Origin of the sequence: Laceyella putida, from assembly GCF_042665195.1 — a bacterium.
Classification (GTDB): domain Bacteria; phylum Bacillota; class Bacilli; order Thermoactinomycetales; family Thermoactinomycetaceae; genus Laceyella; species Laceyella putida.
On record NZ_JBHTBW010000006.1, the window covers coordinates 115,344 to 230,686 of the forward strand.

A 115,343-nucleotide genomic window follows, 5' to 3' on the forward strand; every position below is an offset into this window, starting at 1 on the left:
TCTGCTGCAATTCCATGGCTTTCCGCCGTTTCTTCACTTCGACCAGTTTAAATAAAGAAGGGGAGAGCTCGATCCCAATCTGATAAGACATAACGCGTTAACTCCTTTGCTCTCAAACCAGATGCCAGCTCATCGTCACGATCTCATTCAATATCTTCATTATATTAAACTAAGTAATGAAAAGAGTGACGAAATAGAAAACGATGCTCCAATTCATCCATCATTTCATTCGATGATTCCTAGGTGTTTCTGTCCATTTCATTATAAATATAAAAAGACCTGCGTCCGGAGAACAACAAAAAAGCCGGCCACATCGCCGACTTTTCATCACTTTTCTTAATGGGTCAAGACTCCAACAAGCCGAGCAGCAACGCCTTTTGCGCATGCAGGCGGTTCTCCGCTTGGTCGAATACGACCGATTGGGGACCGTCGATCACCTCGGCGCTAACTTCCAACCCGCGATAGGCCGGCAAACAGTGCAAGAAGATCGCATCTGGTTTGGCCTGGGCCATCAGCGCTTGATCCACCTGGTATCCCGCAAACGCTTGGGTCCGTTCCGCTTTCTCTTCTTCTTGCCCCATGCTCGCCCACACATCGGTGTAAACGGCATCCGCCCCTTTGGCCGCTTGCGCGGGATCATAGCTGAAGGAGAGCGTCGCTCCCGTGGCTTGGGCGATCGATTCGGCCTCTTGCCATATCGCTGGGCTGGGCTCATAGCCTTTCGGCGTGGAGATGGACAAATGCATGCCCGTCAGCGCCGCAATGTGCATCAGGGAGTGCAACACGTTATTGCCATCGCCCACATAACAGCATTTCTTGCCGTTAAGTTCCCCCTTGTGTTCAGCCAAAGTCAAAATGTCCGCCAAGGCTTGGCAGGGATGCTCCCGTTCCGTCAATCCATTGATCACGGGAATGGTCGCCGCTTCCGCCAGCTCGGTGACCAAGGAATGGCTATGGGTTCGGATCAGGATCGCATCCACATAGCGGGACAGCACTTTGGCTGTATCCTCAATCGTCTCTCCCCGCCCCAGTTGCAGTTCCTGCCGATTGAGGTTGAGCGCGTATCCTCCCAATTGGACCATGCCCACTTCAAACGAGACGCGCGTCCGGGTCGAAGGCTTATCAAAAATCATGCCCAAGCTTTTCCCCAGAAGAGGGGCTTTCGTCACCCACTCCCGTTTGTTTGCTTTCAATTGTTTGGCCAAATGCAAAAATGCCTCCACCTCTTCCGGGCTCCAGCCGGCCAAACCAATAAAATCTTTCCCCTTCCATCCCGTTGCCACAGGCACTTCTACCATGTTCACTCCCAACCTTTCTTAAACAAATTCATCCGGTCCGCTTCCATTCCCCAAACTAAACGGAAGTGGGCAACCCGCATGCCTGAACGGCTTCTTTGATCAAGGAAACCGCGCGAACGATCTGGCCATGGGTCACAACCAAAGGGGGCAAGAGACGCAGCACGTTCTCTCCCGCCACGAGGGTGACAAGCCCTTGGTTTAACAGCGACTTCACCACAGGGGCTGCCGGCATGTTCAACTCAATCCCCCTCATCAGCCCTTTGCCGCGGATCACCCGCACTTCGCTTAACCCGTTCAACTCTTTCTCCAGCAGTTGCCCGAGCCAGGTTCCTTTTTCTTGGATCTCCGCCATCATGGACGGCCGGGACAGTTCCTCCAACACCGCCCGGGCCACCGCCATGGCCAAGCGGCCGCCGCCGAAGGTCGTCCCGTGGGTTCCCGGTCCCAACACGTCTTTCCATTCCGCTTTGGCCAACATCGCGCCAACGGGGAAACCATTGCCCAACCCTTTCGCCAACGTGATCACATCGGGTTGAATCCCATACGCTTGATAAGCGAACCAATTCCCTGTCCGGCCCATTCCCGTTTGCACCTCATCAATCATCAGCAAGAGGTTCTTCTCCTTGCACCATGCCGCCAACTCTTGGACAAACGGCGGGTCAGCCGGCCGTACGCCGCCTTCCCCTTGCACGAGTTCCAAAAGCACGGCTGCCGTCGTGGAGCCCGTCGCCTGTTTGACCGCCTGGATATCCCCGTACGGCAGGATGCGGAATCCCTTTGGCAATGGGGAAAATCCGTCTTTCACCTTGTCTTGTCCCGTCGCCGTCAAAGTCGCCAAGGTCCGTCCATGGAAAGATTGCTTGAAGGTGATGATCTCCGGTTCCTGAATGATCTTAACCGTTTTGGCCCAGCGGCGGGCGAACTTAATCGCCGCTTCATTTGCTTCCGCCCCGCTATTGGCAAAGAAAGTGGCGCCCATCCCGCTCACCTTGCACAAAATTTCCGCCACTTCCTGTTGCAATGGACTGGCAAACAAATTGGAGGTGTGCCAAATCCCTTGTGCTTGGGTGATGAGGGCTTGCTCGATCCGCGGATGGCGGTGCCCCAGATTGACCACCCCGATGCCGGACGCGAAATCAAGATACTCATTGCCCAACTCATCCACCAATACCGCGCCGGATCCGTCGACAAAATGGATTTCATGACGGAGGTACGTTGGAAACAACGCCATGTTCGATCACCTCTTCATTCACGATGCAGGTACCTGCACCCTGTTTAAACGCATCGGCGTGAACGCCATTCACAATGCGAATCACCGAGATGCCCTTATATAATGATTGCAAGGCCGACCGCACCTTCGGAATCATGCCGCCCGTGATCACCCCGGTCTGAATGTACCGTTCGATGGACGGAGGACTGACCTTCTCAAGCACCCGGCCATCGACGCAGATGCCGTCGACATCGCTTAGCAAAACCAATTGGTCGGCACCGAGAGCGATCGCGATGTCGGCTGCCGCTTCATCCGCGTTGATGTTATACACTTGCCCCGACTCATCCACCCCCAGCGAAGCGATGACCGGCACCCATCCTTGGCTTAAAACTTGGTCAAGGGCGTCCACATTCACATCGGTGACGCGTCCGACATAGCCCAATTCCGGTTCCACTTGCTCCGCCTTTAACAGCTCCAGGTCCACGCCGCTGATGCCGATCGCCGCCACATGCTGTTTGATCAACCGGGTGACCAATTGCTTATTCACTTGGCCCGCCAACGCCATCTGCACCAACGACAAGGTCTCATCATCCGTGACACGCCGCCCCTTGACGAATGTTGGCTTCTTTCCTTGCTTTTCCATCAATTCTGATATCGCCGGACCGCCACCATGGACGATGACCACTTTGGTTCCCGAACGCCACGCCTCAAAGCACTGGGCAAAGAACGCGGGATGGAGCCGTTCGAGAACACTACCTCCCACTTTTAGCACGACCAGTTGTTCCACCCGTCTCTCCCCCCTAAGTTCGATAGCTCGCATTGATCCGCACATACTCGTATGTCAAATCACATCCCCACGCCGTCGCGGTGGCATGGCCCCGATTCAGATGAAGGCGAATGACCACTTTTTCTTGCTTTAGCTCCACTTGCGCTTTCTCTTCATCAAACGGCAAAGGCACACTTCCCTCTACCACTTTCACTTGGCCGAGATAGACATCGATCGATTCGGGCCTTAGAGAAGGCGCACCGTAACCCACCGCGCACAAGATTCGGCCCCAGTTGGGATCCGCGCCAAACACCGCCGTTTTCACCAAGCTGGATCCCACCACCGCCTTGGCGATCTTTTGCGCTTCCTGTTCGTGGTCCGCGCCTTCCACCACCACTTCGACCAAGCGCGTCGCCCCTTCGCCGTCGCGGGCGATCATTTTGGCCAACTCACGGCATACGTACTGAAACGCTTGTTGAAACTTTGCCCATTCGGCATGCTGCATATCGAGTGGCGCGTGGGCCGCTTTTCCGCTCGCCATCACCAACACCATGTCGTTGGTACTCGTGTCCCCATCGACCGTGATCATGTTAAAGGTCTCATCCGTCGTCTTCCACAACAACGACTGGAGAATTTCCGATTCGATCACGGCATCGGTGGTGACAAACGCCAACATCGTCGCCATATTGGGCTTGATCATCCCGGAGCCTTTGGCCACTCCCGCAATCGTCACCGGTTTCCCCTCAATCTCCAGGGTCACTTCCACTTGTTTCGTGCAAGTATCCGTCGTCAGTATGGCCTCAGCGAAGGAGGTATCCCGTTCTTTCAATGTTGGCATCAACTCTTCGATGCCTTGGGTTACCTTCTCCATCGGCATCATGACGCCAATCACCCCAGTCGAGGCAACGGCCACCAAATGCGCGGGACACCCGAGCTGTTCCGCCAACTTCGCCCGCATCGCATAGGCGTCCATTACTCCTTGTTGGCCCGTGCAGGCGTTGGCATTGCCGCTATTGACGACGACCCCGCGCAACTTCCCCGCCACGCCCAAACTGTCCTGGGTCACCTTGATCGGTGCCGCCTGAAACGCGTTGACCGTATACACAGCCGCCGCTGACGCATCAACCTCGCAAACGATCGCGCCCAAATCGAGGCGCTTCCGCTTGATTCCGGCATGGATCCCCGCCGCCTTAAACCCTTTGGGCGAAGTGATGCAAGCTTGCTCCTTTATTGTGAATGCGGGCTCCAATACCCCTAACTCTTTCCCCATCTTTTCTCCTCCCTATGGAACCAATGGCAATCCCTTCAATCCGGTCTCAACGGGCCAGCCCATGCGCACATTGGCGTTTTGGATCGCCTGCCCCGCCGCTCCTTTCATCAGATTGTCGATCGCCGATAAGACGGTGATCCAACCTGTCCGTTCATCCACATGAACGCCGATATCGCAGAAGTTGCTTCCTTGCACCGCTTTGGTTGCGGGCCAACCGCGCTCCACAATCCGCACAAACGGGGCGGACTCATACGCCTCCTTATACACCGACAACACTTCCGTCATCGCATATTTATGCAACATCGGTGTATAAAGGGTAACGAGGATCCCCCTGTTCATCGGAACCAAGTGGGGGACAAACCGCACTTTCACATCCGCTGAGCAAAAACGTCCGGCAATCTGTTCAATCTCCGGAATATGCTGATGTCCGTCCACTTTGTATGGACGCAGATTTTCATTCACTTCGCAAAAGAGGAGCGACTGATCCACTTTTCGTCCCGCCCCGGTCACGCCCGACTTCGCATCGATGATCAACGCGCGATGGTCAATCATTTTCGCGCGGAGCAGAGGAAGCAGACCCAAGAGCGTCGCTGTCGGATAACAACCCGGATTGGCAATCAAATCCGCTTTCCGGATCTCCTCCGCAAACCACTCGCTAAGTCCATACACCGCTTCTTCGAGCCACCGGTCCGGAGCCGCCTTCCGGTTGTACCAAGCTTCGTAGCTCCGACCATCTTCTAAGCGGAAATCCCCGGACAGATCGATCACCATTTTCCCTCGCGCCCGCAGTTGTGGGGTCAAATTGACACTGACGCCGGGTGGCGTCGCCAAAAACACGAGTTCCGTCTCTTGGCTGATCCGCTCGACGTCAAGCTCTTGGAATGTGTATTCGAGATGTTGAAGATGTGGATAAGCCCGGGATAATCGCTCACCCGCTTGTGAAGTGGAAACCAGCATTGCCAACTCCAGATGCGGATGCCCTTCTATCAACCGAATCAGCTCCACTCCACCATATCCTGTCGAACCGATCACCGCTGTTTTCATCACTAGCCACCCCATCACTATTCGTCCGTTAATGTGTTCTTGCATTATTATACATGTATATTAATTTTTATTCAATGCGTTGCATAAAAAAGAGCAAATGAACACACTCGTTTGTGCGACATTTGCTCTTTGTTCGCTGGTCTCACTTTTTCTCGGTCAACCAAGTTGCCAACTTCTCTTGCTCTTGGCTGGATAAATGCCCCTGTGAAGGCATGCTTCCCTTTCCTTTTTGCAACACTTGGACAATCTGTTCTTTTTTCAGCTTGCTGCCGATTTTCTCCAGGCTTGGACCAAATCCCCCCTGCAAATTGCCGCCATGACAAGAGGCACAATTATTTGCGTAAATTTGGTCCGCGGTTTGCGTCGCTTGCGCTTGATCGTTCGTCTTCGATTCCGGCTTGTTGCCATTGCCGGCCGCACATCCAGCCACGGCAAGGGCTGCCACGCTTGCACCAACAAGAATGGCCCATCGCTTCTGTGTACGCTTCATCTGTGATCACCTTTTGTCATTTTTTGAACCAGCTGCGCCCACTTTTCGCTTGGGAACGGGATAACGTTGGTTTTTCTTCCATTTCCTCGTCTTCGGCCGCATACATTTGCGTATCGATCAGGCTCGCTTTTGGCGGGTTCGTTTCCCGGCTGTCCTCCGACGCTTTTAATAAACTGCGCTTATATAATCGCCGGTTCGTAGCCGCATCGGCACTCCCTTGCTCCTTGTTCAGTGGATCATCCGCAAGCTCTTTTTCATCCCGCGACGCTTTCCGGGTCATTTTGCGCACGGCAAACGACTTGTCCCTGTCTTTGTCTTCCTTAGAAGCCTCTTTATCCAATGTGGGCTCTTCTTTCCATTCGCTTTCCTGCTTTTTGCTGCGGGATTTGAATTTATCCATGGAAGTGCGGCTGGAACGCTTTTTTTCCTGAGCGGCTTCTTCAACCGCATTCCACTCGTTCCCTTCTTTCCCTAACTCTTCGTCTGCCGCATCAATACATGGATAATTTCTTGGTCTTCAAATGGCAAGGTTTTTTGGCCTTTCTTGGGTCTTTCCCGATGAATCTGCTGTTTTTGGCGCCGTTCCCTCTGCATTGTCGTCCGACGCACTTTTTCCACACTGATTTTAATATTGTCACTCGACATGCTTCCATCCGGAAACATCTTATCCAGTTCTTCTACTTCTTGTCTCCTCTTCTTTCCGATCACGACGCTGACGATAATGATCACCGCGACAACCAAGATGACGGAGCCACCGCCAATCAATAACATGTCCATCGCTCAACCTCCCTTGATTCCTTTTTACTCCCGTTCTATCTGCACACGTGATCCAACCAACAGAAAGGCCGGCGATCCGGCCGGCCACGGCGAAGCCTATTTTCCTGTGAATCGGGGTGCTCGCTTCTCCAGAAAAGCATCCATTCCCTCTTTGCGGTCATGCGTGTCAAACGTCAACCCGAAATAGGAAGCTTCCAATTTGAGGCCGGTTGGTAAATCGATATCGATTCCATTATGAATGGCTTTTTTGATGTATTTGAGTGCAATGGGTGCTTTCTTCACCAATGTTTCCGCCAACCTTTTCGCTTCCTCCAACAGCGCCTCCTGCGGTACCACTTTTTGCACAATCCCACAGCGGACCGCCTCATCCGCAGACAACATCTCCCCGGTCATGCAGAGATACTTTGCCATCTGCCTGCCCACCAGGCGACTTAAGCGTTGCGTCCCCCCATAACCGGGAATGACACCCAAATTGATCTCCGGTTGGCCAAAACGGGCGTTTGCGCTGGCAAGCAGGATATCCCCGCACATCGCCAACTCCATCCCCCCGCCCAGCGCAAAGCCATTGATGGCCATGATCACCGGCTTTTCCAGCTCCTCCAGCCGGGCGAACACCCGTTGGCCATATGATGCGGTCCGTTCCGCCTCTTCGCTGCTGGCGATTTGGCTTAACTCGGCGATATCCGCTCCCGCCACAAACGCTTTCTCCCCCGCACCCGTGACAATGAGCACACGAACCGCGTCATTCTGCTCCACCCAGTCGATCGCAGCATCCAACTCCATCAACACTTCCCGACTCAACGCATTCAACACCTTGGGCCGAGTCAGGGTAAGCAAAGCCCACCCTTCACCTTGTTCACATAGGATATGCTTCCAGTTGGACAAGAAAATCCCCTCCATCTCAAAGGTGATGTTCAATCCAAAACCGACAATTTCCCGATTCTGAAGCGTTTCATGCCACCCATCCGTTTCAAATCTTGACAATCCATTCTGCGCCTATTTGCACTTTTCCTGCTCAGCTTTTTTTGTTCATCATCATCCGCAGATATGCTTCGATGAACGGATTGATCTCCCCATCCATCACCGCTTGCACGTTCCCCACTTCGGTCTGTGTGCGGTGATCTTTGACCAAGCTGTAAGGATGGAAAACATAAGAACGAATCTGGTTCCCCCAACCGATCTCCGTTTGTTCCCCCTTCAACGCTTGCAACTCTTTTTGTTGCTCTTCCAATTTGCGTTCATAGAGACGCGCCTTCAAGATCTTCATCGCTTTTTCGCGGTTTTTGATCTGCGAGCGTTCTGACTGGCAAGTCACGACGACACCTGTGGGAAGATGGGTGATCCGTACAGCCGAATCAGTCGTATTGACGTGCTGCCCACCCGCGCCGCTGGAGCGATAGGTATCTACTTTCAGCTCATCGGCCCGCACCTCAATCTCCACATCATTATCGATTTCCGGCATCACATTGCATGAAACGAAAGAGGTGTGGCGGCGGCCCGACGCATCGAATGGCGAGATCCGCACCAACCGATGGACGCCTTTTTCCGCCTTGAGGTAACCATAGGCATTCACCCCTTTGATCAGAAGCGTCACGCTTTTGACACCCGCTTCCTCACCGGGGAGGTAATCCAAAGTTTCCACTTTATAACCGTTCCGCTCCGCCCAACGGGTGTACATGCGCAACAGCATTTCCGCCCAGTCTTGGGATTCGGTTCCCCCGGCCCCGGGGTGGAGTTCAAGGATGGCCGAATTGCGGTCATACGGCTCACTTAACATCAACGCCAATTCGAAGGCATCAATCTCTTTGGATAATGAACGCACGCCTTTGGCCAGCTCTTCCTGCAAGCCGGCGTCCTCGCCTTCTTCGCTCATCAGTTCCATCATGAGTTGGCACTCTTCCAACTTCTCCTCGAGGCCAGCCATCACTTCAATCTGGTCTTTGAGATGCTTCATCTCGTCGATCACTTTTTGCGCCTCTTCTTGGTTGTCCCAGAAGGTGGGCGAAGCCATCTGCTCCTCCAGTTCACTTAAACGCGCTTTCTTTTGATCGAGGTCAAAGAGACCCCCTGATATCCGCCAAACGCTTGGCTGTAGTCGCTAACTGTTGCTTGATTTCGCTCATTTCCATATTGCGTCACCTCAACTGCAATTTGCTTCTATTATATCGCCTAATCACTCACTTTAAAAAGGCAGGGAGTCTCTCCCTACCTTTCTAATTGCCTGCTGTTACGGTTTTTTCCGTTTTGAGGCAACAGTTTTTGTACTTTTTGCCGCTGCCGCAAGGACACGGCTCATTGCGCCCCACTTTGTCCGTGCGGCGAACCGGTTCCTTCTTGGGCGCATCCGCTTCCTGGTCGGACCCGCCGGACACCGCTGTCGGATTGACAGCCACTTCTTCACGCTCAAGTTCTTCTTCCTCGGTGATGACGGATTTCATCACATATTTCACGATTTCTTCCTGGATTTCTTGGATCATCGCCTCAAACATGGCAAATCCTTCGAACTGGTAAGCACGAAGCGGATTATCCTGTCCATATGCGCGCAGATGAATGCCTTGGCGCAATTGTTCCATCGCATCAATATGGTCCATCCATTTCCGGTCCACGGTGCGGAGCACAACCACTTTGGAGAATTCCTGCAAGCGCTCATCCCCGATTTCCTTTTGGCGCTCTTGATAGTATTCTTTAACCTCTTCAAAAATCTCTTCTACCATCTCAGCCGGCTCTTTGCCTTCCAAATCTTCTGCATCGATGCGGCCTTCAGGCAAGAGGTTATTGGCAACATAGTCCACAATCGCTTCAATGTTCCACTCTTCTTCCAAGTCCTCCGCGGTATGCGATTGGACGATGTGTTCAATCGTCGATTTGGCCATGCCCAGCACGACATCTTTCAGATTGTCGCTCGCAAGCACTTCGCGGCGCTGCTTGTAGATGACTTCCCGCTGTTGGTTCATCACATCGTCATATTGCAAGACCCAACGACGCGCATCAAAGTTGTTCGCCTCCACTTTGCGTTGCGCGTTGGCGACGGCGCGCGAGAACATTTTGCCTTCGATCGGCTGGTCTTCCGGCAGTCCCAGGCGCTCCAACATGCTTTCAAGGTTTTCCCCGCCAAAGCGACGCATCAACTCATCGGATAAGGAGAGGTAGAATTGGGAAGAACCGGGATCGCCTTGACGACCCGCACGACCGCGCAGCTGGTTGTCGATCCGGCGGCTCTCATGCCGTTCCGTTCCGATGATGTGCAATCCGCCCAGTTCGGCCACGCCTTCGCCCAGCACGATGTCCGTCCCGCGTCCCGCCATGTTGGTGGCGATCGTTACCGCGCCCCGCTGTCCGGCTTGCGCGACGATCTCCGCTTCCCGGGCGTGGTTTTTCGCGTTCAACACTTCATGCGGAATGCCTTTTTTCTTTAACAAACGGGACAGGCGCTCCGACTTCTCGATCGAAACGGTACCGACCAGCACCGGTTGCCCTTTGGCATGACGCCGGGCGATCTCTTCCACCACCGCGTTGAACTTGGCTTCTTCCGTTTTATACAGCACATCTGACATATCGTTGCGCTGTTGCGGACGGTTGGTTGGAATCGGATATACGTCCATATTGTAGATTTTGCGGAACTCTTCTTCTTCCGTCTTCGCCGTACCCGTCATTCCGGACAGCTTTTTGTACAAACGGAAGTAGTTTTGCAAGGTAATGGTCGCCAGTGTCATGCTTTCGCGCTGAACTTGCAACCCTTCCTTCGCCTCAATCGCTTGATGCAATCCATCGCTGTAACGGCGGCCATACATCAGGCGGCCCGTAAATTCATCGACTATCACGACGCCTTCTTCATTCACCACATAATCTTCATCACGCTTCATCAGGACATGCGCTTTTAACGCCTGCTGGACGTGATGGTTGAGCGTGATATGCTTCATGTCATAGAGGTTGTCGATGCCAAGGAAGTTTTCCACCTTTTTCACACCGTCTTCCGTCAGTGTCACTTGCTTGGTCTTGATGTCAACCGTATAATCTTCCTCGTTCTTAAGACGACGCACGATATTGTCGGCGGTATAGTAAAGGTCCGTCGCTTTGTTGGCTTGCCCGCTGATGATAAGCGGAGTCCGCGCTTCATCGATCAGGATGCTGTCCACCTCGTCAATGATCGCGAAGTTGAGTTCGCGTTGCGTCAATTGCTCGGGATACAGTACCATATTGTCGCGCAGATAGTCAAACCCGAACTCATTGTTGGTACCAAACGTGATATCCGCTTGGTAGGCAGCCCGCTTCTCTTCCGAAGACATCATCGGCAGATTCAAGCCAACCGTAAGACCCAGGAATTCAAACACCTGGCCCATCCACTCTTTGTCACGCTTAGCCAAGTAATCGTTCACCGTAACAATGTGGACGCCTTTGCCTTCCAACGCATTCAAATAAGCGGGTAGGGTGGACACCAAGGTTTTCCCTTCCCCCGTCTTCATCTCAGCGATATCCCCATGGTGAAGAACCATCCCACCAACGAGCTGCACGCGGAAATGACGCATGTTCAATACGCGTTTGGCCGCCTCACGCACAACGGCAAACGCTTCAGGAAGAAGGTCATCCAAAGTTTCCCCTTTCTCCAGGCGCGCTCGGAACTCATCCGTTTTGCCTCTCAATTCCGCATCGCTCAAGTTTTGCAATTCGGGTTCCAATGAATCGATATGATCCGCAATACTGAAAAACTTCTTCAATTGCCGTTCATATGGGTCAAACAGTTTACGAAGGGTACCTAACACCTTCATCATCTCCTACCTAGAGCTGGATTTATGATAAAGAGCTCATTTCTGGCATCGACACAGTGCAAAACCTACTTATTTTAGTTTATCAAATTTGTAGGTCAATTTCACTTTTAACCGAAATAAAAGAGGACGGACCTTGAGGATAGGTCCGTAACACTCTATTTGCGGTTTACCAGCTCTCTTAAAATCTCATAAAAACGATGGGCCAACTTCTTGCGATCCCCTTCTCTGTCAATATACTGACGTCCCCGTTCCTTAATCGCCGCCCGCTCCTCTTCATTGAAAGAGCGAACTTGATCAATCGCCTCGGCCAACCCTTCCGGATTCTCCGCACCCGCAAAGATTCCCACTTGGTTTTTCTCCACGATTTCACGCACTTCACCATCGACGGTGGAGATGATCGGCAGTCCGATGAAGGTGTAATCAAACAGCTTGTTTGGTCGAGCCCCGCGGAAAACCTCGTTATCGGCCAGTGAGATAATCCCGCAATCAGCCGCATAGGTGTAATCAAAAATCTCCGCCTTGGGCACGGGATCAAGCAGATGGATATTGTCCAAGCCCTCTTCTTGCTTGATTTTCAGCAATCTCTCTTTTTCCGGCCCGTCCCCGATGAGCACAATCGCGGTGTTCGGCTTCAGGTGGCGCCCCGCTTTCACCACATACTCCAGGGCGTTGGCCGGTCCATGTGCCCCGGTGTAAATGGCCACAAATTGGTCTTCCGTCACACCCATCTTCCGGCGAAATTCCACCCGTTTCTCCGGATTTGGCTGCCAAGAGCTAACCACAATTCCATTGGGAATCAGGTCGATCTTGTCCGGGTCAATCCCCTTGTCAGCGATGAATTTGCGCTGGTGCTCAGTCAATACGATGATCTGATCCGCTTTTTCATATAAGAACGATTCCATCCAAGTGAGAAGCTTGACCACATGCTTGTTGTTCAATCCGCCCATCTTGATCAGGGAATCGGGCCAGAGGTCACGCACTTCCAACACAAAGGGGCAACCTTTCAGCTTGGCCAACATCCAACCCGCAAACGCCGTGAACAGATGGGGTGAAGAAGCGATCAACACATCCGGCTTCTTCTTGAGCAGGCCGGCCAAGAAAAAGACCGCCGCAAAACTTCCCATATTGATGATGCGCCGAAAATCGTTTTGCTTATGGGGGAAAGACCAAAGCCAATTCAGCTTTAACCCTTTTACCTGCTCGATTCCTTGTTTTTCTTCTTCTGTAATGAACGTGCGGCGCGGATGGACGAAATTGGACAAGAACACGGTTACTTCCGCCCCTTCTTCCCGCGCCCATTCGCGCGCTAATTCATAATGGCGTGTAATCCCTGCGATATTGGGAGGTACAGCATAATGATTGGCTAACCAGATACGCAACTTCTTCACTTCCCCTTATGGTCCATATCTCCGTATCAGGTGTGTTGATTTTTTCAGATGGTGGATGGAGGCGGATTGATCACAAAGCTCCCATCATTCCGCTTTCACCCACAGGGTACAGGCAAAACCGCCTGATCAACACGCCTGTCTCCGAGTGATTTCGCTTATCTCGCTTATATCTTTCCAATATATCCTCTAATGCTTCAATCATTACCAAAATCTATCTCAAGCCCCTTGTTGGAGCGGGTACCAAAAGGCAACATCTTCATCACAGAACGGAAGCATGAAAATATTGGATATTGTAATGTTTTTGTCACTATGTTACAGCAACGTAATAGAAACTAGTGACAATGTAACATAAATGGTCTGGGTTTGTGTATCCCTTTCGAAAAATAGTCAAGTTTGAAATTGGCGTGAAAAGCGGACGGACACCGGCTAGTACGGGGTGGCATGAGACTGAATGAAAACAAAAACCGACCAACTCCCTCATGGGAGCCGGCCGGTCTGCCATGCTTATTTCCCCAAATCTTTCATCAGTTGATCCAAAATCTTCTCGGACGCGCGTCCATCCCCAAACACCTCTGGCACTTGGGAGAAGTCGACTTCAAACCCGTGAACCGCTTCAAGGATTTTGCTTTGGTCCGCGCCCACGAGAACATTGGTGCCCAGTTCAACCGTCTCGGTCCATTCCGTTTCGTCCCGCATGGTGATGCAGGGCACCTTGGCGAAGAACGCCTCTTTTTGCACCCCGCCCGAATCGGTCAGGATCTTCTTGGCGTTCACTTCCAGTTGCAGCATATCCAAGTATCCAACCGGCTCAATCAGTTTCACGTTTGGATTGGTGATTTCCAAACCAAGCGGTGCCAGCTTGCCTTTGGTGCGTGGGTGCAGCGGTAGGACAGCCGGCAGCGGCAATTCGTTGATTGCGCCGATGATTTGGCTGAGGCGCGCGGGGTCATCGGTGTTTTCCGCACGATGCAGCGTGATCAGCACATACCCGCCCGCTTCCAGGCCCAGGTCGGACAGGATCGTCGATTTGTCATTGGCGAGCCGGCTGTTGTAAGCGACCGCATCCAACATCACATCTCCTGTCAGATGAACGCCTTTGGTGATTCCTTCCGTTTGCAGGTGGCGCACCGCGGTGGGAGTTGGGCAAAACAGCCATTCAGACACATGGTCCGTCAGCACGCGGTTAATCTCCTCCGGCATCCGGCGGTTGAAACTGCGAAGCCCCGCTTCCACGTGCGCGACGGGAATATGCAGCTTGCTTGCCGCCAGCGCCCCCGCCAAGGTGGAGTTGGTGTCGCCATACACCAGCACACAATCAGGCTTCTCCTTCAACATCACTTCTTCCACTTTGCTCAACATCTCACCCGTCTGGGCCCCATGCGATTTGGAGCCGACATGAAGATGATACTCCGGCACGGGAATATGCAATTCTTCAAAGAAAACGTCAGACATCGATTTATCATAATGTTGTCCGGTATGTACCAATACCTCTTGCGCGCGTTCGCGAATCACGCGCGAAACAGGAGCTGCTTTGATGAATTGCGGCCTCGCTCCAACAACAGTCAGTACTTTCATCACATTTTAAACCCCCTGCATCTCACCAGTCGGAATAGAGAGAATCTTTGTTTGTCCTTTGCTATCATAACACAGGTGGGGCCAGTTTCAATAATCGCCACTTCTTCTTAACAAAATGAAAAAGAACCCGCCGGCATTGGCGGATTCCCTTTTTCAACCCTCTCTATCTCATTCCGGTTCAATCAACCCGTATTTTCCGTCTTTTCTTTTGTAAATCACATTGACCTGATTGGATACGGCATTGGTGAACACAAAGAAGTTGTGCCCAAGCATGTCCATTTGGAGCATCGCTTCTTCCGTATCCATCGGTTTAAAATGGAAGCGCTTGGTCCGAACGAGATCCAGCTCTTCCTCATCGGCAATCACCGTGGGGGCCGCTTCTTGTTCCCACGATTGCCCTCTATGACCATTGCGGAAGCTAACATCCAGGCGTACTTTGCGGTGAATCCGTGTTTTATGCTTGCGAATCTGCCGCTCGAGCTTTTCAACCACCAAGTCGACAGATGCGTACATGTCCTCACTGGATTCTTCAGCACGGACGATCACCCCGGGAAACGGGATGGTCACTTCCACCCGATGCTGATCTTTCACCACAGTCAGGGCGACATGAGCTTCGGTTTCATTGACGTCATCAAAATATCGTTCGAGACGTCCCAACTTCCGTTCCACAAACTCATGTAACGCATCAGTCACTTCAATGTTATGACCACGGATGACATATCTCATAGAGAACATCCTCCTTCCGCTTTGTACTCTTTCTATTCCCGGATTCCAGAGAAATTCCTCCTCTTTTTCACAAAATCACAAAATAAAATTAAAGATATGTCAAATGAATATACACAATATTTCAATATACGTTTCGTTCAAACCCTTTACAACAATCGATTTTTTTGTATAATCGAACGTGTGAGCGGAGTTGCCCACTGGAATCCGTTTCATTATCGGCGGCAAATTAAAAGCCCCCTAAAGCGTTAGCTCTAGGGAGCGGGAATTTCGTTGATTCCAAAGCAACATTACTTTTTCACAACGTTCGCAGCCTGTGGTCCACGGGAACCCTCTACGATTTCAAATTCAACTTCTTGACCTTCTTCCAGAGACTTGAAACCATCCATTTGAATGGCGGTGTAGTGCACGAATACATCTTCGCCACCCTCGCGCTCAATGAAACCATAGCCTTTTTCCGCGTTAAACCACTTGACTTTGCCTTGCATAAAACACAATCCCTTCTTAAATCGTAGTCATTTGCATAAGAAGCGCATCTTATGCCACTTAAATATACCATTTGTCTAAAAATACTGTCAAGGTAGTACTATTGACCTACAAAACAAATCATAGCACCTTGCTTAAAAATGTTTTTAAGCGGCCATGTTTAGGTTGAGAAAAGATTTCGTCTGGTGACCCTTCCTCTATGATTCTCCCATCATCCATAAAGATGACTCGGTCGCCCACTTCCCGCGCAAATCCCATTTCATGCGTTACGACCACCATGGTCATCCCTTCACGGGCCAGTTTCTTCATGACCTCGAGCACCTCTTTGACCATCTCAGGATCCAATGCGGATGTGGGTTCATCAAATAACATCAGCTTGGGTTCCATCGCAAGCGCCCTTGCGATCGCCACCCGCTGCTTCTGTCCCCCTGACAGCTCCCCAGGGTAAGCCTCCGCCTTTTCCCGCAATCCCACTTTCTCTAAGAGCGCCAATGCTTTTGATTCCGCTTCGGCTTTGGGCGTCTTGCGCACATGAATCGGTGCCAAGGTGATATTGTCAATCACCTTTTTATGAGGAAACAATTCAAACTGCTGAAATACCATTCCAACATCCGTGCGAACCCGGTTGATATCTGTTTTGGGATCCGTCAGGTCAAACCCGTTGACCACCACGCGGCCTGAGCTTACTTGCTCCAACAAATTGAGACAGCGCAGGAATGTGCTTTTGCCGGAACCACTCGGACCAATCACACAGACAACGTCTTTTTCTTTAATATGTGCATTTAACTCTTTTAATACATGATGTTCGCCAAAAAATTTATTGAGATTTTCTACCTGGATCACCTGTCTCACCCTTTCCGACCGTTTGTGTTAAACCGTTTTTCCAAGTAATACACGACACGGGACAAAATCAGGGTTAACACCAAATACATCAATCCAGCCGTGAGATAAGGGGGCCAACGCACAAACGTGTTTTTTGCCGTGGTAAAAGCCGCATAGGTAATATCATTGACGGCAATGACCGTGACAAGGGAGCTGTCTTTCAGCAATGCGATAAATTCATTTCCAAGCGGCGGCAACATCCGCTTGAAAGCCTGGGGCAAGATGATCAGCTTCATCGCTTGCCAATAAGTCATGCCCAACGAGCGGGCCGCTTCCATTTGCCCTTTTTCAATCGATTGAATGCCTCCCCGAAAAATCTCCGCGATATAGGCGCCGGCATTCAAAGATAGCGCAACGAAACTGGATGTCAGCGCATCTGGCGCCGGAAAGCCCAGCATATCTTGAAACAACGTAGGCAAAATCGCAAAATGAATGGCCAAAATCTGCAACAGGAGCGGCGTCCCACGGAAGAGGTCCACATAGGCAGTGGCAGGAATAATCAACCATTTTTTTCCCGAAATTCTCATTAACCCTAAAATAAGTCCGATTAATAATCCAACCGCGACGGCAACCACAGTCAACTGGATAGTCATCCAGAGCCCTCGAATGAACAAATCCTGGTATTCAACAATCACTGACCAATCCCATACCATAGTTATCCACAGCCCCCTTCACCCAAAGTCTTTTTTTTTCAGTTATTCACAGCTTTATCCACATTATCCACAACATCCACAACTCGTTTTCCACACAACTTATAAACAGGTTATCCACAATGAAAAGAAAGGAGTGCCAAGGCACTCCTCATTTGGCAATGTTTACTTGTTATTTCCGAAATATTTGTTGTGGATTTTGTCATACGTTCCATTTTCTTTTACTTTCTTCAGGCCTTCATTCAGCTTTTTCAACATTTCGCCATTGCCTTTCTTCACGGCGATGCCATATTGCTCCACAGGCAAAGCGGGATCCTCCACGATTTTGAATTTGCCGTCGCCCAATTTCTTTTTAAACTCCACCACAACCGCACTGTCCACGACAACGGCGTCCAATCGCCCGATTTGCAAATCGTTGATGGCCGATGGCGTCTCATCATATCCCTTCAGCCCTTCATAGGTTTTGCCAAACGCTTCTTGCACGATCGCTTCCCCTGTCGTGGCTGACTGAACACCGATCTTTTTGCCTTTCAGCTCTTTTAAGGACTTGATATTGGATTGTTCCGGCACCAAGATATATTGTTTCGCATCAAAGTAAGGCTCGGTAAAATCAACCGTTTTCTTGCGGTCTTCGGTAATCGTAATCGCCGCTACCCCGGCATCCACCTTCCCCCGATCGATTCCTTCAAAAATCGCGTCGAAACCCATATGGGTAATCTGCACGTCCATGCCTACGGCTTTGCCGATCTCGCGAATCAGCTCCGCATCAAAACCGCTGATTTCCCCGTTCCCTTCTTGGAATTCAAATGGGGGGAACTCGGCATTGGTGCCAATCTGAATCACCTTGTCCGCTTTCGCCTGTTGTTTTCCGCCGCAGCCCGTCAGCATGACCGATACGGCCAAGGCGGCAATTCCCAATAGGACCAGTCGCTTTTTCATCTCCATCCTCTCCTTTTCCGTCTGAATCTCTTTATAAATAAGTGCGAAATCTCTAGCTAAAGAAAGATAATCGGATGGATTTATTATACAATATAAATGAATATATATTCAACATAAAACATCTATTTATTTTGCTAAGTCATCAACTTCATTTACTAACAACAGGGCACACGGCCGCCAAACGACCCTTCCTACTTATCCCAGTTGATTAATAAATATTCAAGAGTATCGCCTAAATATGGTAAAGCACACGACTGGTTCTATTGCACTTGGAAATACTTTTTATATAGCTTGTCATATGTTCCATCTTCTTTGATTTTCTTCAGACCCGCATTGATCTTGTCCAACAGCGCTTTGTTTCCCTTTTTCACGATGATTCCATATTGTTCCGGAGGGAACGAGGGATCTTCTACCGCTTTAAACTTGTCCGGTCCCAAGCGTTTAATGTATTCCAAAACAATCCCTTTATCCGCCACCACCGCATCCAAACGCCCCAGTTTCAAATCTTCAATCGCCGTCGGGGTATCATCATACCCTTTCAAATGCGGATAAGTCTTGCCAAACGCCTCATGCACCACAAACTCCCCCGTGGTAGCCGATTGCACGCCGATTTTCTTCCCTTGCAACTCTTTCAGCGTCTTTACTTGCGAATCACTCGGAAGGAGAATTTGCTGTTTGGCATCAAAGTACGGGTCGGAGAAATCGTATTGCTCTTTCCGGTCTTCCGTAATGGTAATGGCCGAAATCCCCGCATCCACCTTTTGGCTATTGATCCCTTCAAACAATGGATCCCAACCCGTATGTTGGATCTGGACCTTAAAGCCGCCCGCTTTGGCTATCGCTTCCATAACCTCCATATCAAAACCGACCAGCTTCTGATCCCCGGTCTGGCTTTCAAATGGTGGATAAGCAGCATCCGTTCCGACTTTCACGATTTGTTCTCCTGGCTCTCCTTCTTTCCCTCCCTGGCCGCATCCACTTAAAACCCAGACCAACGATACCAGCAACAAACAGAAACCGGCTTTTTTCCAAAGAACCACTTGCCGCTCACCCCTTTTTTTAAATTTCGAACCTATTAATTTAACATATGAATAATAACTTTCCGATTAATTATAAAACATTCTGTAACAAAATATCAAACCTTTTGAAACAAATAAGAAACACCCGACTCAGTTTGTTTCCTGAACCGGGTGTTCCTTCCTTTTATTGGTTCACAATTTCTTTTAATTGTTTACCAGGCTTAAATGCCGGAACTTTGCTGGCTTCAATCGTAATCTCTTCGCCCGTTTGCGGGTTGCGGCCTGTCCGAGCCGCCCGTTCACGCACTTCGAAGTTTCCGAAGCCGATCAGGGTCACCTTTTCACCGCTGCTGAGTGCATCCGAGATCGTTTGGAAAACACTATCAATGATTAGGCCGGCTTCTTTTTTGGTTTTTCCCGTGCTTTCCGCCACACGTTCAATCAATTCTGTTTTGTTCATATTCAACTCTCCTTCGTTCTGGTTCTTGTCTATGATAATGCCTATCTTAAGGTGTTGACGAGTTTGATCGTTTCTATACCTCTTTTATCTGGCAAAAGTTACGGAACAGACCTTTTTTGCTCCGGCCTGCCGCAACGGCTTCGCACACTCTCTAATGGTTGTCCCCGTTGTATATACATCATCAACGATGAGAATAACCTGATTTTCCACTTGTTTTTTCCAATCTCCTTCCGCGAGAATCACACTGCCTTGAAGCGCCAACAGCCGCTCCTTTCGTGACCGTTTGCTCTGATAAGCTGTCGCCCTGCTTCGCACAAGCAAAGATCGCACAGGCAAACCCAGGCGCCGGCCCACCTCGTCCGCCAGCTTCTCCGCTTGATTGAATCCTCGCTGAAGCAACCGCTCCCCATGAAGAGGAACAAAAGTGATGAGTGAAATGTTTTCCCTGGCGTAATGCGCTCGCACCACATCTGCCATCCACTGCCCCATTGGTACCGCCAAGCTTTCTTTGCCGCGATATTTGAAGAGCAGCATCCACTCCTTCACTTGCTCCGTATAAGCAACGGGACTTCGATTCACCACCCTCTCCTCTTCATGTATCCGAACGCAATCAAAACAGACACCCGTCGATGTCTCCTCAAAATCATTGCGTCCACACACACAACAGACCGGTTCCCCGATCGGTTGCACCGCTTCCTGGCAAACCGGACAAAGCCGCTTCACAGGAGGAGCGAATAAATTGGCCTGCACCGGTGCATTGCAAAACCAACAGGTTGTTGGGGGCGGAAACAGAAACGACCACCACTCCTTCAATGTGTATACGCCTCTTTTTGAAGAAATCCTTCTTTTGCCGCCCAATGATTTAGTTGTTTGATCTCTTTTTGTGTCTGAATTTGTGCTTCTGTCCGTTCCTCCGCCACAAACCACACCTCTCCTGCTTGGTAATCGGCCCGCCTGCCCACTCGACCCGCGATTTGCAACAAACTGGACCGGTCAAATACGGGATGATCCGCACCCAACACGATGACATGCGCACGCGGCACGGTAACTCCCCGTTCCAATATGGTCGTCGTGACCAACCACTTCCGCTCTCCCTTCCTGAACAGCTCCACTTCCTCGGCCCGGTTGGCTTGTCCGGCATAAACTCCGGCCATCTCCTCCGACAAAGACACATTTGCCTTTAACCAATCGGTCACAATCCTTACATCTTGCACTCGCGGAACAAACAACATCGCTTGGCCTGAACTCGCCTCCACTTGACGCAAAAACCGTTCCAAGACAGCAATCGGTCGGTTTCGTTTCAGCTTGCGCCATAATCCCCACTCCATAAACAGTTGTGGCTCAGGCAGGGGATACCCGTGATAACGAACAGGTAAGGTGACGCACGGAAGGCATCCTTGCTTCGCCAAGCTTTGCCAACCGGTTGGAGGTGTGGCCGTTAAGAGAATCTGTTTGCCGTCCGCGGACAGGGCCCGGTCCAACCCTTGTTCCAGCGCCGCTTGCCCATACAGTGGAAACGCATCCACTTCATCAATGATCATCAACTGAAACGCGCGCGCATAACGCCACAGTTGGTGTGCCGTGGCGACCACCACTTCCCCTGTGAGCCAAGTGTCAGCCGATCCTCCGTATAAAGCGAGAACACGAGCCGATCCCAAGGCCTGTTTGATCCGCGGCGTCAGCTCATGCACAACATCTTTCCTGGGTGTCACCCAAGCCACTCTTTTCCCTTCCCTGAGCGCTTCAATCATCAAGGGAAACATCATCTCCGTCTTTCCCGCACCCGTCACCGCCCAAAAGAGAATCTGTTTGGCGGTAAGGCCCAACTGCCTGTTCAACTCCGCCACAGCCCGCTGTTGCGCATCCGTCAGTGTGGACGGCGCCATGACCGGTTGTTCAGTCCATGGCGCGGCAACCGTTGCACTCTTGTTTGGCACACTCTTGCCCGTAAACAGGAAGAAGGGCGTACAAGTTTGGGACCGTCCCATGAGTAAGCAGGTTTCGCAAACCACACAGCGCTCCTGGCAACGAACGCACTTCCGCTCCACTAACGAGCCACCTTTCGTGCCGCATCGCTGACACCGCCAATGCCAAGCAGGCCGCGCACTATCCACCCCTGGATGGAGACGGCAAAAGCCCTCCAGCACCAACCATTGCAACCCACGCAAAAGCATACGCGACGGATGCACTGATCCATGCTTGGTGAGCAGTGCTTCCACTTCTTCCAACAACAAGGCCCTGCCCGCCAAGAGCGGCATCCATGTTTGGCCTGCTCGTCTTGTCTCCGCCCACGCCCCGTCAGCCAACGCCGGCGGTTGGAACGACTCGTCCCTTGCACGGGCGGGTACGCGTCGCTTGCGGACCGCCTGCAAAGCCAGCCCGATGGAACGCGTGACGCCCAACCAGGCAATCTGCCGGTTTTTCTCCCGCCAATATCGGGAATCCACTTCAGGGGCCATGCTCATCTGCCAGGCTTCCATTCCATCCACTTGATACAGGGCAATCTCCACCCGATCCCTCCTTCGCACCGATATCATTTACCATTTTTTACAAAAAAATCACCATTTCCTTTATGAAAAATAAAAAAACAGGCCCGATTCGGCCTGCTACCCTTGTATATCCCCTTGATCTTCATGCCAAAAACCGCTTCGATTTTTCGCCGGTCGTTTCCATTTCCCGCAAATCAAGCACGACCAGCTTCTCTTTGCCTTGCTCTTGCCCTTTTAACCAATTGGCTATGGCATCATCCGTATGCTGTTCCGTGTCAATATGCAAGACTTCTAAATGAGGAAAACGGTGTTTTAACCTTTCGAGGATCGCCTTGGTGTCGTCGGTGGAGCCCGTATCAATGCAGGTCACCTTGCCCGGTTTGCCTTTGGCACCCTTCCAGCCGTGATACGAGCGAATCATCCACTCAACCGCTTGCTGACTGTTTTCCGTGATAATCACAAGATGAACGGCCTTGTTATGATAAGCGTTGCCGTAAAAATGGGGAATCGTCTTCACCAAAAAAACGACAGCGAAACAAAGGGCCGCACTCCATAGAACCCATTGTTCCATCGCATCGCCCCTCCTCTTCTTATCATTCTATGTGAGAAAGGCAGGGACTGTGTACATATCTGCGATTGGGCTAAATCAACTGGACCCACCCATACTTCAGCGCAAGCAATACAGCTTGCGTACGATCCTGTACATTTAATTTGTAAAGAATATTGCTGACGTGGTTTTTTACCGTTTTTTCACTAATATACAAATGTTCACTGATCGCTCGATTATTTTTTCCCTGAGCCATCAGCCTTAAAACTTCCATTTCTCTATATGTCAGCACTTCTTGCCATGAGAGCGGAGGAAGTGAAGCATAATGGTAATACATCGCCCCTTCCATCCGGCTTAGGCGACGCAACTCACTCACTAACCGTCCCATGATGATCGGGTGGATGTAAACGCCTCCATGGGCGATGATGCGCATTGCTTCAATCAAGGAATTCATCTTCAGATCTTTCAACAGATATCCTGATGCCCCTGAGCGAATCGTTTCCAGCGCATAAGGATCTGCGCGATCAGATAAAACAAGGACTTTGGTGTGAGGAGCCATTTGACTTAGACGATATGTCGTTTCTACCCCATCGACCCTGGGCAGATACAAATCAAGCACCACGAGATGCGGTGCCGTGGTGCCACAGATTAAGGGGACATCATAGCCTTCCGCGCATTCTCCGACCAGTACCATATCCTTCTCATTTTCCACCGCTTGCTTCAACATCTTGCGGTATTCCGCATCAGCATCTGCGATGAACACGCGGATCGGCAAGGACACTTCACTCTCGGAGCGATTCGCGCCGCCAAGTCCAGTCTGTGGCTTCCTCTCTAGCAAAGGGGTCACTCCCTTCTCGCAATATTCAATCTAATTTAAATTTTACCATGAAAAAATGAAACTAGAAACTACCAAAGAACCATGTAAATAAACAAACAAAGGTAAAAACGGATGAAAATACTTGATATTCCACTTGCAAAGAAAATAGAGCTAACTTGCGGCCCCAATCAACCAATCTATTTGGTTATAAAATTTTGACAATATATTTACCAAAAGATGGAACAAGATAAAACGGCATTTACCCAAAAGCGGGCTCTATCCTTTATGGTTGCCCCTCCTCTGCATCCCATAGTACCTTTAATCTAGACGTGATGATTCCGAGCGTCCACCCATCCCTTCCGTCAGGTATTCGTTCAATTTTGGCTCCGGTACTCAACTATTTTAAATCATAGGAGTGACACATGCTTTGCCACCAACCCAACCCTCTGCCAAACAGGCGGAACCACGATTCAACCGCCGGCAATTTCTCAAACTGTCCCTTGCCGCCCTCTGCCTCGGCCCCCCGCTCTATGCGGGCTTGCTTGAACGGAACTGGATTGAGACCATCCACCACACGATCAGCTCCCCACGTGTGCCCGCCGCCTTTGACGGCATCCGCATCGTTCAGATAAGCGACATTCATCTCGGTCATTACTTCGACCTTGATCGCCTGGAAACCGTCATACGGCAGATCCAAACATTCCAGCCCGATCTGCTCTGCTTTACCGGTGATCTGATCGACCGGCACCTATCTCAGGTGGAGGCCAAGGAAGTAGCACGCCTCTTCCGGCGACTCGCCCCACCGTTGGGCAAATTCGCCACCTTGGGGAATCACGATTATTGGGGAGATGTGGCCTTGGTCAAGGAGGCTCTGACCCATGGCGGGTTTCACGTACTGGTTAACCAAGTCCATCCGCTGACCAGAGGAAAAGGAACCCTCTATGTCTCCGGTTTGGATGACCTGCTGAATGGTCAGCCCGATCTGGCTGCGGTGCTGTCCCAACTGCCATCGACGACGGAGGTGTATCACCTCTGTCTGGCCCACGAACCCGATATGGCGGTTCTGCACCATTCGGCCCCCATCGACCTGCAACTTTCTGGCCACAGCCACGGCGGTCAAATCCGCCTGCCGTTCTTGGGCGCACTCGCTATACCTGAAGGCGGAAAACGATACCCGGCAGGGCTCTATTCACTGAACGAACGGTTTACCCTCTACACTAACCGCGGACTCGGCACCACCATCCTCCCCTTCCGCTTTCTCTGCCGCCCGGAGATCACGGTACTGGAATTGCGCAGGGAATCGTCAAGCAAAAAAGCCTGATGTCCATATGGACATCAGGCTTTTTTGCTTGATTCCAACTTCTTATTACAAAACGGCCTCCGCATCTGCTTTCAATGCTTCCGCTTTATCCGTGCGCTCCCATGGCAAGTCGACATCGGTGCGCCCAAAGTGGCCATATGCCGCGGTTTGGCGGTAAATTGGACGGCGGAGATCCAGTTGGCGGATAATGCCGGCCGGACGTAGGTCAAAGTGTTTTTGCACAAGTTCAACCAGTTGGTCTTCGCTTAACTTGCCGGTGCCAAAGGTTTCGACGCGAATGGATACAGGACGAGCCACGCCAATCGCGTACGCCAGTTGCACTTCACATTTGTCAGCCAAGCCGGCCGCCACGATGTTTTTCGCCACATAGCGGGCCGCGTACGCACCAGAACGGTCCACTTTGGTCGGGTCTTTGCCGGAGAATGCGCCACCGCCGTGACGCGCGTAGCCGCCATAGGTGTCTACAATGATTTTGCGGCCCGTCAAACCGGCATCCCCTTGAGGGCCACCGATGACGAAGCGGCCTGTTGGGTTGATGAAGAATTTGGTGGTTCCATCCATCATGTCCGCTGGTACAATCGGGGTGATCACATGGGTTTGGATATCTTGCTGGATTTGCTCCAAAGTGATCTCTTCGGCATGTTGCGTCGAAACCACAATGGTGTCAATGCGTACAGGCTTGTCACCTTCATATTCCACTGTCACTTGGGTTTTTCCGTCCGGGCGGAGGTATGGCAAGGTGCCATCCACACGAACTTCATGCAGGCGACGAGCAAGCTTGTGCGCCAACGAGATGGGAAGCGGCATGAGCTCAGCCGTTTCGTTGCAAGCAAAGCCGAACATCAGACCTTGGTCACCGGCACCGATCGCTTCGATTTCATCTTCGGTCATGGACCCTTCACGTTTTTCCAACGCTTGGTCTACTCCCTGCGCAATATCAGGGGATTGCTCATCGATCGAGGTCAACACCGCACAAGTGTCCGCATCAAACCCGTATTTCGCGCGGGTATAACCAATATCGCGGATCGTTTGACGAACCAATTTTGGAATATCCACATAGCAAGTCGTGGAGATTTCACCCGCCACCAATACCAGACCGGTCGTTACGGATGTTTCACATGCTACCCGGGCATTCGGATCCTTTTCCAAGATCGCATCAAGAATGGAGTCGGAAATTTGGTCACAGATTTTATCCGGATGACCAACGGTAACCGACTCAGAGGTGAATAAGCTACGCTTTTTCTCAGCCATTGGTTTTCCCCCTTACGTAATCCGCAAAATAAAAAACCCTTTCCATCGAGGAAAGGTTCTAATGTTCTCCTTTTGGCTAAATCCTCGAGAAATGTTCAAATAAGCCCTCATCTAAAAAGTAAGGAGACGAGTTCTACATCATCAATAGAATAACCTAAAGGGATCGCAATTACAACAATGATCTATTTTTAAATCTTGCCGCGCGATGGTTAATGAACGCTTTTCGTTGCGCTCTCATGAGCGGGAATAAGGGGATGGCGGGGAACGACGCTACTTCCCCGGCGCATATTGAATCACCAATTGGTATGGTTGATCGGCCACGTTGCCATCATAGTCCCGAATGCACATCCGATATTTTCCAGGCCCCACCTTGGTGTGAACCTCCTCGCTCTCCCCTTCCGCTCCCTGATCCGATGAAATGGGAACAAGCCCTTTTAAAGGGTGCAACAGCACAGGATCGAAACGCGGCGTCATCGGTTGCACCTTCACATTCAATTCGCCCGGTTCCGCGATCCACAACTCAACCCAATCCTGATCCTTTTCATGGTCCATGGTTCCTTCGATGATTTTAATTCCCGGTTTCACTTTCAAGGGAGTGGAATGGATCGCTTCATTGTTTGGCTCCATTGCATCTGCCCCAATCCGGACATGGCTGATTAATCGGTAGAAGGTGGAACGCCGATCGCTCCCTTCCATTTCGATTGAGACCTTGCCTGGCCCCACAGGTAGGTTCACTTTTCCCTTGCGGCGAATCCACTCTTGCTTGAACATGCGGCCTTGTCCATCTCTCACCACCATCAAAAGTGGGGGGGAGGATCTTTCAACCGTCACCTGGAGCTCCAGCCATCCCTGTTGGTCGATTTTTTGTTCGTAAACATCCGGATCTCCGCGTTTCCCTTCCCCGGCCACTTCCAAATCGCTGGTGATGGGCGAGGCCTCGGCCATGCTGTCATTCGGTTCATGCGGATCCGGCTTCAATGATGAGCGCACCGCTTGGTAAGCGTCCAACTGCCCATATCCCATCTGCTCATCCCACCGCCATTTTTGAGAGGGAGATTGCGTTGTCTGCATCAGATGTTGCCTTAATTCAGCTGGTGTGTAGTCGGGATGCAACTGCCACACCAAGGCCGCAACCGCAGCCACCTGGGGAGCGGCGAAAGAGGTTCCATTTTGCATGAGCAGATCATTCATAAAAGGCAATCGAATCGCTTCGCCTGGGGCAACCAGATCCAATCCCGGCCCCCAGTTGGATGACGGTTCATGTTGCCCTCTCTGAGTCGTGGCGCCAACAGCCAACACCGTGGGGTAAGCCGCCGGAAAATAAAGCGGGTGGTCAAACAGCAACCGCCCTTGTTCATCGTACTTGGCATTTCCCACCGCCGCGACGACGAGCACGCCTCTCCGCTCCGCCTCCGCAACCACATCAGCCAAGACTTGGTGTTGGCGCCAGCTCCCTTGCGCCAACACGATAATCCGCGCCTTGCGTTTCATGGCTTCACGCATGCCCGCGCTCGTGGCGTTGATGTGTCCATCACTTCCATCTTCCATGACTTTGATCGGCATGATCTTGCCTTGCCCAATGGGAACTTTCCGCGTAAACGCCCCCCATACGGAAGCGATGACTCCCGCCACTTTGGTGCCATGTCCCATCCGGTCAAGGGGGGGTTCATCGGGAAATCTGACATTGGCCCCAGGCACTAAATACGGTTGCAACTGGGGGTTCGACAAATCCACACCCGTATCAACCACGGCCACCCGAATCTCCGGCAATCGCAAACGGCCACTTTGCCAGATAAACGATTGCCATGCCTGTGGCGCCTTAATTTGCTGGAGAAATGCCGGCTCAAAGGTCCCCTGTTCTTTCAATACAGAAAGTGTCCTTTTCTCTTCAGCTTGCATTCGATTCCGTTCCGATCCGCTTGACGATACGCAACCAATAACCAAAATTAGCGAAAAAATGGATCCAACCAGCAAACGAACAAATGTCATCACTCTCACCAAAAAGTCCTATTATTTTCAAAAACGCCACACGAAATAAGGTGGAATATGTCGAATAAATCCGATAGAATAATTAGTTGTAACCATCTTTCATTATTATTTTTTGAATTGAATAGATTTATATCGGACATGATAGTAAGCTTTATAAACATAACTTCATTTATCGTTATGATAAAAGACGGGAGAGGTCACAAAAACAATCGGCAAGTGGGGATTTAAATGCAAAAAGTAAGAGACAGTCGAATTGACCGCGTAAAACAAAAACGGCGCAAAAAATGGGTATTCCGCATCACTACCATCGTCACCTTACTCGTATTAGGGTTCGGGTTGTACTTCGGCTCACAGATTTGGGGCGTTTTTGCCAATAGCAACAAGGATCTCAAAAAATCGGATCTCCGTGAAAAAGAAGTCGAGATTAAGAATGACCCATTTACCGTGTTGCTTTTGGGAACGGACCAGCGGACAACACGTCCCAACGATTGGCGGGCTGACGTCATGATTCTGGCCGCAGTCAATCCAAAGACCAAAACGGTCAAAGTGGTGAGCGTTCCGCGTGATACCTATATCACCATTCCAAACTCCGGTGGCGTGAAGACGAAAATAAATGCGGCCGCTTACTATGGACGCCAATCTGGCGTTGGTGATGTGGAAAATGTTCGCAAGACACTGGAAGAATTGCTCCATGTTCCGGTCGACTACTATGCGCGCATCAACTTCCAAGGTTTTGAGGATATTGTGGATGCGTTGGGCGGCATTCAAGTGACTCCGAAGTTCAAATTCACCCAAGCGATGATCGGTGGAGGCTACGCCAAGTTCTACCCTGGAAATACCTACACCTTAAATGGAAAAAAGGCCTTGGCCTATGTGCGTGAACGACACGAGGATCCGCGGGGAGACTTAGGACGCAACGAACGGCAACGGGAAGTCGTCTCCCAACTGATTGACAAAATGGCCAGCTTCCAAGGCGTGACCAAGTTCAGCGAGGTATCCAAAGCCGTGGGCAAGAACTTTGAATATAGCTTTGAAGTGATGGATTTTCCAGCACTTGTGAAAGTTTACCAAGGGATTCCGAAACAGAATATCGAAACCATACAAATAAAAGTATATGACGACAAAATTCCAGGCGTCGGTGCAGTGTTGCGCATCTCCGAAGAAGAGAAACAGCGGATTCGCAAAATATTGCAACAACAACTGGAGTACAAGCCAAAAGAAGATCAATTGAAACAAGTGAATAGTGATGGGAGCAGCACAGCGGATAACAGCGGGAGCGATGGCAACTAGGGAAGCCATCACTCCCTTTTCTTTATTCATCCATATGCAAAGGGGCCAGTAAATAGACGAATCAGGTTTACAAACCAAAAAACAAAGGAATTTTACGAATATATAAAGCAGAAGCATTCACCGCAACCATATTTTAATTAATATTCCGTCTATATCTACCACACTATAACAAACCAGCACCATCGGTAAATCTCACAAAGAGAGGATTTCATCATGGAAAAAGTGGATCGGAACCGTATTGATCGCGTAAAGAAAAAGCGGCGCAAAAAAGGGCTTAAACGCTTGTGTTTATTATTTACGCTGTTGGTCTTGGGATGCGGGTTATATTTCGGGTCGCAATTATGGGGCGCTCTGGCTGACAGCAGCCATCGCCTTGACCAATCCAAGTTGCGTGAAGAGGAAGTGAAAATCAAGGAGGACCCTTTTACGGTCTTATTGATTGGCACAGACCAGCGCACAACGAATCCAAATGATTTTCGATCCGATGTCCTTATGTTGGCCGCAATCAATCCCAAAACAAAATCAGCCAAGCTGATCAGCATTCCCCGGGATACCTATGTGACGATCCCCAACTCCGGCGGGGTTAAAACACGGATCAATGCGGCCCCGCATTACGGGAGACAGTCCGGGGTGGGCGTGGTGGAAAATACGCGTGAAGTGGTGCAAAATCTGCTCCATGTCCCTGTTGATTACTACGCCATGATTAACTTCCAAGGGTTTGAAGGTATCGTTGATTCCTTGGGCGGAGTTGACGTCACGGTGAAACAATCTTTCTCCCAAGCGATGATCGGTGGAGGAAGAGCCTATTTTCAGCCAGGACCCATGCACCTGAATGGGAAACAGACACTCGCCTACGTGCGCAAACGCAAAGGGGTTGCAGGGGGGGATTTTGCCCGCAATGAACGGCAACAAGAAGTGGTCGGCCTGCTTCTTAACAAAATGGTCCGCTTCGACAACATCGGAAAATTCTCCGAGATCACCGAAACCCTCGGCAAAAACTTCCAACACGGTTTCCAAGTCGATGAAATCCCTGCTTTAGTCAAAGTTTATCAGGACATCCCCAAAGAAAATGTCCAAAGCATTCAAGTGAAAGTGGTGGATATTAAGGTCGGTAAAGCGGATATGCTGCAGATCCCCCAAGCGGAAAAGGACCGGATTCGGAAAATTCTCCAGCAACAACTGGAATACACGCCAAATGAGAATCTGATAGACAAGACGGATGATGTCCCTCAGTCCAATGCAACAAATTAATCACAAGAACGTCAAAGTTCTTTCATCGGGCCGTCTCATGTGCAAATAAAACACCAATATAATTATGGATAGTTTCTTCTATTTTAGTATAAATCATTTAGGAACACTTCTGCATGTTTCAATGTAAAATTTTAATACTAAACAGAAGGAGTATCCTTTACTCAATCATCTTAAGTGAGGATCAAACGATGCGAAAAGATAAACAAGCTCCATCCCCCACCAAACGCAGGCGCTGGATTTGGCGCTTTGTCATCATGATCTTTCTTATCATCGCGGGCGTCGGGAGCTACTTTAGCACCCAGCTGTGGGGCGCCTTCGCCCACAGCAGCAAACCTTTGAAAAAATCCACGTGGCGGGCGGAAAGGATCGTCATCGAAGAAAAAGACCCCTTCACCGTCTTGCTGATCGGCACCGACCAGCGCAGTACCGATCCCAACAATTGGCGTCCCGATGTCTTGATTTTGGCTGCTGTCAATCCCAAAACGAATACCATCAAACTATTGAGCATTCCGCGTGACACTTATGTGAAGATCGCCAATACAGATGTCAGAACAAAAATTAACGCCGCCGCCATGTATGGACGGATAACCGGTGTCGGCGAAGTAGAAAACATCAGACAAACAATAGAAAACATTTTCCATGTCCCCATCGATTACTACGCCCAAGTCAACTTCCAAGGGTTTGAAAACCTTGTCGATGCCTTGGGCGGGGTAGATGTGAATGTGAAACAGCGCTTTACACAACAGGCCATCGGCGGTGAGATGATCACGTTTGAACCGGGCCGGCACCACCTCAACGGATCAGAAGCATTGGCTTATGTGCGTAACCGCAAAGCATTTGCTGAAGGGGACTTTGCCCGCAATGAGCGGCAACGGGAGGTGATCTCCCAGCTGATCGACAAAATGACGGGCATCGATGGCGTAACCAAATTCAACAAAATAACGAACGCGTTGGGCGGCAACTTTGATCACAGCTTTCAATTTCAAGAGATCCCGTCTCTGATCAAGACGTATCAAGAAATTCCCAAGGAAAAAATAGAAACGATCACATTTGAAGCTTATCCCAAAATGTACAAGCGGTCCGGTTGGGTCGTCATCATCCCGGACGAGGAGATTGAGCGGATCAGCCGGATTCTGCATCAGCAATTGGAGTACAAGCCGCAAGATGTTATGATCGACAAAGCCAATGGGAACGAAGCGGATTCCGCACCCGCTAGATCGCCAGAAAAAAGCGATGGCCAATGACACTCAGCCATCGCTTTTTTCTTTTGCCTCTCCACCCATTTCCCTATAATAGGGGTGAAAGGTGTGAAATGATGAAACAAACCAGCTATCTTACCATTGCTCCCTATGGAGAAACTGAAATCATCATCCAAAAGTCCCGTTTCATTTGCCGGGCCAAACACGTTGAATCAGAAGCGGAAGCCAGCCAATTTGTGCAGGAAATCTCCAAACGGCATTGGGATGCGACACATAACTGTTACGCCTATCTCGTGACAGAAACACTGCAAAAATCATCTGATGATGGGGAACCGGCGGGAACGGCGGGCCGACCCATCTTGGAAGTGATTCACGCAAAACAATGCCTTTACACGGCGGTCGTCGTCACTCGTTATTTCGGAGGAATCAAGTTGGGAGCGGGCGGGCTAGTGCGGGCTTACAGCCAGGGCGCGGCGGCGGCGATTGAAGCGGCTGGAATCGTCAAGCGCATGATGCACCAACAAGTGCTGATCACGTTCGACTATTCCTTTATGGGCAAAATGGAACATGAATTGCATCGCACGGGGTACTTGTTGGAGACACCACAGTTTACAGACAAAGTGAGTTGGGCCGTATGGACACCCCTCGGTGAAGAACAATCGCTGATTGAACAAGTGACCAACTGGACCCACGGCCAAGCGCAAATAACCCTGGGGCCAGCCGAATATAAAGATGTTCCCCATAAATAGACGTGCACGCATGGGGAGAACCTCTACAATCGTTGTCCGTAATGGAAGATTTCCTCTCCAGATTTGGGATGATTGCCTTTTCCCGCTTTTATGGATTTCTGTCCAGCCCAAAACTGAAGTGAGTAGCAGACGAATAACCCTTCTCTTCAGCGAGTCCCGTACGAGGCTCGCTGAATTTGGGCTGGAACGGAACAAGCGGATTTTGACAGCAGATCTTGGGTGGGTGGAGGAAGAGATCAGCAGAGTGAAAGAGGAGACAGAATAAAGGCGGATGATGAGCGGTCCGAAAAACTGAAACACGCAAGAAAAAAGAGAGCACATCCTGAACGGCATCATGCCGAAACACAGAAGGGGGTTTTCGGATGACCGCGAAGAAAAGCAATTTAAACCTTGTGCTTATCGGCCTTTCGCTGGGAATATTTATCGCTTCGATCGACAACACGGTTGTCGGCAACCATTGTCGCCGATCTCGGGGGACTCGAACAATTTGTATGGGTTACTTCCGCATACATGGTCACTGAGATGGCAGGCATGCCGATTTTTGGAAAGTTATCTGACATGTACGGACGGAAACGGTTTTTCATATTTGGACTCGCTTTGTTTTTGCTCGGTTCGATTTTGTGCGGAACGGCGCAAAATATTGTGCAATTGAGCATTTACCGCGCCATCCAGGGAATGGGTGGCGGAGCGTTGGTACCCATCGCCTTCACCATCCTTTTCGATATTTTCCCACCGGAAAAAAGAGGGAAAATGTCGGGGATATTTGGAGCGATCTTCGGCCTCTCCAGTTTGTTTGGTCCGTTGCTTGGCGCCTATATCACCGATAATCTTGATTGGCGTTGGATTTTCTACATTAATTTGCCACTGGGGACCATCGCACTGGCATTCATCATTTTCAGCTATAAAGAGTCACTTGAGCACACCAGACAAAAGATCGACTGGGCAGGGGTATTTACCCTGGTGCCAGCTGTAGTTTGCCTTATGTTCGCCCTTGAGCTGGGCGGAAATAAATACGATTGGGATTCGGGTGTCATCCTGGGCTTATTTGCCGGGTTCGTCCTGTTCACTATCCTGTTCTTCATTGCGGAAGCAAAAGCACAAGAGCCCATCATCTCATTCCAGATGTTTAAAGTCCGTCTGTTCTCCACCAGTACGGCTGTGGGGATTTTCTCTGGGGCCGCCTTTATCGCCGCTACCATGTATATCCCTCTGTTCGTGCAAGGGGTAACGGGTGGAACAGCCACTAACTCTGGCTTGATTCTATTGCCCATGATGCTCGGAACAGTTGTGGGCGCGCAAGCTGGCGGTTTTTTATCAACGAAAACCAATTATCGCAGTATTGTTTCCGGTGCGCTGCTCATTTTCGTCGTGGGAGTATTCCTGCTGGGTACCCTGACGACAGAGACTCCTAAATATATGTTAACCATCTACATGATTCTGGTCGGGATTGGACTTGGTCCAACCTTCTCGGTCGACAAAGCGAAACCCGACGGCGTAAAGAAACCACACCCTGCTGGATAAGCCGCATCATGAACAAGAAATGGGTCCCCTCTTGGGACTCGTTTTTTATTAACAAAGAGCCACACACCGACTCATATCGCGATGTGTGGCTCTTCTGCATTAGAATGCGGGCACGACGGCTCCGTTATATTTTTTGTTGATGAAGTCTTTCACTTTTGGGGAAGTGAGTGCTTTGGCCAACTTTTGAATGCGCGGATCGTTTTCTTTCCCTTTTTTCACGGCCAACACGTTCACGTATGGAGACTCTTTGTCCTCAATGAACAGCGCATCCTTGAGCGGATTCAACTTCGCTTGCAAGGCATAGTTGGTATTGATCACAGCGATGTCCACTTGATCCAGCATGCGGGGCAAAGTTGCTGATTCCAACAGCTTAAATTGCAGGTTTTTGGGATTTTCTTTGATGTTTTTCAGCGTTTTATCCCCTACACGATTGTCCAGCTTGATCAGCTTGTTTTGATCCAACAGAAGCAAGACCCGGGTGATTTCGCTGGTTGCGTTCGGCAGGGCGACAGTGGCCCCGTTTTTCAGTTCGCTTACGCTTTTGATTTTGCGGGAGTAAGCGCCCATCGGTTCGATGTGCACACCCACCACTTTCACCAAATGATAGCCTTTTTCTTTATTGGTTGCTTCCATCCATGGAACATGTTGGAAGAAGTTGGCGTCAATTTGGCCTTCTTCCACGCTTTTGTTTGGCAATACATAATCTTGGAACGCTTGGATTTTCAATTCAACCCCTTGCTTTTCCAGTTCAGGCTGCACAAACTTGAGAATCTCTTCATGAGGTACTGGTGATGCCCCAACCGTCAATACTGCCGACTCTTCTTTTTGGCCGCAACCCACGCCAACCGCGGCGACCAACGCGACCAAACCAGCCGCGATCCATTTTTTTATTTTCACCTAGATTTCCTCCTTTATTTTGCATCCATTTCAAAATAATTTGATTGGATTAGGTGATTTTACAGCGAACCGCTCAGGAGACCCGCTGCAAGCGTTCCCTTCCCAAGCGGTTGAACCGCTGATAAATCCCTTTCCAATGCCCTTTATCGTTTGTCTAACCGACGGACCAACCAATCGCCAAGCATTTGGATGATCTGCACCATGACGATCAGCACCAAACCACACACATACAACATCCCATCGTTAAACGATTGGAAACCGTAGCGGAAGGCCGCGTCACCCAATCCGCCGCCGCCCACGATCCCGGCCATCGCCGAAAAACTGATCAGGGACACGCAGGTTACCGTCAAACCGGAGACAATGGCCGGCAACGCTTCCGGCAACAATACTTTCCATACAATGTTGAAGCGGGAAGCTCCCATCGCCTGGGCCGCTTCAATCACCCCACGGTCAATCTCGCGCAAGGCGGTCTCCACCATCCTGGCGTAAAAAGGTGCCGCGCCGGCAATCAAAGGAACGGTTGCCGCGGTAGGCCCAAGCGTGGTGCCCACCAAGAATTCCGCGACCGGGAATAAGAAGAGTACGAGGACAATAAACGGTACCGCGCGGAATATGTTCACAATCGTTCCCAAAATTCGTTGCACCCAAACACTTTCCCAAAAATAACCCCGGTCCGTGATGGTGAGCAACACGCCGAGCGGGATGCCCAAGAGTGCCGTAAATAGTGTGGATATGCCCACCATGTATAGCGTTTCACCGGTTGCTTGCCACACTTGATTCCAATCGATGCTGGTCAACATGGGGCCTCACCTCCACTGAGCTGGTTTCGCACAGCTTGAACCTGTTCCGCCGTGCCGACCACTTTGACGCGCACACGGTCATCCTGAGCCCCTGTAATCGCTCCACTGATGATGCTAAAGTGAATCCCTTGCTCTCTGGCCAGTTTCCCCAACTTGACCACTTCACTCGGATTTAGCTCAATGATCTCGCCTGACGCATCATCCGTCTCCGCAAACAGCTCTTGAACAAACTTTTTTGTCAGCGAATGCTTCGGTTGGCTAAAGATGGCCTCAACCGTTCCCGATTCCACCACTTGGCCATTTTCCATTACCGCCATCTTATTGCAAATCTGGCGCACCACACTCATCTCGTGTGTAATCAACACCAGGGTAATCCCCATCTCGCGATGGATTTCCTTCAGCAACTGCAAGATGGAAGCGGTCGTCTCCGGATCGAGTGCCGATGTGGCTTCATCGCACAACAGGATATCGGGTTGATTGGCTAAAGCCCGGGCGATCCCGACCCGTTGCTTTTGCCCCCCGCTCAACTGGGACGGATATGCCTCGGCCCGTTCGGCCAATCCCACTCTTTGCAACAGCTCGTCCACACGCTGGCGAATCTCTTCTTTTGGCACCCCGGCAATCTCCAGCGGAAACGCCACATTTTCCCGTACCGTCCGCGACCAGAGCAAATGAAAATGTTGAAAAATCATGCCGATCTTCAACCTCGCCTTGCGCAATTCCCTTTCCGCCAGATTGGAAATTTCCTTCCCATCCACCACGACCTTGCCGGTTGTCGGTGATTCCAGCCCATTGATCAAACGCAGCAGTGTCGATTTACCAGCTCCGCTATATCCAACAATGCCGAAGATGTCGCCCCGGTCAACCGTCAGTGTCACACCATCCAGTGCCGTCACGGCCGGGCCCTTGTCACGCGCCGGATATGTTTTGCTTACCTTTTCAATCTGAATCATCGGGATTCACCACCTTTTTTAGAGAAATAAAAAATCCCTTCGGCTCTGAAGATGGCTAAGAAGGGATACGTCTTTATCGGACACACCTTTCTCTCATCTGCCAGAACGAATCTCTGCAGGACTTGGCACCTTTCTGTTGTCAGATCAGATGGTTGCCGAGGGTTCATCGGGCCTGTTCCCTACCCCTCTCTCGATAAGAGAATGTTGCTTTATTCAGTTAATAACATTTCAAAACAACTATCGAGATATAAATTAACATATAAAAACCAACTATGTCAATAAATATTTACAATTGGTATATTTTAAAAGTGCCGATGGCATGGCTTGGCGGGTTTGCGACCATCGGTACCCTGCTTTGGAGAGCAGTAACGGTCACCTTTGTTACAAACCACCCCCTTCGCTTCACATATTTATCACATTTTTACCACGAGATTACATTTAGATAACAAAACGATCACTTCCCACTAAAACCCCTGGCGCTGGCGTATAATAAGGATACATCCTCAATTTGAACCGATGGAGGTGCCCAACATGGAATACACGGTTGTCGGAAAATCGTTTTGGATCGGAGTGTTAAACGCTTCATGTTTAAGTGTCCCGTTGTGGCTTCTCTTTTACTTCGCCCTTAAGCTGATTTTCTAATGAAACCACGTCGTTGGTGCACCTAATCGCAATGGAATCTGAGCTGACTTTGGGAGCGATAAGCTCATTTGTATAAAAAACGGGTGACTTTTGCCGTCGAAAAGCAAAGGCCACCCGTTTCTGCATTAGCGAGCTCCATTTCCGGAAATCACGATCCAAACCGTTTTAAACAGAATCTGCAAATCCATCTTAAACGATTGATTTCTGATATATTCCATGTCCAGTTCCAACTTCTCAGCAGGGGTTGCTTCATAACCGCCGTTCACTTGCGCCCAACCGGTCAACCCGGGTTTCACCATCAGGCGCTTTTTGAATCCGGGAATCTCCTTGTCAAATTGCTCGGTGAACATCGGACGTTCCGGACGCGGGCCAATCAGGCTCATGTCTCCGCGCAGGATATTGATCAACTGCGGCAGTTCATCAATCCGGGTTTTGCGGATAAACTGACCTACGCGAGTCACGCGCGGATCATTTTTGGCTGCCCACTGCGGTCCATTTTTTTCTGCATCGGTGCGCATCGAACGCAACTTGATGATGTTAAACGTTTTGCCGTTTAAGCCAACCCGCTCCTGTTTATAGAAGATTGGACCCGGCGATTCCAATTTGATCGCAATTGCCGTCAAGATCAGCACTGGTAGGGTAAAGAGCAACAACCCGATGGAGAAAAGAATTTCAAATGCACGCTTAAACACCAAATAGAAAGAGGTTGTTTGAGCTTTTCCAGAGAATGCGCGCGAATTGCTCTCGTAGGCCATTTTTGAACTCATCCGCAATCCACTCCTGCTGTATATGGTATCGAAATCACAATTATTTTTCAGCTATCAACTAACTTTACAAAAATGACAGTAACATTACAGCAATGTTTCAAACCGATTACTGTAACCAAGTATACTGTAATCTTTCTGCATTGACAATAGCCGAATTGTGAAAAATGAGATCCCCGCGGCCTCATTTTTATGCATGGGGTATTGCGGCTTCTTCCTTATTGTTTACTGTTCTTTGTCCATTTTACGATATTCATCTTGGTAATATTCGTAGGTTTTGCGTAATCCTTCCGCCAAACTTACCTTTGGTTCCCAAGCGAGCACACGGCACACTTTTTCGTTGTTGAAGTAACTGTGCTTAATATCGCCCGCCCGGTCTGGACCATAATTCACCTCATGTTTCACTCCGGATATGTCATCAAAGAGGCGAATCACTTCATTGAGCGAAGTGCTTACGCCCGTTCCCACATTCAGCACTTCGCCGTCCCCCTTCTCGATCGCGTTGATGTTGGCCCGCGCGATATCCTCCACGTAGATGTAGTCGCGCGTTTGTTCCCCATCGCCAAAGATGGTGAGCGGCTCGCGCTTCAGCACCTTATCGATAAAGATGGAGATCACGCCCCCCTCGCCGCGTGGATCCTGGCGCAACCCATATACGTTGGCATAACGCAAAATCGTGTATTTCAACCCATACAGATGATGATAAACCGACAGATAGTGCTCCACAGTATACTTGGAGATGCCGTAACCGGACAATGGGCCAATCGGATGCTTTTCATCGACGGGCAGATAAGCCGGCGTTCCGTACACCGCGGCCGATGAAGCGTAAACCACCTTCTTCACCCCCGCTTTGCGGCACCCCTCCAGCAGATTGATGGAACCCAAAATGTTGATCTTGGCATCGAGGGCCGGATTTTCCACAGATGTATTCACATGGATTTGGGCCGCTTGGTGAATGACGACTTCCGGCCGCTCTTGTTCCAATACGGCATGCAAATCCGCGCTTGTGATATCCACGTTATAAAAAACGGCTTCTGCGTTTACTTGATTCTCTTTTCCGGAAGAAAGATTATCCACAATCACAACTTGATCGCCACGCGCAATCAACTGATCAACGATATGAGAGCCGATAAATCCAGCTCCCCCTGTCACTAACACTTTCATCGGATGGACCCCTCTCTTGAGTAGACTAAGTTTGCTGACAAAGTGGCCCTGGAGTCGATTTTTTGAGTCTGCGTTCCATGGTCGCCTCAGTAGGAAATAGCTCCCAGTAACGAAGCTTTCACCCACAGGGTACCGGCAAAAATCTTCCTCCTCTAGGGCTATCCTGAATAGACTCTATGTAGGTCTGGTTCTTCTGGAAGCCATTTCAAATCGATTTTTAAGCAACTGAGAAGAGATTGAAGCTCCAAAACCTTTTTCCCTTTCGCAAAACCCGTGACGAGGCGTCTCCCGGGAAAAGGTTTCCCGCCATCCACTCCTTTTGAAATAACCTCTAGATTATCTTACCAACAGAAGATGGAAGAAGCAAAGGTAGCAACTGGATGGCCGTTCCGAACTCGGAAGTCCGGAAAATCCGCATCATGGAGTGTCCATCCCGCTTCTTGCCACATTTTCCCCAACTTCGGCCAATGATCACTCATCATTTTCTTCTGGGACGACAAGCCTTGGACAAAATTGAGGAATATTTGAACAAAGGTACGGAACATTATATAATGGTGAACATACCAATTGTTGGAAAAGAGGAGAAATGAACGTGAAACGATGGTTGCTGCGCTTGCTCTCCACCTTTATCCTTGCCATGATGCTGGCCATCGGTTATTACGGCTATCACATCTGGTCGGCGGCGAAACGGCTGTATGAACCGCCCAAATTATCAAAATCGGCTTTGCGTTCGGAGCCGGTCGATATTGCGAAAGACCCGGTCGCCCTGTTGTTTTTGGGTGTGGATGAGCGCCAGGGAGATCGGGGCCGCTCCGATTCCATCATCGTGGCGACGACGAACCCAGGGCGGAAAAGCGTGGTGCTGACCAACATTCCCCGCGATACGTTGGTCAAGATCCCCGGGAGGCTGGGGCGGGATAAAATCAACCACAGTTACGCCTACGGTGGGATTGAATTGACGCGGAAAACGGTGGAACATTTTCTCCAAATTCCCATTGACGGATATGTGAAAGTGAATATGCAGGGCCTGAAGGAGATCGTTAATGAATTGGGCGGCATCGAGGTGGACGTGCCTTTTACATTCCATTACAACGGGTACCTATTTAAAAAAGGGAAAATGCATGTGAATGGGGATCAGGCTCTTGCCTTCGCCCGGATGCGCAAAAATGATCCCAGCGGCGACTTTGGAAGGATGAAACGGCAACAGGAGTTGATCCGCGGGATTATCCATAAAGGAACCACACTCCATTCTCTCACCAATCTCGCCAACATCTTGGAACAGCTGGGCGGCAACATCAAAACAGACATCTCTCCGGTTCAACTCTTCCAATTGCAACGGCTTTATGCCAATTTGCCGGATGAACAGATCCGCTCTGTGAGCATCAAAGGGAAAAACACCCTGATCGATGGCGTGTATTATTATAAAGTAGATGAGAATGAGAAAATGCGCGTTCATCAACAGCTGGCCCGGCAGCTCGATTGGAGCCCCGGTGAGCGGTAAAAAAGGAATCCCCCGTCCCATGGACGGGGGATTCCTTTCTCTTATTTGGCCAACAATCCCGCGTAGAGCGCCAGCAACTTCCGCTCCTCCACATGCCAATTATACACTTCTTCATGCGCCTTGCGGCCATCTTCGCTCATCCGCTTGCGCAAAGATTCGTCCGTTAAGATGCGCGTCACCTTCTCCGCCATGTCTTGTGGATTTAACGCATCGGCGGTGAAGCCGCATCCGCTTTTCTCCACAATCTCGCGCCACATCGGAAAGTCCGTCGCGATCAGCGGCAAGCCCGCCGCCATATATTCAAACATCTTGATCGGGAGCGATTCCCGATAATTCTCCACCGGATGCAAGCAGACCAAGCCCACTTTGCCTTTGCCCAACCACTGTTTCACTTCTTCAAACGGCACGCGCCCATGCAGATGGACCCGTTTGTCTTTGAGCGTGGCTTCCTCCCGGTCCTCTGGCCGGATGTGTTGCAGCGGGCCGATGATGTGCAACTCCGCATTCAACTCAGCCGGAATGTGATCCATCATTTGAATCATTTCACGGTAACCGCGCAAGTATGAGACTCCGCCCACATAGAGAATCTTGTTTCCCTCATCTTCGGTTTTCTCCACCGCGGGCATGGGCAAGGGGTAGTTTTTGATTACCTCGACTCGCTTTGCGCTCGCAAACTGGCGCGCAATCGACTCTGTCGCCGTGACGACCGCAGCCAGTTTCTTGGCCAATCCCTTCTCCACCTTGTGCACCAGCTTGGACAAAGGACCGCGGATGTTGGCCGGAATCCACGGTTTCGTATGAATCTGTTTCGGCAGATCCTCATGCGAATCATAAATCACCGGGCATCCCGTCCGCCAAGCGATGAGCGCGCCCCAGGGCAACAGCTCCGGATCATGGAAGTGAAAAATGTCGGCGCCGCTCTTCAGCGCCCGTCGATACAACACCCAGCCGTTCATGAGCCGCTTCCACTTCTTATTCATGCGCTTGACGCCAACGATGCGCACCCCGTGTTCCACCTTCTCATCAAAGTCGGCCACGGCATGCAGTTCCACATTATACCCCTCCGCCGCGAGGGATTTGGCTTGTTTATGGTAAATACGCGAATCGTCGTATGGATGAACCGAACTGAAAATCATTACTTTTGCTGCCACTAAAAGGTACTCCTTTCATCTCCATCAATCCTGCGAACCCATGCGTTGTTATTCATAGTAACATACTACAAAAAAACGGTCGGAATGGATATGTTATCAGCGATCTTTTACTCAGTTCGTCACTTTCGGCGAAAATAACTGTCAATGAAATGTATTTTTTGCAGAAGTCCCTTATTCAAACAAAAAAGATGCCTTTCCATATGAAAGGCATCTTCCTGGTACCATTTATTACTCCGCTTCCAATTTCTTTTGCGTTTCTCCGATGGCGATCACGGCCAGGGCCAAACCGTAAGTGATCCACATCGGTGTGAAGTGAATCACGGTACTTGGCGCCATGCCGCCGAAAAAGTATCCGGTCAATGCGGCCATCGTGGAATACGCCGCCCAACGCAAAATCGGGCTTAAGGCTGGCGAATGCTTCAAGCTGGCCAATTTCCACAGGCGCCACAACATCCAGAAGTAGAGCGACATGTAGAGCACGAAGATCAGGACACCAAAGTTGACCAGAATCTCGCCCCACCAGTTGTGCAGGTTGACTTTGTTCACCTTTACGCCGTACTTCTCCATCCACGGCTCGACATTCCCCGCGCCGATCCCCATGTAATGGCTCTGTTGCAAGAACTTAAAGCCGTTGATCAGCAACCATTTGCGCACACCGGCGCTTTCGCCCGTTTCCCCTTTTTCAATTCCCGTATCTCCCTCATCCATGTGCCAAGAGGCATTTTGGAAATCTTGCAAAAATCCGAGCGTGCTGGCCAATTTGTTTTTCGCCGATTGGCGAGCTTCTTCAGACAAGAAAACGGTGCTTAAGGCGTTGGCCAAGATCACCGCAACCACAATCGCAATCAAGGCTTTCGCCAAGTTTTTCTTGGTTAATTTCGCCCGTTCCACCACGAATGGCAAGCCCACAATCAACGCCAGGGAAGCGAGCGGCAACGCAAACGCCGTGTTGCTGCGGGAACCGGTGGCGATCAACACATAGATTGTCAATACCCCCGTGATATAGAGAAACCATTTGTGCTTCTTTTGCAGATTCAGCATGAATAAAGCGGTAGCCAAAAAAGGCAATCCCAGCGTGATGCAGGTAGCCAAGTCATTTTGGTTTGTAAACACTGACGTTACAGAAGCTGATGTGGTCTTAAAGAACCGTGAAGAAGGGAGGTGAATCAGCGTGATCGATTCAAACACGGCAAAAAAGATAATCGCCGCAAACACCCAAAACAGCACCCGCTTCGCTTTCCACAGTTTCTCTTCCGTTTGCAGGAAGAAGGGGAACGACAGCGTGAGCGGCAACATGAACGCCATATAGAACAAATACTTCAACGCCGCCCCCATGCTCATCACCCACGACAGGGAGATGAGTCCATACACAAACCAGAAAACGAAAAATGCCGCATAGTAACGCACGGGATACATGTACGACGTTTCCAGGTTCTTCTGCATCACCAGGCGCAGAATGATCCCACCGACGAGCAACACGTACGCCACACGGAAGAAAGTTAAGTTAAAGCCTTCTGTCAACGGAATCCCCAGCGTTGGTCCCAAGAGCGCAAAAGCAATCATGAAGTAGAAGAGGGTATCTAACCGCTTTTGTCTCGGAAACAACAGTTCACTCACCATTTCTCACCCTTTCCCACCTAATTTAGGCAATCTGCGGCCGATTTGCTGTAATGAACGAATCGAAAACAGTCGGGTCGCAAAGACGGCAGCCACTGTGACGCCAAGCGCCAATAAGTAATACACCCATGCGTTTGGCAACTGCTCGACCTGCACCCATGTCACGCCGACCATCGCGACAAGGAAAATCGCCAAATATATTAACATCGCACGGAAACGGAAATCAACGGGATACTCTTTTTGGTTTTGTACATAGACCCAGATGATCACGATTAAGTAGGCCACGACGGTCATGCTGACCGCACCCCAGATCCGGAACAAGGGGATCAACAGGAGACAGCCCACCACATAGACGACCGCCGCGATCATGAATCCGCGCGAGATGATTTTCGTCTTCTTCTTGATTAATAGTCCCACACCAAAAACGGTATGCAAGACATTTAATAGTGTACCCAATGAGAGGGCCCAAACATAGAGGTAACCACTGGCAAGTCCTTTCTCGCCAACCGTGAACAAACGATAGATCGGTTCCATGAAAAAAGCGAGCAACATGACTGCCACTGTACCAGCCACAAGCAAAATCCGCCCCACCAATCCGTAGAGTTGCGGCGCGTCTTCCCTATCTTTGATCGACATGGAAAACGGGCGCCACGCCAGTTGAAACGGGGAAGTGACGAGCAAGATAATGCTTGCCAAACGCATCATGGCCTCATAAATCGCCGCGTCATTGACAGAAGACATATGATATAGCATCGGTCTCGAAATGGAACTCATTGCCCAAAACGCCATGAGCGTGGGCAATAGAGGGGCACCGTACTTGATCAGATCAGATAAGTGTTTTTTGGAGAATTTAAATACGAGCTCTTTGCGGAATATAATGAGAAGTAATACAGCTACAGCCATCTGACCGACCAGCTGTCCATAAAAAATCCCCATCACACCAGTCTTATGCACGATCACAAAATAAAGACTGATTAGATTGGAACCGATAACATATGCCATACTAAAAATATTGAATAACCAAACCCGTCGGCTGTAACGAGCATATCCCAGCAAATGTTGGATTATGATCGCCCCAACCGTTGCCAAGAAAGCAACAGCCAGTAAATACGTGTAATCCCTACTGTTATCATAAACCACATCCGCCAAGGGTGCGCCGAAGAAATAGGCGAAAATGGTAAACAATAAACACATGGCCGCACTAAAAAAGACCGCATTGGTTAAATACGTTTTACGCTCCTGTTCTGATTTGGCATCGAAATAATAAAACGCCATGGCCGCATCTGTTCCCAAAATGCAGAGATATGTCAGTATGAGCGTAAAGGTGTTCGTTTGGCCCCAATCCGCCAACTGTTGATCATTGAGGTATTTGATATAAAAGGGGACAAGCATGGCAGAGACCAGCTTGTTCCCCATAGTCGCAACGGCAAACGCGGCGGAATCAGAAAAGAGTCGCTTGATATACTGTTTCATCATCCCACACCTACTAACCGGTGTTACTCTTGATTTTCCAGCAGTTCGCCGTCCGGCACTTCACGCAGGACCCGGGCTGGAACGCCAACGTACAGTTTTTTCGCTTCGGTGTCTTTGTTGACCAAAGCACCGGCGGCGATAAAGCTTTCTTCCGCAACGGTTACGCCCGGCAACAGGATCGAACCGCCCCCGACGCGCGCGCCCCGTTTGACCCGCGGACCGCGAACAAACTTAAAGCGCTCTTTGGTGCGGCCCATGAAGTTGTCATTGGTCGTGGTGACGGTGGGAGCGATAAACACGCGCTCCTCCAGCGTGGTGTATGCCGTGATGTACGCATTGGTCTGGATTTTCGTGAACGAACCGATTTCCACTTGGTTCTCGACCGCCACCCCCCGCCCGATCACCACACGGTCACCGATGGTGCATTTTTCACGCACAGACGCTTGATCGCCGATCATCACTTCTTGGCCAAACGCGCTGCCACGGTATAAGACCGTGTTGGCCCCAATCGTCGTACCGTCCCCGATGGTGAGCGGCGCCAATTCGGCGTCCACTTTCACGGTTGACGATTTGGCCGGCTTTGGCCAACGCCCCAACACGCAGTTATCTGAAATAAATACGTCTGAACCGATTACAGTTCCTGCATGAATGGTCACATTATTTCCAATGGTTACATTATCCCCCAATACGACGCCTTCCTCGATGACTGAGAAATAGCCGATGGAGACGTTCGTCCCCATCCGCACAGTTTCATGCACAAAGTTTTTCATGAAAAACCCGCCTTTATAGTTTTTCGTAATCCGCTTCGATTTTTTGTACACCTTTCATCGCATTACGGGTATCAAAGATGGCTTTGGCTTTGCTGCCGATCTTCTCATAATCAAATGCCGAGTGATCGGTGGTGATGAGCACGATGTCAGCCGTTTCCAAGAGTTCGTCGGTCAGTTCCACCGTTTCATACTCTTTGCCATCCACACGGAAATTTTTCACATGTGGGTCTACCGTTACGAAATCGGCGTTGTATTTTTCCAACAGCTTCACGATTTCCATCACCGGAGATTCGCGATAGTCGTCGATATCCTTTTTGTACGCAACGCCCAACACCGCCACTTTGGCGCCATTCAATGCTTTGCCGTAACGGTTGAGGATTTTCATGATCCGGTCAACCACGAAGTCCGGCATCTCATTGTTGATTTCCCCAGCCACCTCGATCAGGCGGGTATGGTAGTTGTACTCGCGCGCTTTCCAAGTAAGGTAGAACGGGTCGATGGGAATGCAGTGACCACCCAAACCGGGTCCTGGATAAAAGGCCATAAAGCCATAAGGTTTGGTTTTGGCCGCATCAATGACTTCCCAGATATCGATGCCCATTTTGTTGCACAGGATCGCCATTTCGTTGGCCAACCCTATGTTGATGTTGCGGAACGTGTTTTCAAGGATTTTTTCCATTTCCGCCACTTTCGGGCTGGACACTACGTGCACTTCGCCATCCAACACAGAGCGGTACAGCGCCGCGGCCACTTTGGTGCACTCAGGGGTGACCCCACCCACCACTTTTGGGGTGTTTTTGGTGTTGAACACTTTGTTGCCTGGATCAACACGCTCTGGGGAATAAGCCAGGTAAAAATCTTTTCCCACTTTCAGGCCGGTCTCTTCCAGGATCGGTTGCACGACTTCTTCGGTGGTGCCTGGATAAGTGGTGCTCTCGAGAACGACCAGCATGTCGGGATGCAGGTATTTGGCGATGCTTTTCGCCGATGATTCCACGTAAGACACATTAGGCTGTTGATATTTGTCCAGTGGCGTTGGCACGCAGATCGCCACGGCATCCACTTCCGAAATCAGGGAATAATCGGTAGTCGCTCGGAGTTGGCCATTCTTCACAATCTCTTTCAGCTCTTCGTCCACCACGTCACCGATGTAGTTGATGCCTTGGTTCACTTGTTCCACACGGTTGGGCAGGATGTCAAAGCCGATCACTTTGTATCCCGCTTTCGCTTTTTCCACGGCGAGTGGCAATCCGACGTAACCCAAACCGACCACGCCGATCACTGCCGTTTTGTCTTGGATTTTAGCAAGTAAGGTTTTTCCGCTCACGATTCATTCCATCCTTTGCCATTATTTGTTTGCATAGTAAGCTTTAATGGTATCAGCAATCATATGAATGGTTTCCGTCTCCAATTCAGCGTACAACGGCAATGCAAACGTGCGTTTGGACATGTACTCGGACACGGGCAAACTTCCCTCCGCGTAACCCAGGGGCTTATACACATCTTGTTGATGGAGCGGCACTGGATAGTAGACCCCGGTGGAAATGCCTTTCTCTTTCAAGTGGGCCATCAGCTCATCGCGGTCATCCGCTTGCACGATATAGAGATGGTAGATGTGTTTACGGTCTTCCGCCGCGAATGGGGTGATGAGTGGCGTATCCTTCAACAGCTCGTTGTACAGGGCCGCACGCTCACGGCGTCCGTTGTTCCAATCATCGAGGTGGCGCAATTTGATGCGGAGCATGGCGGCTTGCATCTCATCCAAACGGCTGTTGTAACCAATCATGCTGTGATAGTATTTCGGATTGCTGCCATGCACACGCAAGATGCGGATTTTGCGGGCCAACTCATCGTCGTTCGTCACTACCATTCCGCCATCGCCGTATCCGCCCAAGTTTTTAGTTGGGAAGAAGGAGTATGTAGCGGCGTGGCCAAGCGTTCCGATCTTGCGTCCTTTATACTCGGAACCGAGGGCTTGCGCGGCGTCTTCCAGCACAAACAAGTTATGCGCTTCCGCAATGGACATGATCTCGTCCATATTGGCTGGTTGGCCGAAAATGTGAACCGGGATAATGGCCTTCGTTTTTTCGGTGATTTTCGCTTTGATTTGCTCTACGTCGATATTGTAGGTTTTTTCGTCAATGTCCACGAAAACAGGCGTTGCGCCCAACTGGGACACCACTTCGGCGGTGGCGAAGAAAGTGAATGGGGTGGTGATCACTTCGTCGCCTTCACCAACGCCAGCCGCATCCAGCGTGAGCAACAGGGCATCGGTTCCGTTGGCGACGCCCACCGCATGTTTGACGCCCACATATTTGGCGACTTCTTCTTCAAATGCTTTCACTTCCGGCCCCATGATATATTGTCCGTTATCCAGTACATTGGCCACCGCTTGTAACAGTTCTTCACGAATCGGTGCCATTTGCGCTTTCAGATCTAAGAGAGGAATTTTTTTCATCGTCAATCAAGCTCCTTGTTCTTCAGGGTTGAAGTCAGTTGCGTTTCAAGTCGTCCATCTTTACCGCTTTGCCCGTTTCAGCCGCTTGTTGGCAGGCAACAACGAGGCTGAGCGCTTGACGTCCGGCTTCCCCGTCCACGATCGGGGTACGGTCTTCGCGAATGGCGTCACACATATCCTGAATGATGCATTGGTGCCCCGGAATGCCAAAGGGATCTTGTTCCACGCGTTGTTTGGCAATCTCCGCTTCTTCTTCCTCCATCCCTTCGAAGACCCAATGCTTGATCCAGTTTGCTGTCGGTCCCCCGATGATCGCCGTTCCTTTCTCACCGAAGATCGACAACGACTCTTCCAGGTTTTTGGGGTAGATGGTGACGGCCGCTTCCAACACGCCCAAGGCCCCGTTTTTAAAGCGGATCACCGATACGGAGGTGTCTTCCGCCTCGATGTCGCGAATCCGTGTGGCGGCATAGGAGGATACCTCATCCACTTCCCCCATCATCCACAATAAGAGGTCCATATTGTGAATCGCTTGGTTCATCAGCACGCCGCCATCCATCGCCTTGGTGCCACGCCACGGCGCTTGGTCATAGTATGCCTGATTCCGATTCCAACGCACTGTCGCATTGGCATGACCGATTTTGCCAAAAGCCCCACTATCCAGTTGACGACGAAGTTCCACAACGGCGGGACGGAAACGGTTGGGATGGACAACAGCCATTTTCACTCCGTTTTTCTCGCATGCGTCGATCATCATATCGGCATCTTCCAAGGTTAAAGCCATTGGCTTTTCCACAATGACATGTTTTTTCGCTTCCGCCACTTGAACCGTCAATTTGGCATGGAGACCGCTTGGGGTACAAATCGACACCACATCGACATCTGATTTCAGCATGTCAGCGAGATCGGTATAACTGGCTACACCATCTCGGGCAAACTCCTTCAAACGCTCCTCATTGGTATCGCAAATCGCCGCCAACTCCGCTCCTTCTACCGCATCAATGGCGGCTACGTGTTTTTTGGCGATGTGGCCGCAGCCCACAATTCCAAAGCGTATCACAAATCTCCCTCTTTTCTGCTTAAGTTCATCTATCAAACATTTGAATATGATTAATGTTTTATTTACTCCAAACAAGTATGTTACAGGAACATTACAAACCTATCATCAACTGTAACATAGTTGAAATTTTTTGGGTATCCCCACTCCCAAAAAGTCATAAAAGTTTTACGTTCTCCCAATCCGGCGTCGCCGAAACGGGGATTGGCAGGGATGACAAGCTAAGCATGATCATTTATATCAAAAGTGGTTGATGGGCGTCGCCCTGGCCATTACACCAACCCCATCCATTTGGATTTAGCCCTCATGCCGTTTCAGCACTTGCGCATAAACGGCTTTGATGTTCTCGGCGTTTTGCTCCCACGTCAACTTGCGGGACGCCTCTAATGCTTGTTTGCCCATGGTGTCGATGAACGATTCATTTTCCAACAGAATTTTGCGCAGCGCCTTGGTTATTTCGGCAACGTTTTGCGACTCGGCCAACAATCCCGTGCGCCCGTCTTGCAAGATTTCGCGGATGCCCCCGACATCGGTCGCCACCATGGCTCGTCCGCATCCCATCGTTTCCAACAGGATCGACGGCAAGCCTTCACTTAAGCTGGTCAGTGCCACGACATCGGCACTGTTGATCCAGACCGGAATCTCTTCATAGGGTTTTCTACCCAAAAAAGTGACGCGATTCCCCAAGCCGAGCTGTTCCGCCTGTTGCACCAATTCAGAACGAAGCGGCCCTTCCCCGATCAAATATAAGTGCACTTCTTCACTTTCCGAAGCAATCGTCTTAAACGATTCCAACAGATACGGAATCCCTTTCACTTGATATAGATTGCCGACGAACAAAACGTTTTTTCCCGCCGGGGGCAATCCCAATTTTTCGCGTGCCGCCTGTTTCTCCATCGGTTTGAACCGTGTGGGGTCAAATCCGTTATAGACGGTGGCTGTCGATACCCCGGCAGTCATCCGGTCCACTTCCTGCCGCGCTCGCTCACTCACCGCAATGACAAAATCATTGCCGCGAAGCGCTTGTTCCGTGCGTTCATGTACCTTCCTGTTCCGCTTGGGATAAAGCATGATGTCCGATCCATGAACCGTACTTACCACAGGCACGGCAAACGTTTGCTTCAACAAGCTTCCCGCATAGCCATCCGGGTAGATCGTGTGGCAGTGAATCAATTCAAACGGGAATTCGCGATAAATGGATGGCAAGACCTTGCGAAGCGCATTCACATATAGCGTTCCGTATCGGGAGAAGAAAAACCCTCCCGGAAACATCCATGTAGGAACATAATGGACGGGAATTCCATCCAATTCCGTATGTGCCGGCAGTTGGCGGTACCCTTGCCATTTGCGGTACAAGGGGAAATATGGCACCGGTACGACAACCCGCACATCGACACCCGCTCGCTTCAACGCTTTTGTTTGGTTATGCACGAAAATGCCGGCCATCGGATTGACTTGATTTGGATACATGTGGGAAATCACCAATACACGGGTGCCCATCGTGATCACATCCTTTAACAGCGAGGATAGGAACTTTTTCCTGCCGACCATCATCTATAGATTGCACGAAACCGGTAGATAATAAAGTCATCTACCGTTCGGGGGAGATCAATCATGAAAAGACAAAAAATGGCCAGCGATTCTTACAATTCCATGTTGGGTATATTTAATGGGCTGCTGATCAGCATACCCGTATGGGGATTGTTGTATTTTCTCCTGCGCATGTTTCACTTGTGGAGTTGGTAACATGAGAAGGAAGGTCCTTCAGCTGGACCTTCCTTCTCTATGTATTGATTTATGAAATGGCAAACATCAATTCCCCTTCAGCCACCACTTTATCGCCTACGCGCGCAACCCCTTTTCCTTTGCCGACGCTTCCTCTCAAGCGGATCATTTCCACTTCAAGCGTCAACGTATCGCCGGGCTTCACCTGTTCACGGAAGCGGACATTGTCAATGCCCGCGAAAAAGGCCAGTTTCCCTTTGTTCTCTTCCAAGCCCAAGACGATGACGGCACCCACTTGCGCCAAGGCCTCGATGATCAGAACCCCCGGCATCACAGGATAGTCTGGAAAGTGACCTTGAAAAAAGGATTCATTCACAGTGACATTTTTGATTCCCACCGCACGTTTTCCCGGATCACACTCCACGATTTGATCCACCAGCAAAAAGGGGTAACGGTGAGGGATAATTTCTTGAATCTGTTTCACATCTAGTTTCATCACTTTGTTCTCCCTTCAATTTAAACGATTCCGGCTCTGACCATTTTTCCTCATTATAGCGAATCGCATACTAAAAAACCATGTTGACATAGAAACGAATTCAGGGCGGATTCATGACAATCCGTTTCCCATTTTTAGTGTGACGCCCTATGAAAAAAGCCGTGTAGAGGGTTTCCCTACACGGCTGGGATGATTTCAACTAGACAGTCCCACAACTCAGATGGACGGCTCCAACTCCATTTCCCGCTCAGCCACACTTTCGACGGCACGGGCCACTTCCACATGCACTTTGGGATCGAGCGGATGGGGCACCAGCTCTCCCGGTGTCGTGCAATCAGCGATCGCTTGCGCCGCCGCCACCAGCATCGGATGGGAAATCTGCGTTGCCCCCGCATTTAATACCCCGCGGAAAATGCCCGGGAATCCCAACACGTTGTTGACAGAGCGCCCATCAGCGGCAAACGCGGCGCCGGCCTTCACCGCCTCTTCCGGCGTGATCTCTGGCTTGGGATTGGACAAGGCCAAAATCACTTGCCCTTTGCGGATCATCTCCGGCTTGATCAAACCCGGAACACCCGTGGTCGCAATGACAATATCACAACGTTCCATCAATTCTTCCATTGAATGAAGCGGTGTGCCACCGTAACTCTTCAACCGCTCGAGCGCGGCCTCTTGGCGATCCACCCCGCACATCTCTTTCACGCCATAGGCCATAAACATCCGACAAATCGCCAGGCCTGCCGCTCCCAAACCGATTTGGCCCACCACCGCATCTTTCAGATTGACATCCGTTGATCGGCAAGCGGAGATGACCGCGGCCAACGTCACGACCGCCGTGCCATGTTGGTCATCATGCATTACGGGAATGGGCAGTTCCTCTTTTAACCGTTCTTCGATCTCAAAGCAATGCGGCGATCCGATATCTTCCAGCAAAATGCCGCCAAAGCCCTGGTGGATGTGTTTGATCGTGCTTACGACTTCATCCGGATCACTTGTATTCAACAAGATGGGAATCCCGCTAATGCCCGCAAAACGGTCAAATAAAGCCGCTTTCCCTTCCATTACCGGCATCCCCGCCACAGAGCCGATATTGCCCAAGCCCAAAATGGCGGTCCCATCGGTCACAATCGCCACCGTATTTCCGATACTTGTATAATAACGCGCCTTTTCAGGATCTTCCTGAATCACCCGACACACATCGGCAACTCCCGGCGTATAAACGCGACGCAAATCAGACAGAGAACGGATATCCATCCGGCTGACCATGCGGATCTTCCCGCCCTCATGCGCCCGCAGCACATCGTCCGATACGGCATGGACGTAAATCCCATTTTCCAAAGATTGAATCGATTCAATAACAGCATCCAACTGTTCCGTACTCTCACAGTGAACAGTAATATCTCTAACGGTGGATAAGGGGCCGATTTTAATGGTGGTTATGTCCCCAATATCCCCACCGGCTTTACCGATCGCTGTGGTCACTTTTCCAAGATTCCCCGGTTTGGACGGGGTTTCCACTATAATGGTTCTAATGATATTGCGTACAGTCATCTGTGCACCCCCCAATTGTTAATCATACATAATCTAACCGCATAAAAAAAGAATCGGTCTATTTTTACCGATTCTTTATCCACTCATTCACGGTAAACCACCCGCAACTGGATCAAATAAATCAACGACGTGACATAAGACAAGATAATAACAGACCAGAGAAAGGCTTGCGCCTGGGCAAGATCCAACATGAGCATAAATAAAGCGAGATAAAATAGAACCGTCGTCAGCTTGCCAAAAAAGTTGGCCGGCAGGGTCTTTTTTCCTCGAAGGTGGAAGATGGCCGAGTATACGATCATAGCCACATCCCGCAAGAAGATGGCGAGCGCCGCGCCTACGCTGATTTTGCCTGAAATGAGCAAAGACAGGAATACGGCCAGCATCATCAGCTTATCCGCTAGCGGGTCTAACATGACTCCCAACTGGGTAATCTGTTGCGTTTTGCGGGCCAAATAGCCATCCACCACATCCGTTAAACCAGCGAGAAGGATAATCCCAAGTGCCCAAAACATACGCCCTGCCATATCGGAAAAGTACACGGCCAAATAAGTCGGTATCAAGAAAAACCGCACCATGGTTAATAAATTGGGCAAATTCAATCTGGGTCCCTCCTCACACATCCAAATAAATAAAGAAAAGTCCCCGCTCCAAAAATAAAACGGGTTACTTACTAAAGAGTAATTGATAGATATGCTCCCACATATTCATATCAAAGACGTCACCAGCCGGTTGGTTACCGATCACCGCATGGCCCACCATCAAGCCGACAATCAACACCACAATCAGCGTGACAGGCAACCAAGCGATTTTCACGACGGTCATCCAAACCGGACGCCCCTCCAAGGCAACATCCTGTTCTTCCAATTCTTCTTCTCTATATTTCCCACCTTTTCTCTCTTCCGAACCACTTTCTGCAAAATTCGTGATTGGTTCTCGGTCATCCTCATCCGCCATCGCGATATCTTTCGAGAAATCAACGGTGTAGGAAGGCTGTTTATATTGAATCTCAGGTTCTTTATCCGTTTCGCTACTCGGTGTCAATGAGTACTCTTTAAAGTCAATGGGAGTCAATGTGTCTTCAAGAGAAAGGTTGCGTTCCGCTTGACCAGATGGGGAATGACTGGTCTGGACCGGCTCGTCCATTTCAGACCCGTCTTCTTGATCGGCAGCGGAAGAAAGGGGATTCACTTGAGCAATCGGACGAATCAATGGCTTCTTCTTATTCTGATCCTCATCACGATTTGAATCCTCGGCATGGCTCTTGTCTAAGCAAAGATGCGTGTCTTGTTCCTCTTCTTCATCTTTGCTCCACTTCAGCAACCCCACCGGCAAGGTATCTTTGGTGTCTTTGGTTTCCTTGCTCTCTTTCTCTTTGGGTTCCGGTTGCTGAGTTGCTTCGGTCAACGAGCTTTTTGCCTCTTCCCGCTGCGTAGGATTGGTTTGATCCCACTTTTTGTCTTGGTTTTTATCTGGGTAACTCATCTGCATTCCTCTCCAAGGCTTACTTCTCCAATTTGTTTGAAAAAAGCTCGTCCAATCAAATCATGTCTCGTACTATTCATAATTGAATATATCGTAACTATGAACATAAGTCTATACTTACCCTGTATAGGGTTGGTACTTTACAGAAGGCTAGCACCGGAAGAAGAGAGTGTAAGAGGTGATCAATACTTATACAAAGAATATTATGTCATGCTACCGGTGCTACTACCCGTGTAAAATTTAAACTTTCATTGAAACTTCTTGCCGTTCAGGCTGTGTCTTCCGCTTATATTTAATCTTTGTCGCTTCGCCTCCTCTAATGTGTCGGATCGACTTATGGTATTCCAGTATTTCTTTCACCTGATTAGCCAAGTCAGGATTAATCTCAGGCAAGCGCTCCGTCAAATCTTTATGAACCGTACTTTTGGACACCCCGAATTCTTTGGCGATCATCCTCACCGTATTTCTGGTTTCCACAAAATAATGTCCGATCTTAATGGTTCTTTCCTTAATATAATCATGCACCCGCCCGCGCCCCCCTTCGTCATGTTTTGCTACATTATATTGATTGGCGCGATGGGTTATTCTTTGTGAACAAGCCTAGACAAGCATAAACAAGCTTTTTTTTTGGATAAACTATGACAAGACTGCCAAACGATGACATTATCATGTCACAAACAAATGGAATAACCGGCTTTTGCAAACAAAAAAAGACACCCTTCTCACGAAGGATGCCTTGGAGTCGTTATTTTGCTTGCGGCAGATATTGAGCCGGGTTGATCGCCTGATGGTCCCGTCCACGAACCTCAAAGTGCAAGTGGATACCCGCTTCTTTTTCAAACAGATTGCGACCCGCTTTGCCGATCACCTGGCCTTTTTTCACTGTTTGCCCTTTTTTCACCTGCACATCCGCCAAGCTCTGGTACACGGTCGTGATGCCGCTTTCATGCTCGATTTCTATTTGATAGCCCACCACGGGATGTTCCTCGACGCGAATGACTTTCCCTTCCAATGCGGCAACGACTTCAAAGCTTTTTCCATCCTTGCGGGCGAAATCCATTCCAGCGTGGGGCCAATACGTATTTGCATATTCAACCAAAGCCGCTTCCCGATCGGACTTGGAATTAGCTTCATCATAAAAGCCCATCGTTTTGACAGCGGTGGAGTTTTTGGCGACGGGCAACGCCATGTCGTCATCGGTGGGGTTGGTTGGAATCTCTTCTTTGGGCAAAGAAGCAGGAATCATTTTGGTTGTTTGCGCCACATCGTGACTTCCATGTTCTTGGTACCACCAGGCAATTGTTAGAATCAGTGCTCCCGCTCCGAGATAAACCGCGGGAAAAAACCATTTTTTCGCAAAAAGTCTTTTCCATTTTAACCGTTTTTGTACTTTTTCCAGCGACGTTACTGTTTTATTTGGTTCCTCAGGTTTCATACTTCTATCACCTCAGGAACCATTCTGGACAGCCCTTTTCCATTTTATACCCAAGTTGGTAAATGTTTTGTAAATTCGAGGATTTGTTTTGACATCACATGGATAAAGGAAGTGAACCATGAATCCGTTTATGCCTGATCTCGTCTACTTTGAACCGGATGCCCTTTCCTATCCGCTGGGGCAAGAGTTGCATCGGAAATTCAGCAAACTGGGAACGCCCATCGAAATGACCCGTTCACACAATCGGATTACCGGCCTTCCCGGTTCATCGGAACTGGAAAAATACAGGATCGCCAAACGCACTCTTGTTGTCGGTGTCCGCAAAACATTGAAGTTTGACACCTCCAAACCGTCGGCAGAGTATGCCATTCCGTTGGCAACAGGCTGCATGGGCCATTGCCACTACTGCTATTTGCAAACAACTCTCGGTAATCGGCCATATATCCGGGTATATGTTAATCTGGACGAAATTTTCGCCCAAGCGGAGAAGTACATCAAAGAACGGGCACCGGAAATCACCCGGTTTGAGGCGTCCTGCACCTCCGACCCGGTGGGAATTGAACATTTGACCGGTTCCCTAAAAAAAACGATTGAGTTCATGGCTACACAGCCTTTGGCCCAACTGCGCTTTGTGACGAAATTTGCCCATGTGGATTCGTTATTGGATGCGGACCATCGTGGCCATACCCGGTTTCGATTCAGTGTGAACGCCGATTATGTCGTCAAACAATTTGAACCGGCCACCTCGCCTTTGGCTGATCGCATCGAAGCCGCCAAAAAAGTGAGCAAAGCCGGATTCCCGCTTGGTTTCATCATTGCCCCCATCATGATTTTTGACGGTTGGGAAGAACAATACGAAGCCTTGCTTCGTCAATTGGCGGAAGCCCTGCCACCCGGAAGGCAAGAATTAACCTTTGAGCTGATCACCCACCGCTATACCGCGACGGCCAAACGGCTGATTGAAGAACGGTATCCCAAAACCAAGCTTGAGATGAATGAAGAAGAGCGAAAGAAAAAATGGGGCCGCTATGGCCGGGTGAAGTATGTGTATCAGGATGAGCAGATGAACGCGATTAAAGAGAAACTCCCCCGTTGGATCGCATCCTATTTTCCTGAAGCGGTCATCAGTTACATCACTTAATCACCCAGGGAACGAGAAGGATTCTCGCTCCCTGCTCTGTCTTAAGTTCATTCACCAACCAAGGGCTTTACCTTCTGAAGTGAAAGACCCATCATGACGTTCTCTTGGGAGTTGTCTCTATTGATCAAGGCGGCTGATCTCAACGCCTCGATAATAATGCTTGATGATTTCATCTACCGACTTCCCTTGTTCCGCCATCAGGTTGGCGCCCCACTGGCTCATTCCCACCCCATGGCCATAACCCTTCGTTGTCACGATTACTTGCTCGTCCGTCAGTTGCAAATGAAAATCGGATGAAGGGAGATTCAAGGCTTCCCGCACTTCTCTACCCTTAAACACTTGTCCGCCAATGCGAATCTGATCGATCCGTCCGCCTTGGGTTTGGCTGAGGACGATGAACGGCTTTTCTCCACCCGTTTCAAATGCCGCCTCAGTCAGCCGCTTGCCTGTAAAATCCTCCAATTGTTTCAAAAACAAACCACGTTTTAGGCTAACCCGCCCGATGTACTTCGGCGATAACTGATCCCAAGAGGAATCCACGCTGCGCAGATACGGATATTTCTCCTTGAAATAATCCTCCGAGTTTTCGGTGCGGCCATTGCTCGTCGAAAAGAAGGCCGCATAGATCGGCTTTCCCTGGTAGGTAATGATTTGCCCCGCCGTCGCACGCACCGCCTGGGCCACTCTCCTCTTGTAATTGCCATAGTTGTATCCCCATTTTTCCCGCAGTGCGGCATCCGTGACAAAGGCCTGATGTTGCACCGTATCCGTTACATGGGCCCCTTGCGCTTGCGGACCCCATTCTTTGACATCCACCACTCGCTTATTTAACAACCGGCCCACCACATACGTGCGCGCCGCCAACGCTTGCGCCTTTAACGCCTCTGGATGGAATTGCGCCGGCATTTCAGCGGCAACCACCCCTTCGATATAGGATTCCAGAGGCAGTCCAACCACCCGTTTCTCTTTGCTCAAATAGACGCGCACCTTTAACCTGCTTTGTCCCGCCAAACCCATCTCCATCTTCCCCGCCCCATCCCCGTCAGACGCGCCAAAGGATACAAGCAGCGCGGGAATCCCCACGATCACGACCAGCAATCCCGCTATGCCGATGAGCACTCCCTTTGAACCCATAACCGCCATCCTTTCCCTCGTGATCTCCTAACGCAAGCTGCGATATTGGGAGAACCGCCATACTACGATGCCCTTGCGCCAAACGATTCCGACTCATTTTACCTGTCGCAACAGACTACGCTACTAATCTATGAAAAAGGAAGGCTCGTTTAGAACTAGATGACAGAAAACCAACCGAGAATCCGAGGCATTGCCCAATAAAAACTCGGCTGGTGGCCCGTTTGTCCGCACACAAAAAGGCGATGCCCCTTGGGGGGGGGCATCGCCTTTTCCATTCATTTAGGCAAATGATTTTTGATGCACACGGACTTCTTCGTTTTCTTCCACACGCACACGGGTAATATCGGCACCCAAGGCACGCAGCTTCCCGACGATATCCACATAGCCGCGATCCACATGGTGCAATTCAGTCAGTTCCGTTACGCCGTCAGCTACTAAGCCCGCCAAGATCAACGAGGCACCCGCACGCAAATCAGTCGCCTTGACTTGTGCGCCCGACAGGGGATGGCCCCCTTCAATGATCGCCGTACGTCCGTCAATTTTGATGTGCGCGTTCATCCGTTTGAATTCTTCCACGTGCATAAAGCGATTTTCAAAGACGGTTTCCGTCAACAAGCTGTTTCCATCCGCCGTCAACAGGAGGGCCATCATCTGGGACTGCATGTCAGTCGGGAACCCGGGGTATGGCAATGTCTTCACGTCCACTGGTTTGAGTTTCCCTTCCGCCCGAACATGGATGCCGTTTTCCCCATCCAACACATGCACACCCATTTCCCGCATCTTGGCAATGAGCGGCACCAAGTGATCGGAGATCGCTCCCTCCACAAATACTTCTCCACGCGTGATCGCCGCCGCCACCATATAGGTACCCGCCTCGATCCGGTCCGGGATCACGGTGTATTCAGTCCCGCGCAGGATGTCAACGCCATCGATGCGGATTTCGTCCGTTCCGGCGCCGCGCACTTTGGCTCCCATCGCATTGAGGAAGTTGGCCAAGTCGACAATCTCCGGCTCACATGCCGCATTTTCAATGACGGTGCGACCTTCTGCCAATGCGGCCGCCATCATGATGTTTTGGGTCGCTCCCACACTTGGGAAGTCCAGATAAATGGTCGCGCCTTTCAACCGATCTGCCACACGCCCTTCGATATAGCCTTGCCCCGTTTCAAATTGCACTCCCATCGCTTCAAAGCCCTTTAAGTGCAGATCAATGGGGCGGCTACCGATTGCGCAACCGCCTGGTAACGGGATGCGCGCATGTTTTTTCCGTGCCAAGAGCGGTCCCATCACCAGCACGGATGCTCTCATTTTGCGCATCAATTCATATGGGGCTTCCGTGGAGGTGACTTTCTCCGCATTGATGGTGACGGTATCGTCTTTCAATTCCACCTGAATGCCCAGGCGCTTCATCATCTGGGTAATCGTCTTGACGTCCTCCAGCATTGGAACGTCTAAGATGGTGATATCCCCGCGGGAAGCCAGCAAGGAAGCGGCGATTAGAGGGAGAACCGCGTTTTTCGCTCCATGTACCTTCACTCTTCCTTTTAAGCGTGCTCCACCTTGAACAATGATCTTTTCCAACATTCTTCCCCCCGTTTTTTTAGTATTCTATAGTAATGATGGGCGTTCCGATTGTCAGGACAACCGCGCGAGCTTCCGAATCCATCCGCGCAGCCACTTGCAGGTTCATCATGCCGCCACCGGTTTCAATGCCCCCTGGCAACATCGATGATAGCGCAGACAAGCTCACCGTATGGTCTGTTCGCATCCCTTCGACTTCCCGCGCCCGCAAAAGTGTCAACACCTTTTGCGCATGGTTTGCCAACCCGGTCGTCACATTCATCGTTCTGCCTCGAATCGAAAAGTGATAATCCGCTATTATTCCGTATGATTGCAATAATCTTGTGCAACGTTTCTTCATTTCAAAAAAGGATTGTGTCGGAACCCCTCGTCCCATCAATTGAAGTGAAACATATGGGGTGACATGACTATGTTCAAGTCTATCATGAATCACGATGAATTTGATTGCTATGTTTGATTGCCGCTGATCACTTGCGGTGTATTTTACTCCATCCCGATCGACGATCTTTTTCACTTTCCCTGTGCCTAGTTCATTCCAAAGTTGATACACCCACCGTTCCAACTGTTGCGGTTGAACGGGTTGCTTGGTTCGCCCCCCATGGTGCAACACATAGGTTTCCGGTTGGATCTTCAGTGTGCGCATAGCCGCGACCAACGGCTGTTCCGGTTCGGCGGGTTGCATTTGGGCCCCTTGCAACATAAACGATAACCAAATCCATATGCTCAGCTCGAATAGGCGAAATTTTTTCATTGTCAACCTCTCCCACGAATTCCTACTATTCCCATTGTTTGCATTCGTGGCAGAGATTATACTTTATGAACCTTTATTGAAGCAGGGTACCCACCAACCGCGACCAACCGAGATAATCGATGACAAATGAAGCCAATCCGTGTCCCAATACAATGGAAATGACCACGATCAAAAGCCTCGCTTGCATCACCTGGTTGGGCCGGATGAGGACATCCCAACGAATCCCCATCAGAATCCACCAACAAAACACGATACTGCCAAGAGAGATCAAAATATTAACAAGCGAATCCATCGCAAGTTGCGTTGCTCCATTCATCATATGCACACTCCCTAGCACAGGTTCTGCACATGGTAACATGGTACAAAAAAACGACCCGAATAGCAAAGGATTTTTTATTACAAGATGGCAACAATAGAATACCCCGTTTTTGATCGCTTTGAAAACGGGGTATTCTTAGGATGAACTAAATTTTTACTTTTGCATGCCGTTGGTTGCCAGGGAAAGGCCGGAAGTCCAATCCCATTTGCTGATGGCCGTCAAGAGTGGCTCCGGAAACAATCCCAAGCCAATCGTTCCACCCACTCCCAGCAAAATGACGACCACGGCCACCCATGGAACCGCCACTTTGGCCTCGGAACAGGGCGGACGGAAATACATCTGGCGCACAATGCCAAAGTAATAATAATAAGACACAATCGTCGTTAAAATCATGACCGCCGCCAACCATTTTTGGCTGCTGACAAAGGCGCTGGTAATCAAATAGAATTTACCGAAAAACCCTGCGGTCAGAGGCAGTCCCGCGAGTGAGATCAGGAACAGGGTCATGGCCGCCGCCAACCAAGGCGAACGCCGATGCAATCCCGCAAACGCGCTGATCTCTTCATTGCCCCGTTCCTTGCTGACGCATTCAATCACCACAAAAGCCCCCAGCGTCATAAACAGATACGCGACCAGATAAAACAACAAGCTGGGGAAAAGGTCAAACGGCACCAGGCCGACGGTGGCAAACGGGACAATGAGATAACCCGCTTGCGCGACGCTGGAATAAGCCATCAAGCGCTTGGCGTTCGTTTGCTTTAAGGCGATGGTGTTTCCCAGGATCATCGACAAGGCCGCGACAATCATGAACAACCTTGAGACGACCTCCATCCAGCTTTGATCTCCCATCAACGGGCTGTATGCGATGAGAAGAATCCGGATGATAAAAGCCAATGCGGCCGTTTTCGATACGATGGCCAAGAAGGCCGCAATCGGAGTGGAGGCGCCTTGGTAAACGTCTGGTGCCCACGTATGGAACGGCGCGACTGCGATCTTAAACCCGAATCCCACCATCATCAAGAAGAGGGAAAGGTAGATATATAGGCTTCCTTGACCGCTTAATCCTTCGGCGAAGCGTTGGTTGATTTCAAACAGGTTCGTGCTGCCCGTCATCCCATAGACAAAAGACATTCCGTACAGGATGAAGGCGGAGGAGACGCCCCCCAACACCACGTATTTCCAAGCCGCTTCATTGGGCTGCACCCGCTCTTTGCGAATCCCCACCAAGATGTAGGAAGAAAGGCTTAATAGCTCCAGGCCCACAAACAAGGTGATTAAATCGGCGGAGGAAACCATCACCATCCCCCCAAGCAAGGCCGTCAGAAGAAGGTAGTAGTATTCGCCTTCCCTCGTTTTCCATTCTTCTTCTCCCTGCATCAGCGAGAAAAGGAAGACTCCCGCGGTTCCGGCAAGCAAAATCTCCTTAAACATCAAGCTGAACGAGTCAATGCGGTACGTGTCCGCCAATATCTGATAAGGTTTATGCCCAAAGCTCACCGCAACGCAAAAGCCAGCCACCGCGACCGCCACCAAGCCGAGCCAACCGATCCATTTGCGTGAAGTTGACTCCTTCAGAAGCAAATCGATGATGGAGAGGAGGGCCGCGGCAGAGACAATCACCCATTCGGGTGCCATCACCCTCAAATCAAAATCGAGCAAGATTTGTTCCATGCCTCTACCCTCCCATTCCCGCTAAGATGATTTCCAGCGTTTGATCCATTGGTTGCGCCAGCACAGCCGGGTAAATCCCGATGATCACGATCAGGAGAACCAGGACAAACAGGGAACCCGCTTCCCAACCCTTCGCATCCACCACATCGGCAAAACGCTCCCTTAAGGGACCAAACGTTGTTTTCAAGATTGCCCGCAAGGTGTATGCAGCCGCCAACACCAAACCGAGTGTGCCAACCGCCGCCACAATCGGCTTAGCTTGGAACAGACCCAGGAACGCCATAAATTCGCTGATGAAACCGGACAATCCCGGCAGCCCCAGCAAGGCCAACCCACCAACCAGCAAGAGCCCCGACAATACGGGCATGGACTTGGCAAGACCCCCCAGTTCATTCAATTCGGTCGTCTTGGTTCGTTCATACAAACTGCCGACGATAAAGAAGAGCAAGGCCGAAATCAATCCATGGGACACCGCTTGAAAAATGGCCCCTTTCAAACCGACTTCATTCATCGCCGCCAAACCGAACAAGACGATCCCCATATGACTGACGCTGGAATAAGCCAGCACCCGTTTCAGTTCCGTCTCTACAAAAGCGAGAATGGCTCCGTACAGGATATTGACCAGTCCCAATAAAGCCAGCACGAATGCCGCTTTGTGCATCAATCCGGGAAAGAAACCCGCTCCAAAACGGATCAACCCATAAGCGCCCATTTTCAACAAAACACCGGAGTGAATCATCACCACAGGGGTGGGTGCTTCGACATGGACCCGCAACATCCAGGAATGGAACGGAAACATCGGCAATTTAATCGCAAACGCGATGATCAGAGAGATGAAGACAAGCCAGATCATGCTTTTTGTCTGGCCGTCCAACATATGGATCTGTTTGGCCATCTGCCCTGCGGTTTCTTGGATATTGGTGTAATCCAACGATCCCGACATCAAGAGCAAGCCCACCATCGCAAACAGGAGAAAGCCGGAACCCACCCCGTTATACAGCAAAAAGTGATTGGCGGCTTTTTCCCGGCCAAGGAAACCCCAGATGCCGATCAAGAAGAATGCCGCGACCAGTGTCACTTCGAAAAAGATAAAAAACAAGAAGAAGTTGGTGGCCAGAAAAACCCCATTCATGCCGATGAGCAAGAGCAACAGCAGCAGGTAGTAGGCTTTGGTGCGTTGTTTGACATAAGCGGAAGCCACCGCAGCCAAGGTCGTCACGATACAAGTCAGCACCACCAGCGGCATCGACAACCCGTCTACCCCCATGCTGTAGTGAAAAGAAAGCGCTGTCGCCGGGGCTTGCGGATTCAGCGAAGCCAAGGGAATGCTAAACCACGGAATCGATTGGGCCCACTGCATTCCTTGCTTCAAAGCGTCAAACTGTCCAAACATCACCAGTGCCAATCCCAGGGAAGGCAACGTTCCCAAAATCCCCACCACACGATGGGCGCCGCTCTTCTCACGAGGAAGAAGGAGCAAGACGACAAGTCCGATCAAAGGGGCAAAGGTGATCAGGGTAGGCAACGCTTTTAACCAATGGATCATTGGAACAACCTCCCCGCTGTCAGACCGACGAGTAATAGAACGAAACCAATCACACTAAGCAAGGCATAGGTTTGCGCCTGCCCTGTTTGCAAGCGAGACCCCAGACCGCCGATCGCCGACATGAGCCAGCCACTCAGGTGAACCAGACCGCCGATCACAAACCGATCCCAGCCATGGAGCACCCAGCCAACCCCTTTGAGCGGCCAAACAAATAACGCCTGATAACATTCATCCACATAATATTTGCGCAATACCAATCGGTAGAGCCATGGCACTTTTTCAGCCCATTTGCCGGCAGCCCATTTGCGTGTGGCATACATGAGGGTTGCCAAACCAATTCCGAGGCCGGACACTCCGACCGCCAGCACGGGAAGCCAGAACGGAGCCGCCGTTTCCGGAACCGTGTCAGGCGCCAACCAATGGGTCAACCAATGATTGGGCAAGTCGGCAAAGCCGCTCACCGTTGCCAAGATCGCCAGGACCGCAAGCGGAACCATCATCACCAAGGGAACAGGTTCAGCCTGTTCCTGGCCGCGCCGCTCGCCGGCGAACACGAGGAAAAAGAGACGGAACATATAAAATGCGGTGAAAAACGCCGCCATCAATCCGATGGCAAACAGATCCATCCGCCCCGCCCGATAAACGGAAAGCAGGATCTCATCTTTGGAGAAAAAACCGGCAAACGGCGGAATCCCCGCAATCGACAAACAACCGACCAAAAACCAGACGCCGAGTAGGCGGTGGGTTTTCCACAACCCGCCCATCTGACGGATGTCCTGCTGATGGTGCAAAGCCATGATGACTGCGCCAGCCGCCAAAAACAAGAGCGCTTTAAAGAACGCATGGGTCGTCAGATGAAACACGCCCGCCACATAACCGGCGGAGCCCAACGCCAACATCATGTAACCGAGCTGGCTCACAGTGGAATAGGCCAACACCCGTTTGATATCGGTTTGCGCCACCCCGATCGTGGCGGCGAAAATCGCCGTAAAACCTCCAACGTAAGCAACCACATTCTGGGCCGTAGCCGATGCATCGAACAGGAAGAAGAGGTTGGCAACCAAGTATACCCCCGCGGCCACCATCGTGGCGGCATGGATCAATGCGCTGACTGGAGTCGGACCTTCCATCGCATCGGGTAACCATGTATGTAGAGGAAACTGACCTGATTTGCCGACCGCACCGACAAAGATCAGAAGCGCGATCAAGGTCAACCAGCCCGCATCCAATTGCCCACGCGCGACAGCCGCTTGAAGCGCATCCACTTCAAAACTTCCCACGCGCCAGAAGATCAAACAGATGGCGATGAAGAGGCCGATGTCCCCGATCCGCGTGACGATAAACGCTTTTTGCGCGGCCTTTTTCGCTTCGGGCTTCATATACCAAAAGCCCACTAGCAAAAACGAACACACCCCCACCAATTCCCAAAAGATATAAATCTGCAACAAATTGGCGGACATCACCAAGCCGAGCATCGAACTGGTAAACAAGGACAGATAAGCGTAAAACACATGAAACCGCTCATCGGCCTTCATATAACCATAGGAATAAAGCTGAACAAGAAAGCTGACGCTTGTCACGATCAGCAACATCAACACTTGCAATGGTCCCAGAGCCACCGACAACGGCACCACTCGGTCTTCGATGGGTATCCACGGAAGTTGCCAAGTCAGCGGTTGCCCTCCCTTCACACTCTCCCACACCAGGGGAAGCGTCAAAAGAAAGGATAGCCCTGTCGCCACGATCCCCATTCCCGCAATCCCGGTCTTACTCCATCTCCTGCCTGCGAGGAGGAACAGAAAAGCGAGAAAAGGAAAGAGGGGAATCAGCAAAGCAACCTTTGTGCTCATATTGAATCCTTCCTTCTTTTGTTCTTGTGCAGAACGTATTTTGCAAGCTTCGAACGGCGGGTACCGCTCCCGCTGATCAACCTCTCATCGAATTGTATCGGTCGGCATTGGCCGTTTCCTTATTCCGATACAACGCGATGAGAATCGCAATGCCCACTGCGGCTTCTGCCGCTGCCACCGTTATCGTGAACAAGGTGAAGACTTGACCGGCAATCCCCGGGAACAAACCGTATTTGGAAAAAGCGACGAAATTGATATTGGCCGCATTGAGCATCAATTCAATCGAAAACAACACCAAGACGGCATTTCGCTTGGTGAGCACACCATATAATCCGATGACAAAAAGAATCGCCGACAAGGCCAAATAAGAGGTGAGTGTCATTTTTTCCCCTCCCTTTTGGCCAAAATCACGGCGCCAACCAACGCAACCAACAGAAGAACCGAAGTCAATTCGAAGGGGATGACGTATTGCTTGAACACGCTATCGCCCAATAGCGCCACAGTGGCCGCTTGCGTTTGGGCTTCTTGGCTGACCAACGGGTTCCGGTAGATGACCCAGACCAACAGCCCGAATAATCCCGCTACCGCGATAAAACTGATGACGCCGTGCCGGACGCTGATGGAGGTCCGCTCTTCCTCTTTATGCTTGGTCAGCATGATGCCAAACAGCATGAGAATCGAGATTGCTCCGGTGTAGATCAGGATTTGGATCACCGCCAAGAACTCCGCTTCCAGCAACAAGTAGATGCCCGCGATGCTGAAAAAGGTGAATGCGAGCGACAAGGCCATATGAATGACGCGCTCCGCGTTAATCATAAAGACCGCTCCACAGATCGCCATGACCGACAAGATGAAAAAAGCGATAAACTCACCGGTAAGATTGAAGCTCATGTCGCTTTTCCCCCTGCTTTCGGCATGAGATTGGTGCTGTTTTCCGAACGGATATGGGTATTGTTGTTGTGGAGCCAGTTCAGGTCCTTAAACAGCTCATCCCGGCTGTAAACGGCCAATTCAAAGTTATTCGTCATCACGATCGCTTCGGTTGGACACACTTCCGTGCACAAATCACACAAGATGCAAATTTCAAAATTAATATCGTAGGTATCGATCACTTTCCCCTTCTGTTCAGGGTCCGGATGCTTTTTGCCCGTCAAGGTGATGCAATCCGTCGGGCAGATCCGCACACACTGGTTGCAGACAATGCATTTCTCAGGGTCAAAATGTTGAATCCCGCGAAAGCGATCTGGCATGACCAACGGTTCGTCCGGATATTTGTAGGTGACTTTGGGTTTGGTCATATTTTTCAGAGTGATGCCCAACCCTTTAACCAGTCCTAACATCGCCAATCACCCTCCCGATCAATAAAATTGTTCCAATATGGGAACTTCTTTCAACACAGCTGTCAACAAGATGTTAAACAGTGCAAGCGGCAATAACACTTTCCAAGCGAATTGCATCAGTTGGTCCACCCGAATCCGCGGCATCGTGCCCCGCAACCAAATCAGGAAGAAGACGATGAACGCAAATTTCAACACAAACCAGATGATCGGCGGAATAAAAGTTAAGCCGAACGGTGCCTGCCACCCCCCCAGATAGAGCACGGTTGTCAGGGAGGCCATCGCAAACATATACACATACTCCGTCAGCATAAAAAAGGCAAAGCGGAATCCAGAGTATTCCACGTGATAACCCGCCACCAGTTCAGATTCGGCCTCAGGCAGGTCAAATGGCGTTCGGTTCAATTCCGAAATGGAAGCGATCAAAAAGACGACAAAGCCAATCGCTTGCGGGAAGATGAACCAAACCTCTTTTTGCGCTTCAACAATCTGGTTCAAATTGAGCGAACCCACTGTCATGATGACGCCCACCACCGACATCACGAGCGGGATCTCATAACTGATCATTTGCGCCGCTGAACGCATCCCGCCCAAGAGCGCGTACTTGTTGTTGGAAGCCCAGCCCCCCACCAAAATCGCAATGATCGTGATGCTGGATAAGGCCATGTAATACAACAGCCCCACCGCAAAATCGGCAAATTGGATCGTCTCTGTAAAGGGGATCACCGCCAAAATGGCAAAAGCCGGGATAAACGCCAACGCGGGTGCGATTCTAAACAAAGCCAAATCCGCTTTTTCCGGCACGACATCTTCTTTGATGAGCAGTTTGAGCACATCGGCCACCGTTTGCAATAGTCCCCACGGTCCCACGCGATTGGGGCCGATCCGGCCTTGGATCCAACCGAGCACTTTCCGTTCAAAAAAGATGGCGTACGTAACAAATCCCAACACGATGAGGAGCAGGATCACCGGACCAAGCACAAGCCATGGATTCATCAACCATCCACCTCCCCAAGCACGATGTCGATCCCGCCCAATATCGCAACCAGATTGGAGATGTTTTGGCCTTTCAACAGCTCGGGCAAGATCTGCAGATTATAAAACGAAGGGCGGCGGAACTTCAGGCGCCACGGTTTATCCTTCCCTTTGCTGACAATATGGCAACCCAATTCCCCCCGTGGCGATTCGATCCCCACATAGACCTCGCCTTCCGGCACCCGCAGGACGCGCGGCACTTTCCCCATGATCTTGCCGTCAGCGGGAAACGCATTTATCGCCTGTTCCAAGATATGAAGCGACTGTTCAATCTCTTTCATGCGACACAGGTACTTCTCATACAAATCGCCTGTTTGGCCAACGGGCACCTCAAAGGCAAACTGTTCGTAAATGGAGTAGGGCTGCTTTTTGCGCAAATCCCAATCCACCCCCGTCACCCGCAAGTTGGCGCCAGACAGGCCATATGCCAAAGCCATCTCCCGGTTGTAAATCCCGACTCCTTTGGTCCGTTGTTCAAAAATCTCGTTGCCTGAGATCAACCCATGATACTCCGGCATTTGTTTTTTCATATATTCCACAAATTGCCCCACTTTTTCAATCCAACCGGGTGGGGCATCCCATTTCACGCCGCCCACACGCATGTAGTTATAGGTGAGGCGCGCCCCGCACAATTCATTAAACAGATCGAGAATTTGTTCGCGGTCACGGAACGCATACAAAAATGGACTCAGTGCCCCAATATCCAACAGATAGGTTCCCATCCACACCAAATGGCTGGCAATGCGGTTCATCTCCATCACCATGACGCGCAAAAACTCAGCCCGTTCGGGAATCTCCAATCCCATCAGTTGTTCGGTCGCATGCACAATCGCGTAGTTGTTGGTCATGGCCGATACATAATCGAGACGGTCGGTGTAGGGGATGATTTGCGTATAATTCAAGTCCTCAGCCAACTTTTCCGTCCCACGGTGCAAATAGCCGATCACGGGCTCCGCTTCCACGATGGTTTCCCCGTCGATTTTCACCACCAAGCGCAATACCCCGTGGGTGCTTGGATGTTGCGGCCCGACGTTTAACAACATCTCTTCCGTTCGGAGCAAGGGTTACACCTCCTTATCCAGGGGTTCATAATCTTTGCGAAGCGGATGACCGACCCAATCGTCCGGGAGCAAGATGCGCCGCAAATCGGGATGGCCGGTAAAATGAATCCCCATCAAATCAAACGCTTCCCGCTCATTCCAATCGGCGGCGGCCCACAGATGAGAAACCGTCGGCATCACGGATTCCTCCCGGTCCACTTTGACGCGAACGGCTATGTGATGTTGGTGTGTAAAGGAAACCAGTTGATAACAGATTTCCAGATGGGTCTCATAATCGACACTGGACAGGTTGCGCAAGTAGTCAAACGCCAGCGTCTCATCTTCTTTTAAGAGTTGTGCCACGGGTTCCCAATGATCCCGATGGATCACTAGCGTAGGGATATGACCGCTGGGTCGGTTGATATATGCCTCCGCCACCGCCTCCGAGTATCCCTTTTCCTTGATTCGGGCGACAAATCGCTCCAAAAGGGGTTGCATCGGGGAAGGCTCCTCCGGCTTCTTCTCCTCCGCTTTCTTCGCCCCAGCTGGCCGGGGTCTGGCACCGGCTGCCGGACGCGCGCGCCCTGTCGGAGCCGCGGCCTTTTTGGTCCCCATCTCCCCTTTTGCCGCCTCGCCCTTTTTCTCCGCTGCCGGAAGCTCGTTTTCCGTTCCGGTTCCTGCTTGGCTTTTCTCGACACCCGCTTCTGGTTGTTTCTTCTTGTCCCCTTGCTCGCTCATCGACTGGTCACCTTCTTCCCATGCTTCGCCTCATAGCGGATCTTCTCTTGCAATTTGTGGATGCCATAGATCAGTGCCGCCGGATTGGGTGGGCAACCGGGGATATACACATCAACAGGGACGATTTGATCGACCCCTTTTACAACGGAATAAGATTTGATATAGGGTCCACCTGCGGTCGCACATGAGCCCATGGCAATCACCCATTTGGGTTCAGGCATTTGGTCATACAAACGTCGCAACAACGGCCCCATCTTTTTGGTGACGGTTCCCGCCACGATCATCACGTCTGATTGACGCGGCGAAGCGCGAAAAAATACGCCAAAACGGTCCAAGTCATAGTGGGAGCCACCGGTTCCCATCATCTCAATGGCACAACAAGCAAGACCAAAAGTCAGGGGCCACATGGAGTTGGAGCGGGCCCAGGCCTTCACCTGCTCCAAACTGGTGAATAAGACATTTCTCTCCAATTCTTGTTGTTCAAACGGCGTGATCTGTTCAAAGTTTACTCCCATTCCAACACCTTCTTTTTCCAGGCGTAGAGTAATCCCAACACAAGGAAGAAAATAAAGATCAGCATTTCCACAAGAATAAACAGCCCCACATCCGTGCGAAGGGCATCATAACGAACCGCCCATGGATACAAGAAGACGGCTTCCACATCAAATATGACAAACAAAAGCGCAAACAAATAGTAACGGACGTTAAATTGAACCCAGCTGTCCCCTTTGGGATCAACCCCGCTCTCATACGTGATCTCCTTTTCGGCCGTGGGGTTATGCGGACGTAACAGTCGGCCCAACGATAAAGCGACAATCGGAAGCGCAATCCCGATCAGAAGGAAGACAGCGAGTTGCAAGTGGGTGGGATCAGGCGTCATGTTCATCCCTCCTAGTGGAAAATGACGGAGACGGATCTGCCATCCGCCTATAAAACGCTTACATTACCTGTGGATTTATAGAGATTTTGCAAGATGAACACCTGAAATCGGTGATCGCCCTCACCTTTTGCCACAAGGTTCTTCATCAATTGTCGGCTCCGAGTGAGGAATCCTGAAGTGGCCATTCCCCTGCCCCAGCGCAGAGGATTCCCGGGCGATCCTGCAATATGGCGATGCGCCATGCAAGCCCTGTTGGACTTCGGTCCTTACGCCCCACGACTAAGCCGAGCTTTGACATATAAAACTTAAAGTGAAGTGTAGAAACTTCCACTTCTATTGTTTGATTATACAACACTTTCCTAATTGTGAGAAGGTTGACGAAAACGACGAAAAATTGTCCGAATATCTCCGTTGACGAATAGATTGTTCTGTCCGTAGATATTCTTGCTATTACCGCGATTAAATATTTTATTATTTATTCTGAAAATACAACCAAAAGGGAGCGGTCCTCCGCATTCACCCCATCCTCACGACATCTCGACTTACTCCCCGCGACTTTCGCATGACAGTCCAAGCCCTTCCCCAACAATCGATTGGATCTTTCGCCAAAGGCCTGCATTTTCATCAGCCCGCCAAAACCCATTCTTCCTTAAATAAAAAAAAGAGGACTTTAGCTACACTAAAATCCCCTCCAACGGTTGGTCATATCCATCGCGGTTCAGTTTATACACCGGCCGATTCAGCTAAGATCGTCACTTTGTCAGGCCGCACTTCAATAAATCCGCCACGGACGGAAATAACCTCTTCCGATCCGTCTTTCTTGATCCGCACCGTATCACCTTTCAGCGGGCTGACAAATGGCGCATGCTTGGGAAGAATCCCCACATCCCCATTGGCCGCACGGGTAATAACCATTTCTACTTGTTCAGAGTACACGACCTTTTCAGGTGTAACGATATCCAATTGAATTTTGCTCATGTGGACATCCTGCTACTCACCAAGCGATAAAACCTGGCCACAGCCATGTCTTTTCACACGGTAGCAGTCATTCACCTCCCCATCTCGGAGTTGAGGCTAAAATCTATGCAAATCGAACGATGCAAAGGAAAACGTCCCTTAACCACCGTATCGATAAAAGCCCATCTCAGCCGTGCCATGTGCAAACCACATCAGGGCAACAACCCTTCAATGTTTAGAAGCTATTTCAAAACCATCTTTTGGATGGAGAAATGGCTATTGCGATCGCTCCAAAACCGTTTTCCCATTCGCTTCACGCGGGACGAGGCGCTCATCGGGAAAAGGTTTTTCCGCTCATCAACGACTTTTGAAATAACTTGTAGTAAAATCCATCAATTATCGATCAGGCCGTAAGCGAAGGGCGTGGACCCCCTGAACAAATGGTTTGTCACCACATTACGGCGGAGATGGGAAAACTGCCTGGCAGAATCGATCCATCGGGACGAAGCCAGGCAGATTCGCTTGTGTTTTAACCGGTGTAACCCAGTGATTTCGCTTTTTCAATCGCTTCGTCAATGGTACCCACCATGTAGAAAGCGTCTTCTGGCAAATCATCATGTTTGCCTTCCAGGAGCTCTTTGAAACCGCGGACGGTTTCTTTCACTGGCACATATACCCCCGGTTGACCAGTGAACTGTTCCGCCACGTGCATGTTTTGGGAGAGGAATTTCTCCACTTTCCGCGCACGGGCAACCAGTTGCTTATCTTCATCAGACAGTTCATCCATACCCAAGATGGCGATGATATCTTGCAACTCTTGATAGCGTTGCAGGATTTGCTGCACGCCACGCGCTACACGATAATGCTCTTCCCCTACCACAGCTGGGGTCAGGATGCGGGAGGTTGACGCCAATGGGTCTACCGCCGGGTAAATCCCTTTTTGGGTCAGGCGACGCTCCAAGTTGGTGGTTGCATCCAAGTGGGCGAAGGTGGTTGCCGGAGCTGGGTCGGTGTAGTCGTCCGCCGGTACGTAAATCGCTTGGATCGAGGTAACGGAACCGGTTTTGGTGGACGTGATCCGCTCTTGCAATTGACCCATTTCCGTTGCCAAGGTCGGTTGGTAACCCACCGCGGACGGCATACGGCCCAACAGCGCGGATACCTCGGAACCGGCTTGGGTAAAGCGGAAGATGTTGTCGATGAACAAGAGCACGTCTTGCCCTTCGCTGTCACGGAAGTGTTCAGCCATGGTCAAACCAGTCAAGGCCACACGCATACGTGCACCCGGTGGCTCGTTCATCTGACCGAATACCATGACCGTTTTGTTGATAACGCCGGAGTCGCTCATCTCATGATACAAGTCGTTCCCCTCACGGGTACGCTCGCCTACTCCCGCGAATACGGAGAGACCGCCGTGCTCTTGGGCAACGTTGTTGATCAGCTCTTGGATGAGTACGGTTTTACCTACACCCGCACCACCGAACAGACCGATCTTGCCCCCCTTGGCATACGGGCAGAGCAAGTCTACGACTTTAATACCGGTTTCCAGCATTTCTGCCTGGGTGGATTGTTCTTCAAAGCTTGGTGCCGGACGGTGAATGGGCAGAAACTCTTCCGCATTCACTGGGCCCGCTTCGTCGATCGGTTCACCCAATACGTTGAATACGCGTCCCAATGCCGGACGACCAACCGGAACGCTGATGGGTTTACCCGTGTCAACGGCTTCCATGCCGCGAACCAACCCGTCGGTGGAAGCCATCGCTACCGCGCGAACAATATTGTCACCCAAGTGAACAGAGGCTTCCAACACCAGTTCACTTCCATCGTTACGCTTAACTTTAATCGCGTTATAAATCTCAGGCAAATGGCCGCTTTCGAATTGCACGTCTACTACCGGACCCATTACCTGAAGCACACGTCCAGTGCTCATCTCGTTCCCTCCTTAAACTGCATTTGCATCTATCAAAACAGGATCATCCCGCTATCTTTGCTTCAATCAAGCATGAGTCCGTACTATTCCAGTGCCGCCGCGCCGCCGACGATCTCCGCAATTTCTTGCGTGATGGCCGCTTGCCGCGCCCGGTTGAATTGCAGCTTCAATGCTTCAATCATTTCCGTCGCGTTGTCGGTCGCATTGCTCATCGCGTTCATCCGAGCCGCGTGTTCACTCGCTTTTCCATCTAAAAGAGCGCTATAGATAAGTGCTTCTGCATAACGTGGAAGCAGAGTGGACAACACTTCTTCTTGGGATGGTTCATACTCGTAAACCGTTCTGCCAGTTTGGCCGGACTCCGCCAAGTCGTCTCCCGCCAGCGGCAATATGCGTTTTTCCGTCGGACGCTGAACCACTGGGTTGACAAACTCATTGTATAACAGGTAAAGCTCATCAAACTTCTCTTCCGCATAAAAGCGAACAGCTTGCTCCGAGATCTCTTTCACATCCGCAAACGTTGGCGAATCTGACAGGCCCGTCACTTCATTGATGACAGGGTAATTGCGCTTTTTAAGGAAATCGCGTCCTTTCCGTCCAATCACAAAGATGACATACTCCTCTTTGCTTTGGTGGCGCTCTTTCAGACTGGAGAGCAACTTGCGGAGCAAGTTACCGTTATACCCACCAGCTTGGCCGCGATCAGAGGTGATAATCAAATAGCCCGTTTTCTTAATTGGACGGGAAACGAGCATCGGGTGCTTGGAGCCCGTCGTGCCTTGAGCGATGTTCACGATCACATCACGCAGCTTTTCCGCATATGGACGGGCCGCCTGCGCTTGTTCTTGCGCGCGGCGCAGTTTGGCTGCGGACACCAGTTTCAGCGCCTTGGTTGTCTTCCTGATATCCTCTTTCGATTTAATGCTCCGCTTAATATCCCGCATCGATTGCCCCATGTGTTCACCGCCTTTCTGTTGCCGAACATTCGTCGGAGCCGCCGGCCCGCTGCCGCATGAGCGGCTCAAACGAGTGTCAGTAGTGGAAACTTAACTTACTTGTTGGTTGCGACAAAACCTTTTTTGAACTCATTGATCGCTTCGAGCAGTTTCTTCTCATTGTCTTCCTTCATCACTTTGTTCTCAGCGATGCTTTCGAGTACGTCTTTGTTGTTCGCGTCTAGGAAGGCATGGAATTCCGCTTCAAAACGACGAACATCTTCAACCGCGATGTCATCCAAATGGCCTTTGGTCACCAAATACAGGGACACCACTTGCTTCTCAACGGCAAGGGGTTGATGCTCGTCTTGCTTCAGAATCTCAACAACGCGCTTCCCGCGCTCCAATTTCGCCGTGGTCGCTTTGTCCAGATCGGAACCGAACTGGGCAAACGCCGCCAATTCATAGTACTGGGACAGGTCCAGACGCAAGGTTCCCGCCACTTTGCTCATCGCTTTGATTTGCGCCGCACCACCCACACGGGAAACGGAGGTACCCACGTTAACCGCTGGACGCACACCAGAGTGGAACAAGCTGGACTCCAAGAAGATTTGGCCGTCGGTGATGGAGATCACGTTGGTTGGGATATAAGCGGAGATGTCACCCGCTTGGGTTTCGATAAACGGCAGGGCCGTCAACGACCCGCCACCGCGCGCATCCGACAATTTGGCCGCACGCTCCAACAAGCGGGAGTGCAGGTAGAATACATCCCCCGGATACGCTTCGCGGCCTGGCGGACGACGGAGCAACAGGGACAGCTCGCGATAAGCGGCCGCTTGTTTGGACAAGTCATCATATACGCAGAGAACGTGACCGCCGTTGTACATGAAGTGCTCACCCATCGCACAACCCGCATATGGGGCCAAGAAGAGGAGCGGTGCCGGGTCAGACGCACTCGCCACGACAACGATGGTGTATTCAAGCGCGCCAAAGCGACGCAGTTTCTCTACCACTTGCGCTACGGTGGATGCCTTTTGACCGATCGCTACATAGACGCAGACCATGTCTTTGCCTTTTTGGTTGATGATCGTATCGAGCGCGACCGTGGTTTTACCCGTTTGACGATCGCCAATGATCAACTCGCGCTGGCCGCGACCGATTGGCACCATGGAGTCGATCGCTTTGATCCCGGTTTGCAAAGGCTCATGCACCGATTTACGGTCAATCACGCCAGGTGCTTGCGACTCAACCGGGCGGAATTCTGTGGTTTCGATAGGACCTTTGCCGTCCAATGGCTGTCCGAGCGGGTTGACAACACGACCCAAGAGGGCTTTCCCCACTGGCACTTCCATCAGGCGACCCGTGCGTTTTACTTGGTCTCCTTCGCGAATGTCTTGGTATGGGCCCAGGATAACGATACCCACATGGTTTTCTTCCAAGTTCAGCACCATACCCATCACACCATTGCTGAACTCAACCAGCTCACCAGCCATGGCGTTATGCAGGCCGTGTGCGCGGGCGATACCGTCCCCGACTTGGATCACGGTACCTACGTCGGTCACTTCGACTTCGGCGCGGTAATTTTTGATCTGCTCTTTAATGAGGGAGCTGATCTCTTCCGGTTTAATGCTCATAATGGTTCACCCCAATCTTTCCATCTGTATGTTCTATCCGATTCTGCTTTGCTTCAGCCGATCTTGAAAGCGGGCCAACTTTGTCTTTAAGCTTCCGTCATATAAGCGGTCGCCCACTCGCACGATCACGCCGCCCAAGATGTCGGAATCCACTTTTTCGGTAATTTGAATCTTTTTGCCGATGATGGGTTCAAACGTTTTGACGATCTCCGCCTTATTCTCATCGGTGAGCGGGAAGGCCGTGGTGACGACCGCCTCCGCGATTCCTCTCGTTTCGTTGGCCAGGTGTTTGTATTCGGCTGCCACTTCTGGGATGATGCCTTCACGGCGGCGGTCAGCCAACACATACAAGAAGTTCTTCGTGTATTCGTTCACATCAGCAAACAGCTTGTCAAACACCTCTTGCTTTTGCGCGGCGGTGGTGGAGGGATGGCCTACCCACATCGCCAGCTCAGGGGAAGCGGCAAACGTAGCCGCCACTTTTTGCAGATCTTGCTCTACGCGATCCAAGCATTTCTTTTCCGCGGCGACCTCAAACAATGCTTTTGCGTATCGCTTTGCGACAACCGATCCGCTCATTGCACTCTTCCTACCTGCTCGAGATAGCTTTCCACCAGCTCAGCTTGCCCTTTTCCATCCAGTTCTTTTTCGATCAGCTTGGATGCGAGCTGAACGGACAGGGCACCCACTTCACTACGCAGGCTGGCAAGCGCTTTTTCTTTCTCGCGTTCGATTTCATTGGTCGCCTCTTTGATCATGCGCTCCGCGCGCTCTTGCGCTTTGGCGATGATCTCTTCCGCTTCACGGTCTTTTTGCGCTTTGGCGCGATCGATGATCTCTTTCGCTTCTTTGCGCGCTTTCTCCAGCGCCTCACGTTGCTCTTCGATGAGCTCTTCCGCTTCTTTGCGGCTCTTCTCGGCAGCCTTGATCTGGCCTTCGATGTGCTCTTGGCGTTGCTGCATGGTGTTCAGCATCGGACGAAGAGCGTACTTGGAAACAAGAAGCATTAATACGATGAATGCGACAAGCTGAAACAGCATCGTACCGATTTCAATTTGCAACAAACCCGTTCACTCCCTTCGATCTTATGGGATTCTATCCAATCCGGTAGGTTGGTTTCAAGCAGAAGGGGACGGGGAAATGAGTGGTTATCCCCGTCCTGAGTTGTTTTGTCCTAAACTTACTTCAAGATTCCCAGAACTGCCATGATGCCGAATGCAACGGAGATGATTGGCAGGGCCTCTACGAGCGCGATACCGATAAAGGTTTGACCGAACAACAGGCCACGGGCTTCCGGTTGGCGAGCCACGCCTTCCAGATAACGGCCAAACACCAACGCGTTACCAATACCCCCTGCGATTGCGGCAAAAGCGAGCATAATTGCACCAGCTAAGATAGTCAAATCCATTTTCATTTCCTCCTTGGAATTTAATTGATTCTTTTTAAGATAGTTTTAGTGATCGGAAGACAGTTTCATCGACATATAAACCATTGCCAATACGGTAAACACATAAGCTTGGATGGCTCCCACAAAGACGGAGTAGCCCAACCAGACGATGAGAGGGGCTCCTGTTAAGAGGACAGACCCTTTCAACAGCACTGCAATCAAAATCTCACCGGCGAAGATGTTCGCCCATAGACGCATGCCGTGCGTCACCGGCTTGGCGATCTCATCGATCACGTGCAACGGGAACATCCAGGCGAATGGTTGGAAATAGTGGGACGCATACTTCTTAGGTGACCTTTTGATGCCGAGGAAGTGGGCCACAATGGTGATGGCAAAAGCCATTGCCAGGGTAACGTTGATGTCAGCGGTCGGCGATTTCCACCATGCGTAGGCATTGTGCTCTCCCTCACCGCCTCCATGATGCGCGTTGGCTTCAATGCCAAGCGCGGGCATCGGATGATGGTGTTCTGTCACCACGTTAAACATGAGTCCGAGTTGGTTGGCGATAAAAATAAACAAAAAGAGCGAAAATGCAAAGCCATAAAAGCGTTCGCGTGTTTTGGCCCCTTCGATGTTGGACCGGACGATCCCCTGCGTAAACTCAACGATCATCTCGACCAAGTTTTGCATGCCGGTCGGAACCAGGGCCAAGCGCCGCGTCGCAAGCATGGTGATGAGCAAAACCAAGATGCAAGTGATGGTCGTCATGATCATGACGGTCACATCAAACTGAATCTTCAGGCCAGCTAGCTCAAACGCCAGTTTTGGTGTTTTCTCCATGTCTCCAGCTTCACCCCTTTCTCGATTTGGTAGCAAGGCGCCTTGCTTCCCAAAATTCTAGTAGAATGATGAGTATATAGCATATTGGCAACCCCACGACAATCGTGCGGACATCAAAGTGCATGGGATATTTGAAAGCGACGAGTATCGCAAGGGCAACCATGAGATAACGATTGATCATGCCTGTTCCTCTTTGTTTGGTAGAGCCTGTCGCCACGGTAAACTCCCCTGCCAAACGCACTTTGCGCGCCATATACAAGATGTTGTACAAGCTGACCAGCAAGCCGAGGCCCGTGCCAGCGACCATTTTCTTATATGGGGTAAGGTACCAAAGGACTAAGAGTAACGCGAGGAATCCGGCAGTGAGGATCACCACTCGTCGGCGAATGGTATGCAATGGATCCATGAGGAGTTCATTCCTTCACAAATGCTTTTAGAGTGAAAAAAGCAGTGATAAAACCGCTTCCAAGCCCAACCAACACACCGATGAGGAGCATCCATGGTTTGGTGTTCCACATCGCGTCCAGCTTGTTTCCCACCCATGCTCCGCCAACAGTCAACAGCACAATCTCTGTGCCAATCGAACTAATCATCCCAGCGATGCGCCACAAGTTCGAGTCGTTTTTCATGAAAAACCCCCAAATGAAGGAAGGATTTCAGAAAAGGGTTGGCGGTTTCCAGTTGCTTGGAATCCATTCGGAGAATCTTAGGAAAACTTCCCTTTCCCCTGCCTATAGTAACGAAGCCATATCCTTTTTGTCAACGTTTTCCCAAAAACAGTTGTGACAAAATCGTCATTTTTAAATAATAGTGTAGTTTATGCTGTTTTTTAAGGATCCTCGGCACTTTTCCTCATTTAAACTTACCATGTTCTTGTTGCTATATAATAGTAAGTTATGATGGGTGACCTTGTCGCCGCCCTTATTAATTATTTGGTGCCAAAAAGTCGATCTCCTGCATCTCCCAACCCTGGAATGATATAACTTTTTTCATCCAGCTTCTCATCCACGGCCGCCACATAAATGTCCACATCAGGATGGTCTTTTTGCACGCGCTCCACGCCTTCCGGTGCGGCGATCAAACACATCAACTTGATCTGTTTCGCGCCCATTTCCTTCAAGATCCGAATCCCGGCCGATGCCGATCCCCCCGTCGCCAGCATGGGATCGATGACGATTAACTCCCGCTCGCCGATATCGGATGGCATTTTGGAATAATACTGCACTGGCTCAAGCGTTTCCGGATCACGGTACAAGCCGAGGTGTCCCACTTTGGCCGCCGGGATCAACTTCAAGATGCCGTCCACCATTCCCAGGCCCGCGCGCAAGATCGGCACCAGCCCCAACTTTTTCCCTTCCAGCACCTTGCACTTCGCTTTGGCCACCGGCGTTTCCACTTCCACTTCCCTGAGCGGCATGTCTCTTGTGATCTCGTAGGCCATCAACGCGGCTACTTCATCCACCAGTTCCCTGAATTCTTTGGTTCCCGTATTTTTGTCGCGGATAAAGGTCAGCTTGTGCTGAATGAGTGGATGATCAAATACATAAACATTCCCCATGATCGTACCCTTCTTTCTATCTAGAATGATTTCACTGTTTGTTCCCATGATAGTTAACCATAAGGTCCCCCTGCGAGACAACCTTTTCTTCCACCATTATTGCCATATGTTGGACGGAATTTTCCGCGCACCCGAAAAAAGCCTCGAGAGAGCGGCTGGCTCCCGAGGCTGGCAAGTCTTGTTTATTTGTTCGGATACAACGGGTACACGCCTGTCAGTTTGGCCACACGTTGTTTCGCTTCTTCGTGCGCCGCCGGATCTTCCGGGTTTTTCAGGGTCAAGGCAATGATATTCGCGATCTCTTCCATCGCCTCCACCCCCATGCCCCGGCTGGTTACCGCCGCTGTCCCAATGCGGATCCCGCTGGTGACAAACGGTTTCTCCGGATCGAATGGAATGGCGTTTTTGTTGCAGGTAATTCCCACTTCATCCAGGAGATGTTCCGCTTTTTTTCCGGTCAGGCCCAGATTACGGACATCGATGAGGATCAAGTGGTTATCCGTGCCGTCGGAAATCAGGGTGAGGCCATGCCCTTTGAGCGACTCGGCCAAACGTTTGGCATTGTCCACAATCGCTTGGGAATAAGCCTTGAACTCATCGCCCAGCGCTTCACCCAAAGCAACGGCTTTCGCCGCGATCACATGCATGAGCGGACCGCCTTGCACGCCAGGGAAAATCGATTTGTCGATCGCCTTGGCATATTCTTCTTTACAAAGAATCATGCCGCCGCGCGGACCACGCAGCGTCTTATGGGTGGTGGTTGTCACAAAATCAGCGTACGGCACAGGGTTCGGATGATGACCCGTCGCCACGAGACCGGCGATATGGGCCATATCCACCATCAAGTAAGCCCCCACTTCGTCGGCAATCTCTCTGAAACGGGCGAAGTCGATTTCGCGCGGATAGGCACTTGCTCCCGCCACGATCAGCTTCGGTTTGTGCTCAAGCGCCATTTGGCGCACTTCTTCATAGTTGATGCGGTGCGTTTCCTTATCCACCCCATAGGCAACGAAGTGATACAGCTGACCGGAGAAGTTCACCGGACTCCCGTGAGTCAAGTGCCCCCCATGGGCCAGGTTCATTCCCAATACCGTATCGCCCGGTTTCAACACGGCAAAGTACACGGCCATGTTGGCTTGTGCCCCGGAGTGCGGTTGCACATTGGCATGCTCGGCGCCAAACAACGCTTTCGCCCGGTCGCGCGCGAGATCTTCCACCACATCCACATACTCGCAGCCGCCGTAGTAGCGCTTGGCTGGATAACCTTCCGCATATTTGTTGGTCAATACGGTCCCCATCGCTTCCATCACCGCTTCGGAAACGAAATTTTCAGAAGCGATCAACTCGATTTTCTCTCTTTGGCGACGCAATTCTTGGGCAATCGCTTCAGCCACTTGTGGGTCTTTCAGCTTTAACTGTTCCATTTCAACCTGCCCCCTCAACTAAAAACTTAACATTCCACCCTTTATTTTAACAGATCCTTCGTGTTTTAAGGAGACTCTTTTTCAATTTCCAACACATATACGGCTCGTGCCCCGCCAATGAGCTTCGGACGTGTTTTCGCCATCGTCACATGGGCGCGCCCAACCGTTTTCCGCTTTGGACGGACGGGCACGGCGACGGGTTTCAAATGCATGCCGATGAGCGTGTCACCGATGTCAACACCCGCATCAGCTTGAATGGTTTCGACCAGCACCGCATCCGCCAAATGGCGAAAGGCATAGGATGCCATCGCTCCACCCGCATGACGAACGGGCACGGCCGCCACTTCAAGCCAACCAAACCGCTCCGCCGTCTCCCGTTCGACGACCAACGCCCGGTTCAAGTGTTCGCAGCACTGAAAGGCCAAGTGAAAGCCCGTCTCCTCTTGCACTTCCTTTATTCCGGCAAACAAAGCGGCCGCAATCTCATCACTGCCTTGCGAGCCAATCCGCCTGCCGGCTACTTCGCTCGTGCTTACCCCAAAGACCACCACATGCTTGTCCGTTAAGTGCGTTTCAGCCAACAAATCGTACAGGACTTGCTTCACTTCCGTGGAGAGTTCCAGAGTCCCGTTCACGAAATTTGACACCCTTCCAAGTCATGAATCTTTTGGACGCGACGCGCGTGACGGTCTCCTTGAAATTCGGAAGTGAGCCATACACGAACAATTGAACGGGCCAGATCGGGGCCAACCACCCGTTCCCCGAGCGCAAGAATATTGGCATTGTTATGCTCGCGGCTCATCCGGGCGGAGAACTCATCGCTGACCACCGCGCAGCGAATCCCTTTCACCTTGTTCGCCGCGATGGACATGCCGATGCCGGTTCCGCAGATTAAAATGCCCAGGTCAACCTCCCCACGCGCCACTTTTTCCGCGACGGGGCGCGCGTAGTCGGGATAATCGACGGAGGTGTCACAGTCGCATCCCACATCGTCATAAGGAATCTTCATCTCGTCCAACAAATCCTTGATCTCTTGTTTTAACCGCAGTCCGCCATGATCAGAGCCAAGTAATACACGCATGTGTTTTTCCTCCTTTTCGAACGTCCACCCCTAGTATAGCTTATGCCACTCTTCCGGCGAACACCGATTATTCCTTCCATCTCGCCACAATCGCTTGAATCGCTTTCTCGATCTCCCGCGCGCATTGGCGATATTGCTCCACCGATCCCCCGAACGGGTCGACAATGTCTTGGCTTCTCGCCACGCGCTCCAGCTCCCGCAACAATTGCTGTTCTTTGGCCAAGAGGGGACCGATCTCGTTCTGCCAAGCTTCTTCCGCTTCTTTGGGCCAAGGTTCGTCCGCTTTAAGGGAATAGCGCCCCTGGATCTCCGCCCGTTTGCTCTCCATCTCCGCATATAACTGATCCAAGTCTTGATAAGCCGCCACCTGATTTGCATCAAGCGAAGCGTACTCTTTCAATGTAAAGATCTTGTCCACGCTTTCCGGGAAATCATGGATGATATAAGCTTTATGGTTTGCCGTCATCGTGAAGATCACATCAGCCCAATCCACCAGTTCCCGTCGCAGAAGGGCGGAAGCATGCCGGTGTTCAATCCCCTTTTCCCCCAATACCTGTGTCGCTTGGTTGGAAGCCGAGGCCCCATCCACCGCCGAGATGCCAGCCGATTTCACTTCGACATCCAATCCCTCCCGTTCGGCCAATTGCCGCAACAGGGCTTCAGCCATCGGACTTCGACATGTATTTCCGGTACAAACAAACAACACCTTTCGCACATCCGTTCACCTCGTTTCACCTGTTCTTAAGTATCAGTTGAACAGATGGTTGATATACATCAGATCCGTCGCCAAGATATGATCCCCGCCGCAACCAAGACAGATATATAATCTTATTTTAAATAACAATAAACATCCTTATCATCTACTTTACTCAAAGGAAGAATTTGGAGCAATAGGAACATTACATCATGAATTTGCTGCCCAAGTAAAGAAGGATCACCCCGCCGATCACCTCGCCATACGCGCCAATCCAATCCCCCATGAATCTTCCCAAGACAAGCCCTGTCCCCGTCATGGCGAAACTGAATAAGCCGAACAACAACAATGCAAGCCATATATCCACATCAAACAGGCCCAAGCTCAGTCCGGCTGACAACGAATCCAAACTCACACTGATCGAAAAGAGCAAAATCCCGCCCCATGAATAAATCCGGGGCCGCTTCCCCTCCTTCTCTTCCTTCCCCTTCACCACATGCCACAACATGGAAAGGCCCAAAAAACACAACATCCCTCCCCCCACCATGACAGCGACCTCTTTCATCACTTTGCCCAGCAACTGCCCAATTCCGATCCCAATGAGCGGCATCAACACATGAAAAAAGCCCACCGACACACTTACTTTGGATATGGTGCCAATCGCGGGCCGCTTGGTTCCCACACCGATGCCAAACGAAAACGCATCCGTCCCCATCGCAAGGGCAATCATGATTAAGGTGAATAGTTGTCCCCATTCCACAGTGGTCAGTGGCATATCCGTTCCTCCCGTCCAAGTACTGCTCGTCACATGGTATGCCCTTGTCCGAGAAAAAAGAACTGGGGAGTGGGTGGACTGCATCGCTTCAAAGACAAAAAAACCCCGCGATCCGCGGAGTACATTGTGTTACCGTTTCAAGTCCAATATTTTGCCTCCCGCCGCTTTCATCAACCGGTTCATCACCGACCGAAAGAGGCCCTCATCCGGAAATGTCTCTGCGAAAATCACATCCATTCCCTTCTCATCAAAGGTGCGCAAGGCATGATACAACTGTTGCGCCACACTGAGCGGATCCCGTCTCCAGCCGCAACACACCGTCAGGTCGGCCGCAACCAGGTCCTTGTGCTCGCCCGTCACCAGCAAACCAACCCGAAGCCCTTGCGCTTGATGCCGCTTTACCGCGCGCTCCAACGCTTCTTTCACTTCCGCCCATGGCTCTCGCACCAGCCACAAGTCCCCCTCAGGGGCATAATGGCGGTACTTCATCCCCGGCGAGCGGGGCGTCACATCCTCATGTGTCAGCCCGGGATCCACTTCCACCGCGCCAACCGCCTCCCGCAATTGCTCCAGCGTGACCCCGCCCGGCCGCAACAAGACTGGGACTTCCCCCGTCACATCGACGACCGTCGACTCCACTCCGTACCCGGTTGGACCCCCATCCAGAATCATGGCCAATTTCCCGTGCAAATCATCCCACACATGCCGGGCCTCCGTGGGACTGGGGCGTCCCGAACGGTTGGCGCTGGGGGCGGCCACAGGAATCCCCACTTCCAACAAAAGCGCCTGGGCAACCGGATGGTCGGGCACCCTCACAGCGACGGTGGGCAAGCCCGCTGTCACGTTTGCCGCCAGATTCCCCCGGTGTTGAAAGATCATCGTCAACGGGCCCGGCCAAAAGCGCTTGGCCAGCACCTGCGCGATGGGCGGAACCGTCTTCACCCAGTCAGCCACCCGTTCGACCGATCCCAGGTGAATGATGAGGGGGTTGTCGGAAGGGCGGCCTTTCGCCCGATAAATGCCAGCCACCGCGTCCGCCGAGGTGGCGATTGCCCCCAATCCGTACACCGTTTCAGTCGGGAAGGCGACAAGCCCCCCCTCTTTGAGAATCGCGGCCGCCGTCTGAATCTCCTCCGACCGGCGCAACTGCCGCATCCCTTGTCCACCATCCGCTACCCGTCTCATGCTTGTCTCAATCCATTCCACAATCCATTCTCCTTTTGCGCATCCGCTGTCGCATCTATCCAACTATCTTAGCACAAAAAGAGAAAAGAATTCAGGACCAATGACAAACTCTAGAAGAGAGAGATTTTTTCCCAAATCGACTGAAGGCGACCCGCCTTTAATGCTGACGCGTGGGAAAACAGGAGTACACCATTGGCGTCCCTCGTTCCCGCGAACGTTCCACATGTTCCGACTCCTGAATTTCCGCCGGCAACTTCTCATGCTCTATTTCAGAAAAACCCATTTGGGTAAAAAACTCTTGTGAAGCGCCAGCCAGGAGATAAACGTGAGATAAGCGCAATTTGCCCGCATAGGATAAGAGGATTTGAATCATGTTCATCCCCACTTTGGTGTTCCATGGCGCCCGCTCCAACACAAACGAACGCAACAGCCCATACGGTTTATACACTTCCATGCCCACCGCCCCGACAAGTTGCGCTGTCATTCCCTCTTCCGCGGGCATTTCCACAACGAAAAAATGTTCAATGTGATCATTAATCCCCTTATCGTTCAGACCAGCTTCCTTCAGTAGTTTGCGCACTTGAAAGACATCTCGTTCAATCGCCCGACGAATCACGAACATTTTGCCTTGCCTCCTGTCTCGCTTGTCCTACTATATGACGGTATGACGGAGGCAAGCCCGATAGAACAAAAAAAACAGGCGCTTCATGGCCGGATCGTCATCTCTTCAACAATTGGTCCAGCAGGAAAAACCGGACTTGTACTTTCTCTTCTTTGGGCAAGGACGGTTGCGTCGGTTTCAGCGAAGCGGACAATGACTCGGAAGACTGCTCCACCGCATCCCCGTTGCTCATGTCGATAAAGCATAAAGGCGGAAACAGCACACACCACCAATTCTCCCCTTTTCCCTGCCCAATCGTGATCCGCAGCGCTTCATAATCACCCGCCGGATAGACCTTTTCCCCATACAATTTGGTGGGAAACGGCACCTGTCCAAAATCGACTTTCACCGGGTAATCATAGCCGTATCGGCGAATGGTTTGTTTGGCCAATGCCTGAAAACGAGGCAAACGGGATCGAATCATCTGCCGTGCTTCCCTGATATCGTCCGGGCGTTTGGCCCATGCTTGGATCTCTTTCACCACTTGATCGCGCACTTTTCTTTTTAACCACTGATCTTCCAATTGGTCACTATTGGCCAAAATGCGGAGCCGGATCGCCTGCTTGGGAATCTCCTTAGCCGGTTGCCCCGGATTGGGCTGGGACGGCATCGACACCATCTCCGCATGTCCCGCATAGATAAAAGACCATAAAGCCACACCGCTCAATAAAAATAAAAAAATAGTCCATTTGCGCATTTTGTTTTCCTCCCCCTTGTCCCTACCCAAAGTATGGACAGAAAGGGAGCCGGTTTATACATGTTTTTGTAATTTTCACCCTACTGCGGGGCGCCACCCGACGACCATCCGGTCCAAGCCCGCCAGGTCTTGTTTCACCAAGACTTCTTGGCAGATGGAAGCCAATAACGCCGCCACCGCCTCGCCTTGATCCGCCCCAATCTCAAAGCAAACCAACTGTGGCCCCGCTTCCACCCGTGCCAGGGTTTCCACCATCCGGCGGTACGGGTCAAGCCCATCGTCGCCCCCATCCAGCGCGAGATGGGGTTCAAACGCACGCACCTGCTTCTCCAACGTTTGGACCGTCCGAGAAGGAATATACGGCGGATTAGAGACCAGAATATCGACTTGGGATAGTTCCGCCCCCAGCGGTGCCAATAAATCGCCCTGAAGCCAACAGATTTTCTCTCTGACCCCATGCGCCTCCGCATTGGCTTGGGCCACTTTCAGCGCGGACAGCGACAGGTCAATCGCGGTCAAGTGCCATGTCGGTTTTTCCAAAGCCAAGGTCACCGCAATGGCCCCGCTGCCCGTCCCCACATCGACCACACTGAGCGCATCGTTGGAAAACCGCTGCTCGGCCTCCTGCAACACGGTCTCGACCAGCAGTTCCGTTTCCGGCCGGGGAATGAGAACCGCGGGATTGACCCGAAACACCCGGCCATAAAACTCTTGATCTCCCACAATGTATTGCAAAGGCTCGCCAGACGCCCGGCGTTCAAGCCATGCCGCCAGCTCTCCCGCCCGGTCCTGGGGAAACGGCTCCGAGAAACGAGCAAAAAATCGCGTCCGATCCATCCCGAGCAATCGCCGCATCAGCAACTCCGCCTCAAATGCCGCACTCTCCCCACCACCGCGCTCTTGTAAAAAAGAAGAAGCCCGACGGTAGGCTTCCTGAATCGTATATCCTGTTTCCATCCCTCTGACTCCTTCGGCTACTCGGTTCACTGCGCCGCTTTTTGCAACAGCTCGGTCTGTTCATGCAGGATCAAGGCATCGATCACTTCCTGTAAATCGCCATCCAAAATCAAGTCCAACTTATGCAGGGTCAGGCCGATGCGATGATCCGTCACCCGGCTTTGCGGGAAGTTATAAGTGCGAATCCGTTCACTGCGGTCACCCGTCCCCACCGCATTGCGACGGGCGTCGGCCAGTTTGGCGTTCTCCTCCTGTTGCTTGATGTCGTACAGGCGCGCCCGCAAGACACGCATCGCTTTATCCTTATTGCTGTTTTGCGATTTCTCATCTTGGCAAGAAACCACGATCCCTGTTGGAATGTGGGTGATCCGCACCGCTGATTGCGTCGTGTTTACGCTCTGCCCCCCCGGCCCGCTGGAACAGAAGGTATCAATCCGCAAGTCTTTCTCATGAATCTCGATTTCCACTTCTTCCGCCTCCGGCAACACCGCAACCGTCGCCGTCGAAGTGTGGATTCGTCCGCCTGATTCCGTTTCGGGTACGCGTTGCACACGATGGGCGCCGCTTTCGTACTTCAAGCGGCTGTATGCGCCACGCCCCTGAATGGAGAAGACCACCTCTTTAAAGCCACCCAACCCCGTCGCATTGGCTTCCAGCAGCTCCACTTTCCAGCCTTGGCGCTCCGCATAACGGGTATACATCCGGTACAAGTTGGACGCGAACAGCGCCGCCTCATCACCACCGGCGGCCCCGCGGATCTCCACGATCACGTTTTTCTCATCATTGGGGTCTTTGGGCAAGAGAAGAATTTTGATTTTTTCTTCCAGCTCTTCCTTGCGCTCAGATAACTCATCAATCTCCATCTTAACCAAATCGCGCATCTCGTCATCCAGCTTTTCTTCCAACATCGCCTTTGCGTCGCGCAATTGTTCAACCACGCTTTTATATTCCAGATACGCTTGGTTTTTCTCTTCCAATCCCGATTGTTCCTTGGAATATTCCCGCAATTTCTTGCTGTCGTTGATCACTTCGGGATCGCATAGCAAGCGGCTCAGTTCTTCATAGCGCTGATGAATCGCCTCCAAACGATCTAACACTGCTCTCACTCCCATATATCATTAATCGATGCCCATGGCGGTCCGCTGTCGCGTTGGATACGAGCCCCTCGCTTCCGTTCATTGATCCCCGCCATTTTGCAAACGCTAAATGTTATCCGATTCCCTCATCGCGTCATTTGATTGTACCATAACCCAACCCTTTTTTGGAAGAAACCAAAGACATCCTTCAGATGATAATGTTATGATGAAAGGAAATGACAGAAAAATTAAAGGGAGAACACAAAACCATGATCGAAGCCACTACAGCGATATTAGAAAATCTTGTGATGTTTGGCCCGATAATCGCTTTGTTCTATCTGGCCAATCTCGCCGAACGCCCACGCTGCGCGACAAATCCGGGACGGGGCAAAGAATTTGCCTTTATTCTTTATATGCTGCTCGGCCTTGGTTTTGTTATCACCTTCTTATTCGGCCTTATCGCGCATTTCCAAGGCGAACAGTTCGCCCGTTCACTTGAGGGGATCTACTCGGAACGCGTCCTCGCGCACTTTGTCAAACAACATGATTTCATTGGGTTGGGTTTATGGCTTCCCTCTCTTTTGGGCATCCTGTTTCTCATCCCGGCCATCCGCCGATACCTGGCCAGGTGGCTTCCTTTAGATCCCGCCCATCGGGTGCAAACGATGGCCTTGTCCTTCAGCATGGTCATCTGGATGCAAATCCTCATCACCGTGGCCATCGGGCTCAGTCTTATCAATGAAGCAACGGCACCCACCGTCGAAGCCGCCTACACGTTCGCTTCGATCTGGTCGCAAAACGTCTTATTTGCCATGCTCGGATTCATCGGGATCGGTTGGCTATCCCGCCGTTCCTGGAGAGAAGCGCTGGACCGCCTGGGCTTGCGTCCCCTCTCATCCAAGCAAGTCCTTGCGGGCGTGGGCATCGGGGTGGCGCTCACCTTATTGCCAGCCATCATCACTTTGGTGGAAACGCATTTCGGCCCCGTCGTCGACCAGAACGTTGATGAGTTGACCAACAAAATGTTGGGCCCTCTTTTCGGGTCCATCCCCGGCGTGTTGACCCTGGGACTGGCCGCCGCCTTGGGTGAAGAAATCATCTTTCGCGGGGCGCTCCTGCCACGGTTTGGCGTGATTTACACCAGCATCTTATTCGCCTTGGTTCACGCGAACTATGGATTGAGCCTCTCCACCCTGATGATCTTCTTCGTGGCGTTGGCCCTCGCCTTTGCCCGCAACAGGGTCAATACGACGTTAAGCATGGTCATCCACGCTACATATAACATCACCCTTGGCCTGGTTCTCATGTTGGTGGCATAACGGCAAGGGGCACAAAAAATCTCAACACCAGCCTGCGGGCGTGTTGAGATTTTTCATTCAACGCACAACCAATTCATGGCAATGGCGGCAACGCGCTTCATATTGTTCAGATGCCCCCACTTGGATCACCGGGTCATTCACCGCTGCGGGCCGGCCATTGATCAGCCGTTGGGTTCGGCTGGCCGGAGCACCGCATATCACACAAATCGCTTGCAGCTTGGTCACATACTCCGCAACCGCGAGTAAGAAAGGGGTGGGACCAAAAGGCTTCCCGCGGAAATCTTGATCAAGGCCCGCACAAATCACCCGTTTTCCTTGATCGGCCAAGTCTTGGCAGATTTCCACAATCTCCGGCTCAAAAAACTGGACTTCGTCGATTGCGACGACATCCACCTCCGGCGTGATCAGCGACATAATCTCTGAAGCGCTTTTGACTGGTTGGGCATCTGCGATCAATCCATTATGAGAGGCAATCGCCTCGCTGTGATAGCGATCATCGATGGCCGGTTTAAATGCCATGACGTGTAGCTTGGCGATTTTGGCACGCCGAATCCGGCGGATCAACTCTTCACTCTTCCCCGAAAACATGCCTCCACAGACGATCTCGATCCAACCTTGGCGCTTGATGTAAAGCCGTTCGCTTTTCACTCTCGTTCCTCCCGTTCGTGTTCGTTACAAAATGTCATTTTAACCGATCTCATCGCAAACGGATAGTTACAAGTTTTGCCGCAACAAAAAAATCCAGGATAACCCCTGGATCGATTCTCCCAAACAAAAAAGGCAAGCTTCCAACGTTCCGCTTGCCTGGCATTTTGAAGGCCAACCATCTCATTATTTGAGGTTGTATTTCTTTTTGAAACGGTCTACACGACCACCCGCGTTTACCATTTTTTGTTTACCGGTAAAGAAAGGATGGCATTCGGAACATACGTCCACTTTCAAGTTCTCAACGGTAGATCCGGTTTCAAATGTATTTCCACATGCACAGGTAACAGTCGTCATTCTGTATGCCGGATGAACTCCTGCTTTCATGCTTTTCACCTCTTTTCCTAGCCATTCCATCTGTGACTCACTCCCCGCACGAATGCGGAGAAGTTATTCGCACAATTTCTTGAAAATCACTGCAACATTATAGCATGGTTAGCGGTTGGAGGCAAGGTGATGTCTGTTCACAAAGGATGGATGAATACCCATTATCTTAAGACACGCAGCGGATTAATCGCTTTATCTTCTTTGCGCACTTCAAAATGCAAATGATATCCGGTCGCCCGGCCCGTCATGCCCATATAGCCCAAAACTTGACCTGTGGCGACCTGCTCACCTTTCCCCACCGTAATCCGGCTTAGATGCGCATAATATGTGACCCAGCCACCCCCATGTTCCACCACCACCAAATTTCCGTAACCATTTGCGTATCCCGCTTGGATGACCACACCGCTGAGCGAGGCATGGATCTCCGCCTTCTGTTTGGCGGGGCTCCAGATATCGATCCCTTTATGTTGTCGACCATTGCGCCAACCGAAATTGCTTGTAACCTGTCCGGTGACGGGCCAATGGAACACAAATGCCCCAGGCGGCCGCAATGCGGGTGTCGTCGCCAATCGAGAGAAGCGCTTATGATCTTTGGGCACCAGTTTGAATGGCTTCGGCAGATCCGCCAATGGCATGGGAACGGCAATCAATTGACCGATGTAAGTGAGTTCGGCATCGTACAGTTCCGGATTGAGATAGCGGATCAAGTCAGGCGTCGTCCGAAACTCTTTGGCTAACCGCCCAATCGAATCCCCTTGCTTGAGTCTGACCCATTTTTTGGTAAGGGGAATGGTTAACTTTAGCCCCATGTCTAACCGGTCGGGATCGGGTAACTGGTTCATTTGGGCAATCACTTGATAGTCAATGCCAAAGAACCGGCCGATCTGAAATAACGTGTCCCCTTGTTTGACTTGATATACCAGCGGTTTGGTCTCCACCCTGGCAGCCAAATTCCCTTCAGCCACCGCCACAACCGGATTAAGATATTGATAGATCGCTTCCTCAGCTATCTGTTTCTGCTCCGGGTCCGCATCAGCCCCCTCCAGCATCTCCGCGGAGACAACCGGATGTTTGTCTGTTCCAAACATCCAAGAAGCCGATGTGGTAACAGCGAGGGAAGAAGCCAACAATGCACGTTTGGAAGACATGTCAGCACCTCACAAAAAGATGAAAGTGTAGGGTGTATAACCCACCCGGTTTCATCTTTATGTGAGGTATCTGATTGATATGTCAAGAAATGAGAAGTTTAGGAAACGGGCGTGGTTTGACGAGGAGATTTCAGCTCTAAGGAGTTAAGGAATTCTTCATTGGTTTTCGTATGTTTCAAACGTTTGACAAGGGCTTCCGCATAATCCGGCGTATCGTTGATCGACTTTCGTAAAGCCCACAGTTTTTCCAACTCCGTCTTGCTCATAAGCAATTCTTCACGCCGTGTGCCGGATCGGCGAATATCGATCGCGGGGAAAATCCGGCGTTCGGCCAACTTGCGATCCAGATGCAACTCCAGGTTTCCCGTCCCTTTAAATTCTTCATAGATCACATCATCCATGCGTGAACCCGTTTCAACCAATGCCGTCGCCAAGATCGTCAGACTTCCGCCTTCTTCCACATTGCGGGCCGCCCCAAAGAAACGTTTGGGACGATGGAGCGCCGCCGGATCAATCCCCCCGGACAACGTGCGGCCGCTTGGCGGAATAACCAAGTTATACGCCCGGGCCAACCGGGTGATGCTGTCGAGCAGAATCACCACATCTTTCTTATGCTCGACCAAACGTTGCGCCCGCTCCAACACCAATTCGGCCACTTTGATATGGTTTTCAGGGAGTTCGTCAAAAGTGGAACTCACCACTTCCGCTTTGACGGAACGTTGCATATCGGTCACTTCTTCAGGACGCTCGTCAATCAACAGCACAAACAGTTCAATGTCTGGATAATTCTCAGTGATGCTGTTCGCGATCTCTTTCAACAACATGGTTTTTCCGGCCTTGGGCTGGGCCACAATCAAGCCGCGTTGCCCCAAACCCACCGGCGCAATCAGATCCATCATCCGTGTGGATATCCGCTCCGCCGTCGTCTCCAGGATCATGCGCCGTTCCGGGTAGAGAGGCGTTAATGCCGCAAAGTGCAAGCGCTCAGCCGCAATGTTGGGATCTTCACCATTGACCGCTTCCACATGAAGCAAGCCGAAGTAGCGTTCATTTTCTTTGGGCGGGCGCACTTTCCCCGACACCAAGTCACCGGAACGCAGATCAAAGCGGCGTATCTGCGAAGCGGAAATGTAAATGTCTTCCGAAGAGGGGAGGAAATTGATCGGACGCAAAAAGCCGTACCCTTCAGGCAAAACATCGAGCACGCCTTCCATAAACATCAGACCATCTTGCTCCGCCTTGGCTTTCAAAATAGCAAAAATCAGTTCTTTCTTTTTCATCTGCGAATAATAAGGAATTTGATATTCTTTTGCCAGTTTGTACAAGTCGACCAACCGGCGATTCTCCAATTCGCTCAAGGTGAGCTCCATGGGTACCATCACCACTCGATTTTAGTTTCATCCCTCCCTCCGGATAAAAAGAGGAAGAAGGGTATTATAAAACAAGATTTGGTTTTTTCTCAAGTCGATGGGTACCATCCATAAAACGTACGGTTCCTGTTTTCGCACGCATCACCAACGAATGCGTTTTGGCTAAGCTCCCTTGATAACGCACACCTTTCAGCAACTCCCCATCGGTTACCCCTGTCGCCGCAAAGATGGCATCATCCCCTTTGACGAGATCTTCCATACGCAACACCTTATTGGGATCTTCAATGCCCATTTTCAGACAGCGCTCCACCTGTTCCTCATTTTCCGGCAGCAAACGTCCTTGAATCTCACCGCCCAAGCATTTGAGCGCCACCGCGGCCAAGACTCCCTCTGGCGCTCCCCCAGAACCAAACAAGATATCGACTCCCGTATCCGGAAATCCCGTATGAATCGCCGCCGCCACATCCCCATCGGGAATGAGCTTGATCCGAGCCCCGGCATTTCGTATCTCCTCAATCAACTTGGCATGACGAGGACGATCAAGCACGACTGCGACAAGATCATCCATATCCTTCCCTGTCGCCCGTGCCACCGCTTTCAAATTGTCAATCACTGGTGCGTCAAGATCGACCAATCCGACCGCTTTCGGTCCAACCGCAATCTTATCCATGTACATGTCGGGCGCATGCAACAAACATCCCCGATCAGCCACCGCGACAACGGAGATGGCGTTCCATAGCCCTTTGGCGACGATGTTGGTTCCTTCAAGCGGGTCCACCGCCACATCCAGTTCCGGCAAATAACCCAATCCGAGGCGCTCCCCAATGTACAACATCGGCGCTTCATCCATTTCCCCTTCACCAATGACGACTGTGCCCCGCATCGGAATGGTATCAAACACCTTGCGCATCGCCTCAGTCGCTGCTCCATCGGCTTCATCTTTCTTGCCAAAGCCCATCCAGCGTGCGGAGGCAAGTGCTGCCGCTTCCGTTACCCGAACCAGTTCCATCGTTAAGCTTCGTTCCATCATTGCCATAAGTTATCCCCTCACACATTAGTATGTCACAAGTATATGATTAGAGTAACACATTTGTCGAACATGTGACACTCCCATCTTCCAATCTTCCAATCTTCCAATCTATCAGCCGCTCACGGCAAACGGAGGTGAATCCTTGTCTTCCTGTCGCGCTCTTAACAAGCAAGCCGGATTTCACCGCTTGCGAATCGGCTACGATGACGACAGAAAAGAAGCGGGATTGGTTACCACTCCTTGCTTCGAATGGTCCCGTTATGGTCTGCACCTGATTTAATTGACTCACATGGTGATAAGGGGAAATGGCAAATGATTTTACGACGGCACAACAATCTCGCGCCGATGTTGGTAGAGAGGAAAATGTTCACAGGAGATCCTTGGAAAGTCCGGATTAAGGGTAGGTTGTAAGAAGACAGAAGGGAAAAAGTTTCTGCCCAGTAACCGTTAACGCTTTAACCTTTCATTAGTACCCCCAACTACTTTAATTTAGCAGAAAACAAAGAGAGATGTTCATAAACATTTGTTTCACTTGTGAATCTATATGAAATATCTTCGCTCCTCAAGCGGAAAATCCTTTTCCAAGAAGAACAAGATTCTTTTTCCAGTTCAAGTTGTCTCTATTCATTGGTATGCCCAATCGCTCATCAGCTCAAACAACCCTTTGCTTCAGCAAACGATTGGGCTAGCCACAAACACACAAAATGGAAACTCCGTCATGCGGAGTACCGACTTGACCTAAGCTCGCATCATACGCTCGCCAAGAAAGGCTGGGGCGTGTCTGGCAAATCAAGTTAACCAATGGGAGGCAGCGGAAAAACCTTTTCCCGATGAGCACCGAAGGACAAGTGAAGCGACGAGGAAAACGGTTTTGAAGCCATCGACTTATTTATCAGACACGCCATAGTAAAATCGATAGAAATCATACCTCGTACCAACGATGGTTTGATTCATTAGCCTTTCAATGCATTTTTCCAATCAGCTTCAAACTTCTCAATCCCTTGATCTGTCAGGGGATGGCGCACCATCTGTTCCAACACTTTGTAGGGCAGCGTGGCGATATGGCTACCGGCAAGGGCCGCTTGCGTCACATGCATCGGGTGTCGGATGCTGGCGGCGATGATTTCAGTGGGAATATCATGCATGTCAAATATGGTGGCTACTTGCTCAATCAATTGCATGCCTTCTTGGCTGATGTCATCCAGTCGCCCGACAAAGGGACTGACAAAGGTAGCCCCAGCCCGAGCGGCCATGAGCGCTTGGTTCGCTGAGAAAATCAAGGTCACATTCGTTTTAATCCCTTTTTTGGAAAAATGGTGAACCGCTTTTAATCCCTCAATGGTCATGGGAATTTTGATAGTCACATTTTCCGAAAGACGGGCAAACTTTTCACCCTCCTCGATCATGCCCTGGGCCTCACGGCTCATCACTTCGGCGCTGACCGGCCCATCCACAATCGCGAGAATCTCGGTGAGCACTTCTTCAAAGACCCGCCCGGATTTAGCCACTAAGCTGGGATTGGTGGTGACCCCAGCCAGCAAGCCCCATTCGTTCACTTGGCGAATCTCATCCACAATGGCGGTATCCAAGAAAAACTTCATCAAAATCGCCTCCCAGGGATCATACCTCGACTTCTTAGGTCGAGAAGGAATGGTGACATTGCTCGGCATCCCCTTTGTAAGGAGCTTGGAGCAACAACATTTTTATAGTGCAGGAACATCGAACATATGTGCCGAATGGGAATGGCAAGAGAAAACCGATGAGTACCTTTGCTGTCAACCTGCACTGATGCAACATCAATGGAAGGCCGGAGTCAAAAAACGTTTCTACGACTGGATCGTTACAAGCTCCCATCTACTTATCAACGTAGGCGGCGAGTCGTTGACGACTCCAACCCCTTTGTTTTGAAGCTGAGTTTTGGGTTAAACCTATTCTTGCCAAATTTGACGATAAACTTACGCTTTGCCGGAGCTTCCGAACAGGCGCATTTTGCCTTTGACTACTTCTTTAATCGCTTCACGAGAAGGACCTAAGTATTTGCGTGGGTCGATCATATCGGGATTTTTATCGAGCAATTCGCGGATCACTTGCACTTGGGCCACTTGGTTTTCGGTGTTTACGTTGATTTTGCCCACACCATAAGAAATCGCTTTTTTGATGGATTCATCCGGCACACCGGAACCCCCGTGCAATACGATCGGCGCCTCGATTTTGCTGGCCACTTTTTCGATGATGTCGTAGCGGATTTTCGGCTCGCCTTTGTACATACCATGAGCGGTACCGACTGCGATTGCCACCGCGTCCACACGGGTTTCTTCCCAGAAACGAATCGCTTCTTCCGGATTGGCCAAGGTTGCATCCTCTTCCGCCACATCGAGGTCATCTTCCACCCCGCCGATGGTGCCCAGCTCACCTTCAACGGAAACACCGACAGCATGAGCAGCTTCTACCACTTTTTTGGTCAAACGGATATTTTCTTCAAACGAGTAGTGGGAACCGTCAAACATCACGGAGGAGAAACCGGCGCGGATACATTTCATTACTACATCAAAACTGCTGCCATGGTCCAAGTGCAGAGCGACAGGCAGACCCGATTCATCAGCAGCCACTTTGGCGAGGGCAACGACGTTATTCAGTCCGATGTAACGGATGGCACCTTCGCTCGCACCGAAAATCAGCGGAGAGCGCTCTTCTTTGGCAGCTTCGATAATCGCTTGGAAATATTCCAGGTTATTTACATTAAACTGCCCCACAGCAAACCCTTCTTGTTTGGCGCGAGGTAAAAAATGGTTCATTGACACGAGCGGCATATGATAGCCTCCTTCTAAAAGTAAACTATTTTCGTCAATTCGACATTATATCACTACAGATTCAAAATGGGTAATCACTAATTAATAAAATTTACTCCGTGTCAGATGGAGCATCTGCCGGGCTTCCTGGGGCGAGGCAATCTTCCGTCCCAACTCTTCGGCTAACCGCACCACTCTCTGCACCAATTGGGTGTTGGTGGCCAACTCCCCTTTTCTATAATAAATATTATCCTCCAATCCCACGCGAACATGCCCCCCCAAAAGAATGCCAAGTGTTGCCATTGGCAACTGGGCGCGACCCACTCCCGCCACGCTCCAGGTGGCCCCTTCCGGCAACTGCCGGATCAAGTGCAACAAGTTTTCCGCCGTTGCAGGAATGGCTCCGGGCACCCCCATCACGAAATCAAAATGAAGATGTCCCGTAAAAAATCCGCGCTCCACCAAACGCATCGCATTGGCCACCATGCCCACATCAAAAACCTCAAATTCGGGACGCACGCCATACCGCTCAAACTCCTCCGCAAACAACAGCAGTTGCTCTGGCGTGTTCATAAAGACCCCATCGCCAAAATTGACCGTGCCTGTCGTGAGCGTGGCCATTTCCGGACGGAGTGACAGCGGTTGCATTCGTTCCTCCGGTGACATGCCGACCGCCCCGCCCGTGGAAACTTGAATGATCGCATCGGTTTGCCGCTCGATCTCCTCCATCACTTTCCGATATACGGCCTTATCTTGCGTCGGTTTTCCCTCCGCATCCCGCACATGAAGGTGAATGATGGAGGCGCCCGCTTCATGCGCCTCCACCGCCGCTGCCACTATCTCTTCCGGCGTCACCGGCAAATGGGGCGTATCCGCCTTGGTCACTTCCGCTCCTACCAGCGCCGCTGTGATCACTAACTTTTGCATGATTCATCTCCCTCCCAACACAAAAAAAACCAGCCTATCTTCCTTTTGGTACGACACACGTGCCGGAAGCACGGGCAACCAAAAGGGGCTGTTGAAGTACGCGCGCAACATACGGGCGGGCGGGATCTGTCCCCGCTTCAATCACTTTGTAAGCTTCAAACGACATTTTCCTACTGGTATTCCCGACTTTCTCCAAGCGGCCGATCGCCTCAATAAAGTCACCGGCATAAACCGGAGCCAAAAACTCCGCCATATCGTAAGCGACAAACAGGCCCTCGTCCCCGTCGTGGCGGATCAAAATCTCCGTGGCCACATCGCCAAACAGCGACATGATCTTGGCGCCATCAACTAAATTCCCGCCATAATGCGCATCTGCTTGGCTGAGGCGCAAGCGGATTTTGGTTTCAATCATGGTGCATCCCTCTTTCCCCCGCTGATTAGGAAGCCAATTGACGGATCACTTCCGAACGCAATTCCTCAATGTCAAACGGCTTGGTGAAATGAGTGAGCGCCCCCAAACGACTGGCTTCGGCCACCATGTCCAATTCCCCATAAGCCGTCATCATGATCACTTTGGCCTCGGTATCGAACTTGCGTAGACGGCGGAGCAGTTCCAAGCCATCCATTCCCGGCATTTTCATATCAAGCAGGATGAGATCTGGTTTTTCCTTCTGGATGATCTCCAGCGCTTGTTTCCCATTGGATGCTTGATAAATATGTATTTGGTCCTTGGAAAATACTTCTTTGAGCAGTAATCGAATCCCATATTGGTCATCGACCACCAACACCTTCTTATTTGCCATTAGCCATGATCTCCTCCCTTCCCCCTGAATTTTCTCATAATGGGCAAATAGGTTAATCCAGGTGAATATATATGACTATTATTTTTTATCTGTAACTCTATTTCCTGCAAAGAACTGAAAAAATTTGACACTCCCCATGCGTGAACGAAGGGAATTCTTGGGCAATCCAATCCATCGCTATTTTGGACAAAAACAACATGATCCTCACAATCATATTACGATATTTCGGTCACTTTGAACAGTTCGCAATTCAGTCACTTATTTCTTATTTTTAAAACAATTATTCAAAATACCTAAAGGTCGAAAAGGAGTGGGCTTACGAAAGGGATGAACCCTCCCTCGTCCGATACTTGCCCTCATTCCATAGATAAATCCAGGGGTTTTCTCGCTCACAAAAATATAAAAATCGTTCCCATGTTTTCAGGTTTTATATCAAATCACGAACATGGTAATCTATTTAAGGATGCACAGGTCCGATTTGTCCCCGGTGGCGCCATACCGGATCGATCCCAGCAATGAAGGAGGAGAACCATGCGTTTTACCTATCAAATCCAATTAAACGTCGCCATCAAAGAAGCATTTGATTGGTTGGTAGACCCTCAAAAACAACAACAATGGAAAACGGGACTGAAAGAGACAAAATGGCTGGAACTGTACAATCCGGAAAATCCGGTTGGAATCCGGTTCACCCAAACTTACCGTAACGGCAAAACCGAGTGGGAACTGGATGGGGAAGTGGTTGAATATTATCAACCCCATGTTTATGGCTTGAGATTAAACAATGGCCCCCTCATCGAAGAAACAATCTATCGTTTGGAACCGCTGACCACCCAAAGTTGCCGGTTGCACTTGAATTGCGCCGTCCATTCCCGCACGGTGATTGCGAAACCAAAGGAATTTCTCACCTTTCTGCCTACCCGAACCAACCATATCAAGCAACTGAGATGTCTGAAGCAACGTTTGGAAACATAGGCCGTTCTCCAGCAAATGAGAACGGCCTATGTTTGTTTAATAATAAACTTATTTATTGTCATTATCTTGTCATCGCCATTCCCTTTATAATGTATTATGATTGAGTAGACTTAATCTCTCTTCCTTAAACATAGCATCGCTATCATCATATATAAATTTAGAAATGAAGGAAGATGGGCATGAATCAGTCTTATCGCAAAATCAGCTTACGGCTCAAGCTATTCGCTGCCTTCTCCATCCTCACTCTTTCCTTGTTGGGATGTTCATTGGTGTCTGTTGTGTCCGCAGAGAACACACCCCAAAAAATCGTTGATACCAGCACCCCCAAACCCAAACCCGTCGCGATCTATTTGGTGCCGCACGCGGACGATGAACTGCTTGCCATGGGCGCTGATATCGTGAATCACCAGCGCATGGGTTATGAGATTCAACTCGTTCTGGCCAGTCCTGGAGAACACAGCGGGGCTCGCTTCGTGATCAACGGGTTCCGGGAAGTGTGGCAAGGGAAAAAGAAAGTGAAGAACCCCGTATTCTGCCGTTGGCACAATACCTATCACAGCGCCGATGAATTGAATGATCCGGATCATTATGTGGATACGAAAGAGTTTGGCGAGGCACGGATTCGCGAATTCTATGAAGTCGCCCGACGCTTGGGCGTTCCCAAGGAAAACACTCATACCTATGACTTGGTCAACGGCCATTTTACGGAAGAGGGGCTTCGCGCCATCTATGACGAATATCTCTCGCGCTATCCCCATGCGATCTTCCGCACGTTGAGTCCATACGATTATCATCCTGACCATGCCATGATGGGCAAGGTTCTTATGGAGTATGAAAAAGAAGGGAAAATCAAGCCCACGGATACGGCTTATTTCCTCTCAATCTATAAATCCCGCTTCACCAAGTACGGCCAACTTGCCGTGAAGTTGCTGAAAGTGGGGCCGATGACGAAAGAAGACGGCGAACGTCTCCAGCATGCGGCGGAAGTGTATAGCTTATGGGAGCCTCAACAAGGTTGGTGGGCACTTGGTTACCATAGCGTTCCGCAACAATTTGATTCTTATTTCCAAGATAAAACCATGGTCATGCATTATTGAAGCAAAGAAGTTCCCGAGCAACAACAGAGGGGAACTTCTTTTTTATGCAGTGCCCGTTGAAGCTTACCAGGCTTCGGTTCATGAAGGCGGATGTTGAATTTGACGCCGCCACGAAAGGCTTGTTTCCGTTTCCTGCATGTTTTTGATCAAATGAGCACGATTTTTTGTCATGATTTGTCATTCCCCTCTTCCTAGAAATGGATTATGATTAATAATGATAAGTTTTTGAATTTTACCCCTAATCCGGTTAACGGAATACTTGATCTGTTTTGGGGGAAAAGGAAGATGGGCATGAATCGAGCTGGATTGAAACAAAAGCGTGGGATGACGTTCTTTTTGACTTTCACTTTCATCACATTAGCCATCCTTGGCGTCTCTCTTGGCAAAATCGTGTCTGCGCAAAACCGGCCCGCGCCCCGCATCGTCCATACCGAAAAGCCAAAACCAAAGCCCGTGGTCATCTATTTTGTGCCCCATGCAGATGACGAAGTGTTATCAATGGCCCCGGATATCGTCAACCACCAACGAATGGGCTATGATATCCACCTCGTGCTGATGAGCCGTGGAGAGCATAGTGGCGCCCGCTTTGTGATCAATGGTTTTCGTGAGGTGACGAAAAAGGGCAAAGTGATCAAGATCCCCGTCTATTGCGTTTGGCACAATACTTACCACAGCGCCAACGAAATCAATGATCCGGATGGGTATTACAGCACCGAAGATCTGGCCCGGGACCGTGTCAAAGAATTTCATGCGGTAGCGGACCACCTCGGCATCCCCAGAAATCACGTGCATGTGTATGACTTGATCAACGGACGCTTTACGGAACAAGCTGTGCGCCAAGTGTATGATGAATTTTTGTCCCGTTATCCCCATGCCATCTTCAGGACCATGAGCCGTTTTGATTATCACCGCGATCACGCGTTTTTGGGGCAAATGATGGCGCGATATGAACAAGAAGGAAAGATCAAGCCCATCGATACGGTTTATTTTCTCTCCATTTATAAAGCGCGCTTTACCAAATACCGGCTGCCGGTCAAAGTGGTTCCCTTGAAGCTCATCAACCCACAGGACAGGAAGAAAATCATGGAGGCGGTTCAGGTTTACCTGCGGTGGGAGCCCAGCCGCGGTTGGCATGCGCTCGGGCTCCACAGTGTCCCTTACCAATTTGAGTCGTTTATGAAAGACATGAGTGTGCAAGTGCATTACGATAATTAACGGAAAACCCGAATCAATCTCACAGCAAAGGATGATGTTGATGCGCGTATTAGTGATTGGCGCTGGCGCGGTCGGCGGTTATTATGGCGGCAGATTGGCGGAGAAGGGGGAAGATGTCACCTTTTTGGTGCGCAAGCGGAGGAAAGAGCAATTGGATCGCCATGGCTTGGTGATCAAGAGCGTGAACGGCGACGCCAGGTTGAAAGTGCAAACGCTCCTCGCCGGTCAAGACGCCCCATCTTTTGATCTTATTCTTCTATCCGTTAAAGCCTATCATTTGGAGCAGACACTGCGTGACCTGGCTCCATATGTCGGAGAAAAGACGACGATTCTGCCCCTGCTCAATGGCATAAAGCATATTAAACTTTTGCAAGAACGTTTTGGTTCCGACAAAATCCTGGGCGGTCTGTGCTTTATTGAGTCAACCCTAAACGCGCAAGGAGAAGTGGAACAATACAGCCAGGCGCACGACCTTGTTTTCGGCGAATTAGATGGCAAAGTTTCAGATAGAGTAAAAGCAATCGCCGCACTGTTTGAGCATGCCAAGTGCCACGCCCGGCCCAGCGAACAAATCAGCGTGGAAATGTGGAAAAAATACATATTCATCAGCGCGATGAGCGGGATGACATGCTTGATGAACAGTAGCATCGGACCCATATTCGAATCCCCTTGCGGCAAGGAAACGTACCGAGGGCTTTTGGATGAAATCATCTCCATCGCCCGTCATTACGAACCCTCCATCTCGCCGGATCTCTCGTCGCTCATCCTCGCTTCGCTCGAATCCCTTTCGCCAAACATGAAATCCTCCATGTTAAGGGATATGGAAAAAGGGGAACCCGTCGAAACAGACCATTTCCATGGCGCATTGCTCCAGTTGGCGCCAAAGGATGCGAAGCTCCCACTGCTCAAAGCCGTATACAGCGCCTTGTCCATTTACCAAGAGAGGCAACGGGCGGACCGAGGCTGAAAAAACGAACCCAATCAACAGAGGCAACCTTCCGCATCGTGAAGGTTGCCTCTGTTAGCCAATCAGCTTCTCGTAGGCCATATGGGGCTTGTCACTGCCGGGGAAATGAAACGTTCCCCTCTGTTCAAACCCATTCACATCATACAACCGCATGGCCTTTTCGTTGGCCATTTGCGTATCCAAACGAATGCTGGCATATCCGTGTTCTCTGGCAAACCGTTCGATCTCTTGCATCAGGATGCGGGAAACGCCTTTCCCTTGGTTGTCCGGATTGACGCACAGCCGATGAACGACCAAGAAGCGCCCTGATTGATCTTGCCAAGGAATCTGTTCATACTCAGGTTCAAATTCCTGATCCAATGCCACAATGGCGGCGATCTGTCCCTCATCCAACAGGGTATAGAGATTCCCCTTCGCGATATCGTTTTTTAACACATCTTCATTGGGGTAATCTTCGGCCCATTGGTAAATCCCTTGTTTGTTCATCATCTGTACAACGTTGCGATAAATCTCCATGATCTCAGCCAATTGTTCCTCATGCGCATGAACTAGTTGCATGTTGCCCTTCCCTCACTTCACCCTCGGTTACGGTTTCCATTCTTAGGATACCACTTGGCTGAAGGATCATGCGCCAAAAGGCAAGCAAACCCTTTGCTTGCCCAACCCCATTGCAACCGCTTACATCAATACCACACCGACAGCGGACACCACCGCGATCAGCAACCCCAGCGCGAAAAAAAGAATGACGATGCCATATCCTTTTTGGTTTAAGTGCATGAAAGTGAAGAGTTGCAATGCGACTTGAATCGCCGCCAAAATGATCAGCACCCAGAAAGTGGACGTAGGGTCAAGCATTTGCTCTCCCACCACGTAGAAAGCGATCGCAGTGAAGAGAATCATCCAAACAAAGGATAAGATATGGCGCCACGCCGTTTCCGGCTTCTCTGTCCGCTTCGTCGGCTGTTCGGGATGGTGTTGCAATTTGGGCTCCATCCAAGCCACCTCCCATCGATGGATTAATTCCATTATACTGAATTTTCTTTACTATGGCGACGCTGAAGCGGATTCTTTAGATCCCCTTCCCCATCGGGGGCGAGTCATTTATAATAAAAACGCGAGGAATGGAAGACTATGATATAGGGATATCCTTCGGGGCAGGGTGAAATTCCCGACCGGCGGTGATGGAGAAAAGCGTTCTCCTCAGCCCGTGACCCGCTTAGATAGCGGTGGATTCGGTGCAAATCCGAAGCCGACAGTATAGTCTGGATGGGAGAAGGATGATGACGTGTACGAAAAAACGAGGTACATGAACCCAGGGGGGAGTCTGCCCACCGTGAATATGCAGGTTGATGCACCTTTCTTTCCCATACCCCGGAGATGCGAACCGCCATCTTCGGGGTTTTAACTTTTCCACCTTCGTACCCGTTGTCATCAGAGACACAATATTAAGGAGAGTGTTCTGATGCAACGATCACAACCATTGACGAAAATGATTTTTCTATCCTTAATGGCGGGAAGTGCTTTTTTATTGCAAAAGCTGGAGTTTCCACTACCCGGCTTTCCCGCGTTCTTAAAAATCGATTTTAGTGAAGTTCCCGCGCTCATTGCCGGCCTTCTCTATGGACCGTTGGCAGGGGTGCTGGTGGAATTCTTCAAGAACTTCCTTCATTTTCTCTTCACCGGCAGCGAGACTGGCATCATCCCTGTCGGGCAACTGTCCAACTTCCTCGCCGGCAGTGTCTTTGTCATTGTCACCTCCATCATCGCGCGCAAAGCGGGAGAAATGAAAGGACTGATTTACGGCTTGGCCACCGCCACGGTAATCAGCGCGATCGTCATGACTGCGGCCAACTGGTACGTTTTCTTCCCGCTCTATAGCAAGCTGATCCATTGGACAGTAACCGGCTCGCAGAAATTTGCCTTAATCATGTTTGGCATTGCCCCTTTCAACTTGATCAAAGGCATTTTGGTCGCCGCCATCTTCGCTCCCCTGTATCTCAAGCTGCAGCCACACTTAAAGCGCCGCGTAAGCTTCTAGGCCGTGTCTGATAAGTGGTCAACTTAATTTGCCAGACACGCCCTAAGTGATCAATATAAAAGAAACCCAGTTAAGTAGAATACCACTCTACTCAACTGGGTTTTTCTATTCAAAACAAAATCCGAATCATGCATTCACATGCTCTTTCAGCTTGGCATTTAACGCCGCCGTCACAAAACCACGGAAGAGCGGCTGTGGACGGTTAGGACGGGAAATGAATTCCGGATGGAACTGGGACGCGACAAACCATTGATGTTTGATGTATTCCACGATCTCCACCAAGCGTCCGTCCGGAGAAGTGCCGGAGAAACGGTAGCCCACGTTTTCCATCGCTTCACGGTACTCATTGTTAAACTCATACCGATGGCGATGGCGCTCGTATACCAAGTCGGTGCCATACGCTTGATGGGCCACACTGCCGGGCTCCAATTTGCATGGATAAAGGCCGAGGCGCATGGTACCGCCTTTTTCTTCGATTTCCTTTTGCTCCGGCAGAATGTCGATGATGGGATAAGGCGTGGATGGGTCGATTTCCGAACTGTTCGCCCCTTCGAGCTGCAGCAAATGACGCGCCCCCTCCACACAAGCCATCTGCATGCCCAAACAAATCCCCAAGAAGGGGACATTATTCTCGCGCGCATAGCGGGTGGCGGCGATTTTCCCTTCGATGCCGCGATCGCCAAATCCGCCTGGCACCAGAATCCCGTCAACATCCTTCAACAGGTCAGCGGCGTTTTGATCGGTGACTTCTTCCGCGTTGACCCACTTCACTTCAATATCGGTATCGCGTTCAAACCCGGCATGGCGCAGGGCTTCCACCACACTCATATATGCGTCGTGCAACGCGACGTATTTGCCGACAATGGCAATGCGGGTGGTATGCGTTAAGTTTTTTACTTTATTGACGAGCTTAATCCAATCGCTCATATCCGCTTCGCCACAAGTCAAACCGAGATGGTCGACCACAATTTGGTCAAATCCTTGTTCCTGCGCCATCAGCGGCACTTCATATAACGTTTCGGCGTCACGCATTTCAATCACGGCTTCGCGGTCAATGTCACAGAAGAGGGCGATTTTCCGTTTAATCTCTTCCGCCAAAGGATATTCCGTCCGGCAAACGATCACATTGGGTTGAATCCCGATGCTGCGCAGTTCTTTGACCGAGTGTTGGGTCGGCTTGGTTTTCAACTCGCCGCTCGCTTTCATCAGCGGCACCAAGGTGCAGTGGATGTACATGACATTTTGGCGCCCCACATCGCTTTTGATTTGGCGAATGGCTTCCAAGAAAGGCAAGCTCTCGATATCGCCAACGGTCCCCCCGATTTCGGTGATGACAACGTCAGCGCCCGTCTCACGAGCTGCGCGGAACACGCGATCTTTGATTTCATTGGTGATGTGCGGAATCACCTGAACCGTTCCGCCCAAATAATCCCCGCGACGTTCTTTGTTAATCACGGCGGAATATATTTTCCCTGTGGTTACGTTGCTATTTTTGCTCAGATTAATATCAATAAAACGCTCATAATGGCCAAGGTCCAAATCCGTCTCCGCCCCGTCGTCCGTCACAAACACTTCCCCGTGCTGATAAGGACTCATCGTTCCAGGGTCCACGTTGATATAAGGGTCGAATTTTTGAATCGTTACTTTTAATCCGCGATTTTTGAGCAGGCGTCCCAATGCGGAAGCGGTGATTCCTTTGCCGAGGGAGGACGCCACACCTCCAGTCACAAAAATATATTTAGCCATATTTATCTTCCTCCTACCTCTAAGGATGCCCCTAATCTCCATAAAATAGAAAAGAGCGCCCCCAATTTTAAGGGGCGCTCTTCATTTCCGTACATAATGAGCCCAAAAAATAATTTATCTTACGTACCTTTATTTGTCAAGGATTAAAGCTCTTCTTCCTCGTCTTCGTCCGCGTCTGCCTCATCCAATGTTTCTTCCGCTTCGAATGGGGCTTCGTCATCCTCGGCATAAGGCACATCGATTTCATCCAGTTCATCCAGGTTTCCGTTTGCAAAATCCTCATCGTCGGCTTCGAACAATTCATCTTCCAAATCATCGTCCAAGTAATCATCTTTCACATTCATGGCGACTGCGGAATCGGTTGCCTGTTCAGTCGAATACCATTCCCTCAAGCCCCATGTTCCTCTGCCGACACAGACGAAACGCCCGTCAATGTTGATTTCCGTATACAGTTGGGCAATGTAATTTTCCACTTCTTCTTGGGTAAACTCTTTTTTCTTCGCTACATCCGCCATGATGTCTCTATATTGCATTGCGTCGCCTTTTTGCTTGAGCAACTCGTACGCTAGATCAACCATCGACGTTTCTTTGATCTTTTCTAAAACGAGGTTGTCTTTCAACCTGGACACATCCTTCCCTCAGGGCGAAGTCCACAAAACCCCTATGTTTCTCGTACAACTATTTTATCCAAAAAACGGTTGAAGTCAACCAACCAATGCAAAAAAGCGGCGACACGGTGCCCCCATCCAAACAAAAAGCCCAGCATCCCAATGGGACGCTAGACTTTCTTCCTATCCATAATGATTATGCTTGACGACGGAAACGCGTATACAAGAGACCTGCCGAAAGCAATGCGGCACCCGCCATGGCACCCACAGGATAAGCGGTGTCCGTTTTTGGCAGCGGACCGCCTTTGGCGTTATCCACTTTATCCGAACTGTCCTCATCGTCTCCATCGTCTCCGATGTTGACTCCTTTATCCCCGTCATCACCTTGGTCGGGACTGTTGGGGTCTTGCGGGTCCTGAGGTTGTGGATCCTCTTCCACGACTTCAAAGAACAGCTCTTCATCAAAATCAACTTCTTCACCATTCACCACGCCGAGAAATCCGACAATGATGGTATATTCACCGGGTTCCAGCGCATCGATGGAGAAGGAAGCGGTGAAAGAGCTGCTGTCCCCGCCTTCTCTCGCATCTACCTCTCTGCCTTTGGCGTCAAAAAGAATCGCATACCACTTTCCTTCCACCGCTTCGGCATGTTTGATATTGGCGACAACTTGAACCGCATCACCCGCATCAACCAAGTCAGCGGCGAATACGGGCTTCACTGGCGGCTTGGTATCTTTCACTTCTACCGTGGTGCTGTCGGAGAGGGTTTTCTCTTCCCCGTCAATCTTCCCCACAAAGGTGACTTCGATCTTGTGGGTACCCGGCGTGGCCGCAAATTCAGCCGTCGCCTCGGTGCCAACGGCCTCTTTTTCCACTTTCTTATCTCCCATTTGGAAGACATACGTGCCATCCACTTCTTCCCCGTGGGAAATGGTTGCGGTGACACTGATCGTCTCTTTGCCCACGCTTGCCTTCACGCTCAATGTGGGTTCTGGTTTAGGCTCCGGTTCTTCCGTTGGCTCTTCAGGCTCATTTGATCCCGGATTGGTTGGCGTCGGAGGCGTGGTAACCGGTTGATCATAAGTTTCCTTGTTTTCCGTCGGTTTGGTTGTATGCTCGGTTGATTTTTCCGGGGTGGCGGTTGGTGTGTCTGCTTCCTTCACCGGAATCGGCGCTTCTGTCGCCGCATCGGCGGGAGCGGGTGCCTCTTCAGCAGCCAATGCGGCCACAGGCGTCAGTGAAAATAACAATGAGAATAAAGCCGTGCTGACCGCCACTTTTTTCATGTACATGATTTGAATCTCCTTTCCCATTCGGAGTGATCTTCCTATTCAATTCATTCGTAGGATTCATAATCTTTATCCGCGTTTAAATGTGAACATTTTTCGTCGGAAAGATGAACAAAAAACCAGCATCTACCAAAGATGCTGGTAAGTCTCCCTTCTCCAGGGTTTGCGTGATTGCCCTTACATGTTGCGCCGGTATTGGCCGCCCACTTCATACAGCGCATGCGTTATCTGTCCAAGACTCGCCACTTTGACCGTTTCCATCAACTCCGCGAACAAGTTGCCCCCATTGCGGGCCACTTCTTTCAGCCGCTCAAGCGCTTCGGGCGCTTCTCGGCGGTTCTTCTCTTGAAACGCCTGAAGCTGTTTGATTTGCCATTGTTTTTCTTCCGGTGTGGCACGCGTTAATTCTATCTCCACCATTTCGGGCGGATTGGGGTTTTCGAACGTGTTGACTCCGATGATCGGCAATTCCCCGGAATGTTTCTTGGTTTCATAGTAAAGGGATTCCTCCTGGATCTTGCCCCGCTGATATTGCGTTTCCATCGCACCCAACACGCCGCCGCGGTCACTGATCCGCTCAAATTCCTTCAACACCGCTTCCTCCACCAAGTCCGTCAATTCATCGATAATAAATGAACCCTGCAACGGATTTTCATTTTTGGCCAAGCCCAGCTCCCGGTTGATGATCAATTGAATCGCCATCGCCCGTCGCACGGACTCCTCGGTCGGTGTCGTGATCGCCTCATCATAGGCATTGGTGTGAAGTGAATTGCACTGATCATAAATCGCCATCAAGGCTTGCAAAGTGGTGCGGATATCGTTGAAGTCGATCTCCTGCGCGTGTAACGAGCGACCCGATGTCTGGATATGATATTTCAGTTTTTGGCTGCGTTCATTGGCGCCATAAAGACGCTTCATCACAACGGCCCACACCCGACGGGCCACGCGCCCAATCACGGAGTACTCCGCATCCAATCCATTGCTAAAGAAGAAAGAGAGATTGGGGGCAAATTCATCGATTTTCATTCCGCGGCTCAAATAATATTCCACATAGGTGAACGCGTTAGCCAATGTGAACGCCAACTGGGTGATTGGATTGGCTCCCGCTTCGGCGATATGGTATCCGCTGATGCTGACCGAATAGTAATTGCGAATCCCATGCCGAATAAAGTATTCCTGGATATCCCCCATCATTTTCAAAGCGAACTCCGTGGAAAAAATGCAGGTGTTCTGCCCCTGGTCTTCCTTCAGGATGTCGGCTTGCACCGTTCCCCGCACACTGCGCAAGGTCTCCCCTTTAATCCGCTCCATCTCTTCCGCCGACGGCTCTCTGCCATGCTCTTCCCTGAAACGATCCAGCTGTTGGGAAATCGCTGTGTTGAAAAACATCGCCAAAATAATCGGCGCGGGTCCGTTGATCGTCATCGACACGCTGGTATTGGGCGCGCACAGATCAAATCCGGCATAGAGCTTCTTCATATCGTCCAACGTGCAGATGCTCACCCCGGATTCCCCGATTTTGCCGTAGATGTCGGGCCGATCCGCAGGGTCCTCGCCATAGAGGGTCACACTGTCAAAAGCGGTGGACAATCGTTTTGCCGGATCATTTTTGGATAGATAGTGAAAACGCTTATTGGTGCGTTCAGGTGTCCCTTCCCCGGCAAATTGCCGTTTCGGCTCCTCATCGGTGCGCTTGAAGGGAAACACGCCCGCGGTGAAGGGGAAGTGGCCCGGCAGGTTCTCTTTGTGAAGCCAACGCAGCAAATCGCCCCAATCCTTCATTTTGGGGAGGGCCACTTTGGGGATTTTTGACCCCGCCAATGTTTCCGTAAAGAGAGGCACCCGCAACTCCCGCTCACGCACCTTGGTGATGAATTCGTCCTGCCGATACGCCTGTGCCAGCTTAGGCCAATCGGCCAGCGCCCGTTTATTCTCAGGCGTCAACTTGGCTTCGATCTCCTTGATCTTGGCCGAGAGTCGTTCACGAAGGCCACTCTCTTCTTCCGCCAGTAACGCCTTCGCCCCTTCCAGCTGGTATAACTGGGTGGCCGCGTTAGCCTGTTCTTCCGATTCGGCGTGATATCGGCGCACCGTTGCCGCGATTTCGCGCAAGTAGTGTGTCCGCTCCGGCGGGATGATCGCGCGCGCCTCTGACTCATCTTTGAAACCGTCCAGTTTCGATTCCCAAGCGAGTGAGCATTTTTCATTGATTTTGTCAATTAACGCCCGATAAAACCGATTCGTTCCAGGGTCATGAAACCGGCTGGCCATCGTCCCGTACACGGGAATCTCTTCATCGGACGCATGGAACAGTCCGTGATTGCGGCGAAATTGCTTTTTCACATCGCGCAAGGCATCTTCTGACCCTTTGCGGTCAAATTTGTTGATGGCAACGAGATCGGCGTAATCCAACATCTCAATCTTCTCCAACTGAGATGGCGCGCCAAATTCAGAGGTCATCACATACAAGGAGACATCGCTGATTCCCACCACATCCGCATTGCCTTGCCCAATCCCGCTGGTCTCCACGATGACGAGATCATATCCGGCCTGTTTCATCACCCGGATGGCGTCCCTGATCCCCGCACTCAATTCGGAGCGCGTCCTTCTTGTTGCCAAGCTGCGCATATAGACGCGCGGGTGATGAACCGCATTCATGCGAATGCGATCCCCCAACAAAGCTCCACCCGTCTTTTGTTTGGATGGATCGACAGACAACACCGCCACCTTTTTATCCGTGAAGTCCTCAACAAAGCGGCGCACCAATTCGTCCGTTAGGGAACTTTTCCCCGCGCCCCCCGTACCCGTAATCCCCACAACCGGAATCACTTTATCCACCGGCGGGAGCGCATCCAGCGCCATTAACTGATCGCGCAAATGGCCCAACCCTTCTTCCGCTTCGGCCACTTCCTCCGCCGCCGTAATCAAACGGGCGATCGCTTGCGTATTCCCGTCAGGAAGCGCATCGATCTCCCATGTGAGTTCACTTACCGTTGGAAAATCGGTTTCACGCACCATCGTATTGATGATCCCTTGCAAACCCAGTTTCCGCCCATCGTGAGGGGAAAAGATCTTGCTGACGCCATACGCCTCCAACTCCTTGATTTCCTGGGGGATGATGACGCCACCGCCGCCCCCGAACACCTTGATATGCTGGGCGCCCCGCTGTTTCAACAGATCGACCATATACTTGAAGAACTCCATGTGGCCACCTTGGTAAGATGACACGGCAATTCCTTGCACATCCTCTTGAATCGCCGCTTCCACAATCTCATCCACCGAACGGTTGTGACCCAAGTGAATCACTTCCACCCCGGATGCTTGCAACAGGCGGCGAAACAGATTGATGGAAGCATCATGCCCATCAAACAGACTCGCGGCGGTCACAAAACGAACCGCATGTTTAGGTCGAATCACTTCCGTTTCCATTACGATTCCCTCCCGACGTAAACTCTCCCAGCAACAAAGCCATTTGCCTTTCCGTGTATTCATGCACGTCATAATGCTTACCCAGCGACCAGTGGCGGAAAGTCCACATCTGCCCCATCACCATGATGTTATGGGCCATCAGTTTGATCGAAGAAGGCTCGATGCGAATCGTTCCATCCTGCAGCCCTTTTTGCAAAATTCGTTCAAAGAATCCCGTAATCTCTTCTTCTTTGCTGAGCACATACCTCATCTTGTCCTTCGGCAACGATTTGGTCTCTTGATAAATCAACAGCACCAACGGGCGCATCTCCTCCATCACGCGAAACAATTGCTTCAACCCTTTGCGCAACGATTCGATGCCCGTGTCGGACTCCGTCACCGCCTCCAGCAGACGATTTTCCAAATCAGAGTGAATATCGTCACAAACCAAATAAAGCACGTCTTCTTTGCTTTGGATATATTCATACATCGTTCCGATGGACAACCCGCATTCCCGGGCGATCTCTCTTGTCGTGGTCTTATGAAATCCCTTCTCAACAAACAGCCGAACAGCCCCCTCAATGATCTGCTGCCGCCGTTCCGCGATCAGGCGCTGATCCTTAATCATCGATGGAATCAGCTTGGAATTACGCTTCAATTATGTTCTTCCCCCTTTAACCAACGGCGCGCCACTTCATGTGGACTGATCCGCTGGTCCACCGCTTGCTGAATGTCCAGTTGGAAGCGGGCGTCTTGTCGTTGGGCTTTGAGCCGTTCCCACCAAGCGGCAAAGATCAAATCGTTCACTTCTTTTTCTATTCGCGCTTTCCGCTTCTGAACCAGCAAGCCATTTGCCCGCAAATGCGCATAATGCCGGCCGGCCGCCTGCCACCAATCATCCAAGCCTTGTTCTTGTTTTGCCATGGTCTCGATGATTGGCGGTTGCCATGGAGCATCATGCTTGGATAAATCCAGCAAATCCTGAATCTCTTGTCTTAACCGGGCCACCCCGGGGAGATCCGCCTTATTGATCACAAAAAGGTCGGCGATTTCCATAATGCCGGCTTTGAACACTTGCACCACGTCGCCCGCCGTCGGGTTTAAAACCAAGGTGACTGTATCGGCCAGATGCATGATATCCAGTTCCGCTTGGCCTACTCCCACCGTCTCAATGAGGATGACATCGTACCCCGCCGCATCCAAGACGCGCACAGCCTCCGAGGTGGCACGGGCCAAACCGCCCCAGCCCCCTCGACTCCCCATGCTGCGGATAAAGACCCCTTCGTCCAGCGCATGCTCAGTCATCCGCACCCGGTCACCCAAAATCGCCCCACCGGTAAAGGGGCTCGTCGGGTCAACCGCCAACACGCCCACAGTCTTCCCCGCTTGCCGCAACAGGCGGATCAGGGCGGCGATGAGCGTGCTTTTGCCGGCACCGGGCGAACCTGTGATTCCGATAAGATGGGCGTTTCCGGTATGGGGATACAGGGCTTCCAGCCATTTTTCTTTATCTGGGGCACCATTCTCCATCCGACTGATCAGGCGGGCGATTTGCCGTTTGTTACCCGCTTTGATCTGTGTCAGCCATGTCTCCATCGCCGTGCCTCCCGTATTCTGTGAAAGTACTTATATTGATAGGTCACCCAATCATGGTCTCCCTCCACATACTGAACACTTTCTTCCTTGGGTTGTACCGATCGTAGAGTTTGCTGACAAAGTGTCCCCGGAGTCGATTGTTGAGTCATCTTCCTCCTCTAAGGTTTGTCATTTATAGGAAATGGTTTTATTTCAATAAATAATTGGCGATGACGACGCGTTGGATTTCATTCGTCCCTTCATATATTTGGGTGATCTTTGCATCGCGCATCATCCGTTCGACGGGATATTCCCTGGTGTATCCATAGCCCCCAAAAACCTGCACCGCTTCCGTGGTCACCTGCATCGCGATATCTCCCGCGTACAACTTGGCCATGGCAGATGCCTTGCCATAGGGGATTCCCTCAGATTCCCGCCATGCCGCCTGATAGGTTAAGAGACGTGCCGCTTCGATTTGGGTGGCCATATCGGCCAATTTAAATTGAATGGCCTGCAGTTTGCTTAACGTTTGCCCAAATTGTTTACGCTCCTTCGCATAATCGAGCGCCGCATCAAAGGCACCTTGGGCAATGCCCACCGCTTGGGCGGCGATTCCGTTCCGTCCCCCATCCAATGTCATCATGGCGATCTTGAATCCTTGCCCTTCTTCACCCAAGCGTTGGCTAACGGGAATCCGACACTCCTCGAAGATGATCTCCGTGGTGGGCGACGACCGGATCCCCAGCTTTTGCTCCTTTTTGCCGATCGAAAAGCCCGGAGTTCCCTTCTCCACGATAAAAGCGGTGATGCCCTTATGTTTGAGGGCGGAATCGGTTACGGCAAACACCACATAGATTTCCGCCTCACCCCCATTGGTGATGAAGATCTTGTTGCCGTTTAAGATATACTCGTCGCCGTCACGCACCGCCGTCGTTTTCATCCCAGCCGCATCCGATCCGGAACCGGGCTCGGTTAAGCCATACGCGCCCAGTTTTCTCCCTTCGGCGAGCGGTTTCAGAAAACGTTCCTTCTGTTCATCGGTGCCAAACTTATAGATCGGCCAACTAGCCAAGGAAATGTGCGCCGACAAG

Annotated in this window: 115 protein-coding genes, 2 pseudogenes and 2 riboswitches (2 of these 119 cut by a window edge); of the genes and pseudogenes, 16 read left to right on the plus strand and 101 right to left on the minus strand. The window is 50.8% G+C overall.

Features of this window, described 5'->3' with window-relative positions:
* The 25 genes from pilM to ACFQNG_RS02390 all read right to left on the minus strand — a co-directional run.
* Positions 1–91 carry the 5' portion of a type IV pilus biogenesis protein PilM gene (gene pilM / locus ACFQNG_RS02270; protein ID WP_379863200.1) on the minus strand. 908 nt of this gene lie to the left of the window's left edge, so 91 of the gene's 999 nt are visible here — the first part of the coding sequence; the start codon lies at positions 89–91; the stop codon falls past the left edge of the window.
* 253 nt (positions 92–344) lie between these two features.
* On the minus strand, positions 345–1,298 hold the full coding sequence (argF, locus tag ACFQNG_RS02275; protein WP_379863201.1) for an ornithine carbamoyltransferase: 954 nt from the start codon (positions 1,296–1,298) through the stop codon (positions 345–347).
* 55 nt (positions 1,299–1,353) lie between these two features.
* Entirely contained in the window at positions 1,354–2,529 is a 1,176-nt protein-coding gene (locus ACFQNG_RS02280; RefSeq protein ID WP_379863202.1) for an acetylornithine transaminase, read from the minus strand.
* Positions 2,498–3,295 carry an acetylglutamate kinase gene (gene argB, locus ACFQNG_RS02285; protein WP_379863204.1) on the minus strand — a complete coding sequence of 266 codons (798 nt, stop codon included), beginning with the start codon at positions 3,293–3,295 and terminating at the stop codon, positions 2,498–2,500. The genes ACFQNG_RS02280 and argB overlap by 32 nt, the downstream gene beginning before the upstream one ends.
* A 13-nt stretch (positions 3,296–3,308) precedes the next feature.
* Positions 3,309–4,544 (minus strand): bifunctional glutamate N-acetyltransferase/amino-acid acetyltransferase ArgJ, encoded by a 1,236-nt coding sequence (gene argJ / locus ACFQNG_RS02290; RefSeq protein WP_379863206.1) that lies wholly within the window; start codon positions 4,542–4,544, stop codon positions 3,309–3,311.
* A 12-nt stretch (positions 4,545–4,556) separates the two neighbouring features.
* Positions 4,557–5,588: an N-acetyl-gamma-glutamyl-phosphate reductase gene (argC, locus tag ACFQNG_RS02295; protein WP_379863207.1), complete on the minus strand. Its 1,032-nt coding sequence runs from the start codon at positions 5,586–5,588 to the stop codon at positions 4,557–4,559.
* A gap of 142 nt (positions 5,589–5,730) precedes the next feature.
* Positions 5,731–6,078, minus strand: coding sequence for a c-type cytochrome (locus ACFQNG_RS02300; RefSeq protein WP_379863208.1), 348 nt, complete (start codon positions 6,076–6,078; stop codon positions 5,731–5,733).
* Positions 6,079–6,094: 16 nt separating this feature from the next.
* A complete protein-coding gene (locus tag ACFQNG_RS02305; protein ID WP_379863209.1) occupies positions 6,095–6,478 on the minus strand; it encodes a hypothetical protein in 384 nt (127 codons plus the stop codon).
* Positions 6,479–6,549: 71 nt separating this feature from the next.
* The gene (locus ACFQNG_RS02310) at positions 6,550–6,855 is read right to left on the minus strand and encodes a hypothetical protein (RefSeq protein ID WP_379863210.1); all 306 of its coding nucleotides are present in this window, start codon (positions 6,853–6,855) and stop codon (positions 6,550–6,552) included.
* Positions 6,856–6,951: 96 nt separating this feature from the next.
* Positions 6,952–7,839: an enoyl-CoA hydratase-related protein gene (locus ACFQNG_RS02315; RefSeq protein ID WP_379863211.1), complete on the minus strand. Its 888-nt coding sequence runs from the start codon at positions 7,837–7,839 to the stop codon at positions 6,952–6,954.
* Between the two features lie 31 nt (positions 7,840–7,870).
* Positions 7,871–8,984, minus strand: a protein-coding gene (prfB, locus tag ACFQNG_RS02320) for a peptide chain release factor 2 (RefSeq protein ID WP_379863212.1) whose coding sequence is annotated in 2 segments (ribosomal slippage) — positions 7,871–8,911 and positions 8,913–8,984 — 1,113 coding nt in all. Because the reading frame shifts where the segments join, the coding sequence is not laid out codon by codon here.
* An 84-nt stretch (positions 8,985–9,068) separates the two neighbouring features.
* A complete protein-coding gene (gene secA, locus ACFQNG_RS02325) occupies positions 9,069–11,615 on the minus strand; it encodes a preprotein translocase subunit SecA (RefSeq protein ID WP_379863213.1) in 2,547 nt (848 codons plus the stop codon).
* A gap of 161 nt (positions 11,616–11,776) precedes the next feature.
* A complete protein-coding gene (locus ACFQNG_RS02330) occupies positions 11,777–13,000 on the minus strand; it encodes a glycosyltransferase family 4 protein (RefSeq protein ID WP_379863214.1) in 1,224 nt (407 codons plus the stop codon).
* A gap of 513 nt (positions 13,001–13,513) precedes the next feature.
* Entirely contained in the window at positions 13,514–14,584 is a 1,071-nt protein-coding gene (gene wecB / locus ACFQNG_RS02335; RefSeq protein WP_379863469.1) for a non-hydrolyzing UDP-N-acetylglucosamine 2-epimerase, read from the minus strand.
* A gap of 168 nt (positions 14,585–14,752) precedes the next feature.
* On the minus strand, positions 14,753–15,310 hold the full coding sequence (gene hpf, locus ACFQNG_RS02340) for a ribosome hibernation-promoting factor, HPF/YfiA family (RefSeq protein WP_379863215.1): 558 nt from the start codon (positions 15,308–15,310) through the stop codon (positions 14,753–14,755).
* 287 nt (positions 15,311–15,597) lie between these two features.
* Complete coding sequence (gene cspD / locus ACFQNG_RS02345) at positions 15,598–15,795, minus strand: cold-shock protein CspD (protein WP_379863216.1); 198 nt, start codon at positions 15,793–15,795, stop codon at positions 15,598–15,600.
* A 118-nt stretch (positions 15,796–15,913) separates the two neighbouring features.
* Entirely contained in the window at positions 15,914–16,636 is a 723-nt protein-coding gene (locus ACFQNG_RS02350) for an amino acid ABC transporter ATP-binding protein (RefSeq protein WP_379863217.1), read from the minus strand.
* A 5-nt stretch (positions 16,637–16,641) separates the two neighbouring features.
* Positions 16,642–17,328 carry an amino acid ABC transporter permease gene (locus tag ACFQNG_RS02355; protein WP_379863218.1) on the minus strand — a complete coding sequence of 229 codons (687 nt, stop codon included), beginning with the start codon at positions 17,326–17,328 and terminating at the stop codon, positions 16,642–16,644.
* A gap of 162 nt (positions 17,329–17,490) precedes the next feature.
* The gene (locus ACFQNG_RS02360; RefSeq protein WP_379863219.1) at positions 17,491–18,264 is read right to left on the minus strand and encodes a basic amino acid ABC transporter substrate-binding protein; all 774 of its coding nucleotides are present in this window, start codon (positions 18,262–18,264) and stop codon (positions 17,491–17,493) included.
* Positions 18,265–18,524: 260 nt separating this feature from the next.
* Positions 18,525–19,304: a basic amino acid ABC transporter substrate-binding protein gene (locus tag ACFQNG_RS02365; protein WP_379863220.1), complete on the minus strand. Its 780-nt coding sequence runs from the start codon at positions 19,302–19,304 to the stop codon at positions 18,525–18,527.
* 163 nt (positions 19,305–19,467) lie between these two features.
* Positions 19,468–19,743 (minus strand): HU family DNA-binding protein, encoded by a 276-nt coding sequence (locus ACFQNG_RS02370; protein ID WP_379863221.1) that lies wholly within the window; start codon positions 19,741–19,743, stop codon positions 19,468–19,470.
* 84 nt (positions 19,744–19,827) lie between these two features.
* The gene (locus ACFQNG_RS02375; protein ID WP_379863222.1) at positions 19,828–20,556 is read right to left on the minus strand and encodes a ComF family protein; all 729 of its coding nucleotides are present in this window, start codon (positions 20,554–20,556) and stop codon (positions 19,828–19,830) included.
* Positions 20,553–22,253 (minus strand): ATP-dependent helicase ComFA, encoded by a 1,701-nt coding sequence (locus ACFQNG_RS02380; RefSeq protein WP_379863223.1) that lies wholly within the window; start codon positions 22,251–22,253, stop codon positions 20,553–20,555. Before ACFQNG_RS02380 ends, ACFQNG_RS02375 begins: the two co-directional genes overlap by 4 nt.
* A 121-nt stretch (positions 22,254–22,374) precedes the next feature.
* Positions 22,375–22,803 (minus strand): glycosyltransferase family 2 protein, encoded by a 429-nt coding sequence (locus ACFQNG_RS02385; protein WP_379863224.1) that lies wholly within the window; start codon positions 22,801–22,803, stop codon positions 22,375–22,377.
* Positions 22,804–22,873: 70 nt separating this feature from the next.
* The gene (locus ACFQNG_RS02390; RefSeq protein WP_379863225.1) at positions 22,874–23,617 is read right to left on the minus strand and encodes a LuxR C-terminal-related transcriptional regulator; all 744 of its coding nucleotides are present in this window, start codon (positions 23,615–23,617) and stop codon (positions 22,874–22,876) included.
* A gap of 406 nt (positions 23,618–24,023) precedes the next feature.
* On the opposite strand from ACFQNG_RS02390, the gene ACFQNG_RS02395 reads away from it, so the two are divergent.
* A complete protein-coding gene (locus ACFQNG_RS02395; RefSeq protein WP_379863227.1) occupies positions 24,024–24,917 on the plus strand; it encodes a metallophosphoesterase in 894 nt (297 codons plus the stop codon).
* A 45-nt stretch (positions 24,918–24,962) separates the two neighbouring features.
* Here ACFQNG_RS02395 and metK read toward each other — a convergent pair whose 3' ends face one another.
* Together metK and ACFQNG_RS02405 are read right to left on the minus strand one after the other, a co-directional pair.
* Positions 24,963–26,168: a methionine adenosyltransferase gene (gene metK / locus ACFQNG_RS02400; RefSeq protein ID WP_379863228.1), complete on the minus strand. Its 1,206-nt coding sequence runs from the start codon at positions 26,166–26,168 to the stop codon at positions 24,963–24,965.
* 270 nt (positions 26,169–26,438) lie between these two features.
* Positions 26,439–28,034 (minus strand): S8 family peptidase, encoded by a 1,596-nt coding sequence (locus tag ACFQNG_RS02405; RefSeq protein WP_379863229.1) that lies wholly within the window; start codon positions 28,032–28,034, stop codon positions 26,439–26,441.
* A 351-nt stretch (positions 28,035–28,385) separates the two neighbouring features.
* On the opposite strand from ACFQNG_RS02405, the gene ACFQNG_RS02410 reads away from it, so the two are divergent.
* From ACFQNG_RS02410 to ACFQNG_RS02430, 5 genes and pseudogenes are all read left to right on the plus strand, one after another.
* A complete protein-coding gene (locus tag ACFQNG_RS02410; protein WP_379863230.1) occupies positions 28,386–29,447 on the plus strand; it encodes an LCP family protein in 1,062 nt (353 codons plus the stop codon).
* Between the two features lie 213 nt (positions 29,448–29,660).
* Entirely contained in the window at positions 29,661–30,698 is a 1,038-nt protein-coding gene (locus ACFQNG_RS02415) for an LCP family protein (protein WP_379863231.1), read from the plus strand.
* A 188-nt stretch (positions 30,699–30,886) separates the two neighbouring features.
* Positions 30,887–31,942, plus strand: coding sequence for an LCP family protein (locus tag ACFQNG_RS02420; RefSeq protein WP_379863232.1), 1,056 nt, complete (start codon positions 30,887–30,889; stop codon positions 31,940–31,942).
* A 71-nt stretch (positions 31,943–32,013) separates the two neighbouring features.
* A complete protein-coding gene (locus ACFQNG_RS02425) occupies positions 32,014–32,646 on the plus strand; it encodes a YigZ family protein (RefSeq protein ID WP_379863233.1) in 633 nt (210 codons plus the stop codon).
* A 362-nt stretch (positions 32,647–33,008) separates the two neighbouring features.
* Positions 33,009–34,119: pseudogene (locus ACFQNG_RS02430) on the plus strand (MFS transporter); the annotation flags it as partial.
* Between the two features lie 147 nt (positions 34,120–34,266).
* On the opposite strand, the gene ACFQNG_RS02435 reads toward ACFQNG_RS02430, so the two are convergent.
* From ACFQNG_RS02435 to ACFQNG_RS02455, 5 genes are all read right to left on the minus strand, one after another.
* Complete coding sequence (locus tag ACFQNG_RS02435; protein ID WP_379863470.1) at positions 34,267–35,058, minus strand: MetQ/NlpA family ABC transporter substrate-binding protein; 792 nt, start codon at positions 35,056–35,058, stop codon at positions 34,267–34,269.
* Positions 35,059–35,207: 149 nt separating this feature from the next.
* Positions 35,208–35,864 carry a methionine ABC transporter permease gene (locus tag ACFQNG_RS02440; RefSeq protein ID WP_379863234.1) on the minus strand — a complete coding sequence of 219 codons (657 nt, stop codon included), beginning with the start codon at positions 35,862–35,864 and terminating at the stop codon, positions 35,208–35,210.
* Positions 35,858–36,817 carry a methionine ABC transporter ATP-binding protein gene (locus tag ACFQNG_RS02445; RefSeq protein WP_379863235.1) on the minus strand — a complete coding sequence of 320 codons (960 nt, stop codon included), beginning with the start codon at positions 36,815–36,817 and terminating at the stop codon, positions 35,858–35,860. Before ACFQNG_RS02445 ends, ACFQNG_RS02440 begins: the two co-directional genes overlap by 7 nt.
* A gap of 90 nt (positions 36,818–36,907) precedes the next feature.
* Positions 36,908–37,017, minus strand: a riboswitch (SAM riboswitch).
* Positions 37,018–37,584: 567 nt separating this feature from the next.
* Positions 37,585–38,226 carry a sugar transferase gene (locus ACFQNG_RS02450; RefSeq protein WP_379863236.1) on the minus strand — a complete coding sequence of 214 codons (642 nt, stop codon included), beginning with the start codon at positions 38,224–38,226 and terminating at the stop codon, positions 37,585–37,587.
* A 222-nt stretch (positions 38,227–38,448) separates the two neighbouring features.
* Positions 38,449–39,387 carry an SDR family oxidoreductase gene (locus ACFQNG_RS02455; RefSeq protein WP_379863237.1) on the minus strand — a complete coding sequence of 313 codons (939 nt, stop codon included), beginning with the start codon at positions 39,385–39,387 and terminating at the stop codon, positions 38,449–38,451.
* 592 nt (positions 39,388–39,979) lie between these two features.
* Between ACFQNG_RS02455 and ACFQNG_RS02460 the strand changes: the two genes are divergently transcribed.
* Positions 39,980–40,888 carry an LCP family glycopolymer transferase gene (locus ACFQNG_RS02460; RefSeq protein WP_379863238.1) on the plus strand — a complete coding sequence of 303 codons (909 nt, stop codon included), beginning with the start codon at positions 39,980–39,982 and terminating at the stop codon, positions 40,886–40,888.
* Between the two features lie 41 nt (positions 40,889–40,929).
* On the opposite strand, the gene ACFQNG_RS02465 is transcribed toward ACFQNG_RS02460, so the two are convergent.
* From ACFQNG_RS02465 to ACFQNG_RS02500, 8 genes are all read right to left on the minus strand, one after another.
* Positions 40,930–42,039 carry a glycosyltransferase family 4 protein gene (locus tag ACFQNG_RS02465; RefSeq protein WP_379863239.1) on the minus strand — a complete coding sequence of 370 codons (1,110 nt, stop codon included), beginning with the start codon at positions 42,037–42,039 and terminating at the stop codon, positions 40,930–40,932.
* A 228-nt stretch (positions 42,040–42,267) separates the two neighbouring features.
* A complete protein-coding gene (locus ACFQNG_RS02470; RefSeq protein ID WP_379863241.1) occupies positions 42,268–43,656 on the minus strand; it encodes an O-antigen ligase family protein in 1,389 nt (462 codons plus the stop codon).
* Positions 43,657–43,662: 6 nt separating this feature from the next.
* Positions 43,663–45,129: an oligosaccharide flippase family protein gene (locus ACFQNG_RS02475; protein WP_379863242.1), complete on the minus strand. Its 1,467-nt coding sequence runs from the start codon at positions 45,127–45,129 to the stop codon at positions 43,663–43,665.
* 23 nt (positions 45,130–45,152) lie between these two features.
* Positions 45,153–45,899: an acyltransferase gene (locus ACFQNG_RS02480; RefSeq protein ID WP_379863243.1), complete on the minus strand. Its 747-nt coding sequence runs from the start codon at positions 45,897–45,899 to the stop codon at positions 45,153–45,155.
* A gap of 13 nt (positions 45,900–45,912) precedes the next feature.
* Positions 45,913–47,229 carry a nucleotide sugar dehydrogenase gene (locus ACFQNG_RS02485; protein ID WP_379863471.1) on the minus strand — a complete coding sequence of 439 codons (1,317 nt, stop codon included), beginning with the start codon at positions 47,227–47,229 and terminating at the stop codon, positions 45,913–45,915.
* An 18-nt stretch (positions 47,230–47,247) separates the two neighbouring features.
* Positions 47,248–48,357 carry a DegT/DnrJ/EryC1/StrS family aminotransferase gene (locus ACFQNG_RS02490; RefSeq protein ID WP_379863244.1) on the minus strand — a complete coding sequence of 370 codons (1,110 nt, stop codon included), beginning with the start codon at positions 48,355–48,357 and terminating at the stop codon, positions 47,248–47,250.
* Between the two features lie 34 nt (positions 48,358–48,391).
* The gene (locus ACFQNG_RS02495) at positions 48,392–49,417 is read right to left on the minus strand and encodes a Gfo/Idh/MocA family protein (RefSeq protein WP_379863245.1); all 1,026 of its coding nucleotides are present in this window, start codon (positions 49,415–49,417) and stop codon (positions 48,392–48,394) included.
* A 294-nt stretch (positions 49,418–49,711) separates the two neighbouring features.
* Positions 49,712–50,914, minus strand: coding sequence for a glycosyltransferase family 4 protein (locus tag ACFQNG_RS02500; RefSeq protein ID WP_379863246.1), 1,203 nt, complete (start codon positions 50,912–50,914; stop codon positions 49,712–49,714).
* Between the two features lie 114 nt (positions 50,915–51,028).
* Between ACFQNG_RS02500 and ACFQNG_RS02505 the strand changes: the two genes are divergently transcribed.
* Positions 51,029–51,160 carry a hypothetical protein gene (locus ACFQNG_RS02505; RefSeq protein ID WP_379863247.1) on the plus strand — a complete coding sequence of 44 codons (132 nt, stop codon included), beginning with the start codon at positions 51,029–51,031 and terminating at the stop codon, positions 51,158–51,160.
* 49 nt (positions 51,161–51,209) lie between these two features.
* On the opposite strand, the gene fabZ is transcribed toward ACFQNG_RS02505, so the two are convergent.
* The 6 genes from fabZ to ACFQNG_RS02535 all read right to left on the minus strand — a co-directional run bounded on the left by fabZ (position 51,210) and on the right by ACFQNG_RS02535 (position 56,103).
* On the minus strand, positions 51,210–51,635 hold the full coding sequence (gene fabZ, locus ACFQNG_RS02510) for a 3-hydroxyacyl-ACP dehydratase FabZ (protein ID WP_379863248.1): 426 nt from the start codon (positions 51,633–51,635) through the stop codon (positions 51,210–51,212).
* A 216-nt stretch (positions 51,636–51,851) separates the two neighbouring features.
* Entirely contained in the window at positions 51,852–53,186 is a 1,335-nt protein-coding gene (locus tag ACFQNG_RS02515; protein ID WP_379863249.1) for an NAD-dependent malic enzyme, read from the minus strand.
* An 83-nt stretch (positions 53,187–53,269) separates the two neighbouring features.
* Positions 53,270–53,785, minus strand: coding sequence for a CDP-alcohol phosphatidyltransferase family protein (locus tag ACFQNG_RS02520; RefSeq protein WP_379863250.1), 516 nt, complete (start codon positions 53,783–53,785; stop codon positions 53,270–53,272).
* A 64-nt stretch (positions 53,786–53,849) separates the two neighbouring features.
* Entirely contained in the window at positions 53,850–54,668 is an 819-nt protein-coding gene (locus ACFQNG_RS02525) for a DNA-directed RNA polymerase subunit beta (RefSeq protein ID WP_379863251.1), read from the minus strand.
* 240 nt (positions 54,669–54,908) lie between these two features.
* A complete protein-coding gene (gene spoIIID, locus ACFQNG_RS02530; RefSeq protein ID WP_379863252.1) occupies positions 54,909–55,193 on the minus strand; it encodes a sporulation transcriptional regulator SpoIIID in 285 nt (94 codons plus the stop codon).
* A 220-nt stretch (positions 55,194–55,413) separates the two neighbouring features.
* Complete coding sequence (locus ACFQNG_RS02535) at positions 55,414–56,103, minus strand: peptidoglycan DD-metalloendopeptidase family protein (protein WP_379863253.1); 690 nt, start codon at positions 56,101–56,103, stop codon at positions 55,414–55,416.
* Positions 56,104–56,221: 118 nt separating this feature from the next.
* Here ACFQNG_RS02535 and splB point away from each other — a divergent pair, with 118 nt between their 5' ends.
* Positions 56,222–57,244 (plus strand): spore photoproduct lyase, encoded by a 1,023-nt coding sequence (splB, locus tag ACFQNG_RS02540; protein WP_379863254.1) that lies wholly within the window; start codon positions 56,222–56,224, stop codon positions 57,242–57,244.
* A 117-nt stretch (positions 57,245–57,361) separates the two neighbouring features.
* On the opposite strand, the gene spoIID is transcribed toward splB, so the two are convergent.
* The 36 genes and pseudogenes from spoIID to prfA all read right to left on the minus strand — a co-directional run bounded on the left by spoIID (position 57,362) and on the right by prfA (position 88,938).
* The gene (gene spoIID, locus ACFQNG_RS02545) at positions 57,362–58,378 is read right to left on the minus strand and encodes a stage II sporulation protein D (RefSeq protein ID WP_379863255.1); all 1,017 of its coding nucleotides are present in this window, start codon (positions 58,376–58,378) and stop codon (positions 57,362–57,364) included.
* A gap of 279 nt (positions 58,379–58,657) precedes the next feature.
* Positions 58,658–59,959: a UDP-N-acetylglucosamine 1-carboxyvinyltransferase gene (gene murA / locus ACFQNG_RS02550; RefSeq protein WP_379863256.1), complete on the minus strand. Its 1,302-nt coding sequence runs from the start codon at positions 59,957–59,959 to the stop codon at positions 58,658–58,660.
* Between the two features lie 19 nt (positions 59,960–59,978).
* Positions 59,979–60,710 (minus strand): YwmB family TATA-box binding protein, encoded by a 732-nt coding sequence (locus tag ACFQNG_RS02555; protein WP_379863257.1) that lies wholly within the window; start codon positions 60,708–60,710, stop codon positions 59,979–59,981.
* A gap of 73 nt (positions 60,711–60,783) precedes the next feature.
* The gene (locus tag ACFQNG_RS02560) at positions 60,784–61,026 is read right to left on the minus strand and encodes a DUF1146 family protein (RefSeq protein WP_379863258.1); all 243 of its coding nucleotides are present in this window, start codon (positions 61,024–61,026) and stop codon (positions 60,784–60,786) included.
* Positions 61,027–61,182: 156 nt separating this feature from the next.
* Positions 61,183–62,700 (minus strand): NADH-quinone oxidoreductase subunit N, encoded by a 1,518-nt coding sequence (locus tag ACFQNG_RS02565; protein WP_379863259.1) that lies wholly within the window; start codon positions 62,698–62,700, stop codon positions 61,183–61,185.
* A gap of 4 nt (positions 62,701–62,704) precedes the next feature.
* Positions 62,705–64,246, minus strand: coding sequence for a complex I subunit 4 family protein (locus tag ACFQNG_RS02570; protein WP_379863260.1), 1,542 nt, complete (start codon positions 64,244–64,246; stop codon positions 62,705–62,707).
* A complete protein-coding gene (gene nuoL / locus ACFQNG_RS02575; RefSeq protein ID WP_379863261.1) occupies positions 64,243–66,096 on the minus strand; it encodes an NADH-quinone oxidoreductase subunit L in 1,854 nt (617 codons plus the stop codon). The genes ACFQNG_RS02570 and nuoL overlap by 4 nt, the downstream gene beginning before the upstream one ends.
* Before the next feature lie 76 nt (positions 66,097–66,172).
* Positions 66,173–66,478 carry an NADH-quinone oxidoreductase subunit NuoK gene (gene nuoK / locus ACFQNG_RS02580; RefSeq protein ID WP_379863262.1) on the minus strand — a complete coding sequence of 102 codons (306 nt, stop codon included), beginning with the start codon at positions 66,476–66,478 and terminating at the stop codon, positions 66,173–66,175.
* Entirely contained in the window at positions 66,475–66,987 is a 513-nt protein-coding gene (locus ACFQNG_RS02585) for an NADH-quinone oxidoreductase subunit J (RefSeq protein WP_379863263.1), read from the minus strand. Before ACFQNG_RS02585 ends, nuoK begins: the two co-directional genes overlap by 4 nt.
* Entirely contained in the window at positions 66,984–67,436 is a 453-nt protein-coding gene (nuoI, locus tag ACFQNG_RS02590; protein ID WP_379863264.1) for an NADH-quinone oxidoreductase subunit NuoI, read from the minus strand. Before nuoI ends, ACFQNG_RS02585 begins: the two co-directional genes overlap by 4 nt.
* 18 nt (positions 67,437–67,454) lie before the next feature.
* Positions 67,455–68,429, minus strand: coding sequence for an NADH-quinone oxidoreductase subunit NuoH (gene nuoH, locus ACFQNG_RS02595; protein ID WP_379863265.1), 975 nt, complete (start codon positions 68,427–68,429; stop codon positions 67,455–67,457).
* A complete protein-coding gene (locus ACFQNG_RS02600; RefSeq protein WP_379863267.1) occupies positions 68,429–69,529 on the minus strand; it encodes an NADH-quinone oxidoreductase subunit D in 1,101 nt (366 codons plus the stop codon). The genes nuoH and ACFQNG_RS02600 overlap by 1 nt, the downstream gene beginning before the upstream one ends.
* Positions 69,530–69,532: 3 nt before the next feature.
* Positions 69,533–70,246, minus strand: coding sequence for an NADH-quinone oxidoreductase subunit C (locus ACFQNG_RS02605; RefSeq protein ID WP_379863268.1), 714 nt, complete (start codon positions 70,244–70,246; stop codon positions 69,533–69,535).
* On the minus strand, positions 70,243–70,761 hold the full coding sequence (locus tag ACFQNG_RS02610) for a NuoB/complex I 20 kDa subunit family protein (protein ID WP_379863269.1): 519 nt from the start codon (positions 70,759–70,761) through the stop codon (positions 70,243–70,245). The genes ACFQNG_RS02605 and ACFQNG_RS02610 overlap by 4 nt, the downstream gene beginning before the upstream one ends.
* The gene (locus ACFQNG_RS02615; protein WP_379863270.1) at positions 70,752–71,126 is read right to left on the minus strand and encodes an NADH-quinone oxidoreductase subunit A; all 375 of its coding nucleotides are present in this window, start codon (positions 71,124–71,126) and stop codon (positions 70,752–70,754) included. Before ACFQNG_RS02615 ends, ACFQNG_RS02610 begins: the two co-directional genes overlap by 10 nt.
* A gap of 732 nt (positions 71,127–71,858) precedes the next feature.
* A pseudogene (gene atpC, locus ACFQNG_RS02620) lies at positions 71,859–72,104 on the minus strand (ATP synthase F1 subunit epsilon); the annotation flags it as partial.
* A gap of 508 nt (positions 72,105–72,612) precedes the next feature.
* Entirely contained in the window at positions 72,613–74,013 is a 1,401-nt protein-coding gene (gene atpD / locus ACFQNG_RS02625) for a F0F1 ATP synthase subunit beta (RefSeq protein WP_379863271.1), read from the minus strand.
* Between the two features lie 83 nt (positions 74,014–74,096).
* Positions 74,097–74,969: an ATP synthase F1 subunit gamma gene (gene atpG / locus ACFQNG_RS02630; protein WP_379863272.1), complete on the minus strand. Its 873-nt coding sequence runs from the start codon at positions 74,967–74,969 to the stop codon at positions 74,097–74,099.
* A 95-nt stretch (positions 74,970–75,064) separates the two neighbouring features.
* Positions 75,065–76,582: a F0F1 ATP synthase subunit alpha gene (gene atpA / locus ACFQNG_RS02635; RefSeq protein ID WP_379863273.1), complete on the minus strand. Its 1,518-nt coding sequence runs from the start codon at positions 76,580–76,582 to the stop codon at positions 75,065–75,067.
* Between the two features lie 33 nt (positions 76,583–76,615).
* A complete protein-coding gene (locus ACFQNG_RS02640; RefSeq protein WP_379863275.1) occupies positions 76,616–77,161 on the minus strand; it encodes a F0F1 ATP synthase subunit delta in 546 nt (181 codons plus the stop codon).
* Positions 77,158–77,646 (minus strand): F0F1 ATP synthase subunit B, encoded by a 489-nt coding sequence (gene atpF, locus ACFQNG_RS02645; RefSeq protein WP_379863277.1) that lies wholly within the window; start codon positions 77,644–77,646, stop codon positions 77,158–77,160. The genes ACFQNG_RS02640 and atpF overlap by 4 nt, the downstream gene beginning before the upstream one ends.
* 116 nt (positions 77,647–77,762) lie before the next feature.
* Positions 77,763–77,990 (minus strand): F0F1 ATP synthase subunit C, encoded by a 228-nt coding sequence (gene atpE / locus ACFQNG_RS02650; protein WP_379863278.1) that lies wholly within the window; start codon positions 77,988–77,990, stop codon positions 77,763–77,765.
* Positions 77,991–78,035: 45 nt separating this feature from the next.
* Positions 78,036–78,809, minus strand: a complete 774-nt coding sequence (gene atpB / locus ACFQNG_RS02655; protein WP_379863280.1) for a F0F1 ATP synthase subunit A — start codon at positions 78,807–78,809, stop codon at positions 78,036–78,038.
* Positions 78,810–78,819: 10 nt separating this feature from the next.
* The gene (locus ACFQNG_RS02660; RefSeq protein WP_379863281.1) at positions 78,820–79,215 is read right to left on the minus strand and encodes an ATP synthase subunit I; all 396 of its coding nucleotides are present in this window, start codon (positions 79,213–79,215) and stop codon (positions 78,820–78,822) included.
* A gap of 7 nt (positions 79,216–79,222) precedes the next feature.
* Positions 79,223–79,438 carry an AtpZ/AtpI family protein gene (locus ACFQNG_RS02665; protein WP_379863282.1) on the minus strand — a complete coding sequence of 72 codons (216 nt, stop codon included), beginning with the start codon at positions 79,436–79,438 and terminating at the stop codon, positions 79,223–79,225.
* Positions 79,439–79,737: 299 nt separating this feature from the next.
* A complete protein-coding gene (gene upp, locus ACFQNG_RS02670) occupies positions 79,738–80,367 on the minus strand; it encodes a uracil phosphoribosyltransferase (protein WP_379863283.1) in 630 nt (209 codons plus the stop codon).
* 182 nt (positions 80,368–80,549) lie between these two features.
* Positions 80,550–81,791, minus strand: a complete 1,242-nt coding sequence (locus tag ACFQNG_RS02675; protein ID WP_379863284.1) for a serine hydroxymethyltransferase — start codon at positions 81,789–81,791, stop codon at positions 80,550–80,552.
* A gap of 65 nt (positions 81,792–81,856) precedes the next feature.
* On the minus strand, positions 81,857–82,426 hold the full coding sequence (locus ACFQNG_RS02680; RefSeq protein ID WP_379863285.1) for a TIGR01440 family protein: 570 nt from the start codon (positions 82,424–82,426) through the stop codon (positions 81,857–81,859).
* Positions 82,423–82,872, minus strand: coding sequence for a ribose 5-phosphate isomerase B (gene rpiB, locus ACFQNG_RS02685; RefSeq protein ID WP_379863286.1), 450 nt, complete (start codon positions 82,870–82,872; stop codon positions 82,423–82,425). Before rpiB ends, ACFQNG_RS02680 begins: the two co-directional genes overlap by 4 nt.
* A gap of 67 nt (positions 82,873–82,939) precedes the next feature.
* On the minus strand, positions 82,940–83,587 hold the full coding sequence (locus ACFQNG_RS02690) for a low molecular weight protein arginine phosphatase (protein WP_379863287.1): 648 nt from the start codon (positions 83,585–83,587) through the stop codon (positions 82,940–82,942).
* 184 nt (positions 83,588–83,771) lie between these two features.
* On the minus strand, positions 83,772–84,341 hold the full coding sequence (locus tag ACFQNG_RS02695) for a manganese efflux pump MntP (protein WP_379863288.1): 570 nt from the start codon (positions 84,339–84,341) through the stop codon (positions 83,772–83,774).
* A gap of 129 nt (positions 84,342–84,470) precedes the next feature.
* Positions 84,471–85,547: an L-threonylcarbamoyladenylate synthase gene (locus ACFQNG_RS02700; RefSeq protein WP_465261208.1), complete on the minus strand. Its 1,077-nt coding sequence runs from the start codon at positions 85,545–85,547 to the stop codon at positions 84,471–84,473.
* Positions 85,548–85,683: 136 nt separating this feature from the next.
* Positions 85,684–86,148: a GNAT family N-acetyltransferase gene (locus ACFQNG_RS02705; RefSeq protein ID WP_379863289.1), complete on the minus strand. Its 465-nt coding sequence runs from the start codon at positions 86,146–86,148 to the stop codon at positions 85,684–85,686.
* Positions 86,149–86,245: 97 nt separating this feature from the next.
* Positions 86,246–86,884 carry a stage II sporulation protein R gene (gene spoIIR / locus ACFQNG_RS02710; RefSeq protein WP_379863290.1) on the minus strand — a complete coding sequence of 213 codons (639 nt, stop codon included), beginning with the start codon at positions 86,882–86,884 and terminating at the stop codon, positions 86,246–86,248.
* Between the two features lie 75 nt (positions 86,885–86,959).
* The gene (gene prmC, locus ACFQNG_RS02715) at positions 86,960–87,841 is read right to left on the minus strand and encodes a peptide chain release factor N(5)-glutamine methyltransferase (RefSeq protein ID WP_379863291.1); all 882 of its coding nucleotides are present in this window, start codon (positions 87,839–87,841) and stop codon (positions 86,960–86,962) included.
* A gap of 26 nt (positions 87,842–87,867) precedes the next feature.
* Positions 87,868–88,938 carry a peptide chain release factor 1 gene (gene prfA, locus ACFQNG_RS02720; RefSeq protein WP_379863292.1) on the minus strand — a complete coding sequence of 357 codons (1,071 nt, stop codon included), beginning with the start codon at positions 88,936–88,938 and terminating at the stop codon, positions 87,868–87,870.
* Between the two features lie 248 nt (positions 88,939–89,186).
* On the opposite strand from prfA, the gene ACFQNG_RS02725 reads away from it, so the two are divergent.
* On the plus strand, positions 89,187–90,236 hold the full coding sequence (locus ACFQNG_RS02725) for a CPBP family intramembrane glutamic endopeptidase (RefSeq protein WP_379863293.1): 1,050 nt from the start codon (positions 89,187–89,189) through the stop codon (positions 90,234–90,236).
* A gap of 57 nt (positions 90,237–90,293) precedes the next feature.
* Here the strand turns inward: ACFQNG_RS02725 and ACFQNG_RS02730 are convergent, their stop codons facing one another.
* The 5 genes from ACFQNG_RS02730 to glpX form a co-directional block, all read right to left on the minus strand.
* Positions 90,294–90,884: a thymidine kinase gene (locus ACFQNG_RS02730; RefSeq protein WP_379863295.1), complete on the minus strand. Its 591-nt coding sequence runs from the start codon at positions 90,882–90,884 to the stop codon at positions 90,294–90,296.
* Between the two features lie 183 nt (positions 90,885–91,067).
* Entirely contained in the window at positions 91,068–91,268 is a 201-nt protein-coding gene (rpmE, locus tag ACFQNG_RS02735; RefSeq protein ID WP_379863473.1) for a 50S ribosomal protein L31, read from the minus strand.
* A 161-nt stretch (positions 91,269–91,429) separates the two neighbouring features.
* Positions 91,430–92,416, minus strand: coding sequence for a peptidoglycan DD-metalloendopeptidase family protein (locus ACFQNG_RS02740; protein ID WP_379863296.1), 987 nt, complete (start codon positions 92,414–92,416; stop codon positions 91,430–91,432).
* Positions 92,417–92,514: 98 nt separating this feature from the next.
* Positions 92,515–93,786, minus strand: a complete 1,272-nt coding sequence (gene rho / locus ACFQNG_RS02745; protein ID WP_379863297.1) for a transcription termination factor Rho — start codon at positions 93,784–93,786, stop codon at positions 92,515–92,517.
* Between the two features lie 64 nt (positions 93,787–93,850).
* The gene (gene glpX / locus ACFQNG_RS02750) at positions 93,851–94,813 is read right to left on the minus strand and encodes a class II fructose-bisphosphatase (protein ID WP_379863474.1); all 963 of its coding nucleotides are present in this window, start codon (positions 94,811–94,813) and stop codon (positions 93,851–93,853) included.
* A 145-nt stretch (positions 94,814–94,958) separates the two neighbouring features.
* On the opposite strand from glpX, the gene ACFQNG_RS02755 reads away from it, so the two are divergent.
* Positions 94,959–95,096 (plus strand): hypothetical protein, encoded by a 138-nt coding sequence (locus ACFQNG_RS02755; RefSeq protein ID WP_379863298.1) that lies wholly within the window; start codon positions 94,959–94,961, stop codon positions 95,094–95,096.
* Positions 95,097–95,769: 673 nt separating this feature from the next.
* Here ACFQNG_RS02755 and fsa read toward each other — a convergent pair.
* From fsa to ACFQNG_RS02780, 5 genes are all read right to left on the minus strand, one after another.
* Entirely contained in the window at positions 95,770–96,417 is a 648-nt protein-coding gene (gene fsa / locus ACFQNG_RS02760) for a fructose-6-phosphate aldolase (RefSeq protein ID WP_379863299.1), read from the minus strand.
* A gap of 354 nt (positions 96,418–96,771) precedes the next feature.
* Entirely contained in the window at positions 96,772–97,626 is an 855-nt protein-coding gene (fba, locus tag ACFQNG_RS02765; RefSeq protein WP_379863300.1) for a class II fructose-1,6-bisphosphate aldolase, read from the minus strand.
* 81 nt (positions 97,627–97,707) lie between these two features.
* Complete coding sequence (kce, locus tag ACFQNG_RS02770) at positions 97,708–98,532, minus strand: 3-keto-5-aminohexanoate cleavage enzyme (RefSeq protein ID WP_379863301.1); 825 nt, start codon at positions 98,530–98,532, stop codon at positions 97,708–97,710.
* Positions 98,533–98,566: 34 nt separating this feature from the next.
* Positions 98,567–98,944: a 3-aminobutyryl-CoA ammonia lyase gene (gene kal, locus ACFQNG_RS02775; protein WP_379863302.1), complete on the minus strand. Its 378-nt coding sequence runs from the start codon at positions 98,942–98,944 to the stop codon at positions 98,567–98,569.
* Between the two features lie 25 nt (positions 98,945–98,969).
* Positions 98,970–99,335 carry a response regulator gene (locus ACFQNG_RS02780; protein WP_379863304.1) on the minus strand — a complete coding sequence of 122 codons (366 nt, stop codon included), beginning with the start codon at positions 99,333–99,335 and terminating at the stop codon, positions 98,970–98,972.
* A gap of 531 nt (positions 99,336–99,866) precedes the next feature.
* On the opposite strand from ACFQNG_RS02780, the gene ACFQNG_RS02785 reads away from it, so the two are divergent.
* From ACFQNG_RS02785 to ACFQNG_RS02800, 4 genes are all read left to right on the plus strand, one after another.
* Complete coding sequence (locus ACFQNG_RS02785; protein WP_379863305.1) at positions 99,867–100,307, plus strand: SRPBCC family protein; 441 nt, start codon at positions 99,867–99,869, stop codon at positions 100,305–100,307.
* Between the two features lie 179 nt (positions 100,308–100,486).
* Positions 100,487–101,404 carry a PIG-L deacetylase family protein gene (locus ACFQNG_RS02790; protein WP_379863306.1) on the plus strand — a complete coding sequence of 306 codons (918 nt, stop codon included), beginning with the start codon at positions 100,487–100,489 and terminating at the stop codon, positions 101,402–101,404.
* A 285-nt stretch (positions 101,405–101,689) separates the two neighbouring features.
* Positions 101,690–102,619, plus strand: a complete 930-nt coding sequence (locus ACFQNG_RS02795; protein ID WP_379863307.1) for a PIG-L deacetylase family protein — start codon at positions 101,690–101,692, stop codon at positions 102,617–102,619.
* 40 nt (positions 102,620–102,659) lie between these two features.
* On the plus strand, positions 102,660–103,586 hold the full coding sequence (locus ACFQNG_RS02800; RefSeq protein ID WP_379863308.1) for a ketopantoate reductase family protein: 927 nt from the start codon (positions 102,660–102,662) through the stop codon (positions 103,584–103,586).
* Between the two features lie 54 nt (positions 103,587–103,640).
* Here ACFQNG_RS02800 and ACFQNG_RS02805 read toward each other — a convergent pair whose 3' ends face one another.
* The gene (locus ACFQNG_RS02805) at positions 103,641–104,144 is read right to left on the minus strand and encodes a GNAT family N-acetyltransferase (RefSeq protein WP_379863309.1); all 504 of its coding nucleotides are present in this window, start codon (positions 104,142–104,144) and stop codon (positions 103,641–103,643) included.
* A gap of 120 nt (positions 104,145–104,264) precedes the next feature.
* Entirely contained in the window at positions 104,265–104,579 is a 315-nt protein-coding gene (locus ACFQNG_RS02810; protein WP_379863310.1) for a cytochrome C oxidase subunit IV family protein, read from the minus strand.
* Between the two features lie 148 nt (positions 104,580–104,727).
* A riboswitch (FMN riboswitch) is annotated at positions 104,728–104,868 on the plus strand.
* Between the two features lie 180 nt (positions 104,869–105,048).
* On the opposite strand from ACFQNG_RS02810, the gene ACFQNG_RS02815 reads away from it, so the two are divergent.
* Entirely contained in the window at positions 105,049–105,624 is a 576-nt protein-coding gene (locus tag ACFQNG_RS02815) for an ECF transporter S component (protein ID WP_379863311.1), read from the plus strand.
* A 126-nt stretch (positions 105,625–105,750) separates the two neighbouring features.
* Here the strand turns inward: ACFQNG_RS02815 and ACFQNG_RS02820 are convergent, their stop codons facing one another.
* From ACFQNG_RS02820 to ACFQNG_RS02850, 7 genes are all read right to left on the minus strand, one after another.
* Positions 105,751–107,370 (minus strand): CTP synthase, encoded by a 1,620-nt coding sequence (locus tag ACFQNG_RS02820; RefSeq protein WP_379863312.1) that lies wholly within the window; start codon positions 107,368–107,370, stop codon positions 105,751–105,753.
* A 143-nt stretch (positions 107,371–107,513) separates the two neighbouring features.
* On the minus strand, positions 107,514–107,990 hold the full coding sequence (gene rpoE, locus ACFQNG_RS02825) for a DNA-directed RNA polymerase subunit delta (protein WP_379863313.1): 477 nt from the start codon (positions 107,988–107,990) through the stop codon (positions 107,514–107,516).
* A 184-nt stretch (positions 107,991–108,174) separates the two neighbouring features.
* Entirely contained in the window at positions 108,175–109,272 is a 1,098-nt protein-coding gene (locus tag ACFQNG_RS02830; protein ID WP_379863314.1) for an LPXTG cell wall anchor domain-containing protein, read from the minus strand.
* Between the two features lie 174 nt (positions 109,273–109,446).
* Positions 109,447–112,698 carry a fused isobutyryl-CoA mutase/GTPase IcmF gene (gene icmF / locus ACFQNG_RS02835; protein WP_379863315.1) on the minus strand — a complete coding sequence of 1,084 codons (3,252 nt, stop codon included), beginning with the start codon at positions 112,696–112,698 and terminating at the stop codon, positions 109,447–109,449.
* Entirely contained in the window at positions 112,673–113,335 is a 663-nt protein-coding gene (locus tag ACFQNG_RS02840) for a TetR/AcrR family transcriptional regulator (protein WP_379863316.1), read from the minus strand. The genes icmF and ACFQNG_RS02840 overlap by 26 nt, the downstream gene beginning before the upstream one ends.
* Positions 113,332–114,273, minus strand: a complete 942-nt coding sequence (meaB, locus tag ACFQNG_RS02845; RefSeq protein ID WP_379863317.1) for a methylmalonyl Co-A mutase-associated GTPase MeaB — start codon at positions 114,271–114,273, stop codon at positions 113,332–113,334. The genes ACFQNG_RS02840 and meaB overlap by 4 nt, the downstream gene beginning before the upstream one ends.
* A 187-nt stretch (positions 114,274–114,460) precedes the next feature.
* A protein-coding gene (locus ACFQNG_RS02850; RefSeq protein WP_379863318.1) for an acyl-CoA dehydrogenase crosses the window boundary here: on the minus strand, positions 114,461–115,343 show its 3' portion. It continues 257 nt past the right edge of the window; 883 of the gene's 1,140 nt are visible here — the last part of the coding sequence; its start codon lies off the right edge, out of view — the gene reads right to left on this strand; the stop codon is at positions 114,461–114,463.

Excerpts from the sequence above, each read along its gene's own strand:
- argF (WP_379863201.1), bottom strand. The coding sequence starts at position 1,298 with ATGGTAGAAGTGCCTGTGGCAACGGGATGGAAGGGGAAAGATTTTATT.
- ACFQNG_RS02280 (WP_379863202.1), bottom strand. The coding sequence starts at position 2,529 with ATGGCGTTGTTTCCAACGTACCTCCGTCATGAAATCCATTTTGTCGAC.
- argJ (WP_379863206.1), bottom strand. The coding sequence starts at position 4,544 with ATGGGGAAAGAGTTAGGGGTATTGGAGCCCGCATTCACAATAAAGGAG.
- argC (WP_379863207.1), bottom strand. The coding sequence starts at position 5,588 with ATGAAAACAGCGGTGATCGGTTCGACAGGATATGGTGGAGTGGAGCTG.
- ACFQNG_RS02300 (WP_379863208.1), bottom strand. The coding sequence starts at position 6,078 with ATGAAGCGTACACAGAAGCGATGGGCCATTCTTGTTGGTGCAAGCGTG.
- ACFQNG_RS02305 (WP_379863209.1), bottom strand. The coding sequence starts at position 6,478 with ATGGATAAATTCAAATCCCGCAGCAAAAAGCAGGAAAGCGAATGGAAA.
- ACFQNG_RS02310 (WP_379863210.1), bottom strand. The coding sequence starts at position 6,855 with ATGGACATGTTATTGATTGGCGGTGGCTCCGTCATCTTGGTTGTCGCG.
- wecB (WP_379863469.1), bottom strand. The coding sequence starts at position 14,584 with ATGAAAGTACTGACTGTTGTTGGAGCGAGGCCGCAATTCATCAAAGCA.
- hpf (WP_379863215.1), bottom strand. The coding sequence starts at position 15,310 with ATGAGATATGTCATCCGTGGTCATAACATTGAAGTGACTGATGCGTTA.
- cspD (WP_379863216.1), bottom strand. The coding sequence starts at position 15,795 with ATGCAAGGCAAAGTCAAGTGGTTTAACGCGGAAAAAGGCTATGGTTTC.
- ACFQNG_RS02355 (WP_379863218.1), bottom strand. The coding sequence starts at position 17,328 with ATGGTATGGGATTGGTCAGTGATTGTTGAATACCAGGATTTGTTCATT.
- ACFQNG_RS02360 (WP_379863219.1), bottom strand. The coding sequence starts at position 18,264 with ATGAAAAAGCGACTGGTCCTATTGGGAATTGCCGCCTTGGCCGTATCG.
- ACFQNG_RS02370 (WP_379863221.1), bottom strand. The coding sequence starts at position 19,743 with ATGAACAAAACAGAATTGATTGAACGTGTGGCGGAAAGCACGGGAAAA.
- ACFQNG_RS02385 (WP_379863224.1), bottom strand. The coding sequence starts at position 22,803 with ATGGAACAATGGGTTCTATGGAGTGCGGCCCTTTGTTTCGCTGTCGTT.
- metK (WP_379863228.1), bottom strand. The coding sequence starts at position 26,168 with ATGGCTGAGAAAAAGCGTAGCTTATTCACCTCTGAGTCGGTTACCGTT.
- ACFQNG_RS02410 (WP_379863230.1), top strand. The coding sequence starts at position 28,386 with ATGCAAAAAGTAAGAGACAGTCGAATTGACCGCGTAAAACAAAAACGG.
- ACFQNG_RS02415 (WP_379863231.1), top strand. The coding sequence starts at position 29,661 with ATGGAAAAAGTGGATCGGAACCGTATTGATCGCGTAAAGAAAAAGCGG.
- ACFQNG_RS02420 (WP_379863232.1), top strand. The coding sequence starts at position 30,887 with ATGCGAAAAGATAAACAAGCTCCATCCCCCACCAAACGCAGGCGCTGG.
- ACFQNG_RS02425 (WP_379863233.1), top strand. The coding sequence starts at position 32,014 with ATGAAACAAACCAGCTATCTTACCATTGCTCCCTATGGAGAAACTGAA.
- ACFQNG_RS02440 (WP_379863234.1), bottom strand. The coding sequence starts at position 35,864 with ATGTTGACCAGCATCGATTGGAATCAAGTGTGGCAAGCAACCGGTGAA.
- ACFQNG_RS02445 (WP_379863235.1), bottom strand. The coding sequence starts at position 36,817 with ATGATTCAGATTGAAAAGGTAAGCAAAACATATCCGGCGCGTGACAAG.
- ACFQNG_RS02450 (WP_379863236.1), bottom strand. The coding sequence starts at position 38,226 with ATGAGTTCAAAAATGGCCTACGAGAGCAATTCGCGCGCATTCTCTGGA.
- ACFQNG_RS02455 (WP_379863237.1), bottom strand. The coding sequence starts at position 39,387 with ATGAAAGTGTTAGTGACAGGGGGAGCTGGATTTATCGGCTCTCATATC.
- ACFQNG_RS02475 (WP_379863242.1), bottom strand. The coding sequence starts at position 45,129 with ATGAAACAGTATATCAAGCGACTCTTTTCTGATTCCGCCGCGTTTGCC.
- ACFQNG_RS02480 (WP_379863243.1), bottom strand. The coding sequence starts at position 45,899 with ATGAAAAACTTTGTGCATGAAACTGTGCGGATGGGGACGAACGTCTCC.
- ACFQNG_RS02490 (WP_379863244.1), bottom strand. The coding sequence starts at position 48,357 with ATGAAAAAAATTCCTCTCTTAGATCTGAAAGCGCAAATGGCACCGATT.
- ACFQNG_RS02500 (WP_379863246.1), bottom strand. The coding sequence starts at position 50,914 with ATGGGCACCCGTGTATTGGTGATTTCCCACATGTATCCAAATCAAGTC.
- ACFQNG_RS02505 (WP_379863247.1), top strand. The coding sequence starts at position 51,029 with ATGAAAAGACAAAAAATGGCCAGCGATTCTTACAATTCCATGTTGGGT.
- fabZ (WP_379863248.1), bottom strand. The coding sequence starts at position 51,635 with ATGAAACTAGATGTGAAACAGATTCAAGAAATTATCCCTCACCGTTAC.
- ACFQNG_RS02515 (WP_379863249.1), bottom strand. The coding sequence starts at position 53,186 with ATGACTGTACGCAATATCATTAGAACCATTATAGTGGAAACCCCGTCC.
- ACFQNG_RS02525 (WP_379863251.1), bottom strand. The coding sequence starts at position 54,668 with ATGAGTTACCCAGATAAAAACCAAGACAAAAAGTGGGATCAAACCAAT.
- ACFQNG_RS02535 (WP_379863253.1), bottom strand. The coding sequence starts at position 56,103 with ATGAAACCTGAGGAACCAAATAAAACAGTAACGTCGCTGGAAAAAGTA.
- splB (WP_379863254.1), top strand. The coding sequence starts at position 56,222 with ATGAATCCGTTTATGCCTGATCTCGTCTACTTTGAACCGGATGCCCTT.
- spoIID (WP_379863255.1), bottom strand. The coding sequence starts at position 58,378 with ATGGGTTCAAAGGGAGTGCTCATCGGCATAGCGGGATTGCTGGTCGTG.
- ACFQNG_RS02555 (WP_379863257.1), bottom strand. The coding sequence starts at position 60,710 with ATGAAAAAATTTCGCCTATTCGAGCTGAGCATATGGATTTGGTTATCG.
- ACFQNG_RS02560 (WP_379863258.1), bottom strand. The coding sequence starts at position 61,026 with ATGAATGGAGCAACGCAACTTGCGATGGATTCGCTTGTTAATATTTTG.
- ACFQNG_RS02565 (WP_379863259.1), bottom strand. The coding sequence starts at position 62,700 with ATGGAACAAATCTTGCTCGATTTTGATTTGAGGGTGATGGCACCCGAA.
- ACFQNG_RS02570 (WP_379863260.1), bottom strand. The coding sequence starts at position 64,246 with ATGATCCATTGGTTAAAAGCGTTGCCTACCCTGATCACCTTTGCCCCT.
- nuoL (WP_379863261.1), bottom strand. The coding sequence starts at position 66,096 with ATGAGCACAAAGGTTGCTTTGCTGATTCCCCTCTTTCCTTTTCTCGCT.
- nuoK (WP_379863262.1), bottom strand. The coding sequence starts at position 66,478 with ATGACACTCACCTCTTATTTGGCCTTGTCGGCGATTCTTTTTGTCATC.
- ACFQNG_RS02585 (WP_379863263.1), bottom strand. The coding sequence starts at position 66,987 with ATGAGCTTCAATCTTACCGGTGAGTTTATCGCTTTTTTCATCTTGTCG.
- nuoI (WP_379863264.1), bottom strand. The coding sequence starts at position 67,436 with ATGTTAGGACTGGTTAAAGGGTTGGGCATCACTCTGAAAAATATGACC.
- nuoH (WP_379863265.1), bottom strand. The coding sequence starts at position 68,429 with ATGAATCCATGGCTTGTGCTTGGTCCGGTGATCCTGCTCCTCATCGTG.
- ACFQNG_RS02605 (WP_379863268.1), bottom strand. The coding sequence starts at position 70,246 with ATGAGCGAGCAAGGGGACAAGAAGAAACAACCAGAAGCGGGTGTCGAG.
- ACFQNG_RS02610 (WP_379863269.1), bottom strand. The coding sequence starts at position 70,761 with ATGGGAGTAAACTTTGAACAGATCACGCCGTTTGAACAACAAGAATTG.
- ACFQNG_RS02615 (WP_379863270.1), bottom strand. The coding sequence starts at position 71,126 with ATGACGCCTGATCCCACCCACTTGCAACTCGCTGTCTTCCTTCTGATC.
- atpD (WP_379863271.1), bottom strand. The coding sequence starts at position 74,013 with ATGAGCACTGGACGTGTGCTTCAGGTAATGGGTCCGGTAGTAGACGTG.
- atpG (WP_379863272.1), bottom strand. The coding sequence starts at position 74,969 with ATGGGGCAATCGATGCGGGATATTAAGCGGAGCATTAAATCGAAAGAG.
- atpA (WP_379863273.1), bottom strand. The coding sequence starts at position 76,582 with ATGAGCATTAAACCGGAAGAGATCAGCTCCCTCATTAAAGAGCAGATC.
- ACFQNG_RS02640 (WP_379863275.1), bottom strand. The coding sequence starts at position 77,161 with ATGAGCGGATCGGTTGTCGCAAAGCGATACGCAAAAGCATTGTTTGAG.
- atpE (WP_379863278.1), bottom strand. The coding sequence starts at position 77,990 with ATGGATTTGACTATCTTAGCTGGTGCAATTATGCTCGCTTTTGCCGCA.
- atpB (WP_379863280.1), bottom strand. The coding sequence starts at position 78,809 with ATGGAGAAAACACCAAAACTGGCGTTTGAGCTAGCTGGCCTGAAGATT.
- ACFQNG_RS02660 (WP_379863281.1), bottom strand. The coding sequence starts at position 79,215 with ATGGATCCATTGCATACCATTCGCCGACGAGTGGTGATCCTCACTGCC.
- ACFQNG_RS02665 (WP_379863282.1), bottom strand. The coding sequence starts at position 79,438 with ATGAAAAACGACTCGAACTTGTGGCGCATCGCTGGGATGATTAGTTCG.
- upp (WP_379863283.1), bottom strand. The coding sequence starts at position 80,367 with ATGGGGAATGTTTATGTATTTGATCATCCACTCATTCAGCACAAGCTG.
- ACFQNG_RS02675 (WP_379863284.1), bottom strand. The coding sequence starts at position 81,791 with ATGGAACAGTTAAAGCTGAAAGACCCACAAGTGGCTGAAGCGATTGCC.
- rpiB (WP_379863286.1), bottom strand. The coding sequence starts at position 82,872 with ATGCGTGTATTACTTGGCTCTGATCATGGCGGACTGCGGTTAAAACAA.
- ACFQNG_RS02695 (WP_379863288.1), bottom strand. The coding sequence starts at position 84,341 with ATGCCACTGACCACTGTGGAATGGGGACAACTATTCACCTTAATCATG.
- ACFQNG_RS02705 (WP_379863289.1), bottom strand. The coding sequence starts at position 86,148 with ATGTTCGTGATTCGTCGGGCGATTGAACGAGATGTCTTTCAAGTGCGC.
- spoIIR (WP_379863290.1), bottom strand. The coding sequence starts at position 86,884 with ATGCGCAAATGGACTATTTTTTTATTTTTATTGAGCGGTGTGGCTTTA.
- prmC (WP_379863291.1), bottom strand. The coding sequence starts at position 87,841 with ATGGAAACAGGATATACGATTCAGGAAGCCTACCGTCGGGCTTCTTCT.
- ACFQNG_RS02725 (WP_379863293.1), top strand. The coding sequence starts at position 89,187 with ATGATCGAAGCCACTACAGCGATATTAGAAAATCTTGTGATGTTTGGC.
- rpmE (WP_379863473.1), bottom strand. The coding sequence starts at position 91,268 with ATGAAAGCAGGAGTTCATCCGGCATACAGAATGACGACTGTTACCTGT.
- ACFQNG_RS02740 (WP_379863296.1), bottom strand. The coding sequence starts at position 92,416 with ATGTCTTCCAAACGTGCATTGTTGGCTTCTTCCCTCGCTGTTACCACA.
- rho (WP_379863297.1), bottom strand. The coding sequence starts at position 93,786 with ATGGAGCTCACCTTGAGCGAATTGGAGAATCGCCGGTTGGTCGACTTG.
- glpX (WP_379863474.1), bottom strand. The coding sequence starts at position 94,813 with ATGGAACGAAGCTTAACGATGGAACTGGTTCGGGTAACGGAAGCGGCA.
- fsa (WP_379863299.1), bottom strand. The coding sequence starts at position 96,417 with ATGAAGTTTTTCTTGGATACCGCCATTGTGGATGAGATTCGCCAAGTG.
- fba (WP_379863300.1), bottom strand. The coding sequence starts at position 97,626 with ATGCCGCTCGTGTCAATGAACCATTTTTTACCTCGCGCCAAACAAGAA.
- kce (WP_379863301.1), bottom strand. The coding sequence starts at position 98,532 with ATGCAAAAGTTAGTGATCACAGCGGCGCTGGTAGGAGCGGAAGTGACC.
- kal (WP_379863302.1), bottom strand. The coding sequence starts at position 98,944 with ATGATTGAAACCAAAATCCGCTTGCGCCTCAGCCAAGCAGATGCGCAT.
- ACFQNG_RS02780 (WP_379863304.1), bottom strand. The coding sequence starts at position 99,335 with ATGGCAAATAAGAAGGTGTTGGTGGTCGATGACCAATATGGGATTCGA.
- ACFQNG_RS02785 (WP_379863305.1), top strand. The coding sequence starts at position 99,867 with ATGCGTTTTACCTATCAAATCCAATTAAACGTCGCCATCAAAGAAGCA.
- ACFQNG_RS02790 (WP_379863306.1), top strand. The coding sequence starts at position 100,487 with ATGAATCAGTCTTATCGCAAAATCAGCTTACGGCTCAAGCTATTCGCT.
- ACFQNG_RS02795 (WP_379863307.1), top strand. The coding sequence starts at position 101,690 with ATGGGCATGAATCGAGCTGGATTGAAACAAAAGCGTGGGATGACGTTC.
- ACFQNG_RS02800 (WP_379863308.1), top strand. The coding sequence starts at position 102,660 with ATGCGCGTATTAGTGATTGGCGCTGGCGCGGTCGGCGGTTATTATGGC.
- ACFQNG_RS02805 (WP_379863309.1), bottom strand. The coding sequence starts at position 104,144 with ATGCAACTAGTTCATGCGCATGAGGAACAATTGGCTGAGATCATGGAG.
- ACFQNG_RS02810 (WP_379863310.1), bottom strand. The coding sequence starts at position 104,579 with ATGGAGCCCAAATTGCAACACCATCCCGAACAGCCGACGAAGCGGACA.
- ACFQNG_RS02815 (WP_379863311.1), top strand. The coding sequence starts at position 105,049 with ATGCAACGATCACAACCATTGACGAAAATGATTTTTCTATCCTTAATG.
- ACFQNG_RS02820 (WP_379863312.1), bottom strand. The coding sequence starts at position 107,370 with ATGGCTAAATATATTTTTGTGACTGGAGGTGTGGCGTCCTCCCTCGGC.
- ACFQNG_RS02830 (WP_379863314.1), bottom strand. The coding sequence starts at position 109,272 with ATGTACATGAAAAAAGTGGCGGTCAGCACGGCTTTATTCTCATTGTTA.
- icmF (WP_379863315.1), bottom strand. The coding sequence starts at position 112,698 with ATGGAAACGGAAGTGATTCGACCTAAACATGCGGTTCGTTTTGTGACC.
- meaB (WP_379863317.1), bottom strand. The coding sequence starts at position 114,273 with ATGGAGACATGGCTGACACAGATCAAAGCGGGTAACAAACGGCAAATC.